This is a genomic window from Solwaraspora sp. WMMA2056, from assembly GCF_030345095.1.
Lineage (GTDB): Bacteria > Actinomycetota > Actinomycetes > Mycobacteriales > Micromonosporaceae > Micromonospora_E.
The window spans coordinates 1,725,207-1,838,621 of record NZ_CP128360.1 but is presented as its reverse complement, the minus strand read 5'-3'; the positions used below and the strand labels follow the sequence as shown (position 1 = coordinate 1,838,621).

Sequence of the window (113,415 nt, the reverse complement as noted above, 5' to 3'; positions counted from 1 at the left end):
GAGGGCGTGGAGCAGGTGTTCTGCTTCGAGAACCGGGGGGTGGAGATCGGGGTGACCCTGCACCACCCGCACGGGCAGATCTACGCGTACCCGTTCGTGACGCCGCGGACCCGGGCGCTGCTGGCCGCCGCCCGCCGGCACGCCGACGCCACCGGCGGGCGGAACCTGTACGCCGACGTGCTGGCCGCCGAGCGGGCCAGCGGCGAGCGGGTGGTGGCGACGAACGAGCTGTGGACCGCGTACGTGCCGGCGGCGGCCCGCTGGCCGTACGAGGTGCACCTGGCGCCGCACCGGCAGGTGCCGGACCTCGCCGCGCTGAGCGACGCCGAGCGGGACGCCTTCGGCCCGCTCTACCTGGACGTGCTGAGCCGGTTCGACCGCCTCTTCGACACCCCGCAGGGCACCGGGTACATCGCCGCCTGGCACCAGGCGCCGGTACGGGTGGAGCGGGAACTGGGCTACCTGCATCTGCAGGTGTTCACGGTGCGGCGGGCGGCGGACAAGTTGAAGTACCTGGCCGGGTCCGAGTCGGCGATGGGGGTGTTCATCAACGACATCCGCCCCGAGCAGGCCGCCGCCCGACTGCGCGAGGTCGCCGACTGACCGCCCCACCCCACCCACCCCACTACCTCGACGATCTTGGACTTATCGCGAGCTTTTGTCTTATTTGTCCGTCGATAAGTGCAAGATCGTCGGGATCATGGGTGGTGCAGGAGGGTGGTGCACGTGGTTGCGGGGGGCCCGGGACAGGGCCCCCCGCAGGGAAGGGACGGCAGGCTGCTGGTTCACAGCCGAGGACCGACCGCTGACGTCATGATGCTCAGGGCGACCGCCAGCGCCCGACCCCCTTTGGACGCGACTGGCACCACGTCCATCCTGCTCAACGATTCGCTGTCGGCACCGGTGACGGTGCCGACGGCGCTCAGGCGCTCAGGCGCTTTGCCAGGTTGCTGTCGAGAGCCGCCATGAACTCGTCGGTGGTCAGCCACGGGGCGTTGCGGTCGATCAGCAGCGCCAGGTCCTTGGTCATCTGGCCGCCCTCGACGGTGTCGATGCAGACCTGCTCCAGGGTGTTGGCGAACTCGGTCACCGCCGGAGTGCCGTCCAGCTTGCCCCGGTGCGCCAGGCCCCGGGTCCAGGCGAAGATCGACGCGATCGGGTTGGTCGAGGTCTTCTCGCCCTTCTGCCACTGCCGGTAGTGCCGGGTGACAGTGCCGTGCGCCGCCTCGGCCTCGACCGTACGGCCGTCCGGGGTCATCAGCACCGAGGTCATCAGACCGAGCGAGCCGAAGCCCTGAGCGACGGTGTCCGACTGCACGTCACCGTCGTAGTTCTTACAGGCCCAGACGAAGCCGCCCTCCCACTTGAGCGCGGCGGCCACCATGTCGTCGATCAGCCGGTGCTCGTAGGTGATGCCGGCGGTGGCGAACTCGGCGGCGAACTCGGCCTCGTACACCTCGGCGAAGATGTCCTTGAACCGGCCGTCGTAGGCCTTGAGGATGGTGTTCTTCGTCGACAGGTAGACCGGGTAGCCGCGGTCCAGGCCGTAACGCAGCGAGGCGCGGGCGAAGTCGCGGATCGACTCGTCGAAGTTGTACATGCCCATCGCGACGCCGCCGCCGGGGAAGTTGGCGACCTCCATCTCGACCGGGGCGCTACCGTCGGCCGGGGTGTAGGTGATGGTCACCGTGCCCGGGCCGGGCACCACGAAGTCGGAGGCCTTGTACTGGTCGCCGTGGGCGTGCCGACCGATGATGATCGGCTTGGTCCAGCCCGGCACCAGCCGGGGCACGTTCGACATGATGATCGGCTCACGGAACACGACACCGCCGAGGATGTTCCGGATCGTGCCGTTCGGCGACCGCCACATCTTCTTCAGGCCGAACTCCTCGACCCGGGCCTCGTCCGGGGTGATGGTGGCGCACTTCACGCCGACGCCGTGCTGCTTGATGGCGTTCGCGGCGTCGACCGTCACCTGGTCGTCGGTCTCGTCGCGGTACTGGATCGACAGGTCGTAGTAGTGCAGGTCGACGTCGAGGTAGGGCAGGATCAGCTGCTCCCGGATCTGCTTCCAGATGATCCGGGTCATCTCGTCGCCGTCGAGCTCGACGACCGGGTTCGTTACCTTGATCTTCGCCATCGACCGGCGCTCCTCTCGGAAACTCGTGTTAGCAGTACGAGCGTACTGGATTGCCGGTCGGCGCGTGCAGCCGGTGACCGAAGCAGTGACGGACGACGACGGGGCGGGTACGGCGCACGACGCCGTACCCGCCCCGGTCTTCGCTGGCGATCTGCCCGCCGCCTACAGGTTCGCGACGTCCGCCTGCTTGGCGCGGACCGCCTCGGCGGCCTCGGCCAACGCGGCCAGCTCGGTCTCGGTCAGGTCGGTGGTGACCACCCGGCGCACGCCCTCGGCACCCAGCTCGGCCTCGACGCCCAGATAGACGCCGTCGATGCCGTACTCGCCGGTGACCCAGGCACAGACCGGCATCACCGCGCCGGAGTCCTCCGCCACGGCCTTGGCCATGCGGGCCGCCGCCGCCGACGGCGCGTAGTACGCCGAACCGGTCTTGAGCAGGGCCACCACCTCGGCGCCACCGTTGCGGGTCCGGACCACCAGCTCCTCGATCTTCTCCGCCGGCAGCAGCTCGGTCAGCGGCTTGCCGTTGACCGTGCACCGCGACGGCACCGGCACCATCGTGTCGCCGTGCGAGCCGAGAGTCAGCGTACGCACGGTCGCCACCGGTACGGCGAGCGTCTCCGCGACGAAGTGCGAGAAGCGGGCGGTGTCCAGCATGCCGGCCTGCCCGAGCACCCGGTTGCGTGGAAAGCCGGTGGCGATCTGCGCCAGGGCGGTCATCTCGTCCAGCGGGTTGGACACCACGATGACCACCGCGTCCGGGGCGTACCGGGCGACGTTCTCCGCCACCCCACGGACGATCTTCGCGTTGACCTCGAGCAGGTCCATCCGGCTCATCCCCGGCTTGCGGGGCAGCCCGGCGGTGATGATGACGACGTCGGAGCCGGCGATCGCCTCGTAGCCGGACCCGTCGACCCCGGTGGTCGCACCGACGACCTTGGTCTCGAAGCCCTCGATCGGCCGCGACTGGTTGATGTCGAGGGCCAGGCCCTCGGGCTTGCCCTCGATGATGTCGGTCAGCACGACGGTGTCGAAGACGTCGTACTCGGCCAGGCGCTGCGCGGTCGTCGAGCCGTAGAAGCCGGCCCCGACGACGGTGACCTTCTTGCCCATTGTCGTCTCACTCCCTGCTACCGGGCGAATTTGTCGGGACCGTATCAGCCAGGTAACGGCTCGGCGGCCCAGGGGCGCGCCCGGAGACCCACCTCACGCGCCAAGCACGGTCCCGCCCTCACGCGTCACCCGTCACGCGGCGGCCAGGCCCCGCTCGGCGAGCTCGACGACGTTGGTCAGCAGCATCGCCCGGGTCATCGGGCCGATCCCGCCGGGCACCGGCGCGAGAGCCCCGGCGACCTCGGCGACGTCCGGTGCCACGTCACCGGTGTACTGGCCCTTGCCGTTCTCCCCGATCACCCGGGTGATGCCCACGTCGACCACGGTCGCCCCGGGGCTGATCATCTCGGCGGTGACCAGGCCGGGCACCCCGGCCGCAGCGATCACGATGTCGGCCCGGCGGGTGTGGTCGCCCAGGTCCAGGGTGCCGGTGTGGCACAGCGTCACCGTGGCGTTCTCGCTGCGCCGGGTCAGCAGCAGGCCCAGCGGTCGGCCGACCGTCGTACCGCGCCCGATCACCACGACCTCGGCGCCCCGGATCCGGATCCCGTGGCGACGCAGCAGCTCGACGATGCCGCGCGGCGTACAGGCCAGCGGCGCGTCGAAGCCGAGCACCAGCCGGCCCAGGTTGACCGGGTGCAGTCCGTCGGCGTCCTTGTCCGGGTCGACCCGTTCCAGCACCCGCTGGGTGTCGATCTGCGCCGGCATCGGCAACTGGACGATGTAACCGTGGCAGGTCGGGTCGGCGTTCAACTCGGCGACGACCGCCTCGACCTGCTCCTGGCTGGCGTCGGCGGGCAGGTCGCGGCGCAACGAGGCGATGCCCACCTCGGCGCAGTCGCGGTGCTTGCCGTTGACGTACGCGTGGGAGCCGGGGTCGTCACCGACCAGCACCGTACCGAGCCCGGGCACCACGCCCTGCTCGGCCAGGGCCTTGACCCGGGCGCGCAGATTGTCCTTGATCGCGGCGGCAGCCGCCTTACCGTCCAGAATTGTCGCCGTCACGTCACCGATCGTCTCACGGGCGTACGTCGGCACCGTAGGCCGCCGCCACCTGCACCGCCTGGCCCAGGTCGATCCGGGCATCGGTGAGATCGAGACCGCGCAGCTCGACCCCGGCCAGGTCCGCGCCGCGCAGGTCGGCACCGCGCAACGTCGCGGTGGCCAACCGGGCGTAGCCGAGGTCCGCCCCGGTCAGGTCCACCCGGCTCAGGTTCGCCCCGGTCAGATCGGCCTCCCGCAGCCGCAGGCCGGACAGCTTCGTCCCGGTCAGATCCGCCCCGCGCAGCAGCACGAAGCCCCAGTCGCCGCCGTCGACGTGCAGCGGTCGCAGCGTGCAGTCCAGGAACTGGGTCCCGGTCAGCTTGCAGTCGGTGAAGGTCGCGTCGAAAAACGACGACCGCCGTACGACGCAGTGCAGCAACGCGCAGTGGGTGAACGTGGCCGCGTTCGCCCGTACGTTGGCCAGCACACAGTTGGTGAAGACGCAGCCGGCCAACGTCGCCTCGGTCAGGTCGACGTCGAGAAACTCGCAGCGGTCGAAGTGGACGCGGTCGAACTCGTCGAGCGCCCAGTCGGCGCCGACGATCCGTTGCTCGACCCGCTGCTGCGTCGACACGACGGCGACCGGCGGCTCAGTGGAAGAAGTGCCGGGTACCGGTGAGGTACATGGTGACCCCGGCGGCGGCCGCCGCGGCGATCACCTCCTCGTCGCGCATCGATCCGCCGGGCTGCACGACCGCCCGTACCCCGGCGTCGAGCAGCACCTGCAGGCCGTCGGCGAACGGGAAGAACGCGTCGGAGGCGGCCACCGACCCGGCGGCCCGCTGCGCACCGGCCCGGCGGACCGCCAACTGGGCGGAGTCGACCCGGTTGACCTGGCCCATCCCGACCCCGACGGTGGCCCCGTCGGCGGCCAGCAGGATCGCGTTGCTCTTCACCGCCCGTACCGCCCGCCAGGCGAAGACGAGGTCGGCCAGTACGGCGTCGTCGGCCGGCGTACCGGTGGCCAGCCGCCACTGCGTCGGGTCGTCACCGGCGGCGTCGATCCGGTCGGCGGTCTGGGCCAACGTACCGCCGGTGACCTGCCGCCACTCGACGGCGGCCGGCTGCCACGGCGGCGCGACCAGCAGCCGCAGGTTCTTTTTCCTCGCCAGCACCTCGACGGCCCCGGGCTCGAACCCGGGCGCCACCACGACCTCGGTGAAGATCTCCGCGATCTGGCCGGCCAATTCGACGGTGACCGGCCGGTTGACCGCGATCACCCCGCCGTACGCCGACACCGGGTCGCAGGCGTGCGCCTTGCGGTGCGCCTGCGCGACGTCGTCGCCGACCGCGATGCCGCACGGGTTGGCGTGCTTGATGATCGCCACCGCCGGGGCGGTGAAGTCGTTCGCCGCCCGCCAGGCCGCGTCGGCGTCGACGTAGTTGTTGTACGACATCTCCTTGCCGTGCAGCTGCTCGGCCTGGGCCAGCCCGGCCGGGGCCGCCGGGTCCAGGTAGAGCGCGGCCCGCTGGTGCGGGTTCTCGCCGTAGCGCAGCACGGCGGAGCGGCGCAGCGCCGTACCGGCGAACTCGGGCCAGTCCACCGACTGGTCGGCGTCCGCGTCGACCAGGACGCGGGCACACCAGTCGGCGACCGCCACGTCGTACTCGGCGATGTCGGCGAAGGCCCGCGCCGCGAGGGCGCGGCGCTGCCGCAGGGTGAAGCCGCCGTCGGCGAGGGCCTGTTCGATCAACGGGTACGCCGACACCGAGGTGACCACCGCGACGCTGGCGTGGTTCTTCGCCGCCGCCCGGACCATCGCCGGGCCACCGATGTCGATCTGCTCGACGCAGCCGTCCAGGTCGGCACCGGAGGCGACGGTCTGCGTGAACGGGTAGAGGTTCGACACCAGCAGGTCGAACGGCGCGACGCCGAGATCGGCCAGCTGCCGGGTGTGGTCGGCCGAGCGCAGGTCGGCCAGGAGTCCGGCGTGGACGTGCGGGTGCAGCGTCTTGACCCGACCGTCGAGGCACTCGGGAAAGCCGGTGACGTCCTCGACCCGGACCACCGGCACGCCGGCGGCGGCGATCGTCGACGCCGTGGAACCGGTGGAGACGATCTCCACCCCGGCGGCGTGCAGCAGGCCGGCCAGTTCGGTCAGGCCGGTCTTGTCGTAGACGCTGATCAGCGCACGGCGGACCGGGCGACGGCCGTCGGTGGTGGTCGGGTTCATCCGATGGTGACCTTTCGGTGCGAGATGCTCCAGCCGTGCCGGACCAGCCGGCCGACGTACTCGACGAGTTGGGCGCGTTCGGCCTGCTTGATCCGCTCGGTCAGGCTGGCCTCGTCGTCGTCGGGTTCGACCGGGACGGCGACCTGGGCGACGATCGGGCCGGTGTCGACGCCCGCGTCCACGAAGAACAGGGTGGCCCCGGCCAGCTTCACCCCGTAGGCCAGGGCGTCCCGGGGGCCGTTCATGCCGGGGAAGGCCGGCAGCAGCGAGTTGTGGGTGTTGACGTACCGGTCGCCGAAGGCGTCCAGGAACCGCGCGCCGACCAGCTTGAGGAAGCCGGCGGAGACGACCAGGTCGGGCCGGTACGCCGCGACCTGGTCGGTCAGCGCCGCGTCCCAGTCGGCGCGGGTCGGGTGGTCGCCGACGCGGGTCACGAAGGTCGGCACTCCGGCGGCGGCCGCCCGGTCCAGGCCGGCGATGCCGTCGCGGTCCGCGCCGACCGCGACCACCTCGGCGCCGTACGCCGGATCGGCGGTGGCGTCGAGCAACGCCTGCAGGTTGCTACCGGAGCCGGAGACGAGCACCACGAGTCGGGCGGCGGACGAGGTCACGCCAGCACCCTACCCGGCGGTGCGCCGGTGCGTCGCAGGCCATCGGGCGACGGGATTTGCGCTGACCAGATACGCTGCCGGTCGCTCGGGCAGTTTCCATCTCCGGCCCGGCCTGAGCGTCGTCGTCGTGAAGGAGTGCCCTGTGCAGCCCGGCTATCCAGGCCAGGATCCGTACGGCCAGCAGCCCCAGCAGCCCCAGCAGCCCCAGGATCCGACCTCGTCTCCACCGTCCGACCCGTACGGCCAGCCCGGCTACGGCCAGCCCGGCTACGGTCAGCCCACGTCGGGGCAGCCGGCCTACGGCATGCCGCCCACTTCCGGCCAGCCGTACGGCCAGCAGCCGCCCCCGGGCCAGCCCTACTCCGACCCGTACGCGCAGCAGCCGGTGCCGGGTCAGCCGTACCCGGCGCCGGGTTACGGCGCGCCGGGTCCGCAGAAGAACAACACCCTCGGCCTGGTCGGCATGATCGTCGGTATCACCTCGATCGTGCTCGCGCTGTGCTGCCCGCTGCTGGGCATCCTGGTGGCGATCGCCGGCATCGTGCTCGGCTTCCTCGGCCGTAACAAGGCAGATCAGGGTCTGGCGGACAACCGGGGTCAGGCGATGGCCGGTCTGATCTGTGGCGCGGTCGGGGTCGTGCTCGGTATCGCCAACGCGATCCTCGGTGTGGTGTTGCAGACCGGCGGTGGCTTCAGCTTCTGAGCTGGCCGGCCTCCTGAGCGTGCAGGGCGTCCCGGGTCAACCGGGGCGCCCTGCGGCGCGTCTGCGGCTGATCCGGGGCGCCCCACGGCGCTGCCGGGGTGGCTGCCGCCGGGGGCCACCGGCCGCCACCGGGTCGGCCGGGGGCGCCGCCACGGCGCGGGCCGCACCGGCACCGATCGCCGCGCCGACGCCGACCACCGCACCCGCGACCGCCGCCACCTGCCAGGCGACCGGCCCGACCTCGGCGAGCCGGCCGGCGCCGAGCGGACCACCGGAGGCGGCGGCACCGGCTCCGAGGATCACCCCGGCGACCGGGCCGCTGAGCAGGGCCGTACCGAGCAACGTGAACCACCCCACCGGCTCGCCGGGCCCGGCGGTGTCGTCGACGCCGACGGCGGGCCAGCGCCGGGTCAGTACCCAGCCGGCGGTCATCCCGGCCAGCACCGGCAGGGCCAGCAGCGCGGCGCTGAGCCCGCCGGACGGACCGCCCGGCAGGCCGGCGAACAGCGGTACGGCCGGCAGACTGCCGAGGGTGACCTCACTGGTGCGTACCGCCGTGCCGGTGCCCAACGCGAACCCGGGGCCGAGCAGATAGGACGTCGCCCACATGGCGGCGTTCGGCGCGTACGCGAGGCTGAGCAGGGTGATGCCGGCCTGGCCGGCGACGCCGGCCCGGTAGACGCCGATGGTGTCGGCGGCGTCCCCACCACTGACCGCCACCGACAGCCCGACGGCACCGGCACCGGCCGCGAGCACCAGCAGCGCCGCGACCAGCCCGGTCCGGCCGGCGTGGCGCAGCGGCACCGGGACGCGGGCCCGTAGCCGGGCGTCGACGCCGGTGGTCCGGGCCGCGCCGAGCAGCGCACCGACCGCGCCGAACACCGCCAACCCGATCCCGGCCCGGGTCGGGTCGGCCGCTGCCGCCGTGGTCCCGGCGACCAGCCCGGCGGCGGCACCGGCGGCGCCGTACACGAGGCCGACAGCGAGCGCGACGGCGGCGGTGTGCCCCGGCGAACCGCTGCGGCGGGCACCGATGGCCCGGGTGGTGTGCACCCCGGCGCGGTAGATCCGCCAGGCGGCGAGGACGCTGAGCAGCAGCGGGGCCAGCCCGAGCGGGCCGGTCGAGGTCCCCAGCGGTACGCCGTGGCCGAGCAGCCAGGCGGCGAGGCCGACGCGGGCCGCGTCGGGCACCGACGACGCCCCTTCGGCCGACCGCAGCAGCCACAGCACCGCCGCGACCGGCAGGTAGGACACGACCGCCGCCCAGAGCGTGGTGACGGTGGCCGCGACCAGTAGCGGGGCCCGGCGGCGTCGGGCCGCACCAGGTGTCGACGGCCGGCCGGCACCGGGCGGCCGGGCGGCACCGGGCGGCCGGGCCACGTCGACAGGTACGGCGTGGTCCGGCGGCGGTTCCGGGGGGTGGGCTGCCATCGTGCCTACTTTGGCACGTCAGTGCACCGATGCTGCGGCATTACCGCCGTGGTCGGGCCGGTGACCTGCCGAACCACCCACCAATTCGGGCAAAAGACCGTACGCTCGGTGGCGTACCGCACCGCCCACGGCGGCGGTCGTCGACTCGACGGGGGTGTACGTGACCGCGCAGTATCCACCGCCTGCGGCAGCGGCCGGCAGCGACCGGAGCACCCTGTGGGGTGTGCTCGGCATCGTGGTCGGCCTGCTCTGCTGCGGCATCCTCGGGATCCTCTTCGGCGCGCTGTCGATCCGCGACGCCAACCGCTTCGGCAAGTCCACCGTGCTGGGTTGGGTGGCGATCGTGCTCAGCGTGCTGAACATCATCGGTGGGGCCAGTCTCTGGGCCACCGGGAACTACCCGATCGGCTGACCGGCAGCACGCAGGGGGCCATCGACCGGTCGCCCGGTAGCTGGCCCCCTGCGGTGCACGGCGCGGTACGGCGGCTCAGCCGCCGGTGATGACCTGCCGCATCAGGCGGGCGGTCTCACTCGGCGTACGGCCGACCTTGACGCCGGCTGCCTCCAGGGCGGCCTGCTTGGCGTCGGCGGTGCCGGCGGACCCGGAGATGATCGCGCCCGCGTGGCCCATGGTCTTGCCGGGCGGGGCGGTGAACCCGGCGATGTAGCCGACCACCGGCTTGGTCACGTTGGCCTTGATGAACTCGGCGGCCCGCTCCTCGGCGTCGCCGCCGATCTCGCCGATCATCACGACGGCGTCGGTCTCCGGGTCGTCCTGGAAGGCTGCCAGGGCGTCGATGTGGGTGGTGCCGATGACCGGGTCACCGCCGATGCCGACGCAGGTGGAGAAGCCGATGTCGCGCAGCTCGTACATCAGCTGGTAGGTCAGCGTGCCGCTCTTGCTGACCAGGCCGATGCGCCCGGCCGGGGTGATGTCGGCCGGGATGATGCCGGCGTTGGACGCGCCCGGCGAGGCGATCCCCGGGCAGTTCGGGCCGATGATCCGGGTCTTGCCGCCGGAGGCGACGTTGTAGGCCCAGAACGCCGTCGAGTCGTGCACCGGGATGCCCTCGGTGATCACCACGGCGAGCGGGATCTGCGCGTCGATGGCCTCCATCACCGCGGCCTTGCAGAACGCCGGCGGGACGAAGATGACCGTGACGTCGGCGCCGGTGCTGCTCATCGCCTCGGTGACGCTGGCGAAGACCGGCAACCGCACGTCGCCGAACTCGACCTGCTGGCCCGCCTTGCGGGGGTTGACCCCGCCGACGACGTTGGTGCCGGCGGCGAGCATCCGCCGGGTGTGCTTGGAGCCTTCGGAGCCGGTCATCCCCTGCACGATGACCCGGGAGTCCTTGGTCAGCCAGATCGCCATTTCGATCACTGTCCTTCCGGGCGGCCGGACGCCGCTGCGGCGAGCTGCGCGGCCCGCTCGGCCGCTCCGTCCATGGTGTCGACCCGCTCGACGAGCGGGTTGGCGGCCGAGTCGAGGATGGCCCGGCCGGCCTCGGCGTTGTTGCCGTCGAGGCGGACCACGAGCGGCTTGGTGACCGTCTCGCCGCGCTGCTCCAGCAGCGCCAGGGCCTGCACGATGCCGTTGGCGACCTCGTCGCAGGCGGTGATCCCACCGAAGACGTTGACGAAGACGGTCCGTACGGCCGGGTCGGAGAGCACGATCTCCAGCCCGTTGGCCATCACCGCCGCGCTGGCCCCGCCGCCGATGTCGAGGAAGTTGGCCGGCTTGACGCCGCCGTGCGCCTCACCGGCGTACGCCACCACGTCGAGGGTGGACATGACGAGCCCGGCACCGTTGCCGATGATGCCGACCGAGCCGTCGAGCTTGACGTAGTTGAGGTCCTTCTCCTTGGCCCGCTGCTCCAGCGGGTCGACGGCGGACTGGTCGACCATCGCCTCGTGGTCGGGGTGCCGGAAGCCGGCGTTCTCGTCGAGGGTGACCTTGGCGTCCAGGCAGAGCACCCGGCCCTCGGTGGTGCGGGCCAACGGGTTGACCTCGACGAGGGTGGCGTCCTCGGCGATGAACGCCTGCCAGAGGCGTACCGCGATCTCGGTGATCTGGTCGGCGAGCTCCGCCGGGAAGCCGGCTGCGGTCACGATCTCGGCGGCCTTGGCCTCGTCCACCCCGACGGTGGCGTCGATGGCGATCTTGGCGACCCGCTCCGGGGTCTCGGCGGCGACCTGTTCGATGTCCATGCCGCCAGCGACGCTGGCGATGCAGAGGAAGGTACGGTTCGCCCGGTCCAGCAGGTACGACAGGTAGTACTCGTCGGCGATGTCGGCGGTCACCGTCAGCATCACCTTGCCGACGGTGTGCCCCTTGATGTCCATCCCGAGGATGTTGGTGGCGTGGGTGGTCGCCTCGTCGGCGTCCTCGGCCAGCTTGACGCCGCCGGCCTTGCCCCGACCACCGACCTTGACCTGGGCCTTGACCACGACACGGCCGCCGAGGCGCTCGGCGATCGCGCGGGCCTCTTCCGGGGTGGTGGCGACGCCGCCGGCGAGCACGGGCAACCCGTGTCGCTCGAACAGCTCGCGCCCCTGGTACTCGTACAGGTCCACGTTTGCGCGTCCCGTTCCGTCTCCGCGGCGCGCCGTCGCGCCGCCGCCAGCGTGCATTGCAGATGACTTGTCCGGTCACGAGCCGTGACCGGCCATTGGCGCAGCCTAACCACCCGTACCGGTGGGGCCAGCAGCCGGGCGGACGGTGTGCGCAACCGCACACACCTCGCCCGGCCGGGAAAAAGGCCGGCCGGCCACGTAACCACCGGTGACGGGCGTCGTTGACTGTGATGTCGGTGCACGCACAGCGGCGCCGACGCGAAAGCGGCCGATGCCCTGTCGGTCGAGGGGTGGCGGCGGGGCATCGTGCATGGAGAGGCCGGACGTGTGAGGGGTGCGTCCGGCCTCTCACCTATTGGCGGACGTGCGTCGCCTGATCGCCGCGCGTCATCTGTAACGCCGCGCGTCGCCGGGCTGTCCGGACACGTTGCCGCGTACCCAGTCGACGATCTCACCGGTGCTCGCTCCGGGGGTGAAGATCCGGGCGACGCCGAGCGCGGCGAGTGCGGCGATGTCGTCGTCGGGGATGATGCCGCCGCCGAAGACCACGATGTCCTCGGCGTCGCGCTCGCGCAGCAGGTCGAGGACCCGGCGGAAGAGCGTGAGGTGCGCGCCGGAGAGCACCGAGAGCCCGACGGCGTGGGCGTCCTCCTGGATCGCGGTCTCGACGATCTGCTCCGGGGTCTGGTGCAGGCCGGTGTAGATGACCTCGATACCGGCGTCGCGCAGCGCGCGGGCCACCACTTTGACTCCCCGGTCGTGGCCGTCGAGCCCCGGCTTGGCCACCACCACCCGGATCCGCGTCTGCATCGCTGCGCCTCCCGCCCGTCGGCCCGCCGCATGCGGCCCTTAACGAAGGTTAACCAACGTCGGCAGGCTGGCGGGAGCCTGTCCGTCGCCCGACACGGGACAGCGGACCGACACACTGAACGCACGATAAGTATTGCTCAATGTAACCGGGAGTTACCAACGAGTGGGCTAATAAAAGGTTACGAATTCGGACAATACACAACGGACGATCGCAGATCGTCAACGGTTTTTTGCGAGTCGGGTTGTGGCCAGGCTGGGGGTTGGCTACCGTGTCCACGGTTGTCATCTGGTTCCGGCCAGAACCAACCCGGCCAACGAGCGTTAACTACACGGTCCTACGACGCTTGCACCACCGGCCGAACTACCCGCCAACGGAGGGTGTGCGTGCGCCAACGCCTGTCGTCAGAGCCCGACAGATATCGGGGTCGCCGCCGCGTACCCACCCCCCCTCGCAACCGGTACGCCGCGGTGATGACCACCGCCGTGGTCGGCGCGGGTGTCGTCGCCCTCGGGGCCAGCGCGATGCCGGACGCCAAGACACTGAGCCCTGCGGCCCTGGCCGACCTGGAGACCACGGCCGCCCTGAGTGACCAGGCCCTCGAGCGCGCCAGCGACGCCGAGCGGGCGTCGCGGGACACCGACCGCGCGCCGGCCACCTCGATGACCCAGGCAGCGCCGGACGTGTGGATGCTGCCGCTGCACGGCTACACCTTCACCTCCCCGTACGGGATGCGGTGGGGCAAGCTGCACGCCGGTGTCGACCTGGCCGCCCCGGAGGGCACCCCGTTCCAGTCGATCCACTCGGGCACAGTCACCCTGGCCGGCTGGAACGGCGGCTACGGCTACTGCGTCATCGTCAAGCACGACGACGGCACCGAGGCGGTCTACGGGCACGCTTCCCGGCTGCGGGTCACCGCCGGCGACCGGGTCGAGGCAGGCGACCTGCTCGGGGACGTCGGGAACACGGGCCACTCCTACGGCGCCCACCTGCACCTGGAGGTGCACGTCGAGGGCGAAGCGAAGGACCCGATCCCGTGGTTGCGGGACAAGGGAGTGGACATCCAGCTACAAGTGGAGTCAATTTACGGTGGAGTAGTCGACTCCTGACTGAGCGTATCAGTAGTTGACCGCCCAGACCAGCCGGTCTGGGCGGTTTCTTGTGTCCTCGATCGCCCAGAAGTGACCTGCACCACTCGACGCATTGTGATCGGCGTCACGTTCAACCGCCAGCAAAAACTACGCAGAGCTACCGCCCGCGCCGCAGAACTCCCCATCCGTGAGCACCCTGAGTCACTTCTCCTGGTACCCCGTACCCACCCTCCGTGGTTGGCACACCACCATTTTCGGGTCCGTGCTCTCCCTACCACGGAGGTCCCCCCGTGTCGCACACCGAGCCTTCCCGGCCCGCCGCACCGGCCCGACACCGCGCCACCGGCGCGCACCGGCTCCCGCCCGGTGCCCGCGCCCGGATCCGTCACATCGGGCGGCGCAGCCGCACCGTGGCGCTCACCGGGCTGGCCATCGCCGCCCTCGGCATCGGCGGTGCCGCCACCGCCCTGACCTACCCCGACGAGCCTGGGCAGAACGACCCCACCACCGTCACCACCGCCGGCGAACGGACCACCGACGAGCAGGCGGCCATCGACGAACGGGCCGACACGGCACAGCGGGCCGACCGCAGCGAACGCCGCGCCACCGCCGAGCCCGGCGGGCAGGCCGGCTTCGGCCCGGCCGACGCCACCCCGACACCGAGCGGTACGACATCTGCCGCCGCACCCACCGACGCGGCGACCCCGACCGAAGCCGGGACCGACGCGGGCGCCGACGCCCCGGCCGACAGCGGAGCGGCCACCGCTGCCGCCGCCACCGCGCCCGACCCGACACCGAGCGCCAGCCCCGACTGGGTCACCCCGATGCCCGGCGCGCAGATCACCTCCTGCTACGGCCAGCGCTGGGGCGTCCTGCACGCCGGAATGGACCTCGCCATGCCTGCCGGTACGCCGGTCCTGGCCGCCGGAGCGGGCACCGTCACCGTCGCCGGCTGGGCCTACACCGGGTACGGCATCTCCGTGGTGATCGACCACGGCAACGGTCTGCTCACCCACTACGCCCATCTCTCCGCCACCAGCGTCGCCGTCGGCGACAAGGTGGCCCCGGGCGACCAGATCGGCCAGGAGGGCTCCACCGGTGACTCCACCGGCCCGCACCTGCACTTCGAGGTGCACGTCGGTGGGCTGTGGAGCCAGGTCGACCCGGCGCCGTGGCTGCGCGAACGCGGCGTCGACCTGGGCTGCTGACCGCTGCGGTACGGGCCGGGTCAGACCTTCTCGATCGGGGCGTGCCGCAGCACCAGCCACATCGTCTGATCACCGAAGTCGATCTGCGCCCTGGCCGCCGGGCCGTGCCCCTCCACCGCCAGCACCCGACCCAGCCCGTACCGCTGGTGGTTGACCCGCTCACCGACCGCCACCTTCGGCGCGGTGGGCAGCTCGCTGGCGGTGCTCAGCCGGCTCGGGTCCACCCCGAGCCGCGCAGCGAGGCGGGCGGCTTTCGGCGTACCGCCGGCGAAGCCGCCACCGCGCGCCACCAGCGACCGGTCCGCGGCCCCCGACCGGCCACCGACGCCGCCGCCCGTGCCGGACCAGGACGTGTACGCGCCCTCGGTGCGTTCCCAGCGGACCAGCTCGGCCGGCAGCTCGGCGAGGAACCGCGACGCCGGGTTGTACGCCGGCTGCCCCCACGCCGCCCGGGTGACCGCGCGGGACAGCAGCAGCCGCTGCCGGGCCCGGGTGATCCCGACGTACGCCAGCCGCCGCTCCTCCTCCAGCTCCCGGGTGTCGCCCAACGCCCGCAGGTGCGGGAAGACACCGTCCTCCAGGCCGGTCAGGAAGACCACCGGGAACTCCAGGCCCTTCGCGGTGTGCAGCGTCATCAGCGTGACCACGCCCTGGTGGTCCGGATCGTCGTCGGGCACCTGGTCGGCGTCGGCGACCAGCGCCACCTGCTCCAGGAAGCCGGCCAGGGTGGCCGGCTCGTCGGACGCCTCGACCCGCTCGGTGTACTCCCGGGCGACGCTGACCAGCTCCTGCAGGTTCTCCACCCGACCGGCGTCCTGCGGGTCCAGGCTCTCCTCCAGCTCGGTGAGGTATCCCGAACGCAGCAGCACCGCCTCCAGGACCTCCTCCGGCGTGCCGGTGGCCGCCTGCTCGCGGACCCCGTCGAGCAGCGCCACGAAGTCGCCGATCGCGTTCACCGCCCGGGTGGAGATCCCCGGGGCCTCGGCGGCCCGACCCAGCGCGGCACCGAACGAGATCCGCTCCCGGGCGGCCAACGCCTCGACGCACGCCTCGGCCCGGTCACCGATCCCCCGCCGGGGCGTGTTGAGCACCCGCCGGATGCTCACCGTATCGTCGGCGTTGACCACCGCCCGCAGGTACGCCAGCGCGTCGCGGACCTCCTTGCGTTCGTAGAAGCGCACCCCGCCGACCACCTTGTACGGCAGCCCGACCCGGATGAACACCTCCTCGAAGACCCGTGACTGGGCGTTGGTGCGGTAGAAGACCGCGACGTCGCCAGGGCGGGCCGACCCGTCGTCGCAGAGCTGGTCGATCCGCCGGGCCACCCAGTCCGCCTCGGCGTGCTCGGTGTCGGCGACGTAGCCGACGATCGGCTCGCCGTCGCCCTGGTCGCTCCAGAGCCGTTTCGGCTTGCGGCCGGCGTTGTTGGTGATCACCGCGTTCGCGGCGGACAGGATGGTCTGGGTGGAGCGGTAGTTCTGCTCCAGCAGGATCGTGCGGGCCTGGGCGAAGTCGCGCTCGAACTCCAGGATGTTGCGGATGGTCGCGCCCCGGAAGGCGTAGATCGACTGGTCGGCGTCGCCGACCACGCAGAGCTCCCCCGGCGGTACGCCGTCGCTGCCGTCCCCGACCAGCTCCTTGACCAACTGGTACTGCGCGTGGTTGGTGTCCTGGTACTCGTCGACCAGCACGTGCCGGAACCGTCGACGGTAGTTCTCCGCGACGTGCGGGTGGGACTGCAACAGGTGCACCGTCGTCATGATCAGATCGTCGAAGTCGAGCGCGTGCGCCTCCCGCAGCCGGCGCTGGTAGAGCGCGTACGCCTCGGCGAGCGCCCGCTCGTTGGGGCCGGCCGCCCGGTCGGCGAACGTCTCCGGGTCGACCAGCTCGTTCTTCAGGTTCGACACTCCGGTGGCCAGCCCACGGGCCGGGTAGCGCTTCGGATCCAGGTCCAGCTCGCGGGCGACGAGCTGCATCAGTCGCCGGGAATCGTCGGCGTCGTAGATCGAGAAGGTGGACTTCAGACCGGCGTGCTCGTGCTCGGAGCGCAGGATCCGCACACAGGCGGAGTGGAACGTGGAGACCCACATCATCCTGGCCCGGGGGCCGACCAGGTTGCCGACCCGCTCCTTCAGCTCCCCGGCGGCCTTGTTGGTGAAGGTGATCGCCAGGATCTGGCCGGGGTGGGTGCCCCGGGCGGCGAGCAGGTACGCGATCCGGTGGGTCAGCACCTTGGTCTTGCCCGACCCGGCACCGGCGACGATCAGCAGCGGACCACCGGCGTGGGCGACCGCGTCCCGCTGCGGACCGTTGAGACCGGTCAGCAGGGCCGCGCCGGCAAGGGAACCGTCGTCGCCGGTCCGGGCGCGGTCAGCGGTACGAGGGCTGTCGTCGGGTACGCCACTACCGCCACGGCTGGCAGCAGGGACGGGTGTGGCCGCTGGGGTTTCGAAGAGAGGATGCATCGCAGCAGGAGTCTATGCCGACCGACTGACAGCGGTGAGCAGGCTCTCGGCGGGCAGTTGGCGGGAATCCTTGCGCTGGCGTACCGGGCATGGGCATACTCACAGACGTGATCGGCCGAGCGCGGTTTTACTTTACCTACGGTTCCGGGAGTCCGGCTGCCGCAGGTCGCGCCTGATCATCAGACCTACGAATGCCCCGGCTCTCGCGAGAGTCCGGGGCATTTCGCGTGCCGGGCATCGCGGGGCGTCCGCCGGGGGCCCGACCAGTCCAGGAGGCAGGACATGGGGACCAACGCCGTGGCGCCGCAGAGCGCCGAGGACAGCGCCACCGGGGCAGGCGCGGCCGGCACACCGCCGGCTGGCCGGCAGCAGACCGGCACCGACGCGCCAGAGGCGTCCGACCGGATCCTGGCGATCCGCGACCGGATCAACGAGATCGACGAGGCGCTGATTTCGTTGTGGCAGGAGCGCGCCGAGCTGTCGCGCCAGGTCGGCGCGGTCCGGATCGCCTCCGGCGGCACCCGGCTGGTGCTGTCACGTGAACGCGAGATCATGGAGCGGTACCGCACCGCGCTGGGCGCGGACGGCACCCAACTGGCCCTGCTGGTGCTGCGCGCCGGCCGCGGGCCGCTGTGAACCACCCGTGAACCACCGCTGAAACCGCCCTCGGGCCACCGCTGACGCAACGGTGGCCGGCGCCGGTCCCCGCCCCAAGGGGTGACGACCAGCGCCGGCCACCGTGGGCGACAGCGCGTTCTGTGAGCCTGTTCCTTGACGCCTATTCCTTGACGCCCACCACGTTGCGTACCTCGGCGAAGTGGCAGGCGCTCGGGTGCGCCGACGCGTCCCGTACGGTCAACGCCGGCTCATCGGTCGCGCAGATGTCCTGCGCCTTCCAGCAGCGGGTGCGGAACCGGCAGCCCGACGGCGGGTCGGCCGGCGACGGCACGTCACCCTCCAGGACGATCTGGTCGCGCAGGCCGCGTACCGTCGGGTCCGGCAGCGGCACCGCGGAGAGCAACGCCTGGGTGTACGGGTGGGTCGGCCGCTCGTAGATCTCGTCCTCGTTGCCGATCTCCACGACCTTGCCGAGGTACATCACCGCGACCCGGTCGGCGATGTGCCGCACCACCGACAGGTCGTGCGCGATGAAGATGTACGACAGCCCCAGCTCCTGCTGCAGCTTCTCCAGCAGGTTGATCACCTGGGCCTGGATCGACACGTCGAGCGCGGAGACCGGCTCGTCGCAGAGGATGATCTCGGGACGCAGGGCGAGCGCCCGGGCGATCCCGATCCGCTGCCGCTGCCCGCCGGAGAACTGGTGCGGGTACCGGTTGATGTGGTCGGGGTTGAGGCCGACCAGGTCCAGCAGCTCCTGGACCCGCCGCCGCCGGTCGCCGCGCGGTGCGACGTCCGGGTGGATCTCGAACGGCTCACCGATCAGGTCGCCGACCGTCATCCGCGGGTTCAGCGACGTGTACGGGTCCTGCATCACCAGCTGGATGTTGCGCCGGGCCCGACGCAGCTCGGCACGGCTGCGACCGGCCACGTCGGTGCCGTGCACCAGGATCGAACCCGACGACGGCTTCTCCAGCCCGACCAGCAGTTTGGCCAGGGTGGACTTGCCGCAGCCGGACTCGCCGACGATGCCGAGGGTCTCTGCCCGGCCCAACTGCAGGTTGATGCCGTCGACCGCGCGGACCGCACCGATCTGCTTCTTGAACAGGATGCCCTGGGTCAGCGGGAAGTGCTTGACCAGGTCCCGGGTCTCCAGAACGACGTCACTCATCGCCCTTGACCTCCTTCCAGAAGTGGCAGGCGGAGGTACGGGTGGGGGCCACCGGGAACCGCGCTGGTGGCGGATCGGCCCGGCAGATGTCCTGCGCGTACCGGCACCGGGGGTTGAACGAGCAGCCCGGTGGGATGTTCGTCAACGCCGGCGGCAGACCCTTGATCACGTTGAGCTGCTGGCCCTTGAGGTCGATCCGGGGGATCGACTCCAGCAGCGCCTTGGTGTACGGGTGCGCCGGTGAGGCGTAGATGTCCCGGACCGGCGCCTCCTCGACGACCCGACCCGCGTACATGACGGAGATCCGGTCGGCGACGTCGGCGACCACGCCCATGTCGTGGGTGATCAGTACCAGGCCCATGTTGCGTTCCCGCTGCAGCTCCGCGAGCAGGCTCATCACCTGGGCCTGGACGGTCACGTCGAGGGCGGTGGTCGGCTCGTCGGCGATCAGCACCTCGGGGTCGAGCGCCAACGCCATCGCGATCATGACCCGCTGGCGCATACCGCCGGAGAACTGGTGCGGGAAGTCGTTCACCCGCTGCCGGGCGGCCGGGATCTTCACCAGGTCGAGCAGCTCGACCGCGCGGGCCTTGCTGTCGGCCCGGGACATCCCCCGGTGCTTGCGGAACAGCTCGGACAGCTGGAACCCGACGGTGAAGACCGGGTTCAGCGCCGACAGCGCGTCCTGGAAGATCATCGCGATCCGGTTCGCCCGGATCTTGCGACGCTGCGACTCCGGCAGCTTCAGCAGGTCGACGCCGCGGTAGCGGATCTCGCCACCGGTGACGAATCCGGGGGGCGAGTCGATGATGCCCATGATCGCCTGGGCGGTGACGCTCTTGCCGCAGCCGGACTCGCCGAGGATCGCCAGGGTCTCTCCGGGCTGCAACGAGAAGCTGACCCCGTTGACCGCGTGCGCGATGCCGTTACGGGTACGGAACTCGACCTGCAGGTCCTTGACCTGCAGCGGCGGGGCGCTGGAGTCGAGGCCGGGCAGCGCGTCGATGGTGGCGGTGATGTCTCTGTCCGTCGTCATGGCTCACCTCACCGCAGTTTCGGGTCGAGGGCGTCACGCAGCGCGTCGCCCATGAGGATGAAGGAGAGCACCGTGCCGACCAGCAGGCCACACGGGAACAGCAGCAGCCAGGGGTCCTCCAGGAAGTAGACCTGGTGGGCGTTGATCATGATGCCCCAGGACTGCGTCGGCGCCCGCAGGCCGACACCGAGGTAGGTCAACGTCGCCTCGGCCGCCACGAACGCACCCAGCGCGATGGTCGCGTAGACGACCATCGGCGCGATCGCGTTCGGCAGGATGTGCCGCAGCATCATCCGGCCGTTGGTCGCGCCCATCGCCCGCGCCGCCTGGACGTAGTCCAGCCCCTTGGAGGAGATCACGCTGCCCCGGATGATCCGGGCGATCGTGGTCCAGCCCAACAGGATCAGCACCGCGCCGATCGTCCAGACGTTCTGGATCCGGATCACCGTCAGGAAGACGATCGCGCCGAGCAGGAACGGCAGCGAGAAGAAGATGTCGGTGATCCGGGAGAGGATCGCGTCGACCCAGCCGCCGAAGTAGCCGGCCAGCAGGCCGATGGCGCCGCCGATGAGCACGATGCCCGAGGTCGCGAAGATCGCAATCGACAGCGACGGCCGGGCACCGTAGATGGCGTGCGAGTAGTAGTCGCAGCCCAACTGGTCGAAGCCGAACGGGTGGTCCCAGCTCGGTGGCGTCCGGGTCCGGGAGACGTTGCAGTCGGCCGGGTTCTGGCTGGTCCACAGCCCGGGGAAGGCCGCCATCGAGCCGACGATCAGCAGGTAGATCGACGCGATCACGAAGACCGGGTCGCGGACCAGCTGCCGGCCCGCGTCGGCCCAGAGGCTGGCGTTGCGCTCCGTACCGGTCGTCGCGGTGCCGTTGGACGCGGTGCCGTTGGACGCGGTGCCGTTGGACGCGGCGTCGCCCGGGGTCGGGGTCCCGGCGGTGGGCGGCTCACCGTCGTCGACGGTCTTGGCCGCGTTGGTCGGGTCACTCATGGTGCCACCTCACTACGCTCGGTCCGCCGTGGGTCCGCACGGCGCCGGGCAGGCCGATGTGTCGGTTGTGCTCACTCATAGCGGATCCGTGGGTCGAGGACCGCGTAGAGCAGGTCGACCAGCAGGTTCACCACGAGGAAGACCAGGACCAGCATGGTGACCACGCCGATCGCCACGGACGCCTCACCGCCGGTCGCCGACCGGGCGACCAGCAGGCCGATACCGGGGACGTTGAAGATCCGTTCGGTGACGACCGCGCCGCCCATCAGGACGCCGACGTCGACGCCCAGGTAGGTGATCACGGGGATCAGCGAGTTGCGCAGGGTGTGCACGCCGACGACCCGCTTGCGGGCCAGGCCCTTGGCCTTGGCGGTACGCACGTAGTCGGACCGGATGTTCTCCATGATGCTGGTCCGGGTGAGCCGTGCGGTGGTGGCCAGCGACACGGCGCCGAGCACCAGACCGGGGATGACCAGGCTGGCGAACGGATACTCCACCTTGAACCCGGCGCTGAAGACCCCGCGGGATATCAGGTCGGGTATCCAGTCGATGTCCCGCAGCACGTTGCCGAACTTGACCCCGACGTACTCGCGCACCACGATGCCGAGCACGAAGATCGGCACCGAGATCACGAACACCGTCGAGATCTTCACCAGGTAGTCGGCGAAGCTACCGCTGCGCAGCCCGGCGAGCACGCCGGCGGCGATGCCCACGATGGACTGGAAGAGCATCGCGATCAGGACGATCTTCAGGGTGAACGGCACCGCGTCGGCCACCATCTCGACGACCGGCCGGCCGCGCAGGTTCACCCCGAAATCGAAGTGCAAGAATATGCCTTGCAGACGGTCACCGAACAGCCCGAAGCAGGGGTTGAATTTCTGTTCCAGGCACGGGTCGTCGAGCCCCAGCTTGGCGCTGAGGGCGTCCATCTGCGCCTGGCTGGGGGTCCGGTCGCCGAACAGTGCCCGGACCGGGTTGCCGCTCAGTTGGATACCCACCGAGGTGATGTAGTGCAGCAGGAACATCGTCCCGAGCACGGTGGGGATGAACTGGAGCAACCGTCGGATGACGTAGCGCCCCATGACGGGGGTCTCCTCTCGGCGCTAAACGTGGCGGCAACAGGCTCCTCGTGGGAGTCCCGTTGCCGCCACGTCGCGTTACGACTTGATCAGTCAGACCCGGAGGTCAGGAGTTGCTCTTCAGCGTGATCTTGCCGTACTCGGCGTCCGAGATCTTGTTCCAGACGAACTGGTCGACGTTCTCGCCGTACAGCGCCGCGACCTTGCTGAACCACATCGGGATGACCGGCAGGTCCTCCACGACGAGGTCCTCGGCCTGGTTGTAGAACGGGATGGCCGCTTCGAGGTTCTCGGCGGCGTCACCCTGGGCGATCAGGGCGTCGAACTCCTGGTTCGAGTACGTGGAGTTGTTGCTACCCGAACCGGTGCCGTACAGCGGCTGCAGGTAGGTCTCGATGACCGGGTAGTCCGGGCCCCAGCCGAGCCGGAACGGGCCGGTGAAGGCCTTCTGGTCGGCGGTGGAGAGGTACTCGGGGAACTGCAGGTTGACCTTCAGCTCGTATTCGATGCCGAGGGCGGCCTTGATCTGGTCACCGACGGCCTGCAGCCAGGCCTCGTGGCCGGCACCGGCGTTGGCCCACAGCTCCAGCGGCCCGCCCTGCCAGCCGCCGGCTTCCGCCAGCAGCTGCTTGGCCCGCTCGATGTCCTGGGTGCAGTACTCGCAGACGCCCGGACGGTAGCCGTCGAAGGTCGGCGCCACGACACCCTCGGCCGGGGTGAACCGGCCGTTGAAGACGGCGTCGATGATGCCCTGCCGGTCGATGGCCAGCGAGAACGCCTGGCGGACCCGCTTGTCCTGGAAGTTCTCGTTGTACAGCGGCATTCCGACGTAGGTGAAGCTGTCGCCCGGCGCCTCGTACATCTGCTCGCCGTACTGCTGCTTCGCCTCGGCGTAGCGGGCCGGCGGGATGGTGTACATCACGTCCAGCTCGCCGGCCTGGAAGGCGGCGTAGCCGGCGTCGACGTTCTGGTAGATCTTGTACGCCAGGGTGTCGGCCTTGCCCTTGTCCTCACCCGCCCACGAGTCGCTGCGCACCAGGGTGATGCCGACGTCGTGCTGCCAGCTGCCCTCGATCTTGTAGGGGCCGTTGCCGATCGGGGTCTCGTTGCAGGCCTCGCTGTCGGCGATGCAGGCCTCGGCCATCGGGAAGAAGCCGGAGTAGCCGACGATCGCCGGGAAGCCGGAGAACGGCGCCTTCAGCTCGACGGTGAAGGTCATGTCGTCGACCTTCTGCAGACCGGACAGCTCCTGCGCGACCGGCTCCGGGGCCTCCTGCGGCCCGTCGCCGTCCGGGTCCTCACCGGCGGTGACCTCGTCGATGCCGGCGATGCGCTTCATGAAGTACGAGTTGTTCTGGGCGTTCGGCCCGTACGCCGTGAAGTTCCACGCGCGGATGAAGGCGTCGGCGTTGACTGGCTCGCCGTTGTCGAAGGTGTAGCCGTCCTTGACCTTGATGGTCCAGGTCTGGTTGTCCTCGGACTCGATGGACTCGGCAAGGTCGTTCTCCGGCTCACCGGTCTCGGCGTTGTACTTGACCAGACCACGGTAGAGCTGGCGGATCACCAGGATGGACGGCTCGTCGTCACCAGCGGACGGCAGCAGGAAGGCCGGCTCCGAGGCATAGATGCGAAGTTCACCGCCGGAGTCGTTCTCCGTGGTCTCTCCGCTGTCGCTACTGCAAGCGGTGGCGAACAGAGCGATGGCGGTCGTTGCGACCGCCACCTTTAGGGATTTCCCACGCATGGGAGAGCCTCCTCAGGGCGCTCACGGGGGGGTTGTGAGGTGACTGACACTGTGACACCAGGTAGCCCGTTGCGTGAAGGTGCCGTTATCAAGCCGATACGCGGCCGGGACGGCTCCGATACGCCGATCGAGATCTCTCGACCTCGCCCGGAACCCGTGCTGACCTGGGCATCCGACCACTGTACAACCCCAATTACCGGAGAGTAGGGACGCCCTGCTGTGACCTTCCCCGCCACCCTCCGTGACTCTCGGATGTCAAGTTAATACTTTCCGTCACCGCTCGCCCGGGGTGTCCGAATGCCGGATTGGCGACAATTGCGAGATTGTAACCCCGGCGTTAACGCGAGTCCGCAGTAGCGCCGCCCGACGGGTTGGACCAGCCGGAGTAGACCGCCACCCCACATCCGTGGCGCCATCAGGTTCCCATCATCCGGGAGATAGAGCAAGTCCACTGGCGGTCAGATCAACCGCCGGTCTGCTGCCCATCTGGACAGTTCGTACCGGTTTGACATCTGCAGCTTCCGCAGCACGTTCGACACGTGGGTCTCGACCGTCTTGATCGAGATGAAGAGCTCCTTGGCGATCTCCTTGTACGCGTACCCCCGGGCCAGCAGCCGCAACACCTCGCGCTCCCGGTTGGTCAGCTGGTCCAGCTCCGGGTCCACCACCGGGGCGTCCGGCCGGGCCGCGAAGGCGTCCAGCACGAACCCGGCCAGTCGAGGGCTGAACACCGCGTCGCCGTCGGCGACCCGGTGGATCGCCGCCGCCAGGTCCTCCGGGGAGATCGTCTTGGTGACGTAGCCGCGGGCTCCGGCCCGGATCAGCCCGATCACGTCCTCGGCCGCGTCGGACACACTCAACGCCAGGAACCGCACCGACGAGCGGCCGGCTCCCGGACCCCGCAGGACGGCGTCCAGCACCGCCCGTCCGCCACCGTCCGGCATGTGTACGTCGAGCAGTACCACGTCCGGTTGCGTCGCGGCGATCCGGCTGACCGCCTCGGCGACCGTGGCGGCCTCGCCGATCACCGCCACGTGCGCCCCCAGCTCGGCCCGCACCCCGGCCCGGAACATCGCGTGGTCGTCCACCAGGAAGACCCGCAGTCGCCGCCCGTCGGAGGTGTCCGGCTCACCACCCGTCGTCGGTCGACCGGTCGCCTCGTCCATCACTGTTGGTCCTCTCCTGTCGGGGTCTCCGGGCCGACCGGAAGGGTCAACCGGACCTCGGTGCCCTCGCCCGGCGTGCTGATGATCTCCGCCCGGCCGCCGTGTCGACGCATCCGCCCGACGATCGAGCCACGCACCCCGTGCCGATGATCCTCGACCTGCGCCGGGTCGAAGCCGGCGCCCCGGTCCCGGACGAAGACGCTGAGCTGCTCGGGTTCGGCCTCGGCGTACAGCGAGACGGTCTGCACCCCGGCGTGCCGGGCCGCGTTGACCAGCGCCTCCCTCGTCGCCGCGACCAGGGCGCCGACCCGCTCGTCAGTGCCCCGGTCACCCACCACCACCGCCTCGACGCTGAGCCCGTAGGTGTCCTCGACCTCGGCCGCTGCCTGCTCCAACGCGGCCGCGAACCGTTCCGTCGGCGACGCCGTCGGCTTGTACAGCCAGTTGCGCAGCGACCGTTCCTGGCCACGGGCCAGCCGCTGCACGGCCTTCGGGTCGGCGGCGTTGCGCTGGATCAACGCCAGGGTGTGCAGCACCTGGTCGTGGATCATCGCGGCCAGCTCGGCCCGCTCCTGCTCGCGGACCCGGCCCTCGCGTTCGGCGCGCAGCTGGTTGAAGGTCCGCCACAGCACCGGCGCGGTCACCACCCCGACCCCGGCCAGCCCCACCAGGGCGAAGATCACCCCGTTGAGTACGGCGGCGGAGTTGCCCTGCGGCGTGTACACCGCCACCACGCCGATCACGCCGACCGCGACGAGCAGCCCACCGCCGATGAACCGCAGCAGGAAGGCCCGCCGGTCGCTCTCCTCGACGACCGCCCCGAGCCAGGGCACCTGCGGCAACGTCTCGCTCCACGCCCGGCGCCGTTCCGGAGCGGCGTCGTGCCAGATCACGCCGGCCCCGACCGCGACGATCGCGACCAGCCAGCCGGCGGTGGTGCCGATCCCGCTGGAGGCGAAGACCAACGCCTGGATCAGGATGACGCCGAGGCCGATCGCGACGAACGGCAGCAGCTCGACCAGGTCCCGCCGGCGGGGCTGGCCGTTGCTGGCCGGCGGGACGACGGCCCAGAACGCCGCGTAGAGCAGCACCCCGAGCCCGCTGAAGCCGATCAGTACGACGAACGCCGCCCGGACGCCGACCAGCGGCAGGCGCAGATGCTGTGCGATCCCGGCAGCCACACCGGCCACCACCCGCTGCTCACGGGAGCGGTACAGCCGTGGTGGCTCGATCGCGGTGGTGATCTGGGCCTCCCGGGACGGCACGGACGCCGACGCGGCCGCGGCGGCGCTTCGATCGTCACACGTCGGACACCGCCCGGACCACGGGGACGACCCGGAGACCCGGTGGCATCGGATCTCAGGGTGCGCTCAGGGTCGAATCCCGAGGCATGCCGGGCGGCCGGACGCGCAGGATCACCCTATGACCGACGACCCGACCACGCCGCACGGTCCGGTGCCGCCACCGGGCCCGCCGCCCGGTCCGCCACCCGCCGGTGACCCGTCACGGGGCGAGCCCTCGGCGGCCGGACCGCCACCGGCCGGTGACCCGCCGCCGACCGCCGAACCGCCACCGGCCGGTGACCCGCCGCCGACCGCCGGACCGCCACGGGGCGAGCCGTCGGCCGCCGAACCGCCACGGGGCGAGCCGTCGGCCGCCGAACCGCCCGGTGGCGGGTCGGCCTGGGGTCCGCCGCCCGGGGCCTTCACCCAGCGGTACGGGCTCGTCCGGCCGCGGCAGGGCCGCTACCTGGCCGGAGTCTGCGGGGCGATCGGGCGGGCCACCAACACCGACCCCGTCCTGTGGCGGGTGCTGCTGGCCGTCCTCGGCTTCTTCGGCGGCATCGGCATCCTGGTCTACCTGGTGGTCTGGCTGGGCACGCCGAGTGAGGGGGACGACACCTCCCCGGTGGAGGGGCTGCTGGGCCGGGGTCGGTCGAGCATGTCGCCGGTGACCGTACTGATTCTCGGCATCCTGGCCGCAGTGATGTTCGCCTTCATCGTCACCGACGGGTTCCGCGCCGTGCTGCTCGGCTCGGCGGTGCTGATCGGTGGGGTGCTGCTGCTCAACCGCAACGCCCACCAGGGCGGCCCGGCACCGGCCCCGTACCCCGGTGGGGCCCCCGAACCGGCCCAGTCGGCACCGATGGCCGCAGCCGCCACCCCGTACCCCCCGTCGGGTTTCCCGGCCCCGGCGCCCTACCCGACGTCCTACCCGGTGCCGGCGGCCCCGGTGCCGGCGTATCCGTCGGCGCCCGGCGGGGCCGGCGCCGCGCCCGCCGCCGGCTACCGGGCACCGTTCGCCCCTTACGGGCCGTACGCGACCCGCCCGTCGCCGTACGGCCCGGTGCCGCCACCGCCACCGCAGCCACCGGCGCCAGTGCCGCCACCACCGCCGAAGGTGCGGTCCCGACTCGGCACCGTCACCTTCTCGATGATCTTCGTGGTGCTGGGTGTGGTCGCCGTGATCGACCTCACCGACGTGGCCGCGACCCCCCCGTCGGCCTACTTCGCGGCGGTCCTCGCCACGATCGCGGTCGGTCTGCTGGTCGGCGCCTGGTTCGGCCGGGCCCGGTGGCTGATCGCGCTGGGGCTGGTGGCCAGTGCGGCGGTCGGCATCTCCAGCCTGGCCGAGTCGGTCACCGCGACCGACACCCAGGCGGTGTACTGGCAGCCGGCCGACTACGACCAGCTGGCCTACCGGTACGAGACGACGTTCGGCGACGCCGTTCTCGACCTGCGCGACGTCGACTTCACCGACCGGCAGACGGAGGTGACGGTGACGCTCGGGCTCGGCACGCTGCTGGTGCAGCTGCCGCCGGAGGTGGACGTGCGGGCCGAGGCCGATGTGAAGGCCGGTGAGGCCGTGGTGCTCGGCCAACGGTGGAGCGGGTTCGACCAGTCCCCCCGGGTGATCTCCGATCTCGGCGACGACGGCGCCGGCGGCGGCGAACTCACCCTGCGTGTCAAGGTAGCGGCCGGCGACCTGGAGGTGGTCCGATGAAACGGCACCGTACCGACGCAGTGTCCCTCACCTTCGGGTTGATCTTCAGCCTGGTCGCCGGCTGGTGGCTGGTCTCCCGCCTGGTCGACGTCCCGCTCCCGCAGGTCGGCTGGGTGGTCGCCGGTGGTCTGATCCTGATCGGCGTCCTCGGCCTGGTCGGCGCGCTGCGCTCGGGCCGGGGCGACCGCGCCGACGCACGGCAGACCGACGAACCGACCGGCACACCGCAGAACGGGGACGACAGCGACGCGCCGACCCTCACCGAGCTGAGCGACCTGCCCGGTCCGCCACGCGGTTGACGGCCGCTGCGGGGTGTCGGGCCGGCACCTATGCTGGGCTTCGCGCCCCGCCATCACCGCCGCAAGGAGCCCGCCCGACATGTCTGACGCCCCTGTCCCGTCCGCAGCCGCCACCGTGGGCATCGGTGACCGTGCCGCCCGGGCACTCACCGCCGAACTCGCCCGGGACAACGCGGAGAAGCACGCACTGCTGGTGGACGCGACAGCCGGATCCGCCGTCCTCGGTGCCGCGATCGACGCGCTGCTGCCCGGCGACACCCTCACCGTGGTGCCGGCCGACGCCGGACAGGCCGCCAGACTGCGTACGGAGATCGCCGCGCACGGCCGCTGGGTGGCCGACCGGGTCCGGGTGGTGGACTCGCTGTCCACCGCCGACCCGGCCGAGCTCCTGATCGTCGGGTCGGTCCTGACCGGCACCGGCGAAGAGGCCCGGGCGGCCGTCGACGGGTACACCAAGTACCTGGCCGACGGCGGCGTACTGACGGTGGCGGCACCCGCGCTGCCCGGCGGCTCCGCCGGTGCCGCCGCCGAGCTGGACCGGCAGGCCGCGTTGTTCGGCAGCGGCAGTGACCTGGTGCTGCGCAACGCCCCGCCGCTGCGGGTCCACCGGCTGCGCTTCGCGAGCGCCCAGGTCGCGCGGGCCGACCGGCTCGGGCCGCTGTACCGGACCAGCAGCGTGCCGCTGACCCGGGACATGCACATCGATTCCAACGGTGTCGCGGCCGCCGCGATCGCCCTCGGACTGGCCGCCGCGACCCGGCTGGCCAGGCCGAAGAGCCGGCTGTGGCTGCTGCCGGCCCTGGCGGCGGCCCCGGTCGCCGCGTTCTTCCGCGACCCGCAACGCGACGTGCCGCAGGACCCGGCGGCGGTGGTGGCGGCCAGCGACGGCCGGGTGTTGTCGGTCGAACGGGTCCGGGACGAGCGGCTGGGCGCGACCGAGTTCCTCCGGATCGCGGTCTTCCTGTCGGTGCTGGACGTGCACGTCAACCGGTCCCCGGTGGCCGGGCGGGTGGTCGACCACTTCGTCGTCGACGGCGGGTTCGCCGCCGCGATGAAGCCGGCGGCCGAGCACAACGTGGCGGCGTACACCGTGCTGGAGACCTCGCACGGCCGGGTGGTCGTCGCGCAGCGAACCGGGATGGTGGCGCGGCGGATCGTGCACCGGGCCCCGGTCGGCGCGCTGCTGGCCAAGGGCGAGCGGTTCGGGCTCATCCGGTTCGGCTCGCGCACCGACGTCTACCTGCCGGCCGAGTCCGTCGACGCCCTGGTCGGCCCGGGTGACCGGGTCGCCGGTGGCGCCTCGGTCATCGCCCGCTGGCGCTGACCGGGGCACACGCGGCTCCTGTTGGCGCTGACCGGGGCACACGCCGGTCAGCTGCGCTCAGATCGCCCGGCGGCGGTGCAGCCAGAGCAGCGGCCCGCTGCCGAGGTACGCGAGCACGATCAGCCCGAAGGTCAACCGTACGTCGATCAGCGCACCGACCACCGGCACCGCCCACACCCACGGCGGCAGCTTCAACAGCCGGGCGAGTTTCACGTACGGGAAGCTGGAGACCATCGCGAAGGCCAGCAGCGCGACGACGGCGAGCTGGGCGCCGCCGGGCATCGGCACCTCGATCAGTACGCCGATGCCGAGCACGGCGGCGGCCAGGGTGGTCGGGATGCCGGTGAAGAATCCGCCGTCCTTGGCACAGACGTTGAACCGGGCGAGGCGGATCGCGGCGCAGGAGGCGACGAGCGCGCAGGCGACAGCGGCCGCCGGGGTGGCGACCGTGCCGGCCAGCGAGGCGTAGACGACGACCGGGGCGGCCAGGCCGAACGAGCACATGTCGGCCAGCGAGTCCATCTGCGCACCGAACGGGCTGGCGACGCCGAGGCGGCGGGCCAGCGCCCCGTCGAGGCCGTCGAAGACGACACATGCGACGAGGCAGAAGGCGGCCAGCCGGATGTCGCCCTCCATCGCCAGGAAGATCGCGGCGAGGCCGAGCGTCAGGCTGGTCAGGGTGGTCGCGTTGACCAGCACGAAGCTGGCCCGGCGGGCCAGGGTCGGGTCCCCGGGCAACAGCGGTACGGAGACCGTCGTGTCGTCGACCCCGTCGACGGACCCGGTCGCGGGACGCAGCGACGCGTCCGGTGACCGCACCGGGCCGACGGCCGGGCTCACCGGGGCGATCGCGGCGATCTCCGCCGCCGTCAACGGGTCGACGTCGAGCCAGCCGCCCGACTCCACCACCGGTCTGGTCGACCGGTGGTCCCGGCCGCGCCGGCCGACCCGGACCAGGAGCACCTGTCGGGCGAAGGTGCCGCTGCGACGCAGCGGTCCGGCCCATCGACGTCCTGCCGGTCGAGGACTGTCGGTCGTACGCCGCCGCCGCCACGGGGCTCTCGCCACGGATCCCTCCATCATCGGTCGGTCGTGCGTCGCGGTCGCGACGGACGCCCGATTATGCGGCCTACACCATTGCACAGCCGACGCGGGTTGGCGAGAGATCAGTCTGGATCATACCGATTCGCCCCGGGTAAACCGGACACCTGTTCGCGTTTTCGCTAGCTGGCGCAAGCACCCTCGGCCCCGCCGGGGATCACCGTCCGTCGTCGGCCGCCAGACCCCGCACCGCCTCGCCGGCGAGCACGGTCAGCGGCAGGGTCGTCGCCTCGACCGGGGTGAACCAGCCGGCCGCGCCGGTCGAACCGCCGGCGGCCTCGGTGACCCGCGCGGCGCTCGGCCGGTCCACCCGTACCCGGTAGAGCACCTGCACCACGTGCCAGTCCACCGGATGGCCCTCCGGCCCGAGCGCGGCCGGATCATGATGGTGCCGGACGGCGAGCAACGCGCCGACCCGCCCGTCCTGCCCGGTCTCCTCGACGATCTCCCGGACCAGCCCGTCGGCCGGCTGCTCGCCGAAGTCGGTGCCGCCGCCGGGCAGGTGCCACCGGCCGGCACCGGGGTAGCCGGGGGCGGTCCGGGTCAGCAGGAGTCGGCCGGCCGGGTCGGTCACCACGCCGTACGCACCGAACCGCTGATGCCTACGGCGCCGGACGTCCGGGTCACCGGCTGCCGGCCGCATGGCCGCCGCCAGCGCCGGCAGGTCCCGCTGCGGCAGGTCGAGCAGCCGGGCGCACCAGGGCAGCACCGGGACCTTCCGGAGCTGCTCGTCGGGCAGGCAGGCGACCTGGTCGGTGCCACCGGCCGACTCCGCCCGCAGCGGCGCGTCGTCGACCGCGATCCGGTAGACGATCCGGTCGGTGTGCCGCAGCCGGCCGGAGCCCGGGTCCGGCCCGACGTCCGCGCTGACGGCGACCAGGTCGACGATCCGGGCGGTCAGCCCGGTCTCCTCGGCGAACTCGCGGACGACGGCGGCGGCCGGGTCCTCACCCTGCCGTACGCCGCCGCCGGGGATCTGCCACCAGCCGGGCACTGCGGTCCGCGCAGAGGCGCGGACCATCAGCAGCCGCCCGGCGGCGTCGTGGCACACGCCGTACGCCCCGATCCGCCGCTCCCGACCGGTCGTCCCGTCAGACAAGTCGGGCCGCGCCGACCGCCTCGGCGGTCACCTCGGTGAGCTCCGCCGACGGCATGGCGGCCAGGTCGGTGGGGGTGAACCAGCGGGCCTCCGACGTCGACCCGCCGATGTCGGTGACGATCGGCAGGGTCGGCCGGTCGACCGCGACCTCGTAGAAGGCCCGTACGCCGTGCCAGTCGATCGGGTAGCCCTCCGGGCCGAGCGAGGCCGCGTCGCGGTGACTGGCCACGCCGAGCAACCGGATCAGCCGGCCCCGTTGGCCGGTCTCCTCGACGAGCTCCCGGATCAGCGCGGTGCCGGGCTGCTCGCCGTAGTCGGTGCCGCCGCCGGGCAGGTGCCAGCGACCGGCACCGGGGTAGCCGGGGGCGATCCGGGTCAGCAGGACCCGCCGGGCCGGGTCGGTGGCGACCGCGTACGCGGCGAACCGTTGCGCCCGGTGCAGCCCGTCCGGGCCCGGTACGGCGTAGAACGACGGGAAGTCCGGTGCGGTGTCCGGCCGCAGGTCGATGCTCTCCGGCGGCAGGCCGAGGGCGCTGGCGGTGAACGGCCGCAGCGGCAGCTGCTTGGCGTCGTCCAGGCTGCACCAGCGGGCCAGGTCGGTGGGTTGGTTGATCCGGTGACAGAGCTGTCCACCCCGTACGGCGGCCTCGTAGATCAGCCGGTCGGTGTGCAGCGTGATGCCGCGCCGGGGCAGCGAGCGCATGTCGGCGAGCACGTCACGCAGTCCGGTGACCGCGACCGAAATGCCGGTTTCGGCGGCGGTTTCCCGAACGACGGTGTTGTAGGGGTCCTCCCCGTGGTCCACGGCCCCACCGGGCAGCGACCACACCCCGGGGGTACCGGAGCGCGGAGAGGCTCGGACCAGCAGAAACCGGTCCTCCGAGTCGACACAGACAGCGTATGCCGCGATCCGGCGCAGCGGCTCCAGGGCGGGGGTCACGAGTCCGAATTCTGCCCGTCGGTGGACGCTCGCCGGGAAAAACTGTCAGATTGGCGACAGTATTCTAGGTAACTACTTGACTACCTAGAGCCGCAATCCGGGGCAGATCAGGGTAATGATCCGGGCGGTCACCGAGGTCGCCAGGGGCCGGCGCGCGGACCGTGGAAGCATGACGACACACGACACCGGCGCAGCTCAGGCCCCGTACAAGCAGCTTCGGCGACCTACCACGGACCGCATGATCGCCGGGGTGGCCAGCGGCCTCGGCCGCTACTTCGGCACCGACCCGACCCTGGTCCGGGTGATCTTCGCGGTGGCCACCGTGCTGACCGGCGGCCTGGCCGCGCTCACCTACCCGGTGATCTGGTTCCTGATGCCGCAGGAGCCGCCGAACGCACCCGCCTGGCCCGACAGCACCGCGACCCGGCCCGGCCCCACGCCGGCCCAACCGCACCCGGCCGCTCCCACCAACTGACCGGTCAGCTCACTCCCACTCGATGGTGCCCGGCGGCTTGCTGGTCACGTCCAGCACCACCCGGTTCACCTCGGCCACCTCGTTGGTGATCCGGGTGGAGATCCGGCCGATCACCTCGTACGGCAGCCGGGACCAGTCAGCGGTCATCGCGTCCTCGCTGGACACCGGACGCAGCACCACCGGGTGGCCGTAGGTACGCCCGTCGCCCTGCACCCCGACGCTGCGGACGTCGGCGAGCAGCACCACCGGGAACTGCCAGACGTCGCGGTCCAGCCCGGCGGCGGTCAGCTCCTCGCGGGCAATCAGATCGGCGGCGCGCAGCAGGTCCAGGCGCTGCCGGTCGACCGCCCCGATGATCCGGATCGCCAGACCCGGGCCGGGGAACGGGTGCCGCCAGACCATCGCCTCCGGCAGCCCGAGCTGCAGGCCGAGCGCCCGTACCTCGTCCTTGAACAGCGTGCGCAGCGGCTCGACCAGGGCGAACTGCAGGTCGTCCGGGAGGCCGCCGACGTTGTGGTGCGACTTGATGTTGGCGGTGCCGGTGCCGCCACCGGACTCCACCACGTCCGGGTAGAGGGTGCCCTGCACCAGGAACTCCACGTCCCCGGCGGCGGCCACCTCACGGGCCGCCGCCTCGAAGACCCGGATGAACTCCCGGCCGATGATCTTGCGCTTCTGCTCCGGGTCGGTCACCCCGGCCAACGCGCCAAGGAACCGGTCGGCGGCGTCGACCACCTTCAGCTTGATCCCGGTCGCCGCGACGTAGTCCGACTCGACCTGCTCGGCCTCACCGGCCCGCAGCAGCCCGTGATCGACGAAGACGCAGGTCAGCTGGTCACCGACGGCCCGGTGCACCAGGGCGGCGGCGACCGCCGAGTCGACCCCGCCGGAGAGCCCGCAGATGACCTCCTTGTCGCCGACCTGCTCGCGGATCCGGGCCACCTGCTCGTCGATGATGTTCTGCGGCGTCCAGGTCGGCTCGATACCGGCGATGTCGTACAGGAACCGGGTCAGCATCAACTGGCCGTGCGCGGTGTGCGCCACCTCCGGGTGGAACTGCACCCCGGCCCGCCGACCGGCGAGATCCTCGAACGCGGCGACCGGCGCGCCGGCCGACCCGGCCGTCACCACGAAACCCTCCGGCGCGGCGGTCACGCAGTCACCGTGACTCATCCACACCGGGATCTCGGTCGGCAACTCCCGCAGCAGCACCCCGGCGTCGGGGCGGGCGGCCAGCGGGGTGCCGCCGTACTCGCGGTTGCCGGTGTGCGCGACCGTGCCACCGAGCGCCAGCGCCATCGCCTGGAAGCCGTAGCAGATGCCGAAGACCGGCACCCCGCCGTCGAACAGCTTCGGATCGACCTGCGGGGCACCGTCGGCGTAGACGCTGGCCGGACCGCCGGACAGGATGATCGCGGCCGGCTCCTTGGCCAGCATCTCGGCCACCGGCATGTCGTGCGGGACGATCTCCGAGTAGACCTTGGCCTCCCGCACCCGGCGGGCGATCAGCTGGGCGTACTGGGCTCCGAAGTCGACCACCAGGACCGGGCGCGGCGTGCTCATGCCCCGGAGCCTACCGACCGCCGCCGGGCCGTCCCGACGATGGTTCAGGTCAGGATGTCAACTGGCCGGCGGGCGGTGGTCCGGCTCACCCTTGACCGGCCAGTGGGCCATCGCCCGCTCGGCGAGCGCGACGATGGTCAGCGACGGATTCACCCCCAGGTTCGCCGGGACCGCCGCGCCGTCGACCACGTGCAGGCCCGGACAACCAAAGACCCGGTGGTACGGGTCGACGACGCCGTCCGCGCTGGTGGCCCCGATCGCCGCCCCGCCCAGGATGTGCGCGGTCATCGGCACGTCGAACGGCTCGGTCACCGCCCCGCCCGGGATGCCGACGATCTCGTCGGCGAGCAGCCGGACCGCCCGGTGACCGGCCGGGATCCAGCTCGGGTTCGGCACACCGTGCCCGTGCCCGGCGACCAGCCGCCCACGCCGGTGGTACGTGGTCAGCGAGTTGTCGACCGACTGCATCACCAGCGCCACGATGGTGCGCCGTGACCAGTCCCGTACCGACAGCAGCCGCACCGTGTCGCCGGGCCGGCCGGCCAGCGCGGCCAGCCAACGGCGGACCCGGTGCGACCCGCCGGCCACCAGCGCCGACTGCAGCAGACCCATCAGATTGGATCCGTGGCCGTAGCGCACCGGCTCGACGTGGGTGCCCGGCTCAGGGTGGAACGAGCTGGTGATCGCCGCCCCGTCGGTGAAGTCGAGGTTGCGGCGGCGGGCCGCCCGGCGGGGCACCGACGCGCCGAGGATCGCCTCCGAGTTGGTCCGGGTCAGCGCCCCGATCCGGGCGGAGATCGCCGGTAGCGCGCCGGTGGCGCGGGCGGCGTGCAGCAGCCGTTGGGTGCCGAGCGCCCCGGCGGCCAGCACCACCTGGTCGGCGGTGATCGTCTCCCGGCCGCCGACCCAGGCGCCCGTACGCCGTACGTCGACCAGGTAGCCGGCACCGCCCGGACCCGGCCGCAGCCCGACGACCGTGGTCAGCGGCCGGATCCGCGCTCCGGCCCGTTCGGCGAACCACAGGTAGTTCTTCGGCAGCGAGTTCTTCGCACCGACCCGGCAGCCGGTCATGCAGGACCCGCAGTGCGTACAGCCGGTCCGCTCCGGCCCGGCCCCGCCGAAGTACGGGTCGGCGACCTTCTCACCGGGGCGGCCCAGGTAGACGGCCACGGGGGTGGACCGGAACGTGTCGCCGACGCCCATCCGGTCGGCGACCGCCCGCATCGCCTCGTCGGCGGCGGTGGTCCGCGGGTAGTCGACGACGCCGAGCATCTGTCTGGCGCGGGCGTAGTGCGGGGCGAGTTCGGCCCGCCAGTCGGTGATGCCGGACCACTGCGGGTCGGCGTAGAAGTCGGCCGGCGGCTCGTACAGCGTGTTGGCGTAGACCAGCGACCCGCCGCCGACGCCGGCCCCGGACAGCACCAGTACGCCGGCCCGTCCGCCGTTCTCCCCCGTGCGTGCGCGGCCTGCGCGCTGTCGGCCCGCCGAGCGCAGCAGGGTGATCCGCTGGATGCCGTAGCAGCCGAACGCCGGTGCCCACAGGAACCGGCGGACCCGCCAGGAGGTACGCGGCAACTCGTGGTCGGCGAAGCGACGGCCGGCTTCCAGCACCAGGACCGAGTAGCCCTTCTCGGCGAGCCGCAGCGCGGCGACGCTGCCGCCGAACCCAGACCCGATCACAACGACGTCGTACCGCACCTCGCCATCATTACCGGTGGGTAACCAACATGTCACCAGCCGGGCGCACCGGATAGCCTGCCGCCATGGGCAGCGCGGAGCTGGAGGAGTTGATCGTCGCGGACGCCGAGGCGTTGCGCGCCTGGTTGTCGGTCAACCACGCCACGTCGCCCGGGGTCTGGCTCGCTCTGACCCGCAAGGGCGGCACCGTCACCACGTTGACCTGGCAGCAGGCGGTCGACGAGGCGCTGTGCTTCGGCTGGATCGACGGGCAGGCCCGCAAGCGCGACGAGCAGACCTCCTGGATCCGGTACACCCCGCGACGCGCACGCAGTTCCTGGTCACAGCGCAACGTGGCCCACGTGGCCCGGCTGGAGGCGCAGGGGCTGATGATGCCGTCCGGCCGCGCCGCCGTGGAGGCGGCGAAGGCAGACGGACGGTGGGCCGCTGCCTACGCGCCGCCCTCGGAAGCCCAGGCGCCGGCCGATCTGCTCGCCGCGATCGCCGCCGAGCCCGACGCCCAAGCCATGTTCGACGTCCTCACCAGCACCAATCGCTTCGCCCTCATCCACCGGCTGAACAGCGTCAAGCGGGCGGAAACCCGGGTCCGGAAAATCGGCGAGTTCGTCGCCATGCTGGCCCGACACGAGACGATCTACCCGCAGAAAGCGAAACCGCCCACGCCGTAGGGCGCTGTCACCACCGCTCGACAAGGTGTTCGCGGCCCTGCGGCGGATCGTACGGCTCGGGCCAGTAGTCGACGATCTTGGTGATCAGTCCGTGCTCGGACGTCTCCAGCCAGACGCACGCGTCCTGCTGGTCAGAGCCGACCCGTACGTCGAGCCACAGCGCGGCGAACCGACCCTCGGCGATCACTCGTCGTGCCCGCAGATGCCAGTCACCGGGATACTCGACGTTGAACCGCAAGAATGCATCCTTGCCGCGAATCCGTTCCCGGGTCTGTGGCATTTCATAGACCACGTCGTCGGCGAACAGGGCCGCGAACCCCGGCCAGTCACGGCGCTCCAGGAGATCCACGTAGGCGTTGGCGGCATGTCGCGCTGCCACATTGTCGTCCATGGCGCAGACCGTAACGCGGACCAGCGACATCGACGGCGCGGTGTCAGCGAGCGGGCTGTCCGAAGCGGTCAGCCAGCTTGGTCAGCTTGGCGACGTACGCCGGCCAGTCGTAGTCGTCGGGGACGTTGGTGTTGTCCCGGCGCAGGCCGATCGCCCGGTCGTGCTGCTCACGCAGGATGTCCGCGTGACCGGCGTGCCGGGCCAGGTCGCAGGTCACGTGGATGATGATCCGTTGCAGCGTCACGGTCTGGGCGGCTGGCCGCCACCACGCCACCCGGCCCGGCGCATCGAGCGGCAGCTGCTCGATAGTCTGATCCGCGAACGCCCCGACCCGATGATAGAGGTCGATCAGCCCGGCCTTCGTCTCGTCCTCCCGCGCGTACCAGTCGGCCTGCGGGTCCTCGTCGAACGCCGCCAGGGGGACCAACTCGTCGGGCGTCGGAAACTCGCGCCCGAAGGTCGACCCGAAGTAGCCGGCTTCGACATTGAGACAGTGCTTGAGGATGCCCAACAAGTTGGCGCCGGTCGCAGTGCGGGGCAGCCTGACTTCGCGTTCACTCAGCCCGTCGAGCTTCCAGATCAGAGCTTCGCGAATGCCCCGGAGATAGAGGTGCAGCGCAGCTTTTGCATCGTCCAGGTCAGCCATGCCCGCCAGTCTTCCCCATCCGGCGCATCCGCTAACGGCCGTCCAGCGCCCGGGCGACCGCCGACACGATCTGATCATCGTCCGCGCCGAGCAGACGTGCCTCACGGACGTACGTGGCGGCGCGATCGTGCAACGCCTCGGTCGGGTCGGACCCGGCGGGCGGTGCGGCCGCGACGCGGGTGCCGCCGCCCCGCCGGGAGACGACCACCCCGGCCGATTCGAGCTCCCGGTAGGTCCGGGCGACCGTGCCGGCGGCCAGCCCCAGGTCGGCGGCGAGCTGCCGGACGGGCGGAAGGCGATCACCGGGGGCGAGTACGCCGTACCGGATCAGCTCGACGAGTTGGCGACGCAGCTGTTCGTAGGGCGGAGTGGGGTCGTCGGTGACCACCGTCAACGCCGGACGGTCGGTCATCGCGTCCGCACCAACGGTTCGGCTCGGTCCGTCGGAAGGAAGATCGCGGCGGCGGACCAACCCACCATGGCGAGCGCCGTAGAAGCCAGAGCAAGCAGGAACCAGCCGGTGATCGTCCACCACATTGGTGCACAGGATATGCCGAGCAGGCCGTTGGCCGCCGTCAGGCTGACGCCGGCGAGCGGGATGGCGACGAGGACGCCGACCGCCCCGGTGACGACGTAGGCCGCGCGCCTGCGTTGCGCGTCGTCGACCGCCACCTCGTCGGCGCCGCCGTATCGCGGTCGTCGGACGATGGTACGTACGGCGAGGTACGCCATCAGCAGGCCGATCAGCACGACGAGCATCAGCCCGCCGGTGTAGTACGAGCCCGGCCACGGGCCACGGCTTTCGCTCATCTCGAGGGTGCACTGCCGGGTCAGCCAGCGTCCGGAACGTCCCATGTCGTCGGGGCCGCCGGCCGCCGTCGTGCCGGCGACCAGGATCAGGAGCACACTGCCGGCCACGGCGACCACTCGGCTGAGATGGCGTGGCAGGTAGTCACGGATGCGGCGGACTTCGAGGGCGGCGGTCCGCGTCGGGCCGTGCGGTGGTCGGACCGTCAGCTCCCCGGCGAGTACGCCGATGAGCGCGCACAGCCCGAACAGCGGTGCCGCCAGTAGCAGCCCGACGCCGAGGTCACCCGATCCGGCGGCGATGATGCCGACGAGCACGCCGATGGTCACGCCGATCCAGCGCAGCATGGCGGTACGTCGGGCGACCGCCCTCGGGATCTCGGCGACCGCTTCAGCCGGCCGGCGAGCCCGCCCCATCACGAGGGCCGCCGCGACTACCGCCAAAGCGCACGCCACCAGGCCGAACAACAGCACCAGGCCGGTCACTGCGCCCATGAGCACTCCCTCGATTGTACCAAGCGTACGGTACAAGAATGGTGGGCTACGCCGGGAACTTGTGTCAACCGCTTGATACATCCGACCAGTGCCACGGCCGGTGTCGCCGCCACCGCCACCGCCCACAAACGTCCTGGACCCGGTGGCAGATCGGCGTCGGCGGCAGCCGACGCCGGCCCCGGTGGGCACCATGAACCGCGACATCGTTGGCCCGTTCGCTCTGGTTGCCGTGACCGGCACCTTCGCCAGGATCGGGTTCGGGGTGCTGTGGGATCTGCTCCCGTAGGGGCTAGCCGCAGGCGGTCAGCGGCGGCGGCCGGCGGCCAGGGCGATGAGGTACTGTCCACCGCCCGCGTCGACGCTCGCGGTCACCGGCAGTCCGGGCACCAGCCGGGAGAACCGGTCGACCAGCCAGTCCGCCGCCTCCTGGGCGTCCTTCCTGCTCGGGCAGCGGGCGACCAGCTCCCGGCCACCTTTGCGTTCGAGCCGCTCGGCGACGGCGATCAGGGGTGCGGGCTCCACCACGCGCAGCCGGTCCGGCCAGGCGATGACCACCTTGACCGCGCCTTTGCGGGTGTTGCAGGCCCGGTGCGCGAGTCGCTCGACGACCTTGGCCTTCTTGTCGGCGGTACGGCTGTCGACGCTGGGACCACGCGGGTCGTTCACCGACTTGTCGGCGTCGACCGGCTCATCACACACCCAGCATCGCCAACCGTCCCGGACCGCGACCTCATCGAGGAGACTCATCCCAGCAAACTAGCCTGTCCGCTCTCGGATCACCGACAGCCCGGACCGACCGGGGCCGACGTAGCGATGGTGGTCCGGGGCCGCCTGGCGCCGCGCGGGTGAGCGCGATGGTCACCCGACGCACGGAATCGGATGGACGCCCTGGACGCTGGTGTCGAGAATGCCTCGGCTCACCGATCAGCCCACGCATCGGTGACGGCGTCGTCGAGGAGATCTCGATCGTCTGCCCATCCGGGGTCGGTGGGTTGGTCGAACAGACCGGCGAGGTCGTCCCACTCGCGCCAGGTTCGAGGAGTGACCGGGCCGAGTACGGCCGCCGGTCGGCCCGCCACGGTAATCGTCACGCGTTCGCCCCCCCCCGCGCCCGGCGTACCAGGTCGCTGGCGTTCTGCCGCATCTCCCGCAGCCCCACCTCACGCATGTTCCCACCGTCGCACATGTGCTACCCGGCGCGAAGGTCACTCTCGGCGGCGTCGTACGACGAACGGGCCGACTGCGCCGAGCGGTACGCCCGTGCAGCCGTCGACGACGTCGCGGCCAGCTGCGGACGGGACGGCAACCAGACGGTCTGCACGCCGAGGCGCTCGTTCATCGAAGCGAGCTGGTACTCGTAGCCGAGGTCGGCCACCGTACGCAGGCCGCGAACGATGACCGTGGCACCGCGGCGCAGGCAATAGTCAGTGGTCAGGCCGGTCCAGGTGTCCACCTCGACGTTGCCCCAGGCTGCCGGCAGAGCGTCGCGCGCCCGGACGGCCCTGGCGGTGGCCTCAGAGGTCGGGTGCTTGCCGGCGTTCACCGCCAGCAGCACGACGATCCGGTCGAACATCACCCGGGCACGGGCCACCAGGTCACGGTGCCCCGAGGTGAACGGATCGAACGTACCGGGATAGACCGCCAGCGAACCGCGTACCGGGTCCGCCGCGCGATCCGACGCGGCCGTCACCGCGACCCCCAGCACATGGCACGATCATTCCAGCCGCACGTGCCCTGACAAGCCGGCGCCCGCCCCGATCGCGGCGGGCGCCGGGTACGGCCGCTCGGCGGGCAGCAGGCCGGGTGGGCCGCTCCGGTCATCGGCGGCGAGCCGATCCCGGATCGCGTGCGCATGGTCGGTCACGTCGCTGATGCCGACGATCCACTGCGGAGGATCCTGACCGCCAGCACCCGCTCCTGACCGAGCTTGGACGCAGCCACCGCCGGGGCGGCGATCTCCGGCGCGTACGCCTGGTAGACCGTCACGGTCTGCTCGTCGAAGGCGGCCCGGATCCGACGGTACGGAACACGCACACACCGATCGTGCCGGACGTGCCGGGCCGACCTCCACCGCCTCACGCTGCCGGATCAGGTCAGACCGTCGACCCGATCATTCGATCGCGCTACACCACCAGCATGAGTACGCTCAGTAACGAGATTCGGCAGCCTCACGACGAGGAGGCAGCATGTCCATGTCCCGCGAACAGTGGCTGGCGAGCCAGGCTGCCAGCCGACAGACCCGGTCACGACCGGCAGTTCACCGCTGCGGGCTGGTGGCCCGGCCGGACGGGCAGTTCGACGTACGGATCGAAGGGACCGACCTGCGCACCGGCGCCGTCCCGCCGCTGATCCACATCGGTGGCCGACCGGCGCGGCGGATCGAGAGCCACGGTGGCACCGTCCTGCGTGCCGTGGTCGATCGCGGCGAACCCGGCGACGAGGTGACCATCGACCTCGGGCCGGCGGGCACGGTGCGAGCGACGGTCGGGCGGGTGTCATGAGTGTCCACCCACCACGCGTCCTCGCTCCGGTCGCTACCGGCGACGGCGTCGTCTGGGTCAGCGGGACCACTCCCGGCGCGACCGTCGCGATCCGGCAGGGCAGTGTCGAACGGGGACGCCGACAGGCCACCGGCCCGGTGACCCCGGTCGGTGTCACCGCAATCACCGGCGACCCGGTCCAGGCAGTCGCGCGCCTCGACGCGCAGAGCGCCACCAGCACCGCCGTCACCCCGGTGCGGGATCCCGGGGAGGCCGGCGAGTTCGCGGGTGCGGCGGTCCGCGACGTCGACTACGGCAGCTTCACGGTACCGACGCACGACACTCCGCAGGGCGCCGACGGCGGGTTCGCGGCACCGCTGCGCGGCCGGGTGTGGCTGCCTGCCGACAGTGCCGGTCAGGTGCCGGGCGGGCTGGGCCGCCGGCCCCTGGTGGTCGTCGCGCACGGCTACTGGGCAGATCCGTTGGAGGACGCCGAAAGCCTCAAGGGGTACGCCTGGCTGGCCGGGCACCTGGCCCGTTGGGGCATGGTGGTCTGCTCGATCGACCTGTCCACGGTCAACCGCGAGACGGCGATGGCGACCCAGCAGTGGTCCCGCGGCGAAGTGATCATGGCGATGCTCGACCGGCTGACCACCGACGACGACCTGGCCGGGTACGTCGACCGGGGCCGGGTCGGGCTGGTCGGCCACTCCATGGGCGGCGAGGGTGTCGTGCTCGCCCAGGCGATCAACCGCACCCGCCAGCCCCGGTACGGCGTCCTCGGACTGGTCAGCATCGCCCCGACCAACTACCGGCCGGACGTCGCCGCCACCCACACCGCGTACCTGCAACTGCACGGCAGCCTGGACTACCTCCTGCAGGATCCGAGGTACGTCACCGGACCGGCGCCCCGCTTCGGCGGGTTCCGGCTCCACGACCGGGCCTGGCGGCCCCGCAGCCTCGCCTTCATCGACGGTGCCCGGCACGAGGGCTGGAACCCGATCTGGCTGGCCAGCCCGAACAGCCTGGAGCCGGAGCCGGATCCGGCGCTGCCGGCGCTGCCCGCCGACCGGCAGCGACGCATCGGGCAGGCGCTGGTCACGGCGTTCCTGCTCGACTTGCTGACCGGGCGGGAGGACTACCGCGGCTACCTCGCCGGCCCGGTGCTGCCCCGGGTGGTCGGTGCCACGGTGGTGCGCCGCCAGCACCAGTCGCCGTCGGTGACCGTGATCGACGACTTCGGCGACGCCGACGTCCAGCTCGAACTGCCGCCCGAGGAACCGGCCGACAAGACCGTCAACCGACGTGGTCTGGCTGCCCGCACCACCGGCGAGGGCATCGACCGGTGGGTCGACGTCGACCACCGCACGGACCTGCCGCTGAGTGTGCACGGCACGCGCGGGCTGGACGTCGCCTGGCGCAGCGACACCACCAGCTACGAGACCAACCTGGACGCGGTGAGCGTCGCGCCGTCGGACACGCTGTCGATGCGGCTGGCCCTGCACTACGCCGAAACCGGCAGCGGCCTGCCCGACGAGACACACAACCCGGTCGGTGCGGACCTCGACGTCGTCGTGGAACTCGACGACGGGACCGAGCGGGCAGCGGTCCCGCTGTCCGTGGTCGACCAGGTCGTCCGCTACCCGCTGGCCGGCCCACAGACCTACAGCGTGTTCCAGACGGTACGGCTGCCGGTCGACGCCTTCACCGCGACCAATCCGGGCCTGGACGTCACCGCGCTGAAAAGGATCCGGCTGGTCCTCTCCGATCGGCCCACCGGCCGTCTGCTGGTCGACGACATCGAGTTCGAGACCGCCGCGCTCACCGCTCCATCGGCGATCAGCATGCTGCGGGTGCACGACCTGGGCGGCGGGTACGGCCCACCCGACGACCGCATCGACACCGAGGTGATCGTGCAGCTGGCCGGCCGACCGGGTGAGTCGTTCGGTCTGCCGCTGCGCGCCGACGCGACCCTGCCGGCCAACTGGGGAATGTTCACCGGGCTGCGCGTCGCGCTGGTGACCGGCGGTCAGATCCAGCTCGCCTACCGGCGGGTCGGACCCACCGTACGGGAGATCGTCGCCGTCGTTCCCAGCTGAGCCGCGCGACGCGCGGCGACCGACCGGAGCCACCGGATGAGAGGAGAATAGCCATGGCGATACTGCGAGCCAGCGGGAAGGTCACCTTCCTGCGGGTGCACGACGTGGGCGGCGGGTACGGCCCACCGGACGACCGCATCGACGGCGAGTTGGTCGCGACGGTCAGCGGTAAACCGCAACACGCCGCCGGAACCACGTTGCGCGCCGACAGCAGCCTGCCCTCGCACGAGGGGATGCTGGCGCTGCTGCGTGACGGGCTGGTGCACCACTCGACGCTGGAGACCAGCATCGACTACGACCTCGACACGGCGGCCGGCCGACGCAACGGCCGGCTGTTGCGGGTGGAGCTGCGCCCGGCCTGAGACGGGCCGCCTCGCCGTCGGTTGCTGTGGAGCAACGGTGGAGGCGACCGGGCTGCGCTGACAGCCATCAAGGAATCACAATGCGCACATGTCCTTCGACGCTAACCAGGTTCCCCCGCATCTGTTGATCAAGGTCGAGCAACCGGACCACCCGGTGTCGCTGGTCGCCGAGGACGACGCCCGGCAACGGTCGGCCGCCTATCCGACCATCATGTGGGGCGCCCCGGTGTTCGGCTGCGCCCAGGAGGTCGACGGTCGATGGCGAATCGTCCGGCTCAACGGCGACAGTCCGCAGGATGCCCGTGACAGCCTGGCCTCGCACCTGCGGTGGCTGCACAGCGAGACGCCGCCGACCGCCGGGAACGCCGCCCGCCGCGCGGAGTACGAAGCGATGTACGAGCTGCTCGACTGGGAGGCCGTCGACGAGTCCACCGTCGACGGCCACCGCTACCGGATCATCCGGGCCCAGCCGTTCATCCGGATGGGGGCGGACGGGCCGGAACCGCCCCGCCCCACCGACCTCGACCCGCTGGGCCAGGCCAAGCGGGACACCTCCCACATGGAGGGCTTCGTGATCGACCCGGCGGCCGGCACCGGGCTCACCGCCGGGCTGGTCCGGATGGAGCTGATCTCGTCGTCGTACGATCCGACGACCGTCGCCGCCGACGTGTTCGCCGACTCCCGCCGGGCGCTGACCACCCACCCGAACGTGGTGCTGCTGCCCGTGGGCTTCACCGTCGGGGCGTACGTCGACGGCAGTTGGCGTCCCCGGTCGGCCAGCACGTACGCGACTCCGCAGGCCGCCCGCGACGCCGGGTCGTTCGTGATGCCCGACATCCGCCCGGGCGGCGACACCTCGGTGGAGGAGTTCCGGGCCGCGTTCGACCGGGCCCGCGCGCAGCACCGGCCACCCCGTACCGACGATTTCGAGGTCGAGGGGGTCCGCTGCCGGGTGACGCGGGTCGAGACCTTCGTCCGGGTCGGACCCGACGGCCCGGAAGGCCCGCGCCCGTCGGACCCGGAGTCGCACCTGCCGCCGGCCCGGCTCATGCAGGACCACCACGCCGAGGAGCAGGAAGACCTGACCTCGGGCCCGGACTGACCCGGTCGCTGGATGTCGTGGTCGGGCTCGGCCGCACAGCCGAGCCCGGCCACGTCAGTCGAAGGGGATCACCGGAAGATCCTTGTAATCGCCGTACGCGTCCGGCTCGCCGGTCAGCACGTAAGCGGTGTGGGTGATCGCGTCGAACAGCGCCGAGGCGACGTCGACCCGGCCGAGAATGCGACTCCACTCGGTCAGCGCGCGCCAGTCAGCCGCCGGGGTCGACGTCACTACCGCGTACGGGTGCTCGGCGAGCAACGACACACCGGATGCCTGGTGCTCGGGCACGCGCCTGGACGCCTCAGCGAGGCACACCACCGGCAGCGCGAAGCTGCCGCCCTCGTCGACGACCTCGGCGATGGTCTCACCGACGTCTGTCGAGACGGCGGCGTAGGCGAGGATCGCCGAGGTGTCGAGGACCAGCCGAACCGAGCCGCTCATGCGGCGGAAGAACGGCCGACGCCGCGCAACTCGCTCCAGCGGTCGGCGGTCATCCGCTCGCGCGCCAGATTACATCTTCATACCGGGTCAGGGCCTGGTGGGCGCGGTGTCGCCGTACAGCCAGGCGTCGAAGAACTCCCGCAGCGGCTGTCCGGTGACCCGCTCGGCGACCGTGACGAACTGCTCGGTGGTGGCGTTGCCGCCCCGGTACTCGCCGGCCCAGGTACGCAGCAGCCGGAAGAACGCGTCGTCGCCGACCGTGCGCCGCAGCGCGTGCACCGTCATCCCGCCCCGCTTGTAGACCGCCTGACCGAAGATCCCCGCCGGGCCGGGATCACCGGCCGGCTTCGTCCAGTCGATCCGGTCGTACTCCCGGTCGAACATCTCGTCGGCGGTGGCGGCACCGTCGTGTTCGGACCACAACCATTCGGCGTACGTCGCGAAGCCCTCGTTGAGCCACATGTCCCGCCACTGCCGCAGCGACACGCTGTTGCCGAACCACTGGTGGCCGAGCTCGTGCGCGACCACCCAGGTCTCCGGGCCACGGTCGAAGAACACGTCGCCGTACACCGGCCGGGACTGGGTCTCCAGGGCGTAGCGGATCCGGTCGTCGCTGACCACGATCCCGCCGTACGCGTCCACCGGGTAGGGGCCGAACACCGTCTCCAGGTAGTCGGCGATCTCCCCGGTGCGGGCCATCGCCTGCTCGGCCGGACCACCGGCGGGCAGGTCGGCGGAGACGGCGGTCACCATCGGCCGGCCGGCGTGGGTGCCGGTCTGCACGCGGTAGTCGCCGATCACCAGCGTGGTCAGGTAGCTGGCCAGCGGGGTCGACTCCGACCAGCGCCAGGTGGTCCAACCGTCCGCGCTGGTCGTCTCCCCCGGTACGCCGACGCTCAGCGCCGCCAACCCGTCCGGCACGGTGATCTCGAGGTCGAACGTCGCCTTGTCCGACGGGTGGTCGTTGACCGGGAACCAGGTGCTGGCCGACTCGGGCTGGCCGAGCGCGATCGCCCCGTCGTCGGTGATCTGGAAGCCGCCCTCGCCGAAGTCGCGGCTGACCAGCGGCTCCGGCTCGCCGCCGTAGTCGACGACGACGGTGAACGCCGACCCGTCGGGCAACCCGGCGGCCGGCGTGACGACCAGTTCGTCGTCGTCGCGAGTGTGCTGCGCGGGCCGGCCGTCGACGTCGACCGACGCGACGTCCAGGCCGGCCAGGTCCAGGTTGAACCGGGACAGGTCCATCGTCGCGGTCGCGGTGATCGTGGCGGTGCCGTCGAGCTGACGGGCCGCCGGGTCGTAGCGCAACGCCAGCTGGTAGCCGGCGACGTCGTAGCCACCGTTGCCGTACGCCGGGAAGTAGGGGTCGCCGATCCCGGCCGCACCGGGCTGGAAGTCGGCCTGCGGGGACCGGTCGACCAGCTCCGGCAGGACCCCGCAGCCGCTGGCGGCGAGGACGGCCGCCAGCGTCGCGGTGACGACCGACGTACGGCGCGCGGTCACCGGTCCAGGACCAGCCCGACCCGCTGGAACTCCTTCAGGTCGCGGTAGCCGCACTTGGCCATCGCCCGGCGCAGCCCGCCGAAGAGGTTCTGCTGGCCGTCCGGGGAGTCGGCCGGGCCGAACAGCAGCTGCTCCATGTCGCCCAGCGGCTCACCGGCGACCCCGTACGCGCCGCGCGGCAGCTTCGGGTGGCTGGCCACCGAATGCCACCAGGCACCGGACGCCGGGGCCTCGGCGCACAGCGACAGCGGCTCGCCGAGCATCACCGCGTCGGCGCCGCAGCCGAGGGCCTTGGCGATGTCACCGGAGGTCTGCAGGTCACCGTCGGCGATCAGGTGCACGTATCGGCCGCCGGTCTCGTCGAGGTAGTCGCGGCGGGCGGCGGCCGCGTCGGCGATCGCCGTCGCCATCGGCACCCGGATGCCGAGCACCGAGTCGGTCGTCGCCCACTCGTCGGCACCGATGCCGACGATCACGCCGGCCGCGCCGGTACGCATCAGGTGCAGCGCCGTCTTGTAGTCGGTGCAGCCGCCGACCACGACCGGCAGGTCCAGGTCGGCGATGAACTCCTTGAGATTCAGCGGCTCGTCGGTGGTGGAGACGTGCTCGGCCGAGACCAGGGTGCCCTGGATCACCAGGATGTCGACGCCGGCGTCGAGGATCACCGGGGCCAGCGCCAGGGTGTGCTGCGGGGACACCCGGACCGCGACGGTGCCGCCACCGGCGCGCATCTGCCGGACCCGTTCGGCGATCAGTTCGGGGCGGATCGGTTCGGCGTACGCCTCCTGCAGCCGCTTGGTGGCCGGGTCGTCGTCGTCCATCCCGGCCAGCTCGGCGAGGACCTTGGCCGGATCCTCGTAGCGGGTCCACAGCCCTTCGACGTTGAGCACGCCGAGCCCGCCCAGCTCGCTGAGCTTCGCGGCGGTGGCCGGGCTCATCGTCGCGTCCGACGGGTGCGCCACACACGGGATCTTGAACTGGTACGCGTCGAGCTGCCAGGCGGTGGAGACGTCGTCGACGTCCCGGGTGCGCCGGCTCGGCACGATGGCGATGTCGTCCAGGTGGTAGCCGCGCTGCGCGGTCTTGCCCAGCCCGATCTCGACCACGTCACGCATGGGTGTCTCCGTTATGGACAGGTCGACGCGCGGCCGCCGCACGTTCGGCGACGGCAGGTCGACGGGGAACGTCAGCGGGTGTGGTAGTTGGGTGCTTCGACGGTCATCTGGATGTCGTGCGGGTGGCTCTCCTTCAGACCGGCCGCGGTGATCCGGATCAGCTGGCCGCGCTGGTGCAGGTCGTCGATGCCTTCGGCACCGACGTACCCCATCGCCAGCCGGACCCCGCCGATCAGCTGGTGCACGACGGTGCTCAGCGGCCCACGGTACGGCACCTGGCCCTCGACGCCTTCAGGTACCAGCTTCTCGTCGCTGAGGACGTCCTGCTGGAAGTAGCGGTCCTTGGAGTAGGAGCGGGCCTGGCCGCGTGACTGCATCGCCCCCAGCGAACCCATCCCCCGGTACGACTTGAACTGTTTGCCGTTGATGAACATCAGCTCGCCGGGGCTCTCCTCACAGCCGGCGAGCAGGCTGCCGAGCATCACCGTGTGCGCCCCGGCGACGAGCGCCTTGGCGATGTCACCGGAGTACTGGATGCCGCCGTCGGCGATCACCGGCACCCCGGCCGGCTGGCAGGCGCGGACCGCCTCCATGATCGCGGTGATCTGCGGTACGCCGACCCCGGCGACCACCCGGGTGGTACAGATCGCGCCGGGGCCGACCCCGACCTTGACCGCGTCGGCACCCGCCTCGACCAGCGCCCGCGCACCGGTGTAGGTGGCCACGTTGCCGCCGACGACGTCGACGGCCGTGTCCGCCTTGAGGGCCCGGACCATGTCCAGCACGGCCCGCTGGTGGCCGTGCGCGGTGTCGACGATCAGCACGTCGACACCGGCGTCGACCAGGGCGCGGGCCCGCTTGTACGCGTCGTCGCCGACCCCGATCGCGGCGGCCACCCGCAGCCGGCCGGCGTCGTCCTTGGTCGCGTCGGGGTACTGCTCGCTCTTGGTGAAGTCCTTGACGGTGATCAGCCCGCGCAGCCGGCCGGCGTCGTCGATCAGGGGCAGCTTCTCGACCTTGTGCTGACGCAGCAGCGCCAGGGCGTCCGCCTTGGCCACCCCGACCGGGGCGGTGACCAGCGGCATCCGGGTCATGATCTCGCGTACCGGCCGGTTGGAGTCGGTTTCGAAGCGCATGTCCCGGTTGGTGACGATGCCGACCAGTGCCCCGTCGGCGTCGACGACCGGTACACCGGAGATGCGGTACCGGCCGCAGAGCGTGTCGACGTGCTGCAGGGTGTCGTCCGGGCCGCAGGTCACCGGGTTGGTGATCATGCCGGCCTCGGAGCGCTTCACCAGGTCGACCTGGAGTGCCTGGTCGTCGGCGGAGAGGTTGCGGTGCAGGACGCCGATGCCGCCCTGGCGGGCCATGGCGATCGCCATCCGGGCCTCGGTCACCGTGTCCATGGCGCTGGACAGCAGCGGAATCGACAGCTGCACGTTGCGGGTCATCGACGTCACGGTGTTGACCCGGCTCGGGATCACGTCCGACTCGGCGGGCTGCAGCAGCACGTCGTCGAAGGTCAGACCGAGCGGTACCGCCCGGGCCGACCCGGTGGGCATCTCCGGTACGTGACCACCGAACGCCGGGGGGACGGACACGCGCCCGCCGTTGGCGGTACGGTCGACGACGGTCTGCTCGGCTGGCGAGTTCTCCACGACTTGATCCCCTGAGCTGGTCGGACGGGTGCGCCTGGTGGCAGATGCGGGTGGGGACACGCGGCCTTGCGCGGAGGCGGCCCGGTGCCCGACTGCGGTTGACCGGCTCGCGCCGTCGCGACGGCGCGATGGTTCATCGTACCCACCGGTCCTGGTGCCGGCCGCGCCGCGCCCACCTGGGCCGGCCGGGCGGTACGGATGGGACTACGGTGGAGGGGTGCACGAGGAGCCGATCGATCCGTTCAGTGGCGACCCCGCCGATCCGGCGGCCGGGCTGGAGGATCCCACCGAGGACGGGGAGTCCGACTCGTTGACCGCCGCCGAGCGGCAGGACGTGTTGGAGGACCTGGCGGACCTGGAGGTCTACCAGGCCCTGCTCGGCGCGGTCGGGATCCGTGGTCTGGTGATCGAGTGCGAGGACTGCCGGGAGCCGCACTACTTCGACTGGGACCTGCTGCGCGGCAACCTGCGGCATCTGCTCAACTCGGGCCGGCCACGGGTGCACGAGCCGGCCTTCAACCCGGACCCGGACCACTACGTCACCTGGGAGTACGCCCGGGGCTACGCCGACGGCGTACACGACACCCTGCACGACGAGTCCGACGACGACGAGATGCCGGAGCAGTCGTCCTGATCCGGTAGGCGCGGCGACGGCACCGCGCCGGCTGTCCCGGCTGCCAGGTCGGCTCAGGCGACCAGGCCGGTACGGAATCCGGTCGCCACGGCGTGGGCCCGGTCGCGGGCACCGAGTTTGCGGAACAGCCGTCGGGCGTGGGTCTTGACGGTGTCCTCCGAGACGAACAGTTCCCGGCCGATCTCGCCGTTGCTCTTGCCTTCGGACATGCCGCGCAGCACCTGGAGCTCCCGTTCGGTCAGCCCGGTACGCCGCAGCGGCGAGCCGGACGGGCCGATGGTCGGTGCAGTGCCGGCCGAGCCGGTGGTCGGCGTACCGCCGGGGGGTGTCGTCGCGGTGCTCGGGCCGCCGGTCACCGCCGGACCACCGGCGGTCGGGCTGCCGGTGGTGGGGCTGGCCGGCGCCGTCGCGTCGTCGCGCTGGTTCGGCACCACGGTCGCGGCGGCGTCGGTCGGTGCGGATGCCGCCGGGCCGGTGTCGGCACCGGGGGTGGTGCCGGTGGCCCGGTTGGCCGCCGAAGCTGCGGCGACGGCACTGACGGAGGCGGTCTCGGCCGGCGCGGGCGCGACGGTGGCGGTGAGCGTCGCCGACTGTTCGGCCAGCAGCGCCGGCGTCTGCCGACCGGGGGCGGCCAGCAGCAGCAGGGTCTTGGCGACGACGCTGACCAGGTCGTCGGCGTCGCGGATCAGGCCGCGGGCGCCGGCCGCGATCGCGGCGGACGCCACCTGCGGCTCCTCGCCGCCGAAGAGCACGATCACGCTGTTCGGCGAGCGGGCCAGCACCCGGCGGGTGAAACTGGCACTGTCCGGCCGGGCCAGCGCCGTGTCGGCGAGCACGATCTCCGCCGGCCGTTCGGACAGTCGCAGCATCACCTCGGGTTCGGAGACGGCGGTCCGGACGACAGCGGAGAGGCCGAGCCGGGCCGCCGCCCCGGTGATGTTCTGAGCTGCGGCAACCGACCGTACACAAACGAGCACCTTACGCACTGTGTCTCCCCTCTCCCGTGAGCAGGAGATCACGCGACGCCGGTTCGCTCACACGCTTTGCCACGAAAAAAGATGAAAGTTCAGGACGGCTGGCCCCGTCGGCGACCGGCCGTCGCCGGCCAGGTTCCCCACAGGTTGCGCGGGTAGTGATTGAGCGGTGGGGCTGGCGGGTACCGCAGTGACTGTCGAGGACCGATGCGCTTGCGCGGCCGGCCGCCCGGTCCGACCATGAGCTGTCCGCGGTGCCGCGCGGAAGGAGGGGTGCAGATGTCGGACGTACGTCGACTGCCCGGACCTATCGTCGACCTCTGGGAGTGGCAGATCCTCGGTGCCTGTCGCGGTCGCGACAGCGCGCAGTTCTTCCACCCGGACGGTGAACGCGGTTCGTCACGCACCCGGCGGGAGGCCGGCGCGAAGGCGGTCTGCCGGACCTGCCCGGTCCGCGCGGAGTGCGCGGCCCACGCCCTGTCGGTACGCGAACCGTACGGTGTGTGGGGCGGGTTCAGCGAGGCCGAGCGGCTGCGGCTGCTCGCCGTCGGCTGGGAGGACCTGGCCGACCGGCACCGGCACCGGGTGGACGTGGCCCGGTTGGAGGCCCGGCTCGGCCGCCCGCACAAGTCGACCGTACCGACGCAGCGCCAGACCGCATCGGCAGCCTGAACCTGCTATGCCACGGTGACCCGGATCGTGTGCCAGCCGGTCGCCCCGTCCGGGGCGACCGGCTGGCGGCCCTCCGGCTGGGTCTCGCCGGTGGTGTCGGTCGCCCGCACCTGCAGCACGTGCTCGCCGGGGGTGGCCGGCCACTGCCAGACCCACTGCACCCAGGTGTCGGCGGAGACGGCCGGGGCCAACGTCGCCGACTGCCAGGGGCCGTCGTCGACCCGTACCTCGACGGCACGGATGCCCCGGTGCTGGGCCCAGGCCACCCCGGCCACCGGCACCGTGCCGGCGGTCAACTCGCCCCGCTGACGCGGCGTGTCGATCCGGGACTGGGTCTTGATCGGCCCCTGCGCCGACCAGCCCCGGGGCACCCAGTACGCGTCGAAGTCGGCGAAGCTGGTCACCTCCAACTCGGTGATCCACTTGCAGGCGGAGACGTAGCCGTACAGGCCGGGCACCACCATCCGGACCGGGAAGCCGTGCTCCACCGGCAGCGGTTCGCCGTTCATCCCGACCGCGAGCAGCGCGTCCCGCCCGTCGAGCAGCGCCTCGGTCGGCGTACCGCAGGTCCAGCCGTCGACCGACCGGCCGACGACCTGGTCGGCGCCGGGCAGCGGGCCGGCGGCGGCCAGCAGTTCCCGCACCGGTACGCCGAGCCAGCGGGCGTTGCCGATCAGGTCGCCGCCGACCTCGTTCGACACGCAGGCCAGGGTGACGTACCGCTCGACCAGGTCCATCGCGAGCAGGTCGGGGTAGCTGACGGTGATCTCGGTGGCGACCCGGCCGTGGATCCGCAGCCGCCACTGCTGCGGGTCGACCCGGGGCACCACCAACGCGGTGTCGATCCGGTAGAAGTCGGTGTTGGGGGTGACGTACCGGGTCAGGCCCGACACCTGTGGGTCCACACCGGACGGCACGGGCGCGGCGACGTCGGCGGCGGCCGGCAGGGTGATGGATGCCCGGACACTGGTCACGCTGCGCCGCTGCGCCAGCCACCGGCCGCCGGCCCCGGCCAGTGCGGCGGCCCCGACGCTGACGCCGACGGCGGACAGGAACCGCCGCCGGTCGCCCACCCCGGCCCCGGGCAGCACCGGCGCGGTCGGGGTGGCTGGAGCGGCTGGCCCGGCCGGCGGGGCCGGCGGATCGACGGCGGGGCGCAGCGGGCCGACGCCGGGCTGCGGCGGGGCGACGGCGGGGCGCAGCGGGCCGGTCAGCAGCGCCCGCAGCAGGATCGCCGCAGCCAGGGCACCGAGCAGCGACGGCAGCGCGGCCGCCGGACCGGCGTCCGGCCGGCTCACCGCCGCCGCGACACCGACCAGGCCGAACGCGGCGATACCGAGATCCCCGGCGATCGGCGCGCGGGCCGCCAGGACGCCGATCCCGGCGGCGAACCCGGCCAGCAGGACGGCGGTGCCGACCAGCAGCGCAGTCTTGTCGTGTACGCCGAACACGTCGATGGCGAACCGGGTCAGCGACTCCGGCGCGGAGTCGACCACGACCCCGCCGACCGCGACCAGCGGTGCCGAGCGGGCACCGGCGACGACCGCGACCACCTCGGCGAGCCCGAGGGCGACGGCGGCGACGGCCACCCCGGCGAGAGCGGCCAGGCGGGCCGGCGTACGGCCGGCGGCGGCCCGCGCCACCGGCGGTGCTGCCTGTTGCGTCATCGTCCGACGATACGTCGCGACCAGAACGGTTGGCGAAAGCGGAATCCGCGCGACCAGGGCCGGGCGGCGTACCGCCGGAGTGCCCTGATCGCGCGGATTCAGGTGAAGCAGGTGGAACAGGTACGGGTCAGAACCCGGGGCCGTGCTGGTGACCGTGCCCGTGGTCGTGCCCGTGGCCGCCGGCGGCCGGTTGCGGCTTCTCCGGCTTCTCCACCACGAGGGTCTCCGTGGTGAGCAGCAGCCCGGCGATCGACGCGGCGTTGGTGACCGCGTTGCGGGTCACCTTGACCGGGTCGACGATGCCGGCTGCGGCCAGGTCGACGTACGAGTCGGTCGCCGCGTTGAGGCCGTGGCCCCAGTCGGCGTCACGCACCTTGCCGACGACGACGTACCCGTCGTGACCGGCGTTCTGGGCGATCCACCGCAGCGGCTCGTGCAGCGCCTTGCGGACGATCGACACACCGACCTTCTCCTCGCCGGTGAAGCCGAGGTCGTCGTCGAGCACGCTGGCGATCTGGCTGAGCGCGGCGCCGCCACCGGGGACGATGCCTTCCTCGACCGCGGCCTTGGTCGCGGCGATCGCGTCCTCGATGCGGTGCTTGCGCTCCTTCATCTCGACCTCGGTCGCGGCACCGGCCTTGATCACAGCGATGCCGCCGGAGAGCTTGGCCAGCCGCTCGGACAGCTTCTCGCGGTCCCAGTCGGAGTCCGACGCCTCGATCTCCTTGCGGATCTGGGCGACCCGGTCGGCGACCTCGGAGTCGCGGCCACCGCCGTCGACGACCGTGGTGGTGTCCTTGTCGACCACGATCCGCCGGGCGCTGCCCAGCTGCTCCAGCCCGACGGCGTCGAGCTTGTAGCCCAGCTCCGGAGCGACCAGCTCGGCGCCGGTGAGGACCGCCATGTCCTGCAGCATCGCCTTGCGGCGGTCGCCGAAGCCGGGGGCCTTGACCGCGCAGATCTTGACGGTCTTGCGGATGGCGTTGACCACCAGGGTGGACAGCGCCTGGCCCTCGACGTCCTCGGCGACGATCAGCAGCGGCTTGCTGGCCTGGACGACCTTCTCCAGCAGCGGCAGCAGCTCCTCGATCGAGGAGATCTTCTGGGTGGTGATCAGGATGTAGGCGTCCTCGAGGACCGCTTCCTGCGCTTCGGCGTCGGTGACGAAGTGCGGGGAGACGAAGCCCTTGTCGAACTGCAGGCCCTCGGTGACGTCCAGCTCGGTGGCGAGGGTGGAGCCTTCCTCGACGGTGATCACACCGTCGCGGCCGACCCGCTCCATCGCCTCGGCGATCAGGTCGCCGATGGTGGCGTCCTGCGCCGAGATCGTCGCGACCTGGGCGATCGAGTCCTTGCTGGCCACCTCGACGGCCTTGGCCAGCAGTTCGTCGGAGACCTTCTGGACGGCCGCGTCGATGCCGCGCTTGAGGCCGGCCGGGTTGGCTCCGGCGGCCACGTTGCGCAGCCCTTCACGGACCATCGCCTGGGCGAGCACGGTGGCGGTGGTGGTCCCGTCGCCGGCGACGTCGTTGGTCTTCGTCGCCACCTCCTTGACCAGCTGCGCACCGAGATTTTCGTACGGGTTGGTGAGCTCGATCTCCTTGGCGATGGTCACGCCATCGTTGGTGATCGTCGGGGCGCCGAACTTCTTGTCCAGCACGACGTTGCGCCCGCGCGGGCCGAGGGTGACCTTGACCGTGTCCGCGAGGGTGTTGACGCCGTGCTCCAAGAGGTGTCGGGCGTCGTCCGAGAAACTCAGGATCTTCGCCATGACATTCCCTTCACAGGCACTAGCCGTCGGCCGGGCGGCGCAGGGCGCCGGGCACCGGCCAACGGGCGACGCCCCGGAGACCCGCGTGGGGCTCCGGGGCGTTCAGCACTGGCAGTAGGTCACTTCTCGATGACGGCGAGGACGTCGCGGGCGGAGAGCACCAGGTACTCCTCGCCGGCGTACTTGACCTCGGTGCCGCCGTACTTCGAGTAGATGACCGTGTCGCCGACGTTGACGTCAACCGGGATCCGGTTGCCCTTGTCGTCGACGCGGCCCGGGCCGACAGCGAGGACGGTGCCCTCCTGCGGCTTCTCCTTGGCGGTGTCGGGGATCACGATGCCCGACGCCGTGGTGGTCTCAGCCTCGTTCGCCTGGACCAGGATCCGGTCCTCGAGCGGCTTGATCGCAACCTTGGTCGCGGTAGTCACGGGCATACCCTCCTGGGGTATCAGGTGTTGGTGCCGGTCGCGTGGGCGGCCAGCGTCAATCTGCCTCATGTCCACCGGGCGGGTCCGTCGTCGCGGGTGCCGGTCCGCCTGGCGTTTCGCCCTCCGGCCGGAGCCGGCGGGCTGGCACCCTCAGCATGAGAGTGCTAACCGCAGATTAGCAGTCGCCTGTGCGGAGTGCTAGCCCGATGGCCGACCATGGACAATGTCGCGGTGCACCCGGACGAGTTGGCCGCGCTGCGCTCCCCGGCCGGGGCGGCGGCCCTGACCGCCGCCGCGCAGGTGCTGGCCGCGCCGGGCGGCGACGACCCGCTGGCCGCGGCGACCGCGCTGCGTACCGCCGGGGTGCCGGCCCCGCTGGCCACCGCCGCGCTCACCCAGGCCGCGCTGCGCGCCCGCGCGGCCGGCAAGTTCGGCCCGGCCGCCGCCCGGATGTTCTTCACCCGCGCCGGCCTGGAACAGGCCACCCGGGCCGTGGTCGCCGACCGCCGCGCGGCCCGGTTGCGCGCCGCCGGGGTACGCCACCTCGCCGACCTGGGCTGCGGGGTCGGCGCGGACACCCTCGCCGCCGCCCGGGCCGGAATCCGGGTGTACGCCGTGGAGGCCGATCCGGCCACCGCCGCGATCGCGGCCGCCAACGCCGAGGCCACCGGGCTGGCCGACCTCGTCACGGTGGTCTGCGCCGACGCCACCGACGTCGACCTCACCGGCGTCGACGCGGTCTTCTGCGACCCGGCCCGCCGCTCGGGCACCGGCCGACGCACCTTCGACCCGGACAGCTACTCCCCGTCCTGGGACTTCGTCCGCGACCTGGTCGCCCGGGTGCCCCGGACCGTGCTCAAGGTCGCACCGGGCATCGACCACGCGCTGATCCCGCCCGGGGCCGAGGCCGAGTGGGTCAGCGTCGACCGGGACGTGGTCGAGGCGGCGTTCTGGTGCGGCCCGCTGGCCGGCCCGTCCCGGCGGGCCACCCTGCTGCGTACCGGGCGGCCGGCGGCGGGCCTGGTCGGCGACGGCGGGGAGGCGGTGGCGGTCGGCCCGGTGCGGCGCTACCTGTACGACCCGGACGGCGCGGTGGTCCGCGCGCACCTGGTGGCCGCGTTCGCCGCCACCGTGGCCGGCACCCTGGCCGACGAGTCGATCGCCTACGTCTACGCCGACACGCCGACCGACACGCCGTACGGCCGGTGTCTGGAGATCACCGACGTGCTGCCGTTCTCGCTGAAACGGCTGCGGGCAGTGCTGCGCGAACGCGGTGTGACGCGGCTGGAGATCCTCAAACGCGGTTCCCCGCTCGACCCGGCCCAGTTGCGGCGCGACCTGCGGCTGCGTACCGCTGCCGGAGCCGGCGTGGCGGCGAGCCTGGTGCTGACCCGGGTGGCCGGCGCCCCCACGGCCCTGCTCGGCCACCCACTGGGCGCGCCGGGACGGTAACGTCGCCGGACATGGCAGGTACGGCGACCCCGGCGACGACGCTGCTGACCAAGCGGCGCGTTGCGTTCCAGGTGCATCCGTACCAGGTGCCGCCGGAAACGCCCGACTACGGCGCGGCGGTCGCGGCCGCCCTGGGCGTGGCACCCGCGCAGGTGTTCAAGACGCTGGTGGCGCAGGTCGACGGCGCGCTCGCGGTCGGCGTCGTGCCGGTCACCGGGGAGTTGGACCTCAAGGCGTTCGCGGTGGCGCTGGGCGGCAAGCGGGCGGTGCTCGCCGACCGGGTGCTGGCGGAGCGGACCACCGGGTACGTCCGGGGCGGGATCAGCCCGCTCGGGCAGCGCCGGCGGCTGCCGACGGTGCTGGACGCCTCGGCCGGCCGGTACGCCGAGGTCTACGTCTCGGCGGGCCGGCGCGGGTTGCAGTTGAGTATCGCTCCGGGTGACCTGGCCGCCGTCGCCGATGCCCGGTTCGCCCCGATCGCTGCCCACTGATCCGGCAGACGACGGGCAGATGTCCGTCACGTTGCTGAATTGTTATCGCTGGCAACAAAACTCGTGACGGCAGCGGTCTTGTGCTCGCCGCCACACTCCTAATACGTTGCCGGACACAACAAAACGACGACGGCCCTCCGCCCCAGCTGTGGCCGTCGCCCTCGCCGGCCGGGTTCCGGAGCCCACAGCGCCGCGCGAGCCACACCTCACGCACGGACAGCACCACCTCAGCACGCACGAGCAGCACCACCTCCTTGTACGCGACACATCACCCTCCGAAAGGACCCGAGCGATGCGCAAAGGGATCCTCAGCACCGCCGCCGCCGGCATTCTGCTCGCCGGCGGCCTGACCGCCTGCGGCAACGACAGCGGCACCGGCACCGGCACCGGCACCGGCGACACCCCGACCCCGAAGATCGGCGTGATCCTGCCGGACAGCGCCTCCTCCGACCGCTGGGAGACCGCCGACCGGCGCTTCCTGGAAGAGGCCTTCAAGGCCGCCGGCGTCGACTCGACCATCCAGAACGCGCAGGGCGACAAGGCCCAGTTCCAGACCCTCGCCGACCAGATGATCACCGACGGCGTCACCGTCCTGATGATCGTCAACCTGGACTCCGGCACCGGCAAGGCCGTGCTCGACAAGGCCAAGCAGCAGGGCGTCGCCACGATCGACTACGACCGGCTGACCCTCGGCGGCTCCGCCGAGTACTACGTCAGCTTCGACAACGAGGCCGTCGGCAAGCTGCAGGGCGAGGGCCTGGTCAAGTGCCTGACCGACGCCGGGGTGCAGAACCCGACGATCGCCACCCTCAACGGCTCGCAGACCGACAACAACGCCACCCTGTTCAAGGCCGGCTACGACGGGGTCCTCGACCCCAAGTACAGCTCCGGCGAGTACACCAAGGGCCCGGACCAGTGGGTGCCGGACTGGGACAACACCCAGGCCGCGACGATCTTCGAGCAGATGCTGACCCAGACCGGCGGCAAGATCGACGGTGTGCTGGCCGCCAACGACGGCCTCGGCAACGCCGCCATCTCGGTCCTCAAGCGCAACCAGCTCAACGGCAAGGTCCCGGTCACCGGCCAGGACGCCACCCCGCAGGGCCTGCAGAACATCCTCGCCGGCGACCAGTGCATGACCGTCTACAAGGCGATCAAGGCTGAGGCGCAGGCCGCCGCGGAGCTGGCCATCGGGCTGGCCAAGGGCGAGCGCAAGGAGGTCGCGCAGACCGTCACCGACACGGAGACCAACCGCGAGGTGCCGGCGGTCCTGCTCACCCCGCAGGCCATCTACAAGGACAACGTCGTCGACGTGGTCAACGACGGCTACGTCACCGCCGAGGAACTCTGCACCGGTGAGTTCGCCGCGCTCTGCACCGAGGCCGGCATCAGCTGACCCGGCGTCGCCGGCCCGGCCCGGCAGCCCCGCCGCGGGTGTCACCCGGCAGCACCATCGCCGGGTGACACCCGCGGCGGACGCGCCGACGCCGCTGGACGGACACCCTCACGAAGGAGACCATCCGTGTCCGCGACCCCCCTGCTGCAACTGCGTGGGATCGACAAGAACTTCGGCCCCGTCCAGGTGCTGCGCAACGTCGACTTCGACGTCCACGCCGGTGAGGTGACCGCGCTCGTCGGTGACAACGGCGCCGGCAAGTCCACCCTGGTCAAGTGCATCAGCGGCATCCACCCGATCGACCGCGGCGACGTCCTGGTCGACGGCCGACCGGTGCACATCCACAGCCCGCGCGACGCCGCCTCGCACGGCATCGAGGTCGTCTACCAGGACCTCGCGCTCTGCGACAACCTCGACATCGTGCAGAACATGTTCCTCGGGCGGGAGAAGCGCTCCGGGCTCGTGCTGGACGAGACCACCATGGAACAGATGGCCGCCGACACGCTGGCCGGGCTCTCCGTACGGACCGTCAAGTCGCTGCGCCAACTCGTCGCCAGCCTCTCCGGCGGCCAACGCCAGACCGTCGCCATCGCCAAGGCGGTGCTCTGGAACAGCAAGGTCGTGATCCTCGACGAGCCCACCGCCGCGCTCGGCGTCGCCCAGACCGCCCAGGTGCTGGAGCTGGTCCGCCGACTCGCCGACAACGGCCTCGCCGTCGTGCTGATCTCACACAACATGAACGACGTCTTCGCCGTCTCCGACCGGATCGCCGCGCTGTACCTCGGCCAGATGGTCGCCCAGGTACGCAGCACCGAGATCACCCACGCGCAGATCGTGGAGCTGATCACCGCCGGCCGCAGCGGTCAGCTCGGCCTGCCCGCCGACAACGGCGCCGAGTACACCACCAGCGGACCGGGAGCCGACCGATGAGCACCGCCACCTCGACAGCCCAGCGGCCGGCGACCCCGGTCGCCTCGCCAGGTGTCGGCGAACACCTGCGCAACTACTTCTCCCGGGTCCGCGGCGGCGACCTCGGCGCGTTGCCGGCCATCCTCGGCCTCGTCGTACTCTGCACCGTCTTCTCGATCGTGCGGCCCAACTTCCTCACCGCCGGCAACTTCGCCAACCTGTTCATCCAGGGCGGTGCGGTCGCCCTGATCGCGATGGGGCTGATCTTCGTCCTGCTGCTCGGGGAGATCGACCTCTCCGCCGGCTTCGCCAGCGGGGTCTGCGCCGCGATCCTGGCGGTCGTCTCCACCGAGATGGGCCTGCCCTGGTACGTGGCGGTCCTCGCGGCGGTCGCCACCGGCACCCTGATCGGCACCGTCCTCGGCGTCCTCGTCGCGAAAGTCGGCATCCCGTCGTTCGTGGTCACCCTCGCCGCGTTCCTCGCCTTCCAGGGCACCGTGCTGCTGCTGATCGACGGCGGCCGCAACGTGTCGATCCGCGACAACGTGCTGATCGCGATCGTCAACCGCAACGTCCCGCCGGTCATCGGCTGGGCGATCTTCGGCGTCGGGGTGGCCGGTTTCGCCGCGATCCAACTGCTGCGCTACCGCAGCCGCTCCGCCAAGGGCCTGGTCACCGACCCGATGGTGGTGGTCCTGGCCCGCATCGGCGTGCTGGTCGCGGTCGCCGGATCGGCCGTCTACATCCTCAACCAGGAGCGCGCGGTCAACCCGCTGTTCGCCTCGCTGCGCGGGGTGCCGATCGTGGTCCCGATCATCGTCGTACTGCTGATCTTCTGGACCTTCGTCCTCAAGCGCACCGCGTACGGTCGGCACATCTACGCCGTCGGCGGCAACCGCGAGGCCGCCCGCCGGGCCGGCATCAACGTCGACCGGATCCGGATCTCCGCGTTCATGATCTGCTCCTCGATGGCCGCCGTCGGCGGCATCGTCGCCGCCAGCCGGGCCAACTCGGTGGACGCCAACACCGGCGGCAGCAACGTGCTGCTGTTCGCCGTCGGCGCCGCGGTGATCGGCGGCACCAGCCTCTTCGGCGGCAAGGGCCGGGTCCTCGACGCCGTCCTCGGCGGTGCCGTGGTCGCGGTGATCGAGAACGGCATGGGACTGCTCAACGTCGAATCCGGCGTGAAGTTCGTCTTCACCGGCCTGGTGCTGCTGCTGGCCGCCAGCGTCGACGCACTGTCGCGCCGCCGGGCCGCCGCCGCCGGATCCCGATGACCGCGGAGACGACGGCGCGATGCGGGCAGGGCCCAGCCAGGAGGAGATCCGCCGGCAGAACCTGGGGGCGCTGCTGCGCCACGTCCACCTGCACGGGGCGACCACCCGCGCCGAGCTGACCACCACCCTCGGGCTCAACCGCAGCACCATCGGCGCGCTCACCGCTGACCTGGCCGGCGCCGGCCTGGTCAGCGAGGGCGGATCCCGGGAAACGGGCCGGGCCGGACGACCGTCACTGGTCGTCCGGCCCGAGTCCCAACGGGTGTATGCGTACGCGCTGAGCATCGAGGTCGACCGGTTGCGGGCCGCCCGGGTCGGACTCGGGGGCCGGATCCTCGACGTCCGCACCGCCGACCGGCCCCGGGGCACCCTCGCCGCCGAGGCGGTCGGCCCGCTCGCCGGCTTCGTCAAGGAACTGCACCAGTCGGTGCCGGCCGGGTCGGTCTTCGTCGGCAGCGGCGTCGCGGTCAGCGGCATGGTCCGCCGCGACGACGGCATGGTCCGGCTCGGGCCCACCATGGGCTGGGTCGACGAACCGCTCGGCGCGGCCCTGGCCGAGGCGCTCGGCGACGACCGGGGCGTCCTGGTCGGCAACGTCTCCGACCTCTGCGCGCTGGCCGAACACGCCCGAGGGGCCGCCGTCGGCTGCGACCATGTCATCTACCTGTACGGCGACGTCGGCGTCGGCGCCGGGATCATCGCCGGTGGCCGCCGGGTCACCGGCCACGGCGGGTACGGCGGCGAGGTCGGCCACATGGTGGTGCACCCCGGCGGCCGGCCCTGCCTGTGCGGCTCCCGGGGCTGCTGGGAGACCGAGATCGGCGAACACGCCCTGATCCAGGCCGCCGGCCGCACCGGGGCGATCGGCCGCGAGGCGGTGCTCGCCGTCGTCGACGCCGCCGACCGGGGCGACGGGCTGGCCCAGGCCGCGATCCGCCAGGTCGGCGACTGGCTCGGTTTCGGCGTCGCCAACCTGGTCAACATCTTCAACCCGGAGACCGTGGTCTTCGGCGGTACGCTGCGCGACGTCTACCTGGCGGCGGCGGCCCACGTCCGCAGCCGGCTCAACTCGATCGCGTTGCCGGCCTGCCGGGAACACGTCCGGCTGCGCACTCCGAAACTCGGCGACGACGCCCCGCTGATCGGGGCCGCCGAACTCGCCTTCGAGCAGCTGCTCGCCGACCCCCTCGACGCCACCACCGGTTAGCCCGCGCGCCGGTCAGCCGCGCGCGTCGGTAGCGGTGTCCGCACCGGTGGCGGTGTCCGCGCCGTGCCAGGACCGCCACAGTGCGGCGTACGAGCCACCGGCGGCGACCAGCTCGTCGTGCGAACCCAGCTCGCTGATCTGGCCGTCCTCCACCACTGCGATCCGGTCGGCGTCGTGGGCGGAGAACAGCCGGTGCGCGATCGCGATCACCGTCCGCCCGTGCAGCACCGCGGCCAGCGAGCGTTCCAGCTGCCGGGCGGTACGCGGATCGATCAGCGAGGTCGCCTCGTCCAGCACCAACGTCTGCGGATCGGCCAACACCAGCCGGGCCAGCGCCAACTGCTGTGCCTGAGCCGCCGACAGCGGATGCCCGCCGGCACCGACCACAGTGGCCAGTCCCGCCGGCAGCTCGGTCGCCCAGTCGAGCGCGTCGACCGCCGCCAGGGCGGCCCGCACCTGGTCGTCGGTGGCGTCCGGCCGGACCATCGCCACGTTGTCCCGGACCGTGCCGATGAAGACATGATGCTCCTGGGTGACCAGGGCGACCTGGGAGCGCAGCCGGTCGGGGTCGAGGTCGGCCAGCGGCACCCCGCCGACGGTGACCGCCCCGGCGGTGGGCCGCAGCACACCGGCGAGCAGCCGGCCGAGGGTGGACTTGCCTGCGCCGGACGGTCCGACGATGGCAATCCGCTCCCCCGGCTGCGGCACCAGGGTCACCCCGCGCAGCACCTCGTACCCGTCGACGTAGCTGAACCGGACGTCCCGGGCGGCGACCGGCTCCGCCGAACCGGCCACCGGATCCGTCGAACCGGCCGCCGGCTCGGGCGACGGGCCGTCGTCCTGCGCGACGCCGAGCAGTCGGGCCAGCGACGCGCCGCCGACCTGCAGCTCGTCGAGCCAGTTGAGCAGCCGGTCCAGCGGTCCGCTGAGCATCTGCACATAGATGACGGCGGCGGTGACCTGGCCGAGGCTGACCCAGCCCCGCAGATGGAACCACCCACCGATCACCAGGGTGGCAACGACCGGCACCACGTACCCGATCTCGATGATCGGGAACCAGACGGTCCGCAACCACAAGGTGTAGCGCTCGGCGGCGTACTGGCGGCGGATGTCGGTGTCGGTGCGCAGCCGGCGGCGGTCCTGCTGCCGCAGCGCCTCCACGGTCCGCGCCCCCTCGACGGTCTCACTCAACCCGTCGGTGATGTCCGCGTAGGCGGCGCTCTCCCGCAGATAGCCCTCCGGGGCCCGACGCAGGTACCAGCGGGTGCCGGCCCACAGCAGCGGGACCACGATCAGGCAGGGCACCGCGATCAGCGGGCCGAGCAGGACCAGGGCACCGACGATGAAGATCGCCGTGCTGAGCGCGATCAGCGTCTCCGGGACCGCGAAACGCACCGTACGCGACAGCGCCGACACATCACGCGAGGTACGAGTCAGCAGGTCACCGGTGCCGGCCCGCTCCACCGTGACCAGCGGGATGGCCAGCACCCGCTCGACGAACTCCTCCCGCAGCGTGGCGAGCACCCGCTCACCGAGTCGCGACGAGGCGACGTGAGCGTAGCGGGCCAACACCGACTGCAGGATCAGGAACCCCGCGATGGCCGACGCGGTACGGTCCACCGTCGCGGCGACGGTACCGGCGGACAACGCCTCGACCAGGCCGCCCAGCAGCCTCGGCGCGGCGAGCCCGGCGACCGCCGCCGCCGCGTGCAGGGCGATCGCGGTGGCGAGCATCCGGGGGTGCCGGCTGATCACCGTACGGGTGTATCGACGGACCTGCGCCGGCCCGGCCACCGCAAGCGTGGTCACGGCTGGTCACCACCCCGAGTGACCAGGGCCGCGTACCGTGGCTCACGCTCCAGCAACGCCCGGTGAGTGCCTTCGGCGACCACCTTGCCGTCGTGCAGGAACGCCACCTGATCCGCCTGGTCCAGCAGCAGCGGGCTGGTGCTGCACACGACGGTGGTACGACCGGACCGGGCGGCACGTAGCCGCCCGGCGATCCGGGCCTCGGTGTGGGCGTCCACCGCGCTGGTCGGCTCGACCAGGACAAGAATCGGCGGGTCGGTCAGCAACGCCCGGACCAGCCGGAGCCGCTGCTGTTGACCGCCGGAGAACTCCCGGCCCCGCTCGGCGACGCGGGCGTCGAGCCCGTCGGGCAGCGCCGCGACGATGTCGGTGGCGCTCGCCGCGACCAGGGCCGACGTCAGTTCGTCGTCGGCCGCGCCGCCGACGATGTCCAGCTCGTCGCGGAGCCGGCCGGTGAACAACCGGGCGTCGTTGTCGGCCACCAGAATCCGCTCCCGGACCGCGCCGAGCGCCAGCTCCCGCAGCGGTACGCCGGCCAGGGTGACCTCGGCGTCGACGTAGCGCCCGAGCCGGTCTGCCAGCGCGGTCGCCGCCGCCGGGTCAGTGGCCGCGACAGTGGTGAGCCGGCCCGGGGCCACCCGCAACCCGGTGACCGCGTCGAAGAGCACGCCGGGCAGCCGGGGCACCGACTTTGGCTCGGGCGGGTCGGTCAGCTCGGGTGCCAACGCGAGCAGGCCGACGACCCGGCGGGCCGCGACGTACCCGGTGGTCTCGGTGGTGATGAACTCGCTGAGCGTCCGGATCGGGCCGACCAGGAAGGCGGTGTATCCGTAGAACGCCACCAGCTGGCCGACGGTGATCTCACCGGACAGCGTGAACCGGGCTCCCAGCCAGGTCACCAGGACCAGGAACATGCCGGGCAGCAGCAGCTGGGTGGCTTCGAGCAGGGACTCGACCCCGGCGACCCGGACGCCGCGTCGGCGCAGCTCCTGCGATTCGGTCCGGTAGCGGGACGTGAGGACCCGCTCGCCACCCACCCCACGCACGATCCGCAACCCGGTGACGATGTCGTTCGCGAGCGTCGCCAGGGTGGCCTGCTGATCGCGGTACACCTGCTGGTGGCGGTGCAACGGCCGGACCAGGCCGCCCACCACGGCCATCAGCAGCGGTACGCCGACCAGCACCACGAGCCCGAGCGGCACCGAGGTGGCCAGCAGGATCGCGGTGATCACCACGATCGCGACGAGCGCCCCACTGGCCCGGCTGACGATCTCGATGGCGCTGCCGAGGTTGCTGATGTCGGCGGTACCGATGCTCACCACCTCGCCGGTGGCCAGCCGTTTCGGCAGGGCGGCACCGAGTCGGTTGGCCTGCCGTACGGTGATCTGGGTGGTCCGGTAGGCCGTGGACAGCCAGACGAACACCGCGAACCGGTGCAGGACGACTCCGGCGGTGGCCTGGAGCAGCCCCAGACCGAGCAGGACCAGTCCCCAGTTACGCAGGGCGGCGGCGTCCCGGTCAGTGAGTCCACTGTCGATTGCCACCCCGACCACCGCCGGCATCAACGCCTGACTCACCGTCCACACCACCGACAGCAGCGCGGCTGCCGTCAGGGCCGGACCCACCCTGCCGACCAGCCACAGCAGGTACCGCCCGGGCGACCGTGCGTCGGGCACTCCGGGATCGGGTTCGGGTAACGGGCGCATGACTCAGCGAGACTAGGCCGCCGCCCGATCGGCAAGCCACCGAATTTCGCCGACCAGGCCCGGACCGCAGGACCGGCGGCTCCGCATCCCCTCAGGCAGGACTCGGCTCAGCGGTCGACCTGGGTGAAGTCCCAGCTGTGCGGCGGCCGGGTGACCAGCCGCAGCGGCGGATCCGGCAGGGAGACCGGGCCGCTGCGCCACTTCGAGACGACCACCACCCGGTCGTCGGTGGACGAGAAGACCTCGCTGGTCAGGTGCAGCGGGCTGTGCTCGATCTCCGCCAGCGCGGTGTCGCAGACCCAGGTGAGCAACTCCGGCAGGCGGGACGGCTCGGCCTTGGCCTCCCACATCCGCACGATCACGTCGCCGGACATTACACGCTCACCGTGGTCAACGGCAGCGCGGAGTCGGCCGGTAGGTCCAGCCGGCTGGCCGGCACCCCGGCGGCCACCAGGTGCGAGCCGAGTGCGGCGACCATCGCCCCGTTGTCGGTGCACAGCTTGGGCCGGGGCACCCGGACCCGGATCCCGTACCGCGCGCAGCGCTGCTCGGCCATCGCCCGCAGCCGCGAGTTGGCCGCCACCCCGCCGCCGATGACCAGGGTTTCGACGCCCTGCTTCCGGCAGGCGTCGATCGCCTTGGTGGTCAGTACGTCGCAGACCGCCTCCTGGAACGAGGCGGCCACGTCGGCGACCGGCACCGGCTCGCCGGCCCGTTCGCGGGCCTCCACCCAGCGGGCCACCGCCGTCTTGAGCCCGGAGAAGGAGAAGTCGAACCGGTGCGTGGCGAGGTCTTTCGGCGCGGTCAGGCCACGCGGGAAGGCGATGGCGGCCGGGTCGCCGTCGCGGGCCGACCGGTCGATGGGCGGCCCACCGGGGAACGGCAGCCCGAGCAGCCGGGCCACCTTGTCGAACGCCTCACCGGCGGCGTCGTCGATGGTGGCACCGAGCGGGGTGACCCCGGCGGTCAGGTCGTCGACCAGCAGCAGCGACGAATGTCCACCCGAGACCAGCAGGGCGATCGCCGGCTCCGGCAGCGGACCGTGTTCGAGGGTGTCGACGGCGACGTGTGCGGCGAGGTGGTTGACGCCGTACACCGGTTTGTCGGCGGCGATCGCGTAGCCCTTGGCCGCCGCGACGCCGACCAGCAGCGCGCCGGCCAGGCCCGGACCGGCGGTGACGGCGATCGCGTCGATGTCGGCGAGGGTCACCCCGGCGTCGTCGAGCGCCCGCCGCATGGTCGGCACGATCGCCTCCAGGTGGGCCCGGCTGGCCACCTCCGGCACCACGCCACCGAACCGGGCGTGTTCGGCCACGCTGGAGGCGAGCGCGTCGGCGAGCAGGGTGTGCCCGCGGACGACGCCGACTCCGGTCTCGTCGCAGGAGGTCTCGATCCCGAGGACCAGAGGTTCGTCAGCCATCTCGCATCATCACCAGGGCGTCGGTGTTGCTGGGTTGGTAGTAGCCGCGACGTACGCCGACCGGTTCGAAACCGTACGCCGCGTAGAGCCGCTGTGCGGGCGCGTTGTCCACCGCGACCTCGAGGAAGGTCCGGCCGGCACCGCGCCGGCCGGCTTCGTCGAGCAGTGCGGTCAACAGGGTACGGCCGAGGCCGCGCCGCTGGGCGTCGCGGCGAACCGCGATGTTCTGCACCCACGCCTCGTCGGGTGCCCCGGGGTCACCGGCCCACGCCAGTCCGGCGTACCCGGCGACCTCGTCGGCGTCGTCGACGGCGGCCAGGTAGTGGTGGTCGTTGGCCAGCTCGTTCCAGAACATCTCGGCCGACCATTGTTCCGCGCCGAACAGGTCCGCTTCGATCGGCAGCACCTGCTCGATGTGCCACCAGCGGAACTGGACGATCCGTGGCCGCGTGCCGGCCCGGGTCTGCGTGCCGGCCCGGGTCACCGTAGCACCGGTTTCCGGCCGGTCGCCGCGACCGCGTCGGGTCGGCGCAGGTAGCACGGGGTCAGCGGCTCGCCGTCGGCACCGGCCCGGACCCGGTCGGCGGCGAGTTCGGCCAGCGCCAGAGCGCTCGGGTAGCGCGGCTCGGGCCGCACCGGCAGGCCGAGGACGTCGGCGTAGCGCAGCGCCCCGTCGCCGACCGCCGCGACGACGCCCGACGGGGCGGCACCCGGCAGGGCCTCGGCCACGGCGGCCGGGGTCGCCACCGCCGGGTCGGTCAGCCGCCGCCCGTCGCCGGCGTACACCGCCCAGTAGATCTCGCGCCGACGCGCGTCGGTCGCGACCAGCACGGGGCCGGCGGCGGGGTCGGCGGCGGGCGCCCGGCCGAGCGCGTCGAGGGAGACGACGCCGTACGCCGGGATGTCGAGTGCGTGCGCCATGCTGACGGCGGTCACCAGGCCGACCCGCAGCCCGGTGAACGGCCCGGGGCCGAGCCCGGCGACGACCGCCGTGAGGTCGGTCGCCGTCGCGCCGGCCTCGACCAGGCAGGCGGCAATCTGCGGGCCGAGCAGTTCGCCGTGCGCGCGCCCATCGATCGCGCAGCGGCTGGCCAGCAGGCGTACACCGTCGGTGACCTCGGCCAGCGCGGCGGTCACCGCGGGCGTCGACGAATCCAGCACGAGTACCAGCACGGTAAGCACACTAACCGGACAGCCCCGCCGACCATCGCACCGGCCGGCAGATCGCCCCGGCGCGCCAGTTGGCGCGCCGGGGCGTGCGCGACGGGCGGGGAAGTCACGGAACGTCAGCACTTGAGGGACAACTACGCGGCTGAACGGTATTCCCCTGAGGAATAATTATTCCTCAGAGGAATATCATTGTGGCGCAATATACGTACGTCCAGTCGCGATGGACAGCCGCTCGGCGGCGGACAAGGATCGACATCGATGGCAGAGCACCCTCCGAACGACCAGCACACCGCAGCTGCGGCCCCCGCAGGCTCGCTGGCGGCCTTGATCGGCACGACGCTGCGCGAGGAGCGGCAGGCACGGCTGCTGACCCAGCAGGCGTTGGCCGACCGGGCCGGCGTCGCACAGGCCACCATCGCCCGGATCGAGCAGGGGGCGCGGACACCGAGCCTGGCGACGGTCGAACGCCTCTTCGCGGCGATGGGGCGCCAACTGACCGTCGGTGTCGAGGACCTCGACTCCGACATCGACCGGCGGATCGCCGAGATCGCCGACCGCCCGTTCGCCGACCGGCTCGCGCAGACCAGCGTCGAACAGTTCCACCGCCAGGCCGCCGGGTTCAGCTTCGTCCTCGACGGTCCGACCGCGGCGCTGCTGCAGGGCGCGCCGGTGCCGGCGCCCGGAGTGCACGTGGCATTGCTCTGGTCAGAAGCAGACGCCGTCACCGACTGGCTCACCCGCAAGTACGCCACCCGGTGGATGGACCGCTGGCAGGAGTACCGCCACATACCTGTCGACCCTCGGGAGCCGTACCCGCACCGCTGGCAGACGATGGCCGGCGAGATCCACGCCCGGATGTACGACGAACTCCCGCCGGCGATCGAGGTACGCCACGACGGGCAGCACTATCCGGTCGTACCGCTGGCCGAGCTCGACATCGTCGATCCGGACACGGCCGACCTGCTGCGCCGGTTCCGTGAGGTCCGCCGCACGGCCGCAGCCGACTGAGGCTCAGCCGGCGCCGGTGCGGCTCCAGTCGATGCCGGGCAGACCGGCGTCGGCGAGTGCCTTGTCGGTGGCGCTGAACGGACGGCTGCCGAGGAACCCGCGCGGATTCATCGGGCTGGGGTGACCCGCCTCCAGCACCACGTGCGCCGGGTTGGTGATCAACGCCCGCTTCCTGCGGGCGTACCCGCCCCAGAGCAGGAAGACGACCCGCTGCCCGCTGGCGTCGAGCGCCCGGATCGTGGCGTCGGTGAACTCCTCCCAGCCCTTGCCCGCGTGTGAGCCGGGCGTGCCCTCGCGGACCGTCAGCACCGCGTTGAGCAGCAGCACCCCCTGCGCCGCCCAGCCGGTCAGATCGCCGCTGCGGGGCATCGGCACCCCGATGTCGGTGCCCAGCTCCTTGAAGACGTTGCGCAGCGACGGCGGGACCGCCACACCGTCGCGGACGCTGAAGCTCAACCCGTGGGCCTGGCCGGCCCGGTGGTACGGATCCTGGCCGAGAATCAGCACCCGGCACTGCTGCGGCGGGCAGAGCCGGTACGCGGCGAACAGGTCCTCCTGCGGCGGGAAGACGGTCCGGGTCGCGTACTCGTCGGCGACGAAGGCACCGAGCCGGGCGGTGCCAGCCGGATCCAGGTGCGGGGTGAGGGCCGCCGTCCAGGCCGTAGGGAGCATGGCCAACAGGTCGAGCATCGCAGAACGCCTTTCGTGGATCCGTCGGATCGGCGGGGTGCCGCAGACGAGGCGCACTCTAGCGCCCGGCTACGACATCACCGTCCAGCGTGGCGAGACGCTCGGCCCAGTCGGCGCCGACGCCGGTCAGCTCCGCCGACCGGCTGTCGTCGTCGTGCCGGTGCATCCGGACCAGCAGGTGCGCGTCGGCGAGCTGCTCGACCATCCCCTCGCCCCATTCGACGACGGTGACCGCCCGGTCGACGTCGGCGTCCAGGTCGAGGTCGTCGATCTCGGCGCGCGGGTCGGGTGCGTCGCCGAGCCGGTACGCGTCGGCGTGCACCAGGGTCGACGTACCGCCGAGGGCGGCGTCCGGCGGATGCACCCGGGCGATCACGAACGTCGGTGAGGTGATGTCGCCGCGTACTCCGAGGCCGGTGCCGATCCCCTGGACCAGGGCGGTCTTGCCGGCGCCCAGCGGGCCGGCCAGCACCACCAGGTCGCCGGGGCGCAGCAGGCGCCCCAGTTGTCGGCCGAACGCGTGGGTGTCGGCAAGTGCGGTCAGACGTACCCGGACTGTCATTCCTGGATTTTCGCAAGGAACGCGAACAGCGCGGCGTTGACCTGGTCGGCGTGTTCCAGCATCACCACGTGACCGCCGTCGGCGATCTGGACGTAGTCGGCGTCCGGCAGTCGCCGGACGATCTCCTCGGAGTGCGCCACCGGGGTGATCATGTCCTTGTCACCGACGATGACCAGCGTCGGGTTGGGGGCGAGCACCGCCAGCGCCGGGTACCGGGAATGGGTGAGCAGGGTCCGCACGTACCGGGTGACCGTCTCGGCGGAGGTCCGCGAGTTCATCCGTTCCACGTAGCTGACCAGTGCCGGGCTGGGCCGGTCGGTGCCGAAGCCGTAGCGGCGGGTCAGCAGCCAGCTCAGGTCGGAGGCGGCCAGCCGGGTCCGGTCGATCACCCCGCCGGTCAGCCGGGTCGCGTTGTTGACCAGCATCAGCAGCGGGGAGCCGGCCCGGCTGAGAATCGCCGGTACGCCGAGTCTGGCCTCGTCGAGCAGGCCGCCGGAGGTCGCCATCAGTACGGCGCCGGCGACCCGCTCGTCGAACAGCTCCGGGTAGCGCTCGGCGAGCGCCATGATGGTCATCCCGCCCATCGAATGTCCGACCAGGACGATCGGCCCGTCCGGGACCGCCTGTTCCAGCACCGCCCGCAGCGTGTCGCCGAGGGCCGCGATCTCGTAGTCACCCGACTCCAGCCGCCCGGACCGGCCGTGCCCGGGCTGGTCGTAGCTGACGATCCGGTGTTCGCCCCGGCGGGTCAGCTCCCGGCGTTGGAAGTGGAACGTCCCCATGTCCAGGCAGTAGCCGTGCACGAAGACGACGGTGGGCCGGGGCGGGGCGTCCTCGTCCGGCTCGACGATCTCCACGTACACGTCGGTGCCGTCGCTGGCGGTGACCACCCGGGTCTCGTCGTAGGGCAACTCGCCGAAGGGTTCGTCGGCGTACGGGTCGGTGGTGTCGCGTTTGAGCCGACGGACCAGGGCGCGTTCGGCGGCGACGGTCGCGGTCACCCCGGCGGCGGCGAGGCCGAGGGCCGCGCCGACGATCCCGGCGGTCCGGGCCACCTTCTGTACGCCGGCCCGCGGCCCCGCCGCTCGTTGGGCCACCCGTTGCCGGCTCATGCCCGGGAGTCCTGGTAGCTGCGCGGCACTCGGGGGCTGCCGAACCGGGTGACGATCTCGTAGTTGATGGTGCCGACGGCGGCGGCCCAGTCGTCGGCCGTGGGCTCGCCGTGGCGGCCGTCGCCGAACAGGGTGGCCACGTCGCCGGCCCGGACCTCGTCGTCGCCGCAGTCGAGGACGATCTGGTCCATGCAGACCCGGCCGGCGATGGTCCGGTTGCGGCCGGCCACCTGGACCGGGCCGCAGTTGGAGGCGTGCCGGGGCACCCCGTCGGCGTAGCCGAGCGGCACCACGGCGAGGGTGCTCTCCCGCCCGGTGTGGTAGGTGTGCCCGTACGACACGCCCTGGCCGGCCGGGACCCGTTTGGCGAGCATCACCCGGGCCCGGACGCTCATCGCCGGGCGCAGCCCGTGGTCCGCGCCGGGCACCGGGGACAGCCCGTAGCAGGCGATCCCGGGTCGGACCAGGTCGAAGTGGGTGTCCGGGCGGGTCAGGGTGGCCGCCGAGTTCGCCAGGTGCCGGTAGCGGGGGCGGACGCCGTACCGGTGGGCGACCGCCAGGCCGTCGTGGAAGGCGGCCAGCTGCCCGTCGATGGTGGGGTGCCCCGGCGCGTCGGCGAAGACGAAGTGACTCCAGACGCCCACCACCTCGACGGTGCCGTCGGACTGCGCCTTGGCGGCGGCCTCGACCAGGTCGGGCCAGTCGTCCCCGGTGGCGCCGCCCCGGGACAACCCGGTGTCGATCTTGAGATGGAGGCGCGCGGGCCGGCCGGCCAGCCGGGCGGCGGCGACCGCCTCGGCGACCAGGCCGCGGCTGCCCACGCCGAGGTCGACGTCGGCGGCGACCGCCTCGTGCAGCGCCAGCCCGGGGGCGAGCAGCCAGGCCAGCACCGGCCCGGTCTGGCCGGCGGCGCGCAGCTGCAGCGCCTCGCCCAGGGTGCAGACCCCGAGCCAGTCGGCGCCGGCCTCGCGGGCGGCCCGGGCGGCGGCGACCATCCCGTGGCCGTACCCGTCGGCCTTGACCACCGCCATCAGCTCGGCGCTGGTCCCGGCCCGCAACCGGGCGACGTTCTCCCGGATCGCGTCCAGGTCGACCCGCACCTCTGCCTGCCACATGGGTCCAGACTACTGATCAGTCACCTGATCGGGCAGCTTCCGCGCTGGTCAGTTCGCCGACCACCGGCCGCAGCGCGGCGACGACCTCGGCCGCCGTCACCGGGCCGGCGGCGGCCGCGCGGCGGCCGGCCAACCCGTGGGCGTACGCGGCGGCCAGGGCGGCGTGCTCCGGTGCCAGACCGGCGGCGAGCAGTGACCCGAGCAGACCCGCCAGGACGTCCCCGGTGCCGCCGGTGGCCAGCGCCGGGGTGCCGGTGGGGTTGACGTAGGCGCGGCCGTCGGGGGTGGCGACCACCGTACGGTCGCCTTTGAGTAGAACGGTGGCCCGCATCCACGCGGCCAGTCGCAGCGCGGCGGCGACCCGGTCGTCGCCCGGGTGACCACCGGCCAGTCGGGCGAACTCCCGGTCGTGCGGGGTGACGACGGTCGGTGCCGGCCGGGCCCGCAGCTGTTCCGACCAGGTGCCGTCGACCAGCATGGTCAGCGCGTCGGCGTCGAGCACCACCGGCACCGGTGCGGCCAGCACGGCCCGCAGTTCGGCGGCGGCGTGGTCACCGCCACCGAGGCCGGAGCCGCACACCCAGGCCTGCACCCGGCCGGCGTCGGCGACCCGACCGGTGGCGATCACCGACGGGTACCGGGCCAGCACCTGCTCACCGGCGCTGCCGGCGTACCGGATCAGCCCGGTCGGGCCGGCGACGGCCCCGCCGACGGAGAGCACCGCCGCCCCCGGGTAGGTGGCCGAACCGGTGGCGACCCCCACGACGCCCCGGGTGTACTTCTCGGCGGCCGGTACCAGCGCCGGCCACCAGCGGGCCACGTCGGCGTGGCCGGGCACCTCGAACGCCGGGGTGCCGCGCAGCCACGGCGTGAGCCCGATGTCGACGAGCTCGACCTGCCCGGCGTCGGCGGCGGCCGGCCCGACCGCCAGCGCCGGTTTGAGGCAGCCGAAGGTCACGGTCACGTCGGCGCGGACGGCCGGCGCCGCGGCGCCGCCGGAGTCCACCGCGACGCCGCCGGTGTCGACCGCGACGCCGCTGGGCACGTCGACGGCGACCACTGCCGGCCGCCCACCAGGGGCCGAGGCCGCCGTGGTGGCGCGGGTCACCGCCTCGGCCGCCGGTGCACGCAGGCCGCCACTGCCGCCGATGCCGACGATGCCGTCGACCACCAGGTCGACGCAGCGGCCAGGGCCGTCGGTGACCCGACCGCCGGCGGCGCGCAGCGCCGCGAGCCCACCGGCGTGTGCCCGCTGCGGGTGCAGCAGCCAGGCGGCGACCCGGGCCCCGCGCCGGGCCAGTCGGGCCCCGGCGTAGAGCGCGTCGCCGCCGTTGTCGCCGGAGCCGACCAGCAGCAGCACCTCGGCGCCGTACACGCCGCCGGTCCCGGCGAGCAGCAGCGCGCAGCGCCGGGCCAGCCCGGCGGCGGCCCGCTGCATCAGGGTGCCCGGCGGCAGCGTCGCCAGCAGTGCCTGCTCGGCACGGCGCACGTCGGACACCCGCCAGACTCCGATCACGACCACCACTCCCTGCTCATCGTTCGGCGACGACCATCGCCGAGGCCATGCCGCCGTCGTGCGACAGCGACAGGTGCCACCGGCGCACCCCACGCGCGGCCGCGGCGGCGGCGACCGTGCCGGAGACGGTCAGCCAGGGCCGCCCGTCCGGGTCGGCGACCACCTCGCAGTCGTGCCAGCGCAGCCCGGCCGGTGCGCCGAGCGCCTTGGCCACCGCCTCCTTGGCGGCGAAGCGGGCGGCGAGCGACGCCGGTGTCCGGCGGTTGCCCGCCGGGGTCAGCAGCTCGGCCTCGGTGAACAGCCGGTCGGCGAGCGACGGCGTGCGGGCCACCGCGCGGGCGAACCGCTCGACGGCGACGACGTCCAGCCCGACTGACACGATCACATCAGCCACCATACCGGCGCTGCGGCACCGCCGGCCGCCGGTTGTCCACAGGGTGCAGCGGGACCGTCGGGATCGTCGCTAGCGTGTCGGCACCGCCGCCGGCCGCCCGGTCGGCGCCCGGATCGGGAGGTGGCATGCAGGGGTTCTCCGGTGGACCGGGGCCGCTGACGGTGCGTCCGGCCACGTTGTACGAGGTCGCCGACCGACTCGCTGTGTCGGGTCAGCGGCTGGGGCACGGGCTCGGTGGCGGGCCGGAGCTGACCGTCGAGGCACCCGGCTGGGCGGCGGCCGACCTGCTGGCCGAGGTGGCCGAGGTGGTGCACCGGCAGCTCTGCCAGGCCGGGGCCGACGCCGTGTCGGCCGGGCGGGCCCTGGCGGCGGCCGCCGACGGCTACGCCGAGGCCGACGCCCGGTCGGCCCGTCGGCTGGGCCGGTGACCGCGTACCAGCGGTTGTGGCGCGCCGACCCGGCCGCCTGGCAGGCGGCGGCGGTGGCCTGGCGACGGACGCAGCCGGTCGTCGACCGGCGTACCGCCGAGGTCGTCGGGGCGGCCGACCGGCTGCGCCAGGGGTGGACCGGGCCGGCGGCGTCCGCCGCCGACGGGCGGCTGGCCGTCCTGCGTGACCGGTTGGCCGCCGCCGGCCCGGAGCTGTGCGTGGTCGACCAGGTCCTCAGCGGGTACGCGGAGCGGCTGAGCCGGGCCAAGGCGGTGCTCGCCGACTGGGTCGGTACGGCGGGCCGGCTCGGTGTCTCCGTCGACCGCACCGGTCGGGTCACTGTGGACCCCTTGGTGACCCGGCCGGACGGTCCGACCCTGGCCGGTGCCGCCCGGGTGGCCGACGGGATCGCGGGGGCGCTCGCCCTGGCCGAGGCGGCGGACGCCGACGCGGCCGGTCGGCTCGACGCGCTCGCCACCGCCGCCGCGCAGGGCTGGCCGGCCCGGCCGCCACCGGGTCGGCCACCGGCGAACGCTTCGCCGGCGCGGGTGCGGGCCTGGTGGGACGGGCTGACGTCGGCGCAGCGGCGGTGGCTGATCCGGCACGAGCCGGCCTGGACCGGCCGGCTCGACGGGCTGCCGGCGGCAGTACGCGACCAGGCGAACCGGTTGCTGCTGGACCGCCGCCGGGCGGCGTTGGTGCGCCAGCGGGCGGCGCTGCCCGATGGCGGTGCGGGTTCGGCGACGGTGGTCGGGCAGGCCCGCCGGCTGGACCGGTTGATCGCCGGTCTGGACGTGGTCGCCGGCCGGCTGGCCGCACCGGCCGGGCCCCGGGCGTATCTGTTGGCGTTGGACGAGGGCCCGGGATCGGGCGGCCCGGGATCGGGCGGCCCCGCACCGACCGGTCGGGTGATCGTGGCGCTGGGCGACCCGGACGCGGCGACGCGGGTGCTGACCCATGTGCCGGGGATGGGCAGCGGGCTGGCCCGGGCCGGCGGCGAGTTGGCCCGCACCGAGCAGGTGGTGCTGCGCTGTCACGAGTTGGCGCCGCAGCAGGCGACCGCCGGGGTGCTGTGGCTGGACTACGCCGCGCCGGCGTTCGTCGACGAGGCGGCCAGCCCGCTGCCGGCGCAGCTCGGTGCGGTGGACCTGCAGCGGTTCCAGGCCGGGTTGGCCGCCGGCCGCGACGGCGGTGACCCGGCGGGGTTGACCGTGCTCGGGCACAGCTACGGCTCGCTGGTGGTGGGTACGGCGGCGCGGGATCCGCAGTTGGCGGCCGAGAGTCTGATCTTCGTCGGCTCACCCGGGGTCGGCGTGGACCAGGTCGACGAGTTGGCGGTGCCGGCCGACCAGGTGTGGGCCAGCACCGCCGACGACGACGTCATCCGGCACGCGACCTGGCCGCAGCTGTGGCCGGGTGACCGGCTGTGGCACGGGCAGGACCCGAGCGCCGACGGGTTCGGCGCCCGGGTCTTCACCGGTGACTCGGCCGGTCACCTGGGCTACTGGGCGCAGGACAATCCGGCGTTGGACGCGATGGCCCGGATCGTGCTCGGCGGTGAGCACCAGCGGGAGGTGGTCACTCGACGGTGACCGACTTCGCCAGGTTGCGGGGCTGGTCGACGTCGTGGCCCCGGGCGGCGGCGATCTCGCAGGCGAGCACCTGCAGCGGCACCGTGGTCAGCAGCGGCGCGAGCAGGGTCGGGGTGCGCGGTACGTAGATCAGTTCGTCGGCGTACGGCACGACGGCGGTGTCGCCCTCCTCGGCGATCACCACGGTACGGGCGCCCCGGGCCCGTACCTCCTGGATGTTGGAGACGATCTTGTCGTGCAGCATGCCCCGGCCGGCCGGGGACGGAACCACGCAGACCACCGGGGTGCCCTGGTCGATCAGGGCGATCGGGCCGTGCTTGAGCTCGCCGGCGGCGAACCCTTCGGCGTGCATGTAGGCGAGCTCCTTGAGCTTGAGCGCGCCTTCGAGAGCCACCGGGTAGCCGACGTGCCGGCCGATGAACAGCACCTGGTTGGCGGTGGACAGGTCCCGGGCGAGCTGGCGGACCGGCTCCATCGCGTCGAGCACCTGCCGCAACTTCGCCGGCATCTCCTGCAGCTGGCTGACGACGGCGGCCACCTCGTCGGCGTACTTGATGCCGCGCACCTGGGCCAGGTGCAGGCCGATCAGGTAGCAGGCGACCAGCTGGGTGAGGAACGCCTTGGTGGAGGCGACCGCGATCTCCGGGCCGCCGTGGGTGTAGAGCACCGCGTCGGACTCACGCGGGATGGTGGAGCCGTTGGTGTTGCAGATCGCCAGCACCCGGGCCTTCTGCTCCTTGGCGTGGCGCAGCGCCATCAGGGTGTCCATCGTCTCGCCGGACTGGGAGATCGCCACGACCAGGGTGGAGCGGTCCAGCACCGGGTCGCGGTAGCGGAACTCGCTGGCCAGCTCGACCTCGCACGGGATCCGGGTCCAGTGCTCGATGGCGTACTTGGCGACCATGCCGGAGTGGTACGCCGTACCGCAGGCCACGATGAAGACCTTGTCGACGTCGCGCAGGTCCTGGTCGGTGAGGCGGACCTCGTCGAGCATGATCTCGCCGGTCTCGGTGAGCCGGCCGAGCAGGGTGTCGGCGACCGCCTGCGGCTGCTCGGCGATCTCCTTGAGCATGAAGTAGTCGTAGCCGCCCTTCTCGGCGGCGGAGGCGTCCCAGTCGATGTGGAAGTCGCGGCCCAGCGCGGGTGCGCCGGTGAAGTCGGTGATCTCGATGCTGTCCGGGGTGATCAGGACGACCTGGTCCTGACCGAGCTCGACGGCGTCGCGGGTGTGTTCGATGAACGCGGAGACGTCGCTGGCCAGGTAGTGCTCGCCCGGGCCGCGCCCGACGACCAGTGGGGAGTTGCGGCGGGCACCGACCACCGCGTCGGGGATGGCGGCGTCGACGGCCAGCAGGGTGAAGGCGCCTTCGAGGCGCTGGCAGACCCGGCGCATCGCGGCGGCGAGCAGTTGGGGTCCGTCCGGTTCGCCGGCGGCCCGCAGGTCGGCCAGGGCGGCGGCGAGCAGGTGGGCGGCGCACTCGGTGTCGGTGTCGCTGACGAACTCGACGCCGTCGGCCTCCAACTCGGCCACGAGCTTGGCGAAGTTCTCGATGATCCCGTTGTGGATCACCGCGACCCGGCCGTCGCGGGACAGGTGCGGGTGGGCGTTGCGGTCGGTCGGGCCGCCGTGGGTGGCCCACCGGGTGTGGCCGATGCCGGCGGTGCCGTCGCCGATGCCGATGGGCGGCGGGCAGCCGGTCTCGGTGCCGGCGCCAGCGGTGGCGGAGCCGAACCGCTCGTCACCGAGGGCCTTCTCCAGGTTGCTCAGTTTGCCGGCCCGCTTCTCGGTCCGCAGTTCGTCGCCGCAGACGATGGCCACGCCGGCCGAGTCGTAGCCCCGGTACTCGAGTCGCCGCAGCCCGTCCAGCACGATTCCCAACGCCGGCCGCGCACCGACGTACCCCACGATTCCACACATGGCCCGTAGCCTAACCCACCTCCGCTCATCCCGTGTGCGCATAACCCCCTCGATCGCTCACCCCAGCTGATCAGTAAGCGGCTATAGACGTCATTCCGGATAAAACACGGCTGCCGTCATTTGCTTCGATGGACCGCATAAAGTGGCGAGGTGGTCACCTCCCCCGACGTACCCGCCGACATCGACCCGCTGGTGCACCGGATGCGCCCGTTCGGGACGACGATTTTCGCCGAGATGTCCGCACTCGCGGTGCGCACCGGGGCGGTGAACCTCGGCCAGGGTTTCCCGGACACCGACGGGCCGACAGCGATGCTCACCGCCGCCGCCGAAGCGATCCGGGCCGGGCAGAACCAGTACCCACCCGGCCCCGGCATCCCGGCGCTGCGCGAGGCGGTCGCCGGACACCAACGCCGGTTCTGGGGCCTCGACTACGACCCGGCCACCGAGGTCCTGATCACCGCCGGCGCGACCGAGGCGATCGCCGCCGCGATCCTCGCGCTCTGCGAACCCGGTGACGAGGTGGTCTGCTTCGAGCCCTACTACGACTCGTACGCGGCGACGATCGCCCTCGCCGGCGCGGTCCGCCGACCGGTCACCCTGCGCCCCGACGGCGACGGCCGGTACGCCGTCGACCCGGCCGCACTGCGCGCCGCGTTCACCCCGAAGACCCGGCTGGTGCTGCTCAACTCGCCGCACAACCCGACCGGCAAGGTCTTCACCCTGACCGAGCTGTCGGCGATCGCCGCGCTCTGCCGCGAACACGACGTCTGGGCGGTCACCGACGAGGTGTACGAGCACCTGGTCTTCACCGACGCCGACGCCCCGCACATCCCGCTGGCGACCCTGCCCGGGATGCGCGAGCGGACCCTGCGGATCTCGTCGGCCGGCAAGACCTTCTCCTGTACGGGCTGGAAGATCGGCTGGGCCAGCGGCCCTGCCCCCCTGGTCGCCGCCACCACCCGGGTCAAGCAGTTCCTCACCTACGTCAACGGCGCACCGCTGCAACCGGCGGTCGCGGTGGCACTGAACCTGCCGGACAGCTACTACACCGGGCTGCGCGAACGCATGCAGACCCAGCGCGACCAACTGGTGGCCGGACTGCACCGGGCCGGGTTCCGGGTGCTCGTTCCGGAGGGCACCTACTTCGCCACCGCCGACATCAGCGCGCTCGGCGGCACCGACGGCGTCGAGTTCTGCCGGTCGCTGCCGCAGCGCTGCGGCGTGGTCGCCGTACCGACCCAGGTCTTCTACGACGACCCCGACGCGGGCCGGCTGCTGGTCCGGTTCGCCTTCTGCAAACAGCCCGAGGTCCTGACCGAGGCCACCCGGCGGTTGGCCGCGCTGCGCCAGCGGTGAGCGCTCACGGTGGGTACGCCAGCGGCCGGCACCGCACGACGCGTGCGGATGTGCGGTGACGACCTAGACTGCGCCAGGTGCACGCAGGCAACCTGAACCGCCCTCAGCTGGGCATCGACTTCGGGACCTCGTCCACCGTCGCGGTGCTGGCGGTCGCCGGGCGGGAGCCCCGCCCGCTGCTGTTCGACGGTTCCCCGGTACTGCCGTCGGCGGTCTGCCTCGATCCCACCGGTCAGCTGCTCACCGGCCGGGACGCACTGCACACGGCGATCTCGACCCCGGCGGCCTTCGAACCGCACCCGAAACTGCGCATCGACGACGGCACGGTCCTGCTCGCCGGCACCGAGGTCGGCGTCGCCGAGCTGTACCGGGCCGTCCTCGACCGGGTGCGCACCGCCGCCCGGGCGGTCACGGCCGACGACGCCGACCCGCAACTGACCGTCACCTGCCCGGCCGGCTGGGGCCCGGTCCGACGTGCGGTGCTGGCCGACGCGGCCGGTCCGCAGACGCGGCTGCTGGACGAACCGGTCGCCGCCGCACACCACCTGGCGCACATCGCCGGCGACCGGGTGCCCGACGGCGGCCGGGTGCTGATCTACGATTTCGGCGCCGGCACCATCGACGCGGCGGTCGTACGCCGGCACGGCGTCGAATTCCGAACCGAGGCGTCGAACGGCACCCCGGACTGCGGCGGCCTCGACATCGACGCGGCGATCGTCGCGCGGCTGCGAGCCCTCGGTACGGCGGCCCTGTGGCAGCGGCTCGACCAGCCGCGATCCGTCGGCGACCGCCGCGCCCGCCACCAGTTGTGGCACAACGTCAGGGCGGCCAAGGAGATGCTGTCCCGGGCCTCGACGACGCTGATCCACCTGCCGCTGCTCGACGTCGACGTACCGCTGGGCCGCGAGGAACCCGACGAACTCGCCGCACCGGTGATCGCACGCACGGTCGGCACCGTCGAGCAGACCCTGTCCGCTGCCGGGATCTCCGCCACCGACCTGTCCGCGATATTCCTCTGTGGCGGGTCCAGCCGGATGCCGGCGGTCGCCACCGTGCTGCACCGCCGCTTCGGCATCGCACCGGTCACCGTGGAGCAGCCGGAGCTGGCCGTCGCCGAGGGCAGCGTACGGGTGCCCCGGGTCGTCGACCACCGGCCGCCGGCGACCGGCATCCTGCCGCCGGGCGTCGACCCCGGCGGGTCCACGCCCGGTCCGCCGGCCGCCGCGCCCGCCGTACCCGCGGCCGGGACCGCACCGCCCGGTACGCCGCCGGTCCAGGTCGGCCGACGCCGGCCCGGCCGGCCGGTGCTACTGGCCGCAGCGGTAGCCGGGCTGCTCGGCGTCGCCGCGGCGCTCGCCCCCTTCTGGCCCGACATCGGCTCCACCGACGACTCCGGCAGCGGCACCGGCAGCGGCTTCAGCAGCGGCTCCGACGTCGCGACGGGGCCGGTCGGGCAACCGTTGGCGTCGGCCGGTACCGGGTATCCCGCTGGCGTCGACCCCTGTCTGGTCGGCACCTGGCGAACCACCGTGGATGAGGTCGACGGCACGGTGGACGGCGACCCGGTGCGGTACCGCGGCGGCGAGGGCGCCATGACCACGTTCGCCGCCGACGGCTCGCTGTCGGTCGACTACACCCACCGCGCCCACCGCCTGGCGCAGCACGACGGGGTCTTCTGGTCGGACCATGTCCTCGGCACGGCCACCGGCAGCTACCACGCCGAGGACGCGGAGTTGATCATGCGGTACGCCGAGGTCGACGCGGTGATCCGGCTCTTCCGGGGCGACGAGTTGCAACGCGAAAGTGTCCCCGAGTTCAGCGCCGTACCGGTGCAGTACCGGTGCACCCGCGACGAGCTGTTCACCTTCAGCACCGACGGGACGTTCTCGACACAGATGGCCCGGGTCCGGCCGCTCTCGACCCCGGCCCACGGCCCCCAGGCCTGACGGCGCCGCTGGCCGGTGCCTAGGCCGGGCTGGCGGCGCGGACCGCGTCGGCGATCCGCTCGGCGACCGACCGGGCGTCGGCCACGGTGGCCGCCTCGACCATCACCCGGACCAGCGGTTCGGTACCCGACGGGCGCAGCAGCACCCGGCCGGTGCCGCCCAGCTCCGCCTCGGCCGACTGCGCCGCCGCCCGCACGGCCGGTGCCTCGGTGCCGGCGATCCGGTCGCCGACCGGCACGTTGATCAGCACCTGGGGCAGCTTGGTGACGGTGGCGGCCAGTTCGGCGAGCGACCTGCCGGTGGCCGCCATCCGGGACATCAGCTGCAGACCGGTGAGGACCCCGTCGCCGGTGGTGGCGAAACTCGGCAGGACGATGTGACCGCTCTGCTCGCCGCCGAGGGCGTACCCGCCGGAGCGCAGCTCCTCCAGGACGTACCGGTCGCCGACCTTGGTCTCGACCAGCCTGACGCCCTCCCGGGACATGGCCAGGCGCAGACCGAGGTTGCTCATCACGGTGGCGACCAGGGTGTCGGCGGTCAGCGTCCCGGCGTCGCGCATGGCCAGCGCGAGGATCGCCATGATCTCGTCGCCGTCGACCTCGTCGCCGGCGGCGGTGACCGCCAGGCAGCGGTCGGCGTCGCCGTCGTGGGCCAGCCCCAGGTCGGCGCCGTGCTCCAGCACGGCGGCCCGCACCACGTCCAGGTGGGTGGAGCCGCAGCCGTCGTTGATGTTGAGCCCGTCCGGCTCGGCGTTGATCGCGATCACCTCGGCGCCGGCCTCCCGGTACGCCACCGGCGCGACCTCGGCCGCCGCGCCGTTGGCGCAGTCGACCACCACCTTCAGCCCGTCCAGCCGGTGGCCGACCGTGCTGGTGAGGTGCCCGACGTAGTGCTCGGCGCCGTCGAGCAGGTCGTGCACCCGGCCGATGCCGGCCCCGGTCGGGCGGCGCCGGCCGACCGAGCCGTCGCCGGAGATCGCCGCGTCGATCGCGGCCTCGATCTTCATTTCGATGTCGTCGGGCAGTTTGTGCCCACCGGCGGCGAAGAGTTTGATCCCGTTGTCGGGCATCGGGTTGTGCGAGGCGGAGAGCATCACGCCGAAGTCGGCCTTGGTCTCGCCGACCAGGAACGCCACCCCGGGGGTCGGCAGCACGCCGACCCGCAGCACGTTGGCACCGGCGCTGGTCAGTCCGGCCACCACCGCCGCCTCCAGCATCTCCCCGCTGGCCCGGGGGTCGCGGCCGACGACGGCCAGCGGCTGGTGGCTCGGATCACGCTCGGCGAGGGTGTGGGCGGCGGCGACGGCGACCGCCATCGCCAGCTCCGGGGTGAGATCGGCGTTGGCCCGCCCGCGTACGCCATCGGTGCCGAACAGCCGCGTCATACCTGTCATCCTCCGATGGTCCCGCTGATGGTGCCGGTCCGCCGGCCCGTCACGGGGTGAGGGGTGGCCCACCCGAGGTGGTGCGGGTGGGGTCCGGCAACCGAAGAAGATACTGCCGGCGAACGGGAGAAAACACGCCAACTAGACAAAAAAGCACGGACGGCCAGGAAACCCTGTGGAAAGGGTGTCCCGGCCGTCCGTTCAGCCGTGCACGACGACTAGCGCTTCGAGTACTGCGGGGCCTTACGGGCCTTCTTGAGGCCGTACTTCTTGCTCTCCTTGACCCGGGCGTCCCGGGTCAGGAAGCCGGCCTTCTTCAGCGCCGGACGGTCGTCGAGGTCGTTGGCGCACAGCGCCCGCGCGATGCCGAGCCGCAGCGCACCGGCCTGGCCGGTGATGCCGCCGCCGCGCAGGTTCGCGATCACGTCGAACGCCTCGGCCTTCTCGGCGGTGACCAGCGGCTCGCGGATCAACTGCTGGTGCACCTTGCTCGGGAAGTACTCCTCGAGCTCCCGCCCGTTGCAGGTGATCTTGCCGGAGCCCGGAACGATCCGGACCCGGACGATGGCTTCCTTGCGCCGACCCACGGTCTGGATCGGGCGCTCACCGCGCGGCGTGCGCACGACGGGGGCGGGCGCCGCAGCGGGGGCCACCTCGGTGTCGGCGTCGACGACGGCGACCGGGCTGGCCTCGGTGGTGTCGGTCATGCTGTTTCCTTCGCCCGCGCTCACTGCGCGATCTGCTTGATCTCGAACGGCACCGGCTGCTGCGCGCCGTGCGGGTGCTCCGCACCGGCGTACACCTTGAGCTTGCGGATCAGCTTGTTGCCGAGCTTGTTGTGCGGGAGCATGCCCTTGACGGCCAGCTCGATCGCCCGCTCCGGACGCTTGGCCAGCAGCTCGTCGTAGCCGACCTGCTTGAGCCCACCGGGGTAACCGGAGTGCCGGTAGGCCACCTTGGTGTGCCGCTTGTTGCCGGTCAACGCCACCTTGCCGGCGTTGACGACGATGACGAAGTCACCGGTGTCGACATGCGGCGCGAACGTGGGCTTGTGCTTGCCGCGCAGCAACGTGGCGGCGTGGGTGGCCAGGCGGCCCAGCACGACATCAGAGGCGTCGATCACGTGCCACTGACGCTCGATCTCACCCGGCTTCGGGCTGTACGTACGCACAGGTCTACCTTGTCTCGTCGTCGGTCTGGGGTCGCGCGTCGGGTAACGCGCGGGCCGGCAGGACGACCCGATGACCGGGCAACCCGTAAAGGAACGCGCGCGCGAACGACAAGCATACCCCGGCTGGCCTGCCACCTTGCAGCGGGCCCACCCTACGGGCAGTGCTCCCGACGGGCGTCGCTCGCTGGCGACGGTGACTAGCCCGGCGAGGGACGCCCCTCGGCTGTCACACAACAGCAGGCAACGATACCGGGTGACGGCCGGGGCGGTCAAAACAGCGGACCGCCACCCGACCGCCGACCCGACCGCCACCCGACCGCCGGTTGTCAGACGCCCGGCAGTCGCGTCCCCGGCCGCCGGTACACCGCCCAGGTGACGACCACGCAGACCGCGTAGAAGGCGATGAACGCCAGGTACGCCGCGTCCGCCGTACCGTAGGTCAGGAACGACTGCCGGAAGGCGATGTCGACCAGCACCCCGCCGAACGCCCCGACCGCGCCGGCGATGCCGATCAGCGCCCCGGCCAGCCGGATCGACCGGCGCTCGGCGGCAGGACCGGATCGCTGGCGGCGACCTCTGCCGTCGTGGTATCCGTGGTGGCCTGGCTCACGTGTGGCTCAGCTCCTCCGCGATCAGTCGGTAGCGGTCGGTGTTGGCAGGAAGCTAGGCGCGGCCAGTTCCGATCGGGTGCAACTGGCGATTCGGGCGCGCAACGGAGAACGCACGGCCCGCCGTGACCGATAGTGAGATCGATCAGGGGTCCGATCAGCCAACCCTCTGCCCCCGGCTCGTGTGAGCCGCTCTTAGCAGGCTCGAAACAATCGAGACGTCCCGGCGAAATCGCCCAGCGGCACGCTTCGCACATGCCACGCAGCGTGCAGGTGACCATCGGGCCGGTTGGCCAGGACACCGCCCGGACCGTGGCAACGCACTGTCCGTACTGCGCGTTGCAGTGCGGCATGCACCTGCGCGCCGACCCCGACGGCACGGTCACGGTGCAACCCCGGCAGTTCCCCACCAACCAGGGTGGCCTCTGCCAGAAGGGCTGGACCGCCGCCGAGCTGCTCGACCACCCGCAGCGACTGACCACTCCGCTGGTGCGCGACCAGCGCGCCGCGCCGCTGCGCCCGGCCAGCTGGGACGAAGCGCTGGCGCGGATCGTCGACGGCGTCACCGGCATTCAGCGGGCGCACGGCCGCGACGCGGTCGCCGTCTTCGGCGGCGGCGGGCTGACCAACGAGAAGGCGTACGCACTGGGCAAGTTCGCCCGGGTCGCGCTGCGCACCCGCAACATCGACTACAACGGCCGGTTCTGCATGTCCTCGGCGGCCGCCGCCGGGATGCGGGCCTTCGGGGTCGACCGGGGGCTGCCGTTTCCGCTGGCCGACGTCGGCGCGGCCGACACGCTGCTGCTGGTCGGCGCGAACGTGGCCGAGACGATGCCACCGTTCGCCCGCTACCTGACCGAGCTCAAGCAGCGCGGCGGTACGTTGATCGTGGTCGACCCCCGGCGGACCGCCACCGCCCGGCTGGCCGACCTGCACCTGCAGCCCACCCCCGGCACCGACCTGGCGTTGGCCAACGCGCTGCTGCACGTCGTGCTCCGCGAAGGCTGGGCCGACCGGGACTACGTGGCGCAGCGGACCACCGGCTTCGACGCCGTCCGGGCCACCGTCGCCGGGTACTGGCCGGCCCGGGTGGAACGGCTGACCGGCGTACCGATCGCCGATCTGGAGGCGACGGCGCGGGCGCTGGCCGGCGGCGGCCGACCCGACGCCGACGCCGCGCCGGCAAAGGTCGTCATCCTCACCGCGCGCGGGGCCGAACAGCATGCCAAGGGCGTCGACACGGTCAGCGCGTACGTCAACCTGGCGCTCGCCCTCGGGCTGCCCGGCCGACCCGGTTCCGGCTACGGCTGTCTGACCGGGCAGGGCAACGGCCAGGGCGGGCGGGAGCACGGCCAGAAGGCCGACCAGCTGCCCGGCTACCGGCGCATCGACGATCCGGCGGCCCGCGCGCACGTCGCCGGGGTGTGGGGTGTCGACCCGGCCGACCTGCCCGGCCCGGGCGTCTCCGCCTACGAACTGCTCGACTCGCTCGGCACCCCGGCCGGGCCGAAGGCGCTGCTGGTCTTCGGCTCCAACCCGGTGGTGTCCGCGCCCCGCGCCGGCCGGGTCCAGCAGCGACTGGCCGATCTGGACCTGCTGGTGGTCGCCGACTTCGTGCTGTCGGAGACGGCGGCGATGGCCGACGTCGTGCTGCCCAGCGCCCAGTGGGCCGAAGAGGACGGCACGATGACCAACCTGGAGGGTCGGGTGCTGCGCCGGCACGCGGTCCGCCCGCCGCCGGCCGGTGCCCGCACCGACCTGGCCGTCCTCGCCGATCTGGCGCAGCGGCTGGGCTGCCCGGCCGGGCAGTTCCCGGCCGAGCCGGGCGAGGTCTTCACCGAGCTGCGCCGGGCCTCGGCCGGCGGGATCGCCGACTACGCCGGGGTCACCTGGGAGCGCATCGACGCGGCCGACGGCGTCTTCTGGCCGTGCCCCGACCCGGACCTGCCGGACACCCCACGGATGTTCACCGACCGCTTCCCCACACCCGACGGGCGGGCCCGGTTCGTGCCGGTGGAACACCGGGCCGCCGCCGAGGAGCCCTGCGCCGACTACCCGCTCTACCTGACCACCGGTCGGGTGCTGGCGCAGTACCAGTCCGGGGCACAGACCCGACGGATCGCACCGCTGCACGACGCCGCTCCGGCGGCCTTCGTCGAGCTGCACCCGGACCTGGCCGAGCAGCTCGGCGTCGCCGACGGCGAGCAGGTACGGGTGACCAGCCGACGCGGCGAGATGTGCGCCCCGGCCCGGGTGAGCACCTCGATCCGCCCGGACACCGTCTTCGCGCCGTTCCACTGGGGTGGCGCGGCCCGGATCAATTCGGTGACCAGCGACGCGCTGGACCCGACGTCCCGAATGCCCGAGTTCAAGATCTGCGCGGTCAGGGTGGAGCGAGCGTGAACCGTATCGTCATCGTCGGTCACGGCATGGCCGGCGCCCGGCTCGCCGCCGAGCTGCACGCCCGGCGCGGCGACTTCAAGATCACCGTGTTCGGGGCGGAGCGGCACCGGGCGTACAACCGGATCATGCTGTCCAACCTGCTCGCCGGCCGCGCCGACGAGCTGGACGTGACGCTGACCGAGGCCGCCGGGCACGGCGTCGACGTCCGCGCCGGGCTGCCGGTCGTCGCGATCGAGCCGACCACCCGTACGGTCCGCACGGCCGACGGCGGCGCCACCGAGTACGACCACCTGGTGCTGGCCACCGGCAGCCGGGCGGTCGTGCCCGCGCTGCCCGGCCTGACCGGCCCGGCCGACACAACGGACCCGGCCGACACAGCGAACCCGACCGCCGCGCTCGACCCGGCGGCGCTACCGGAGCGGGTCGCGGTGTTCCGGACCCTCGACGACTGCCGGCGGATCCTCACCGCCGCCGCCGGCGCCCGCACCGCGCTGGTCCTCGGCGGCGGCCTGCTCGGCCTGGAGGCCGCCCGTGGGCTCGCCGCCCGTGGGCTCGACGTCCGGGTGGTGCACAAGGTCGACCAGCTGATGGAGCGCCAACTCGACCCGACCGCCAGCGCGGTGCTCGCCCGTACCCTCGCCCGGCTCGGCGTCGGCACCGAACTTGCCGCCGCCGCCGCAGCGGTCGACGCGGGCGCCGACGGCGTCCGGCTGCGCCTGGGCGACGGCCGCGAACTCACCGCGGACCTGCTGGTGCTCGCCTGCGGGGTCCGCCCGGACACCGACCTGGCCCGCCGGGCCGGGCTGACGGTCGGCCGTGGCGTGGTGGTCGACGACCGGATGGCCACCAGCGACCCGCACATCTGGGCGATCGGCGACTGCGCCGAACACGACGGGGTGGTCACCGGCCTGGTCGCGCCGGCCTGGGAGCAGGCCCGGGTGCTCGCCCGGGTGCTGGCCGGCGACGACCCCGCCGCCCGCTACCGGCCACTGCCGACGGTGACCCGGCTCAAGGCCGCCGGCATCGACCTGGCGGCGATGGGCGACACCCGTGGCGACGCCGACGCCGGCACCGAGGAACTCAGCTTCGCCGACCCGGTCCGGGGCACGTACGCCCGACTGCTCATCCGCGACGACCGGCTCACCGGGGCGATCATGCTCGGCGACAACCCGGCCGTCGGCACCGTCATCCAGCTGTTCGACCGGGGCGGTCAGGTGCCGGCGGACCGCCGGGCCCTGCTGCTCGGCCGGGCGGTCGGCGGCACCGTGGCCGCTCCGGTGACCAGTCCGGCGCTGATGCCGGACGCGGCGACCGTCTGCCAGTGCAACACCGTCAGCAAGGGCGCGCTGGTGCGCTGCTGGCGGGCCGGTGCCCGGTCGGTCGGTGAGGTCGTCGCCGCCACCCGCGCCACCACCGGCTGCGGCAGCTGCACCGACGCCGTCACCGGCATCGTCGACTGGCTCTCTTCTGTGGATTCCGACGTGGAGGTACCGGTATGAACCGGTTGGTCGTCATCGGCAACGGCATGGTCGGGCAACGCCTGGTCGAAGCGGTCCGCTCCCGCGACACCGCCGGCGACTGGCAGGTGACGGTGCTGGCCGAGGAGTCCCGGCCGGCGTACGACCGGGTCCGGTTGTCGGCGTTCTTCGACGGGGTCGCGCCGGAGGAGCTCAGCGTGCACACCCCCGACGACGGGGTGGACCTGCGGCTGGCCGAGCCGGCCCGACGCATCGACCGCCAGCGCCGGGTGGTCGTCACCGACCACGGCGAGTACGGCTACGACGCGCTGGTGCTGGCCACCGGCTCGTACGCCTTCGTCCCGCCGATCGACGGCGCGCACCGGCCCGCCGACGCCGACGCCGACGGAGCAGCCAACGGCAGCGGCTCGGCCGGCGGCGGACTGCGCGACGGCGTGTTCGTCTACCGCACGATCGACGACCTGGAGGCGATCCGGTCCTTCGCCACCGACCCGCAGGCCACCCGTCGGGTCGGTACGGTGATCGGCGGTGGACTGCTCGGCCTGGAGGCGGCCAACGCGCTGCGGCTGCTCGGCCTGCGTACCCATGTGGTGGAGTTCGCCCCCCGGCTGATGCCGGTGCAGATCGACGAGGCCGGCGGGGCGATGCTGCGCCGCTACGTCGAGGACCTCGGCGTCGAGGTGCACCTGGGGACCGCGACGTCGGCGATCCGCACCGGACCGGACGGTACGCCGCACGGCGTGGCCCTCACCGACGGCACCGAACTGGAGTCCGACCTGGTGGTGGTCGCCGCCGGCGTCCGGCCCCGCGACGACCTGGCCCGCGCCGCCGGGCTGGTCGTCGGCGAACGCGGCGGGGTGAGCGTCGACGCCACCTGCCGGACCAGCGACCCGCGCATCTGGGCGGTCGGCGAGTGCGCCGCGATCAGCGTCGACGGCGAACCGGGCCGCTGCTACGGGCTGGTCGCACCGGGCTACGCCATGGCCGAGGTGGTCGCCGACCGGCTGCTCGGCGGCACCGCCGCCTTCCCCGGCGCGGACACCTCCACCAAGCTCAAGCTGCTCGGCGTCGACGTCGCCTCGTTCGGCGACGCGCACGGCGCCACCGCCGACTGCCTGGACGTCACCTTCACCGACCCGGCGACCCGGGTCTACGCCAAGCTGGTCCTCTCCGACGACGCGCGGACCCTGCTCGGCGGGGTGCTGGTCGGCGACGCCACCGCGTACCCGACGCTGCGGGCCAGCGTCGGCGGCCCACTGCCCGGCCCGCCGCTGGCGCTGCTCGCCCCGGCCGGTTCCGACGGGGCCGGCGGGGCCGGCATCGATGCGCTGCCCGGCAGCGCCCAGGTCTGCTCCTGCAACGCGGTCACCAAGGACCAGATCCTCGGCGCGATCGGCGAGGGCTGCACCGACGTCGCCGCGATCAAGGCGTGCACCCGGGCCGGCACCAGCTGCGGGTCCTGCGTACCGATGCTCAAGCAGCTGCTCTCCGTCGCCGGGGTGACCCAGTCGACCGCGCTGTGCGAGCACTTCGACCACAGCCGTCAGGAGCTGTTCGACATCGTCCGGGTCCGCGGTGTCCAAACCTTCTCCCAGCTGGTCGCCGAGCACGGCCGGGGCCGCGGCTGCGACATCTGCAAGCCGGTGGTCGCCTCGATCCTCGCCTCGCTGGGCAACGGCTACGTCCTCGACGGCGAGCAGGCAGCCCTGCAGGACACCAACGACCACTTCCTGGCCAACATCCAGCGCGACGGCACCTACTCGGTGGTCCCCCGGATCCCCGGCGGGGAGATCACCTCGGAGAAGCTGATCGTCATCGGCGAGGTGGCCCGGGACTTCAACCTCTACACCAAGATCACCGGCGGGCAGCGGATCGACCTGTTCGGCGCCCGGGTGGAGCAGCTGCCGAAGATCTGGCGGCGGCTGGTCGACGCCGGCTTCGAGTCCGGTCACGCGTACGGCAAGGCGCTGCGGACGGTGAAGTCCTGCGTCGGGGAGACCTGGTGCCGCTACGGCGTACAGGACTCGGTCGGCCTGGCGGTGGCGCTGGAGCTGCGCTACCGGGGGCTGCGCGCCCCGCACAAGATCAAGTCGGCGGTCTCCGGCTGCGCCCGGGAATGCGCCGAGGCCCGCAGCAAGGACTTCGGCATCATCGCCACCGACGTCGGCTGGAACCTCTACGTCGGCGGCAACGGCGGCTTCCGGCCCCGGCACGCCGACCTGTTCGCCAGCGACCTGTCCACCGAGGAGCTCGTCCGCACCATCGACCGGTTCCTGATGTTCTACATCCGCACCGCCGACCGGCTGCAACGCACCGCCGCCTGGATCGAGGCGATGGACGGCGGCCTGGACCACCTGCGGGCGGTGATCGTCGAGGACTCGCTCGGGCTGGCCGCCGAGCTGGACGCGGCGATGGCCCGCCACGTCGAGTCGTACTCCGACGAATGGCGGGACACGATCGACGACCCGGAGCGGCTGCGCCGCTTCGCCTCCTTCGTCAACGCACCCGACACCCCGGACCCGTCGATCACCTTCGAGGTCGAACGGGGCCAGCCGGTGCCGGCCCTGGGCGAGCGCCGGCCCGTGGCGCTCGGCCTCCCGACAACCCTGGAGGTACGCCGATGAGTGTGCAGACGATCAACATGACCGACCAGTGGACACCGGTCTGCCCGTACCCCCGGGTGGAGCCGGAGCGCGGCGTGGCCGCACTGGTCGACGGCGAACAGGTGGCGATCTTCCGGACCTACGACGGGACGTTGTACGCGATCGGCAACCAGGATCCGGTGGCCCGCGCCAACGTCATGTCCCGCGGCATCGTCGGCACCCGGGGCGACATCCCCACGGTGGCCTCACCGCTGCACAAGCAGGTCTACGACCTGCGTACCGGCGAATGCCTGGACCTGCCGGGCGTCGCCGTGCCGACCTACCGGGTACGTTGCCGCGACGGGCTGATCGAGGTGCTCGGTCGGCGGCAGGACCAGTGATGTCCGACGAGCTGTCCGGATTCACCATCGGGGTCACCGCCGACCGGCGACGCGACGAACTCGCCGCGCTGCTGGAGCGACGTGGTGCCCGGGTGGTGCTCGCCCCGGCGCTGCGGATCGTGCCGCTGGCCGACGACACCGAGCTGCGCGCCGCGACCCGGGCGTGTCTGGACGATCCGCCGGACGTGCTGGTCGCCAACACCGGCATCGGCATGCGCGGCTGGCTGGAGGCGGCCGAGGGCTGGGGCCTGGCCGAACCGCTGCGGGCGGTGCTCGGCGGCGCGTACATCGTCGCCCGGGGCCCGAAGGCCCGGGGCGCGATCCGCGCCGCCGGCCTGCACGACCAGTGGTCACCGGCCTCGGAGAGCTGCGAAGAGGTGATCGACCACCTGCGGGCCCGTGGCGTCGCCGGACAGCTCGTCGCGATGCAGCTGCACGGCGACCGGCAGCCGGAATGCTCCTCGGCGTTGGAGGCCGCCGGCGCCACGGTGATCGAGGTGCCGGTGTACCGCTGGGCGCCACCGACCGACCCGGCGCCGCTGCACCGGCTGGTGGACCTGGTCACCGGCCGGCTCGTCGACGCCGTCACCTTCACCTCGGCACCGGCGGTCGGGGCGCTGCTACGGGCCGCCGGCAGCAACGGGGAGGCGGTGCTGGAGGCGATGCGTACCGACGTGCTCGCCGCCTGCGTCGGGCCGGTCACCGCCGCGCCGCTGCGCCGCCACGGCGTACCGGTGATCGCCCCCGGCCGGGCCCGGCTCGGCGCCCTGGTCCGCACCATCGTCGACGAGCTGCCCCGGCGGGCGGTCAACCTGAAGGTCGGCGGCCACCTGCTGACCCTGCGCGGGCACGCGGCGGTGATCGACGGCGAACTGCGGCCGCTGGCACCCGCGCCGATGGCCGTCCTGCGGGCACTGGCGCAGACCCCGGGCCGGGTGCTGTCCCGGGCCGCGCTGCTGCGCACCCTGCCACGCGGCGCCGACGAGCACGCCGTGGAGATGGCCGTGGCCCGGCTGCGGGCCGGGCTGGGTGCCCCCGGCGTGATCCAGACGGTCGTGAAGCGGGGCTACCGACTACCCGTCGACTGAGCACCTACCAGGTGGGCGAACGTCGCGGCGGCGCCCCGAACTGAGCTACCAGCCAGCTACCGGGCGAGTGGCTGCCGGCCAGCGACCGGCGGCCTGGTCCGGCCGCCGGTCGCCGTCACCGGTCAGCCGACCGGGGTCGGGAACCCCCGGCCGTGCTCGGCCCGCAGCGTCGCCATCGCGTGCTCGACGACGTTGACCAGCACGTGCTTGGTCGAATCCCGGCTGCGCGCGTCGCACATCACCAGCGGGACGTGCGGGGCGATCGCCAGCGCCTCCCGGATCTCCTCCGGCTCGTACCGGGGCGCGCCGTCGAAACAGTTGAGCGCGACGAGGTACGGCAGTTGCCGGTTCTCGAAGTAGTCGAGCGGGGCGAACGCATCGGTGATCCGCCGGGTGTCCACCAGTACGGCGGCACCGACCGCGCCCCGGATGATCTCGTCCCACATGAACCAGAACCGGGTCTGCCCGGGGGTGCCGAACAGATAGAGAATGAGGTCGTCGGCCATCGTGATCCGGCCGAAGTCCATCGCCACCGTGGTGGTCTCCTTGCCGGGCACCTTCGACGGATCGTCGATGCCGACGCCGGCCGAGGTCATCAACGCCTCGGTGGTCAACGGTGTGATCTCGGAGACCGCGCCGACCATGGTGGTCTTTCCCACCCCGAAACCGCCCGCGATGACGATCTTCGCGGAGGTGATCTCCTTTTTCTGGCCTACGCCAGGGCGGTCATAGCCTGCGAAGTCCACTTAGCACCCTTTCCAGAAGTTCCATCCGCTCCTCGTAGGCCTCTACCGGAGCGGCGCTGTGCAACGCCAGCAGGCCGTCGGCGACCATGTCGGCGACGAGGACCCGCGCGACGCCCAGCGGGAGCCGGGTGTACGCGGCGATCTCCGCCAGTGATTGCGCACGGTTGTCGCAGATGGTGGCGATCCGATGCTTGTCGTGCCCGGCGAACCGCGACTCGGTGACCGCTGCCGCGCTGGCCACCAGGACCGCCTCCAGCGCGATGTGTTGACGCGGCTCGGTGCGGCCCCGGGTGACCGCGTAGGGCCGGACCAGCGCCCCGCGCGGGTCCTGATGTGGCTGCCCCATCCGACGGTCACCTCCTCCTGGGTCTGCTGGCACGTCACCGGTGACGGTCCCCTGTCGCTACGGAACTTCGACGGCTCAGGGCCGGCCCACGGCCTCGCGCGGCAACGGGACCAGGGCGGCACCGACGCGCTCGACGAGCAGCGCCATCTCGTAGCCGACCTGACCCACGTCGCAGCTGCGCGCGGCGAGCACCGCCATCGACGAGCCATCGCTGATGGACATCAGGAACAGGTAGCCACTGTCCATCTCGATCACAGTCTGCAGCACGCCGCCGGCGCTGAACATCCTGGAGGCTCCGTCGGTCAGACTGACCACACCGGACGTGATGGCGGCGAGCTGGTCCGCACGGTCAGCAGGCAGGTCCCGGGAGGAAGCGAGCAGCAGTCCGTCTGCCGAGACAGCCACCACGTGGGCGATGCCCGCCACGCTGTCGGCAAAGTTGCTGAGCAGCCAACCCATGTCCTGAATAGCTGCTGGCCTGTTCATTCGCTGTTCTCCTTGGTTGAAGTGGCGCGGTACTGCTCGCTGCCGGCGGTCCGACCCCGCTGCACACCGCGGTGGTAGGCCGACAGCAGGCCGCGGACCTCGTCCGGGGTACGCCGGGTCGGTCCCCGGCTCGCCGCCGGCTCCACGCCGCCCGGCACGAGCTGCGCCTGGGGTTGACGCTTGGGCAGGCCCGATCGGGTGATGCCGGCGACCGCCGGCTCGGCTGCCTGACTGGCCCGGGCCCACCCCTCGTCGGCGGCGGTCCGCCAGCTGCCGGAGTCACCGACCCGTTGCCGTGGGGTGGCACCCGTCGCCGCGCCACCGCCGGCGCCCGCAGTGGACGGTGCGTGGGTGGGTGGCGCGGTCGTTGACTGGGGTGCGGCGTTCGGCTGCACCGGAGCAGAGTACGCCGCTGGGGCCGGGGCGGACTGCCCCGGGTTGCGTGCCGGCAACGGTGGCCTGGTAGAGGTCGTCGTCGGGTACGCGGCGGTCGGCGCGGTGGCGCCTGTGGACAGCGGGGCGCCGGTCGACGACGCAGCGCCGGTGGCCGGCGTGGTGCCGGTGGACGTGGCGACGTCGGGCGCGTGGCCGGCGGTCGGCATCTGGAACACCTTGGTCTCGGCCTGGCCCTGGGCGCGGAACCAGACCGCTTCCATCTCCCGGAAGATCGGCATCTCGGTCGCGTCCTCCGGCCGCGCCGCGCCCTGCCCACCGGCGGTCGGACCCTGCGGCAGTTGGCCGGCGGTGCGGACCACCGGCGCCAACGGGTGTGCCGTGGCCGGGATCAGTGGCTGGTCGCCGGGGCCGCCGGAGCCCCGCAACCCGGAGGTACGCAGCGTCGGGTACGCCACCGTCGGCGGGCTGAGGTTGGCGGCCGGCTCGGCCGTCGTGGCGTGCCCGGCCATCGGGGCCGGCGGGTTGAACGACGGCGGGGACGGGCCGGCCGGCGGCGCGGGAGCCGGTACGGCGGTCGTCGGTGCCACGGCGGCCGGTGCGGGCACCGGTGCGGGGGGCACCGGGCCGGCAGCGGGTGCGCCACGACCGGGGGTGACCGCCGGGAAGGCTGCGGTCGGGGCACCGGCCACCGCGTTCCACTGCGACGAACGGGCGTTGTGCCACTGGTCGGTCAGCGTCGCCGTACGGGCCGGGGCGGCGGACACCGGTGGCCCGGAGATCGGCGGTCCGGAGATCGGCGGTCCGGAGACGGGCGCCCAGGTGCCGCCCGAGGTGGGTGCGGCGGAGATCGGCTCGGCCGCCAGGCCCGGCCGGCCCCGGCCGCCCACCGGTTCGCGGGTGCGCTGCGGCAGCACCAGGATGCTGCTGGGCAGGGTCACCTGCGCCAGGGTGCCGCCGTCGACGTTGGGACGCAGCTCGACGCGGATGCCGTACCGGCCGGCGAGCCGGCTGACCACGGCCAGACCCATCAGCCGGAACGCGGAGACGTCCATCGTCGACGGCTCGGCGAGCCGGCGGTTGAGGTTGTCCAGCTGTTCCTCGGACAGCCCCAGGCCCCGGTCCTCCACCTGGATCAGCACGTAGTCGCGCAACCGGCGGGCGTCAGCGACGACGGTCGTGGTCGGCGGGGAGAACCGGGTCGCGTTGTCGAGCAGCTCGGCGACCAGTCGGACGACGTCGTTGACGGCGGACGCGGAGATCAGGATGTCGGTGTCGATCGTGCCGAACTCGATGCGGTTGTAGGCCTCGACCTCGGACTGTGCGGCCCGCATCGCGTCGACCAGCAGCGCGTCCTCACGGCGCGGCGCGGTCGAGTCGGCGCCGGCCAGCACCAGCAGGTTCTCGTCGTTGCGGCGCATCCGGGTGGCCAGGTGGTCCAGCTGGAACAGCTGGGCCAGCCGCTTCGGGTCCTCCTCGTTGCGCTCGATGGTGTCGAGCTCGCCGATCATCCGGTCGACCAGGGTCTGACTGCGTCGGGCCAGGGAGAGGAACATCGCCGAGACGCTGGCCCGCAGCGCCGCCTGCTCGGCGGCGATCCGGACCGCTTCGCGGTGGACCACGTTGAACGCCCGGCCGACCTCGCCGACCTCGTCGCGGTTGGGCAGCCGGATCGGGTCCCGCAGGCTGCGGACGATCTCCTCCGGCCCCCGGTCGTTCAGGTCGTTGACGTCCCGCAGCTTGGCGACCGCCTCCGGCAGGTCCCGGTCGGCCACCGACAGGGCCCCGTCGCGCAGCCGGCGCAGCGAGTCGTTCAGCGACCGGGCGAGCACCACGGCCAGGGCGATCGCCAGCACCAGGGCGATCAGCACCAGGATCGACTCGATGACGGCCTGGCGGGTGACGTTCGTGCTGACCTCGGTGGCCCGTTGCAGCAGCCGGGCCTCGAGCTGGATCTCGGCCCACCGCATCAGGTCGTTGACCGCGCCGACGGTCCGGGCCGCCTGGGTCGCGCCGATGCGGGACTGCTGGCCCACCGAGCGGGTGATCTCGGTGGACACCCGGTCGGCCAGGAACACGGCGTCACCGGTGACGCTGTTGTCGACCAGGGCCTGCTCCCACGGTGACGCGGCCAGCGAGAAGGACAGCAGCGCCTCCTGCTGACCGGTCAGGGTGGCCAGGTAGGACGAGAACTGCTCCTCCTCCAGCCGGCCGCCGGAGAGCGCGGCGAAGACGATCGCCTCCTCCTCGGCGGTCGCCGCCTTGGCGCGGGCGAAGGCGGAAACCGCGCGCAGGCTGTCCGGCACCTCGCCGTCACCGGAGACCTGGCCCAGCACCTCACCGTAGGAGATCAGGTCGGACAGGATGACGCCGTAGCGCAGCACCGCCTCCTGGACCGGCATCTCGCCCCGGCTGAGCACCTCCTGGCGGGTGGCGTTCAGGGTGTCGAGGTGGTCGTCGATCGCGACCAGCTGCCGGTCGACGGCGTCCGGGACGTCGCCGGCCCGGTCGCGTTCGGCGGTGTACGCGACGACCCGCTCGTCGGTGCGTCGCACCTGGACGTTGTACGCCTCGGGGTCGGCGCCGTCACCGGCGAGGAAGGACAGCGCGGCCATCCGCTCTTTGTGGACCTCCTGAGCGAGTGCCGACACGTCCACTGAGATCTCGGCCATCGAGCGCACCATCCGGGCGTCGAGCGCGCCCTGACCGACGTCGACCAGCCGTACGGTGGCCAGAGCGGCGACCGCGGCCAGCGGCACCACCAGGATGACGGCCAGTTTGGACCTGATCCGGGCGTCTCGCAGCCGCGGCACCCATCGCAACGGCGCACGCCGCTTCCGCGGGCCGTTGTCGGGCAGGGTCGTCGGTCCAGTCCTCACGACATCGCCTCCGTCGCTATCTCCACACGCGGACTGCCGACCGGTGCCTGATGCAGCGGTGAGCGCCGCATGCGGCACGGCCGCGATTTCACCAGAAGTGGACCCTGTTGGGAAGCCTCAGCTAGGCAGGAATCGGTCGCACGGCACGGATTCATCCCTGAGTTACCGGACAGTATGAGCACCACACCGCTCTGATCAGGGCGGATGGAACTTCCACCGACAGTTGCATCGGCAGTGTCACTGTTCGCGACCACTTCTCGCCGCCAACATGTGAGACACACTTCCCGGAACCGGATGACCGGCGCGCTTGACCAGAACGCCGCCCATTGGCAAGGTTTCCACGTTTGCAGGCTCCGCGCACACCGTACGGCATGCCGTCGGCGCGACTTCTATTGAGGACGCGACAACACGTACCGCCGCCGGCCGGACCGGTTGCGCATCCGCCGCGTACCTGGAGGACTGACTTGAGGCCCATCCGTTCCGCCGTCGCGACGGCGCTCGCATCCACATTGCTGGCCTCTTCACTCACGGGATGCCAGTTCGGTAGTGATTCGACGGCCGGGGGCGAGATCGTCATCGCCGCCGATCTCGAGCTGTCCGGAGCCGCTGCGGCGGTCGGCAAGGGCTACCAGCGCGCTCTCGAACTCAGTGTCGAACAGATCAACGAGTCAGGGCTGCTGGGCGGTCGCACGATCCGGCTCGACGTGCGCGACAATCGTTCCGATCCCAGTGAATCGTTGCGCAACATCGGTGATTTCACCAGCAACTCCCAGGTCACCGCAATCATCATGGGCAGCTGCAGCGACTGCGCCGTCGGCGCGGCCCGGACGCTCAACGACAAGCGGGTGCCGACGATCTCGCTGGCGCCGGCGACCGCCGTGGCCACCCCGGTCGCCGAGCGGCGGTACGTGTTCAAGCTGGGGCCCAACGCGGCAGACAGCGCCGCCACCATCGCCAACGAACTCCGCCGTCGCGGCATCCGGCAGGCCAGCCTGCTGCACACCGACGACGAGTACGGCAAGGACGGCCTGCGGGTGATGTCCGCCGAGCTGGACAAGCTCGACATCGACCTGGTCGCCAGCAAGCAGGTCCGGACCACCGACACCGACGTCAGCCAGGCGGTGTCGGCGTTGGCCGAGCCGGAGGACGACGACGAGGACCCAGGCGCGCTGCTGGTCTGGACGTCGGCCGAGCAGGCCGTCCTGGCCGCTGACAGCGCCGCACAGGTCGACTACCCGGGGCCGGTCTTCTTCGACGCCGCCGCCGCCGGTGACCTGTTCCTGACCGGTGGCTCCGCCAACGGCGCCGAGGGGGTCAACCTGGTCTTCACCCAGACCATGGTGATCGACGACGTGATCGCCAACACCCCGGCGAAGGCCGCCCGCAAACAGTGGTTCCGCGACTACACCGCCCGGTTCGGCAGCTACTACGGATTCTCGTCGTTCGCCGCCGACGCCGTACAGCTGATCGCCGAGGCGGTGGCCCTGTCCGGTGGCGAGACGGTCGACCGCGAGGCCATCCGGGAGGTGCTGGAGACCACCCAGCTCGACGGGCTCTCCGGCCCGATCCGGATGACGCCGGACAACCACTCGGGGCTGATGCCGCAGGCGCTGACGATGCTGGTGTTCCGGGGTGGCCGCTGGCGGCTGGCCAGCTGACCTGTCGCTCGACGGGTCGGTCCCACCGTTGCCGGTGGGACCGACCCGTCGGTCGTCGGTACGGTGCCGGTCAGCGGGCCGAGGTGGTCTCCCGGACCCAGGGCAGCAGCCGCTGTTCGACCAGCACGACGCTGAAGTAGAGCCCGATGCTCATCAACGCGACCAGGATGATCGCGGCCCAGGCGGCGGCGGTGTCGCCCATCCCGCCGGTCTGCAGGATGAAGTAGCCCAGGCCCTCCTCACCGGCGTAGAACTCACCGATGATCGCGCCGATCGCGGCCAGCGGCATCGCGACTTTCAAACCGACGAGGATCTGCGGCAGCGCGGCCGGCAGCCGTACCTTGCGGAACGTCTGCCAGCGGGAGGCGTCCAGCGACCGGGCCAGCTCGGCGAGGTCGGCGGGGGTGGAGGTCAGCCCGGTCGCGGTGCCCAGCACGATCGGGAAGAAGCAGAGCAGGAAGACCATCGTCAGAATCGGCTGCTGACCCCACCCGAGGGTGGCGACGAGCAGCGGCGCAAGCGCGATCTTCGGTACGGCGTTGAGCGCCACCAGCAGCGGGGTGAACATCCGCTCCACCGTCTGGGAGATGGCCAGCGCCAGTCCGATCAGCACCCCGGCGACGGTGGACAGGGCGAAGCCGGCGACGGTCTCGAGGGTGGTCGTCAGGGTGTGCTCCAGCAGTCGCTGGGCACGGGGGGCGAACGCGCCCCACACGTCCTGCGGGGGTGGCAGCACCGCCGGGTGGACCAGCTGGAGCACGCTGGTGGCCAGCCACCAGGCGAGCCCGGTCACCAGCAGGCCGGCGAGTGGCAGCAGTACGGCGGCGGCCCGGCCACCGGCGCGCCCCGCCGGTGGCGCGACCACGGGCACGGCCCGTACCGGTCGGGCCGCAGGTTTGAGTACGGTCATCGACACTCCTCGGGCTCGGACTCGGGCCGGCCGCGAGCGGGTCCGGGTGGGTCGCCGTCGCGGCGACGGCCCACCCGGACCCGCCGTCGGTCAGGACTCGGCGTTCGGTGCCAGGTCGAAGTTGACGACCTGCTCCGGCTCCAGACCCGCCGGGATCGCACCGGCACCCTGCAGGATCGCGATGCTGCGGGCGATCCGCTGGCTGTCCAGCGCCCCGACCGGCACGCCGGAGCTGGTGGACTTGACGAACGCGGCCATCAGCTCGAGCTCGGCGGCGGCGGCGGCCGGGTTGGCCTCCTCCACGTTCGCGGCGAGGATTTCGCCGGCCTCCTGCGGGTTGGCGATGCTGTACTCCAGGCCCTTGAGCAGCGCGGCACTGAACCGCTTGACCATCTCCGGGTCCTCCTCGGCGATCTTCGTCGAGGTGATCAGCACGTTGCCGTACAGGTCGGTCATGATGTCGCTGTACGGCAGCACGACGGCGGCCTTGCCCTGGGCGACGGTCTCCACGGTGGGCTTACCGACGACGAACTGGCCGATGCCGTCGACCTGCCCGGAGGCGAGGGTGCCCATCAGGGTCTGCGGGGTGCCGTTGACCCACTCCACCTTGGTCTCGTCGATGCCGGCCAGTGACGCGTACGTCGGGAAGAGGTTGCGCACCACCGAGCCGGGGGTGTCGGCGAGCTTCTTGCCTTCCAGGTCCTTCGGGGTGGTGATGCCGTTGCCGTCCAGGGCGATGATCGCCGCCATGGTGCGCTGCTGGATGCCGGCGACGACGACGAAGTCCTTGGCCTGTCCGTTGCCGAACTGCAACAGGCCACCGGTCAGGTCGATCGGGGTGAAGTGGGCCTGTCCGGCGACGACGGTCTTGATGTTGTCGCCGGTGCCGGCACCGGGCTTGATCTCCACGTCGAATCCGGCCTCGGTGAAGAAGCCCTTGTCCTTGGCGACCCAGGCGTACGAATCACGACCGAAGTTCCCGAAGGAAGTGAGGTACGTCACTTTCTTCAGTTCCTCGGTGCCGCCGCCTGAGGCCTCGTCACCGTCGTCCGCACTGCAGGCGCCGGTGACCGCAAGGGCCGCGGCCATGGCGGTTGCGGCGATCGTGCGGGTGAGCCTTGTCATGAGGGTGTGTCCTTTCCAACCCGGACGGTTGGTCGACGACCCGCAGGTCGCAGCGCCAACCAGAGGGGGTAGTTGGTCCGGCGCGGCGTCTCACCGGTGGGGGCCGGAAGGGGCGCCGCGGTCGCGTCGGGAATCTTCGCGGGCAACAGAGTACGAGGGAATGCTGACCAATGCGACAGGCGGTCAGTGTGGATGCCCGACCGGCAGCAAAAGTGTTTACCGTACGGGTAGTGCGTCGTCGGCACGATCCGGATACTCTGTCCCGGCTGTTGATCGACTCTGGACGAGGGAGCAGCCGGCCGCATGATCGAGCTCAGTGGCGTCGGGCGAACGTTCACCGGCCGGTCCGGCACAGTGGAAGCACTGCAGGGCATCGACCTGTCGGTCGCCGCCGGTGAGTTCGTCGCGGTCGTCGGCCGCTCCGGCTGCGGCAAGTCCACCCTGCTACGGCTGGTCGCCGGGCTGCTGCCGACGACCGCCGGCACCGTCACGGTCGGCGGGCAGCGGGTGGTCAAGGCCCGCCGCGACATCGCGATGCTGTTCCAACGCCCGGCGCTGCTGCCCTGGCGGTCCGTGCTGGACAACGTCCTGCTGCCGGTCGAGATCTTCGGCCTGCGCCGTGCCCAGCACCGGGCCAGGGCGCTGGAGCTGCTCGACCTGGTCGGCCTGACCGGGTTCGAGAAGCGACTGCCGCACGAGCTCTCCGGCGGCATGCAGCAGCGGGTGTCGTTGTGCCGCTCGCTGATCACCGAGCCCCAGGTCATGCTGATGGACGAGCCGTTCTCCGCCCTGGACGCCCTCACCCGGGAGGAGTTGTCGGTCGAGCTGCAGCGCATCCATATGGAACGCGCGGCCACCATCGTCTTCGTCACCCATTCGATCGACGAGGCGGTCCTGCTCGCCGACCGGGTCGTCGTGCTCAGCCCCCGGCCGGGGCGGATCCGCAAGATCCTGCCTATCGACATCCCGCGCCCGCGCAGCCTGGGGCGCAACGCGCACACCGAGGACGTCGCGCGGTGCAGCGCCGACCTGCACGAGGTCCTGATGGAACGGGAAACCCCGGCGTCGGCCGGGATCGGAGGAGAGTGACCATGCGGGTCAGCGTGTTCACCGAACCGCACCGTGGTGCCAGCTACGACGACCAGCTGCGGCTGGCCCGGCTCGCCGAGGAGTCCGGCTTCGAGGGCTACCTGCGGGCCGACCACTACCAGTCGATGGGTGAGCAGCTCGCCCTGCCCGGCCCGACCGATGCCTGGCTGACGCTGGCCGCGCTGGCCCGGGAGACGACCCGGATCCGGCTCGGTACCCTGGTCACCTCGGCCACCTTCCGGCTGCCGGGCCCGCTGGCGGTGATGGTCGCCCAGGTCGACCAGATGAGCGGCGGCCGGGTCGACCTCGGCATCGGTGCCGGCTGGTACGCCCGCGAGCACACCTCGTACGGGCTGCCGTTCCCGCCGGTCGGCGAACGGTTCGACCGGCTCGCCGAGCAGCTCGAGGTGATCACCGGGTTGTGGCGGACCCCGGTCGGCGACACGTACAGCTACTACGGCGACCACTACCAGCTGGTCGACGCGCCGGCGCTGCCGAAGCCGGTGCAGGTGCCCGGCCCACCGATCATCGTCGGCGGGCGCGGCCCGAAACGCACCCCGGAGCTGGCCGCCCGGTTCGCCGACGAGTTCAACATGCCGTTCAAGTCGGTTCCCGAGACGGCGGCGGCATACGAACGGGTGATCGAAGCCTGTCACCGGACCGGCCGTACCGAGCAGGACCGGCCGCCGTTGACGCTGTCGGCCGGCATCGTCATCGCGATCGGCCGCACCGACGCCGAAGCTGCCCGCCGGGCCGCGCCGCTGCACGAGAAGAGCGCGCTGCCGCCGGAGGATCCGGTGGTCGGCTCCCCGGCACAACTGGTGGACCGGATCGGCGAGCTCGCCGCGATCGGCACCAGCCGGGTGCACCTGCGCTTCATCGACCTGGCCGACCTGGACCACCTGGAACTCGTCGCCGCCGAGGTGCTGCCGCAGCTGAGCTGAGGTGGAGCCCACCGGGTGCACCGGACGGCGCTGCGGTCGACAGTAGGGGCCGCCCGCCGTAACCTCCCGGCATGGCGTTGCGGACCTGGCTCAAGGCGCTCGGCGCGGCGTTCGCCGGTGCGGCCGTCGTCGGCGCGGTCCAACTCGGTGCCGGCTACGGCCTCGATCTGGTACGGCTGCCGCGCGACTTCACCGGCCCGGCCGTCGATTACTGGCCGGCGCAGCTGACCTGGCTGGCCTGGTTCGCCGTGGTCGCCACCACCGCCGGCGCGTACGCCGGGCAGCGGATCGCCGCCGGTCGCCCGGCCCGGCACCGCGCCGGGTCCGGTCGGACGACCGGGTACGGCCTTGCCCGCTCGGTGGTCTTCGCACTGGTCGCCGCCGGCGGCGCGGCGGTCGCGGTCGTCGGGTTGTCGGCCCTGCCGGCGCAGTCGGCCGTCGGCCCGGAGCAGCCGGTGCTGGCCGTCGCGCTGACCGGTGGGATCGGTGCGGCGGTGGGCGTCCTGGCCGCCGTCGCCGCGTCGGCCCATCCGGCGCTGCGGTGGAATCTGCTGCTCGTCACCGGGGCGCTGTGGCTGCTGGCGATCGGGTCAGTGGCACCGGTGCTGCGGGCCGGCGATCCGGTCGCCGAGGTCCGACTCGGGGTGTTCGACCCGGCCGGGCTGGACCCGGCCGGTGCCGGCACCCGGACGCTGGTGCTGCTGCCGGCGGTGGCGCTGGTGGTCGCGGTCGCGGTCAGTGGCTGGTTCCGCTGGCGGCGCCAGCCGGTGTTCGCCGGTGCGGTGGCCGGGATGCTCGGGCCGGCGGTGGTCGACGCCGCCTATCTGATCGCCGGCGCCGGGCAGGGTGGGCGTTACCAGGACGACCCGTACTGGGCGGCGCTGCTGGCGGTCGCCGCCGGGGCGCTCGGGTCGATCGTCACCACGGGGGTACGCCGGCCCCGGCCGGCGGCCCGCACCGCACCTGCGCTGGCGTCATCACCCGCACCCGAGTCAGCAACACCGGTGCCGGAGTCAGCAACACCGGTGCCGGTACCGGGACCTGGCCCGTCACCAGCCGTACCGACGAAGGCCGTGGCACCGCCGACGCCCGCGCCGACGCCCGCGCCGGTGGTCGCGGCCGGGCCGGAGCCGGTGGTCGCGGCCGGGCCGGAGCCGGTGGTCGCGGCCGGGCCGGAGCCGGTGGTCGCGGCCGGGCCGGAGCCGGTGGTCGCCCCGGGACACGCCCGGCCGCATCCTGGCAGCCGGCCGGCGCCGGCGCCAGTGGCGGTGACGCCCCGTGCCACCCCGTCCCCGGTCGCCGGCGGCGGGCCGGCACCGGCTCCGGTGCCGGCGACGACCGCCCGGCCCGTGCCGCGACCGGTCGCCCCGCCGCCGGTGGCCACCGCTCCGGTCGCCCCGCCGCCGGTGGCCCCTGCTCCGGTCACTCCGGCTCCGGTGACCCCGGCACCAGCCGCCGACCCCGGCTCGGGCGCGGACCCGACGCGGACCAGCCGGATCCCCCGACCCCGGTTCGGCCGGGCGCGCCGGACACCGACACCGCCACCGGCACTGACCGACGAGGAGGCCCAGCACGTCGACTGGGTCAGTGAGCTGCGCCGGCCGAGCTACCGCCCGGATGGACAGTCCCGCAACGGCAGCGCGGTTCGCCGCACCGGCACCGGCACCGGCTCGGACGATCAGGCCAGCGGCAGGTAGACCCGCCCGCCAGCCGCAACGAATTCGTCCGACTTGTCCTTCATGCCCTGCTGGGCGTACTCCTTCAGATCCTGCGTAATCTTCATCGAGCAGAACTTCGGACCGCACATCGAGCAGAAGTGCGCCGACTTCGCCGGCTCGGCGGGCAGCGTGGCGTCGTGGTACGACCGGGCCGTCTCCGGGTCCAGCGACAGGTTGAACTGGTCCTCCCAGCGGAACTCGAACCGGGCCTTGGACAGCGCGTCGTCCCAGGCCTGCGCCCCCGGATGCCCCTTGGCCAGGTCGGCGGCGTGCGCCGCGATCTTGTACGCGATCACCCCCGCCTTCACGTCGTCGCGGTCCGGCAGCCCCAGGTGCTCCTTCGGCGTGACGTAGCAGAGCATCGCGGTGCCGAACATGCCGATCATCGCCGCTCCGATCGCCGAGGTGATGTGGTCGTACGCCGGCGCGATGTCGGTGGTCAGCGGGCCGAGCGTGTAGAACGGCGCCTGGTGGCACAGCTCCTGCTGCAGATCCACGTTCTCCTTGATCTTGTGCATCGGCACGTGGCCAGGGCCTTCGATCATCACCTGCACGTCGTGCTCCCAGGCGACGCTGGTCAGCTCGCCCAACGTCCGCAGCTCGGCGAACTGGGCGGCGTCGTTGGCGTCGGCGATCGACCCCGGCCGCAGACCGTCACCGAGGGAGAAGGTCACGTCGTAGCGGGCCAGGATCTCGCACAGCTCCGCGAAGTGCGTGTAGAGGAAGTTCTCCTCGTGGTGCGCCAGGCACCAGGCGGCCATGATCGACCCGCCCCGGGAGACGATCCCGGTGACCCGGTCCACCGCCAACGGCACGTACGGCAGCAGCACGCCGGCGTGCACCGTCATGTAGTCGACGCCCTGCTCGGCCTGCTCGATCACGGTGTCCCGGAACACGTCCCAGCTCAGCTTGACCGGATCCCCGCCGACCTTCTCCAACGCCTGGTAGATCGGCACCGTACCGATCGGCACCGCCGAGTTGCGCACGATCGCCTCGCGGGTCTCGTGGATCCGCTTGCCGGTGGACAGGTCCATCACGGTGTCGGCACCCCACCGGGTGGCCCAGGTCAGCTTCTCCACCTCCTCGGCCACCGACGACGAGACGGCCGAGGTGCCGATGTTGGCGTTCACCTTCACCAGGAACCGGCTACCGATGATCATCGGCTCGGACTCCGGGTGGTTGACGTTGGCCGGCAGCACCGCCCGGCCGGCGGCGATCTCCTCCCGTACCACCTCGGCCGGCAGGTTCTCGCGCACCGCGACGAACTCCATCTCCGGGGTGACCGTCCCGGCCCGGGCGTACGCCAGCTGGGTCGGCCGACGCCCGTCCGCGCCCGCCAGCGGGGTGCCGGCCCCACGTGCCGGAGCGACGTCACCACGCTGCGCGATCCACGGTCCGCGCAGCGGCGGCAGCCCTGCCTGCGGGTCCGATCCCGGGCCGGACGTGTCGTAGAGCCGCACCGGCGGGTTGTCGCCGGCCAGGGTCACCTCGGCGAACGGCACCTGGATGTCCGGTCGCGGTCCTTGCACGTACACCTTGCGACGAGCCTGCATCGGCGGGCCTCCTTCAGATATGTGCCGACTTCGGACAGTTGCCGACTTCAGATGGGTGCGGCTTCAGATGGGGTGCGGCTTCAGGTGGACAGCGGCTGGCGGGACCAGCCGAAGTGGTCGACCGGGCCGTGCCCGGCACCCAGCCGCCAGTGCGCGGCCCCGGCCAACGCGCCCGCCACGTACCCCTTGGCGAAGATCAGGGCGGCCGGTACGTCGTCACCGAGGGCCAGCCGGGCGGCGACCGCCGCCGCGAAGCTGCACCCGGTGCCGTGGGTGTTGCGGGTGGCCAGCCGCTCACCGGTCAGCTGCCAACTGCTGTCGGCCGTCGCGACCACGTCGACCGCCGCCGGGTCGGTCGACGTACCGTCCGGGTCGCCGCCGGTGACCACCACGAACCTCGGCCCGCCGGCGACCAGCTCGGCCGCCGCCCGTGCCATCTCCTCGCGGGTCCGCACCGGCCAGCCGACCAGCGCCGACGCCTCCGCCCGGTTCGGCGTCGCCACCAGGGCGTACGGCAGCAGCCGCTCCACCGCGCCGACCACCCCGAGCCGGTGCCCGCTGGTGGAGACCAGCACCGGATCGACGACCAGGTTCGGCAGCTCCCCCGCGCGGGCCAGCGCGGCGACCACCCCGGCGACCCGCGCCGTACCGAGCATGCCGGTCTTGACCGCAGCCACCGGCAGGTCGACGCGGACCGCCTCGATCTGGGCACGCACCTGACCGGCGGGCAGCTGGTGCACCGCCGTCACACCCCGGGTGTTCTGTGCCGTCACCGCCGTGATCGCGCTGGTGCCGTGGACGCCGAGCGCGGCGAAGACCTTCAGGTCGGCCTGGATGCCGGCGCCGCCGCCGGAGTCGGATCCGGCGATCGTCATCGCCACCACCGGGGTGGTCCGGTCGCCGGTCATCAGCAGCCCACCTCGGCCGGCAGCAACCCGGCGGCCAGCTCGCGGACCACGGCCGCCGGGTCGGCGGCCCGCATCACCGCGCCCATCACCGCCACCCCGGCGGCACCGGCCGCCCGACAGGTGGCGACCTGCTCCGCCGTGGTCACCCCGGCGAGCGCGACCACCGGCCGGCCGGCGGCCCGTGCCAGGCGGGCCAGCCCGGCCGGACCGAGTGGCGGCCCGTAGCCGGGTTTGGACGCGGTCGTGAACACCGGTGACACCGTCACGTAGTCCTCCGTGGTCAGTCGGCCGAGTTCGGCCTCGTCGTGGCAGGAGCGCCCGACCAGCCCGAAGCTCGGCGGCGGGTACGGCCCAGCGGCGCTCAGGTGCACGGCGTCACCGCCGAGCGGGTCCGGACCAGCGACGATCAGGGTGCCGCCGGCCGGAGCGAGAACGCCGCGCAACTGGTCGGCCAGCGCGACGCGCTGCGCCCGGGGCAGGTCGCGTTCCCGCAGCACCACCTGCCGGACGCCGCCGGCCACCGCCGCCGCCACCACCTGCGGCAGCGGCCGGGTCGCCTGTCGACGGTCGGTGAGCAGCACGATCCCGTTCACAGCTCGGGCCGCCCCTCGTCCGGAGTGGACGCCAGCGCGTGGAACCGCTTCGGGATCCGACCGGCGCGGGCCGCCAGCCGGCCGGCGTCGATGGCGTACCGCATGGCGGTGGCCATCGCCACCGGGTCGGCGGCCCGGGTCACCGCGCTGGCCAGCAGCACCGCGTCGCAGCCCAGCTCCATGGCGAGCGCGGCGTCGGAGGCGGTGCCGACCCCGGCGTCCAGGATCACCGGGATGTCGACCGACTGACGGATCAGCCGGAGGTGGTGCGGGTTGAGGATGCCCAGGCCGGAGCCGATCGGCGCGCCGGCCGGCATCACCGCCGCGCAACCGACGTCGGCCAGCCGCCGCGCCAGCACCGGATCGTCGGTGGTGTACGGCAGCACGGTGAAACCCTCGTCGACCAACTGCTCGGCGGCGCGCAGCAGCTCGGCACCGTCCGGCAGCAGGGTCCGCTCGTCGCCGATGACCTCCAGCTTGACCCAGTCGGTGTCGAACGCCTCGCGGGCCAGGTGGGCCACCTTCACCGCCTCGGTGGCGGTGTAGCAGCCGGCGGTGTTCGGCAGCAGCCGTACGCCGCAGCGTTCCAGCAGGTCGAGCAGTCCGCCGTGCATGGTGGCGGCGCTGTCCACCCGGCGCAGTGCGACCGTCACCAGCCCGGTGCCGCTGGCGGCGATCGCCTGCTCCAGGATGTGCAGGTTGGCGGCGCCGCCGGTGCCGAGGATCAGCCGGGAGTCGAAACTGTGCCCGGCGACGGTGAACGGCATCCGGTTCACCCGCCCTGCGCGGCGATCAGGACCTCGACCCGGTCGCCGTCGCACAGCTGCTCGGCCGGCCAGCCGCTGCGCGGCACCACCGCACCGTTGACGGCGACGGCGACACCCCGGTCGGCGTCGGTGACCGTACGGACGACGTCGGCGAGCGTGACACCGGTCGGCGTGGTGACCGGCGCGCCGTTCACGATCAGCTCCATGGCTCCTTCTCCCTCGCGTTCTCCCTGTTCGCAGCCGTGAACCGGCCCGGTTGGAACGGTGCCAGCACCGGATCCGGGTCGGCGCCGGCGGCCAGGTCGGCGATCAGGTCGGCGGTCACCGGGGTCAGCACGATGCCGTGCCGGTGATGTCCGGTCGCCACCAGCACCCGCCCGTCGGCCGTGGGAAGCCAGCCGAGCAGCGGCGCGTTGTCGGGCGTACCGGGCCGGGCCGCTGCCCGCGCCTCGACCAGCTCGTACTCGGCGATCTCCGGCAGCAGGTCGGCGGCGGCGCGCAGCAGCTCCAGCACCGCACCGGCGGTCACCGTGGTGTCGCCGCGTTCCTCGACGGTGGCGCCGACGACCACCTCCCCGTCGGCGCGCGGCACCAGGTAGACCTGTCGGCCGTCGGCGTACCCCCGGATCACGTGCCGGAACCCGACGGCGCCGGCGGGTGCCCGCAGCCGCAGGATCTGGCCTTTGACCGGCCGTACCGGCAGCCCGGTCAGCGTCGCCGAGCCGCAGCCGGCGGCCACCACGACCACTTGCGCGTCCAGTGTGGAGACGTCGGTGACCGGTTGCGGGACCACGGTGACCCCGGTCCGGTCCAGCGCGGTGTCCAGTGCCGCGACCAGCCGACGCGGGTCGACCTGGTGGTCGTCGGGCATCAGCGCCCCGCCGCGTGCCCTCGGGGCCAGCGCCGGTTCGCGATCCCGCAGCGCCGTGGCGCGCAGCAGCGTGATCGGCAGGTCCAGGCTCTGCTGGTACGCCCAGAGCCGCTGCGCCTCCTGCCGGTCGTCGCCGGTGAGGGTGACGACCAGGGTGCCGTCGGTGCGGTAGCCGATGTCCTGGCCGGTGACGGCGGTCAGTTCGGCGGCGAACGCCGGCCAGCGGGCCGCCGAGTCGACCAGCAGCCGGGTCAGCTCCGCCTCGCCGAAGTGCGACTCGGCGACCGGGGCGAGCATCCCGGCGGCCACCGACGACGCCCCGGATCCGGGTGCCGGGTCGTGCAGCACGGTACGCAGTCCACGCTGCGCGCACCGCCAGGCGATCCCCATCCCGATCGGCCCGCCGCCGACCACCGCCACGTCGGCCCGACCGTTGGCGGGCCCGCTGCTTGTCGCCGTCATGCCGGCGCTCCGTCGGCGGCGGCGGTCGGCCGACGACGTACCGCTGTCAGCAGTTCGGCGGTGGCCCGGCCCGGGTCGGCGGCGGCCGCGATCGCGCCGACCACCGCGACCCCGTACGCCCCGGCGGCCAGCAGGTGTGCAACCCGGTCCACGGTGACCCCGGCGATCGCGACCACCGGTACGTCGACCGCGGCGGCGACGGCGGCCAGCCCGGCCGGCCCGATCGGGTCGGGCAGCCCGGTCTTGGTGCCGGTGGCGTAGCACGGCCCGACCCCCAGGTACGTCGCCCCGGCGGCGACCGCCGCCCGCCCGGTGGCCGGGTCGCGCGCGGTGGCACCGAGGATCGCGGCCGGCCCGAGCACCCGACGGGCGGCGTCGACCGGCAGGTCCGCCGCGCCGACGTGCGCGCCGGCCGCGCCGGTGGCGAGTGCGATGTGCAACCGGTCGTTGACCAGGCAGGTCACCCGGTACGCGGTGCATTCGGCGACCGCACGGACGGTCAACTCGTAGGCGTCCCGGTCGGACATGTCGTCCTCGACGCGCACCTGCACGACGAGGTCGGCGACGGCGTCGGCAGCGCGGGCGGCGGCCAACGCGGCCCGCAGTACGCCGAGCGGGTCGCACCCGGGTCGGGTGTCGGTGATCAGATGCAGTCGCCCAAGGGACGGCACGGCAACGCTCCTCCCTGCGCCGGCATTACCCGGATCAGGTTCGACGGTCGGAGGCCGCGTCAGCCTCCCTCTCAGCCCGGTGCACCGGGCTCCCGTGGGTTACTTGCCTGTTACCGTACGACGGTCTCGTCGATCCGCCAAGGGCCAATCCGAGGCAACCTTCGGTCTGCCGCCCTCGCCCCGCTGTCGGCCGTGACCAGGCTCACCGCGCGGTCGAGGTCGCGCACCGCGGTCGAGGTCGTGGCTGACCGGCGGGAGCCAACCTGTCCTCGTCCAGCGCAGGTATGGTTTCAGCAATATTCCTGTGAGGAATAATTATTCCACACAGGAATACCGTCACGACGCAATAGGTGTCCCGGGACCAGTCGACGACGCCGACGCGGGGCCGAGACAGCGGCGCTCAGTTCTGCTCAGCTCAGCGAGTCGGTGAGGGTGCCCGCCTTCGCGGCGGCGACGAAGGCCGACCAGCTCCCCGGCGCGATCACCAGCACCGGACCGCCCGGATCCTTCGAGTCCCGCACCCCGACGACCACACCCAGCCCGTCAGCCACCTCGACACACTCACCCTGATTGTTCGATCGGCTGCTCTTGCGCCAGCTAGCGCCGGAAAGATCGATCACGACTCGTACTCCTTCGCGGTCTGCCAGAAGAGGTCACGACTGGCCTGCTCATCCTTGGTCTTCGGGGCCAGCGCGGCCAACGCCTCGATGGTCGGCAGGTCCGCGCCGTACAGCTCACATAGCAGCACCACGTCCTCGGTGCGGCATGTCTCTACCACGACACCACGACAGCGTTTTCGACTACTAATTGATCATCGATGTAAGTCCAGCCGAGGAGACAAGATCATGTGAGGCTCAGCTCAGCGAGCCGCCGGGGCCGGCCGGATCCGGCAGGATCGCGCGCAACTCGGCGAGGTCGTCGGCGTCCGGCTGCCACGACCCGGCGGCGGCGTTCGCCCGTACCTGCTCGGCGGTGGTCGCCCCGGCGATCACCGACGCCACCGCCGGCTGCGCGGCCAGGCCGCCGATCGCGACGGTGAGCAGCGACAGGTCCCGCTTCGCGGCGTACGCGTCGAGGGCCTCGATGACGTCCCACGGTGCCCCGGCCAGCCGGGC

General features: G+C 72.4%; 107 protein-coding genes, 1 pseudogene and 1 riboswitch (2 of these 109 running past the window's edge). Of the genes and pseudogenes, 37 read left to right on the top strand and 71 right to left on the bottom strand.

Annotation, left to right across the window (positions count from 1 at the left end; all coding sequences use genetic code 11):
- Positions 1-603, top strand: the 3' portion of a protein-coding gene (gene galT / locus O7608_RS08510; protein WP_289209421.1) for a galactose-1-phosphate uridylyltransferase. It extends 522 nt beyond the left edge of the window; the window shows 603 of its 1,125 coding nt (coding positions 523-1,125); its start codon lies off the left edge, out of view; its stop codon occupies positions 601-603.
- Positions 604-922: 319 nt separating this feature from the next.
- Here the strand turns inward: galT and O7608_RS08505 are convergent, their stop codons facing one another.
- The 6 genes from O7608_RS08505 to purN all read right to left on the bottom strand — a co-directional run bounded on the left by O7608_RS08505 (position 923) and on the right by purN (position 7,082).
- Positions 923-2,140, bottom strand: coding sequence for an NADP-dependent isocitrate dehydrogenase (locus O7608_RS08505; RefSeq protein WP_289209420.1), 1,218 nt, complete (start codon positions 2,138-2,140; stop codon positions 923-925).
- A 162-nt stretch (positions 2,141-2,302) separates the two neighbouring features.
- A complete protein-coding gene (gene mdh / locus O7608_RS08500; protein ID WP_289209419.1) occupies positions 2,303-3,253 on the bottom strand; it encodes a malate dehydrogenase in 951 nt (316 codons plus the stop codon).
- A gap of 132 nt (positions 3,254-3,385) precedes the next feature.
- Complete coding sequence (locus O7608_RS08495; RefSeq protein WP_289209418.1) at positions 3,386-4,258, bottom strand: bifunctional methylenetetrahydrofolate dehydrogenase/methenyltetrahydrofolate cyclohydrolase; 873 nt, start codon at positions 4,256-4,258, stop codon at positions 3,386-3,388.
- A 13-nt stretch (positions 4,259-4,271) separates the two neighbouring features.
- Positions 4,272-4,871: a pentapeptide repeat-containing protein gene (locus tag O7608_RS08490; protein WP_289209417.1), complete on the bottom strand. Its 600-nt coding sequence runs from the start codon at positions 4,869-4,871 to the stop codon at positions 4,272-4,274.
- A gap of 16 nt (positions 4,872-4,887) precedes the next feature.
- Positions 4,888-6,471, bottom strand: a complete 1,584-nt coding sequence (gene purH / locus O7608_RS08485; RefSeq protein WP_289209416.1) for a bifunctional phosphoribosylaminoimidazolecarboxamide formyltransferase/IMP cyclohydrolase — start codon at positions 6,469-6,471, stop codon at positions 4,888-4,890.
- Positions 6,468-7,082, bottom strand: a complete 615-nt coding sequence (purN, locus tag O7608_RS08480; protein WP_289209415.1) for a phosphoribosylglycinamide formyltransferase — start codon at positions 7,080-7,082, stop codon at positions 6,468-6,470. Before purN ends, purH begins: the two co-directional genes overlap by 4 nt.
- 142 nt (positions 7,083-7,224) lie before the next feature.
- Here purN and O7608_RS08475 point away from each other — a divergent pair, with 142 nt between their 5' ends.
- On the top strand, positions 7,225-7,785 hold the full coding sequence (locus O7608_RS08475; protein ID WP_289209414.1) for a DUF4190 domain-containing protein: 561 nt from the start codon (positions 7,225-7,227) through the stop codon (positions 7,783-7,785).
- A gap of 36 nt (positions 7,786-7,821) precedes the next feature.
- Here the strand turns inward: O7608_RS08475 and O7608_RS08470 are convergent, their stop codons facing one another.
- The gene (locus O7608_RS08470; protein WP_289209413.1) at positions 7,822-9,216 is read right to left on the bottom strand and encodes a cell division protein PerM; all 1,395 of its coding nucleotides are present in this window, start codon (positions 9,214-9,216) and stop codon (positions 7,822-7,824) included.
- Positions 9,217-9,376: 160 nt separating this feature from the next.
- Between O7608_RS08470 and O7608_RS08465 the strand changes: the two genes are divergently transcribed.
- Positions 9,377-9,628 carry a hypothetical protein gene (locus O7608_RS08465; protein ID WP_282223937.1) on the top strand — a complete coding sequence of 84 codons (252 nt, stop codon included), beginning with the start codon at positions 9,377-9,379 and terminating at the stop codon, positions 9,626-9,628.
- 75 nt (positions 9,629-9,703) lie between these two features.
- On the opposite strand, the gene sucD is transcribed toward O7608_RS08465, so the two are convergent.
- From sucD to O7608_RS08450, 3 genes are all read right to left on the bottom strand, one after another.
- Positions 9,704-10,591, bottom strand: a complete 888-nt coding sequence (sucD, locus tag O7608_RS08460; RefSeq protein ID WP_289209412.1) for a succinate--CoA ligase subunit alpha — start codon at positions 10,589-10,591, stop codon at positions 9,704-9,706.
- Between the two features lie 5 nt (positions 10,592-10,596).
- Positions 10,597-11,793 (bottom strand): ADP-forming succinate--CoA ligase subunit beta, encoded by a 1,197-nt coding sequence (gene sucC, locus O7608_RS08455; protein ID WP_289209411.1) that lies wholly within the window; start codon positions 11,791-11,793, stop codon positions 10,597-10,599.
- Between the two features lie 387 nt (positions 11,794-12,180).
- The gene (locus tag O7608_RS08450; protein WP_289209410.1) at positions 12,181-12,603 is read right to left on the bottom strand and encodes a cobalamin B12-binding domain-containing protein; all 423 of its coding nucleotides are present in this window, start codon (positions 12,601-12,603) and stop codon (positions 12,181-12,183) included.
- Between the two features lie 384 nt (positions 12,604-12,987).
- On the opposite strand from O7608_RS08450, the gene O7608_RS08445 reads away from it, so the two are divergent.
- On the top strand, positions 12,988-13,710 hold the full coding sequence (locus tag O7608_RS08445; RefSeq protein ID WP_289209409.1) for a M23 family metallopeptidase: 723 nt from the start codon (positions 12,988-12,990) through the stop codon (positions 13,708-13,710).
- A 272-nt stretch (positions 13,711-13,982) separates the two neighbouring features.
- Positions 13,983-14,900 carry a M23 family metallopeptidase gene (locus O7608_RS08440; RefSeq protein ID WP_289209408.1) on the top strand — a complete coding sequence of 306 codons (918 nt, stop codon included), beginning with the start codon at positions 13,983-13,985 and terminating at the stop codon, positions 14,898-14,900.
- A gap of 20 nt (positions 14,901-14,920) precedes the next feature.
- Here the strand turns inward: O7608_RS08440 and pcrA are convergent, their stop codons facing one another.
- Entirely contained in the window at positions 14,921-17,365 is a 2,445-nt protein-coding gene (gene pcrA, locus O7608_RS08435) for a DNA helicase PcrA (RefSeq protein ID WP_289209407.1), read from the bottom strand.
- A 282-nt stretch (positions 17,366-17,647) separates the two neighbouring features.
- On the opposite strand from pcrA, the gene O7608_RS08430 reads away from it, so the two are divergent.
- A complete protein-coding gene (locus O7608_RS08430; RefSeq protein WP_289209406.1) occupies positions 17,648-18,001 on the top strand; it encodes a chorismate mutase in 354 nt (117 codons plus the stop codon).
- A 142-nt stretch (positions 18,002-18,143) separates the two neighbouring features.
- On the opposite strand, the gene O7608_RS08425 is transcribed toward O7608_RS08430, so the two are convergent.
- The 7 genes from O7608_RS08425 to O7608_RS08395 all read right to left on the bottom strand — a co-directional run bounded on the left by O7608_RS08425 (position 18,144) and on the right by O7608_RS08395 (position 26,442).
- Positions 18,144-19,154, bottom strand: a complete 1,011-nt coding sequence (locus tag O7608_RS08425) for an ABC transporter ATP-binding protein (RefSeq protein WP_289209405.1) — start codon at positions 19,152-19,154, stop codon at positions 18,144-18,146.
- A complete protein-coding gene (locus O7608_RS08420; RefSeq protein ID WP_289209404.1) occupies positions 19,147-20,190 on the bottom strand; it encodes an ABC transporter ATP-binding protein in 1,044 nt (347 codons plus the stop codon). Before O7608_RS08420 ends, O7608_RS08425 begins: the two co-directional genes overlap by 8 nt.
- 8 nt (positions 20,191-20,198) lie before the next feature.
- Positions 20,199-21,188, bottom strand: coding sequence for an ABC transporter permease (locus O7608_RS08415; RefSeq protein ID WP_289209403.1), 990 nt, complete (start codon positions 21,186-21,188; stop codon positions 20,199-20,201).
- A gap of 71 nt (positions 21,189-21,259) precedes the next feature.
- Positions 21,260-22,270 carry an ABC transporter permease gene (locus O7608_RS08410; protein ID WP_289209402.1) on the bottom strand — a complete coding sequence of 337 codons (1,011 nt, stop codon included), beginning with the start codon at positions 22,268-22,270 and terminating at the stop codon, positions 21,260-21,262.
- 103 nt (positions 22,271-22,373) lie between these two features.
- Complete coding sequence (locus O7608_RS08405; RefSeq protein ID WP_289209401.1) at positions 22,374-24,011, bottom strand: peptide ABC transporter substrate-binding protein; 1,638 nt, start codon at positions 24,009-24,011, stop codon at positions 22,374-22,376.
- A 458-nt stretch (positions 24,012-24,469) separates the two neighbouring features.
- A complete protein-coding gene (locus tag O7608_RS08400) occupies positions 24,470-25,177 on the bottom strand; it encodes a LuxR C-terminal-related transcriptional regulator (protein WP_289209400.1) in 708 nt (235 codons plus the stop codon).
- Entirely contained in the window at positions 25,177-26,442 is a 1,266-nt protein-coding gene (locus O7608_RS08395) for an ATP-binding protein (protein WP_502959188.1), read from the bottom strand. The genes O7608_RS08400 and O7608_RS08395 overlap by 1 nt, the downstream gene beginning before the upstream one ends.
- A 157-nt stretch (positions 26,443-26,599) precedes the next feature.
- Between O7608_RS08395 and O7608_RS08390 the strand changes: the two genes are divergently transcribed.
- From O7608_RS08390 to O7608_RS08380, 3 genes are all read left to right on the top strand, one after another.
- On the top strand, positions 26,600-28,180 hold the full coding sequence (locus tag O7608_RS08390) for a PspC domain-containing protein (RefSeq protein ID WP_289209399.1): 1,581 nt from the start codon (positions 26,600-26,602) through the stop codon (positions 28,178-28,180).
- Positions 28,177-28,479: a hypothetical protein gene (locus O7608_RS08385; protein ID WP_289209398.1), complete on the top strand. Its 303-nt coding sequence runs from the start codon at positions 28,177-28,179 to the stop codon at positions 28,477-28,479. The genes O7608_RS08390 and O7608_RS08385 overlap by 4 nt, the downstream gene beginning before the upstream one ends.
- A gap of 79 nt (positions 28,480-28,558) precedes the next feature.
- Complete coding sequence (locus O7608_RS08380) at positions 28,559-29,803, top strand: phosphatidylserine decarboxylase (RefSeq protein WP_289209397.1); 1,245 nt, start codon at positions 28,559-28,561, stop codon at positions 29,801-29,803.
- 57 nt (positions 29,804-29,860) lie between these two features.
- Here the strand turns inward: O7608_RS08380 and O7608_RS08375 are convergent, their stop codons facing one another.
- The 3 genes from O7608_RS08375 to O7608_RS08365 form a co-directional block, all read right to left on the bottom strand.
- Positions 29,861-30,871: a CDP-alcohol phosphatidyltransferase family protein gene (locus O7608_RS08375; protein ID WP_421359124.1), complete on the bottom strand. Its 1,011-nt coding sequence runs from the start codon at positions 30,869-30,871 to the stop codon at positions 29,861-29,863.
- Positions 30,872-31,061: 190 nt separating this feature from the next.
- Positions 31,062-32,003 carry an NUDIX hydrolase gene (locus O7608_RS08370; RefSeq protein WP_289209396.1) on the bottom strand — a complete coding sequence of 314 codons (942 nt, stop codon included), beginning with the start codon at positions 32,001-32,003 and terminating at the stop codon, positions 31,062-31,064.
- Positions 31,996-32,943, bottom strand: a complete 948-nt coding sequence (locus O7608_RS08365) for an NUDIX hydrolase (protein ID WP_289209395.1) — start codon at positions 32,941-32,943, stop codon at positions 31,996-31,998. The genes O7608_RS08370 and O7608_RS08365 overlap by 8 nt, the downstream gene beginning before the upstream one ends.
- 169 nt (positions 32,944-33,112) lie before the next feature.
- On the opposite strand from O7608_RS08365, the gene O7608_RS08360 reads away from it, so the two are divergent.
- Positions 33,113-33,418 carry a PspC domain-containing protein gene (locus O7608_RS08360; RefSeq protein ID WP_289209394.1) on the top strand — a complete coding sequence of 102 codons (306 nt, stop codon included), beginning with the start codon at positions 33,113-33,115 and terminating at the stop codon, positions 33,416-33,418.
- Between the two features lie 9 nt (positions 33,419-33,427).
- Here O7608_RS08360 and guaA read toward each other — a convergent pair whose 3' ends face one another.
- Both guaA and O7608_RS08350 read right to left on the bottom strand, forming a co-directional pair.
- Positions 33,428-34,981 carry a glutamine-hydrolyzing GMP synthase gene (gene guaA / locus O7608_RS08355; RefSeq protein ID WP_289209393.1) on the bottom strand — a complete coding sequence of 518 codons (1,554 nt, stop codon included), beginning with the start codon at positions 34,979-34,981 and terminating at the stop codon, positions 33,428-33,430.
- 57 nt (positions 34,982-35,038) lie between these two features.
- Positions 35,039-36,679, bottom strand: a complete 1,641-nt coding sequence (locus tag O7608_RS08350; RefSeq protein ID WP_353850512.1) for an FAD-dependent oxidoreductase — start codon at positions 36,677-36,679, stop codon at positions 35,039-35,041.
- A gap of 65 nt (positions 36,680-36,744) precedes the next feature.
- Between O7608_RS08350 and O7608_RS08345 the strand changes: the two genes are divergently transcribed.
- A complete protein-coding gene (locus O7608_RS08345; protein ID WP_289209392.1) occupies positions 36,745-37,347 on the top strand; it encodes a YdeI/OmpD-associated family protein in 603 nt (200 codons plus the stop codon).
- Positions 37,348-37,354: 7 nt separating this feature from the next.
- Here O7608_RS08345 and O7608_RS08340 read toward each other — a convergent pair whose 3' ends face one another.
- The 7 genes from O7608_RS08340 to O7608_RS08310 form a co-directional block, all read right to left on the bottom strand.
- Complete coding sequence (locus O7608_RS08340; RefSeq protein WP_353850511.1) at positions 37,355-37,768, bottom strand: nuclear transport factor 2 family protein; 414 nt, start codon at positions 37,766-37,768, stop codon at positions 37,355-37,357.
- Positions 37,769-37,781: 13 nt separating this feature from the next.
- A complete protein-coding gene (locus O7608_RS08335; protein ID WP_289209390.1) occupies positions 37,782-38,384 on the bottom strand; it encodes a DinB family protein in 603 nt (200 codons plus the stop codon).
- Between the two features lie 31 nt (positions 38,385-38,415).
- On the bottom strand, positions 38,416-38,796 hold the full coding sequence (locus O7608_RS08330; RefSeq protein WP_289209389.1) for a GntR family transcriptional regulator: 381 nt from the start codon (positions 38,794-38,796) through the stop codon (positions 38,416-38,418).
- Complete coding sequence (locus O7608_RS08325; protein ID WP_289209388.1) at positions 38,793-39,686, bottom strand: hypothetical protein; 894 nt, start codon at positions 39,684-39,686, stop codon at positions 38,793-38,795. The genes O7608_RS08330 and O7608_RS08325 overlap by 4 nt, the downstream gene beginning before the upstream one ends.
- A 303-nt stretch (positions 39,687-39,989) precedes the next feature.
- Positions 39,990-40,433 carry a hypothetical protein gene (locus O7608_RS08320; RefSeq protein ID WP_289209387.1) on the bottom strand — a complete coding sequence of 148 codons (444 nt, stop codon included), beginning with the start codon at positions 40,431-40,433 and terminating at the stop codon, positions 39,990-39,992.
- Between the two features lie 442 nt (positions 40,434-40,875).
- On the bottom strand, positions 40,876-41,376 hold the full coding sequence (gene coaD / locus O7608_RS08315; RefSeq protein WP_289209386.1) for a pantetheine-phosphate adenylyltransferase: 501 nt from the start codon (positions 41,374-41,376) through the stop codon (positions 40,876-40,878).
- A 170-nt stretch (positions 41,377-41,546) separates the two neighbouring features.
- Positions 41,547-41,720, bottom strand: coding sequence for a DUF4291 family protein (locus O7608_RS08310; protein WP_289209385.1), 174 nt, complete (start codon positions 41,718-41,720; stop codon positions 41,547-41,549).
- 152 nt (positions 41,721-41,872) lie between these two features.
- On the opposite strand from O7608_RS08310, the gene O7608_RS08305 reads away from it, so the two are divergent.
- The 4 genes from O7608_RS08305 to O7608_RS08290 all read left to right on the top strand — a co-directional run bounded on the left by O7608_RS08305 (position 41,873) and on the right by O7608_RS08290 (position 45,729).
- Positions 41,873-42,187 carry a hypothetical protein gene (locus O7608_RS08305; protein ID WP_289209384.1) on the top strand — a complete coding sequence of 105 codons (315 nt, stop codon included), beginning with the start codon at positions 41,873-41,875 and terminating at the stop codon, positions 42,185-42,187.
- Positions 42,184-44,265, top strand: a complete 2,082-nt coding sequence (locus O7608_RS08300) for a poly(ethylene terephthalate) hydrolase family protein (RefSeq protein ID WP_289209383.1) — start codon at positions 42,184-42,186, stop codon at positions 44,263-44,265. The genes O7608_RS08305 and O7608_RS08300 overlap by 4 nt, the downstream gene beginning before the upstream one ends.
- Positions 44,266-44,318: 53 nt before the next feature.
- A complete protein-coding gene (locus tag O7608_RS08295) occupies positions 44,319-44,627 on the top strand; it encodes a hypothetical protein (protein WP_289209382.1) in 309 nt (102 codons plus the stop codon).
- Between the two features lie 88 nt (positions 44,628-44,715).
- Positions 44,716-45,729 (top strand): DUF5954 family protein, encoded by a 1,014-nt coding sequence (locus O7608_RS08290; RefSeq protein WP_289209381.1) that lies wholly within the window; start codon positions 44,716-44,718, stop codon positions 45,727-45,729.
- A 54-nt stretch (positions 45,730-45,783) separates the two neighbouring features.
- Here O7608_RS08290 and O7608_RS08285 read toward each other — a convergent pair whose 3' ends face one another.
- From O7608_RS08285 to guaB, 4 genes are all read right to left on the bottom strand, one after another.
- Entirely contained in the window at positions 45,784-46,170 is a 387-nt protein-coding gene (locus O7608_RS08285) for a hypothetical protein (RefSeq protein WP_289209380.1), read from the bottom strand.
- A gap of 87 nt (positions 46,171-46,257) precedes the next feature.
- Positions 46,258-47,673, bottom strand: coding sequence for a M1 family metallopeptidase (locus O7608_RS08280; RefSeq protein ID WP_502959187.1), 1,416 nt, complete (start codon positions 47,671-47,673; stop codon positions 46,258-46,260).
- Complete coding sequence (locus O7608_RS08275) at positions 47,670-48,788, bottom strand: GuaB3 family IMP dehydrogenase-related protein (protein ID WP_289209379.1); 1,119 nt, start codon at positions 48,786-48,788, stop codon at positions 47,670-47,672. Before O7608_RS08275 ends, O7608_RS08280 begins: the two co-directional genes overlap by 4 nt.
- 71 nt (positions 48,789-48,859) lie before the next feature.
- Positions 48,860-50,446: an IMP dehydrogenase gene (guaB, locus tag O7608_RS08270; RefSeq protein WP_502959186.1), complete on the bottom strand. Its 1,587-nt coding sequence runs from the start codon at positions 50,444-50,446 to the stop codon at positions 48,860-48,862.
- Between the two features lie 217 nt (positions 50,447-50,663).
- Between guaB and O7608_RS08265 the strand changes: the two genes are divergently transcribed.
- Positions 50,664-51,080, top strand: coding sequence for a DUF5319 domain-containing protein (locus O7608_RS08265; RefSeq protein ID WP_289209378.1), 417 nt, complete (start codon positions 50,664-50,666; stop codon positions 51,078-51,080).
- Positions 51,081-51,133: 53 nt separating this feature from the next.
- Here the strand turns inward: O7608_RS08265 and O7608_RS08260 are convergent, their stop codons facing one another.
- Complete coding sequence (locus O7608_RS08260) at positions 51,134-52,066, bottom strand: response regulator transcription factor (RefSeq protein ID WP_289209377.1); 933 nt, start codon at positions 52,064-52,066, stop codon at positions 51,134-51,136.
- A 267-nt stretch (positions 52,067-52,333) separates the two neighbouring features.
- On the opposite strand from O7608_RS08260, the gene O7608_RS08255 reads away from it, so the two are divergent.
- Entirely contained in the window at positions 52,334-52,726 is a 393-nt protein-coding gene (locus tag O7608_RS08255; protein ID WP_289209376.1) for a WhiB family transcriptional regulator, read from the top strand.
- A 5-nt stretch (positions 52,727-52,731) separates the two neighbouring features.
- Here the strand turns inward: O7608_RS08255 and O7608_RS08250 are convergent, their stop codons facing one another.
- The 3 genes from O7608_RS08250 to groES all read right to left on the bottom strand — a co-directional run bounded on the left by O7608_RS08250 (position 52,732) and on the right by groES (position 56,592).
- Positions 52,732-54,393: a molybdopterin-dependent oxidoreductase gene (locus O7608_RS08250; protein WP_289209375.1), complete on the bottom strand. Its 1,662-nt coding sequence runs from the start codon at positions 54,391-54,393 to the stop codon at positions 52,732-52,734.
- A 127-nt stretch (positions 54,394-54,520) separates the two neighbouring features.
- Complete coding sequence (gene groL, locus O7608_RS08245; RefSeq protein ID WP_289209374.1) at positions 54,521-56,164, bottom strand: chaperonin GroEL; 1,644 nt, start codon at positions 56,162-56,164, stop codon at positions 54,521-54,523.
- A gap of 119 nt (positions 56,165-56,283) precedes the next feature.
- Positions 56,284-56,592: a co-chaperone GroES gene (gene groES / locus O7608_RS08240; RefSeq protein WP_502959034.1), complete on the bottom strand. Its 309-nt coding sequence runs from the start codon at positions 56,590-56,592 to the stop codon at positions 56,284-56,286.
- A 216-nt stretch (positions 56,593-56,808) separates the two neighbouring features.
- Between groES and O7608_RS08235 the strand changes: the two genes are divergently transcribed.
- The 6 genes from O7608_RS08235 to O7608_RS08210 all read left to right on the top strand — a co-directional run bounded on the left by O7608_RS08235 (position 56,809) and on the right by O7608_RS08210 (position 63,324).
- Positions 56,809-58,044, top strand: coding sequence for a class I SAM-dependent methyltransferase (locus O7608_RS08235; protein WP_502959185.1), 1,236 nt, complete (start codon positions 56,809-56,811; stop codon positions 58,042-58,044).
- An 11-nt stretch (positions 58,045-58,055) separates the two neighbouring features.
- Complete coding sequence (gene ybaK, locus O7608_RS08230) at positions 58,056-58,535, top strand: Cys-tRNA(Pro) deacylase (protein WP_289209373.1); 480 nt, start codon at positions 58,056-58,058, stop codon at positions 58,533-58,535.
- 292 nt (positions 58,536-58,827) lie between these two features.
- Complete coding sequence (locus O7608_RS08225; RefSeq protein ID WP_289209372.1) at positions 58,828-59,931, top strand: sugar ABC transporter substrate-binding protein; 1,104 nt, start codon at positions 58,828-58,830, stop codon at positions 59,929-59,931.
- Between the two features lie 126 nt (positions 59,932-60,057).
- Positions 60,058-60,861: an ATP-binding cassette domain-containing protein gene (locus O7608_RS08220; RefSeq protein ID WP_289209371.1), complete on the top strand. Its 804-nt coding sequence runs from the start codon at positions 60,058-60,060 to the stop codon at positions 60,859-60,861.
- Complete coding sequence (locus O7608_RS08215) at positions 60,858-62,117, top strand: sugar ABC transporter permease (protein WP_289209370.1); 1,260 nt, start codon at positions 60,858-60,860, stop codon at positions 62,115-62,117. The genes O7608_RS08220 and O7608_RS08215 overlap by 4 nt, the downstream gene beginning before the upstream one ends.
- 19 nt (positions 62,118-62,136) lie before the next feature.
- Complete coding sequence (locus O7608_RS08210) at positions 62,137-63,324, top strand: ROK family transcriptional regulator (RefSeq protein WP_289209369.1); 1,188 nt, start codon at positions 62,137-62,139, stop codon at positions 63,322-63,324.
- A 12-nt stretch (positions 63,325-63,336) separates the two neighbouring features.
- Here O7608_RS08210 and O7608_RS08205 read toward each other — a convergent pair whose 3' ends face one another.
- From O7608_RS08205 to tsaB, 6 genes are all read right to left on the bottom strand, one after another.
- The gene (locus tag O7608_RS08205) at positions 63,337-65,133 is read right to left on the bottom strand and encodes an ABC transporter ATP-binding protein (RefSeq protein ID WP_289209368.1); all 1,797 of its coding nucleotides are present in this window, start codon (positions 65,131-65,133) and stop codon (positions 63,337-63,339) included.
- Positions 65,130-66,809 carry an ABC transporter ATP-binding protein gene (locus O7608_RS08200; protein WP_353850510.1) on the bottom strand — a complete coding sequence of 560 codons (1,680 nt, stop codon included), beginning with the start codon at positions 66,807-66,809 and terminating at the stop codon, positions 65,130-65,132. The genes O7608_RS08205 and O7608_RS08200 overlap by 4 nt, the downstream gene beginning before the upstream one ends.
- A gap of 137 nt (positions 66,810-66,946) precedes the next feature.
- A complete protein-coding gene (locus tag O7608_RS08195; protein ID WP_289210824.1) occupies positions 66,947-67,201 on the bottom strand; it encodes a hypothetical protein in 255 nt (84 codons plus the stop codon).
- Positions 67,202-67,212: 11 nt separating this feature from the next.
- Positions 67,213-68,259 carry a tRNA (adenosine(37)-N6)-threonylcarbamoyltransferase complex transferase subunit TsaD gene (gene tsaD / locus O7608_RS08190; protein ID WP_289209366.1) on the bottom strand — a complete coding sequence of 349 codons (1,047 nt, stop codon included), beginning with the start codon at positions 68,257-68,259 and terminating at the stop codon, positions 67,213-67,215.
- Entirely contained in the window at positions 68,252-68,743 is a 492-nt protein-coding gene (rimI, locus tag O7608_RS08185) for a ribosomal protein S18-alanine N-acetyltransferase (RefSeq protein ID WP_289209365.1), read from the bottom strand. The genes tsaD and rimI overlap by 8 nt, the downstream gene beginning before the upstream one ends.
- Positions 68,740-69,432, bottom strand: coding sequence for a tRNA (adenosine(37)-N6)-threonylcarbamoyltransferase complex dimerization subunit type 1 TsaB (tsaB, locus tag O7608_RS08180; protein WP_289209364.1), 693 nt, complete (start codon positions 69,430-69,432; stop codon positions 68,740-68,742). Before tsaB ends, rimI begins: the two co-directional genes overlap by 4 nt.
- A 255-nt stretch (positions 69,433-69,687) precedes the next feature.
- Here tsaB and O7608_RS08175 point away from each other — a divergent pair, with 255 nt between their 5' ends.
- A complete protein-coding gene (locus O7608_RS08175) occupies positions 69,688-70,437 on the top strand; it encodes a helix-turn-helix domain-containing protein (protein WP_289209363.1) in 750 nt (249 codons plus the stop codon).
- A gap of 3 nt (positions 70,438-70,440) precedes the next feature.
- Here O7608_RS08175 and ung read toward each other — a convergent pair whose 3' ends face one another.
- The 6 genes from ung to O7608_RS08145 are packed head-to-tail and all read right to left on the bottom strand — an operon-like array spanning position 70,441 to position 75,817.
- The gene (gene ung / locus O7608_RS08170; protein ID WP_289209362.1) at positions 70,441-71,127 is read right to left on the bottom strand and encodes a uracil-DNA glycosylase; all 687 of its coding nucleotides are present in this window, start codon (positions 71,125-71,127) and stop codon (positions 70,441-70,443) included.
- A 58-nt stretch (positions 71,128-71,185) separates the two neighbouring features.
- Complete coding sequence (tsaE, locus tag O7608_RS08165; protein WP_289209361.1) at positions 71,186-71,689, bottom strand: tRNA (adenosine(37)-N6)-threonylcarbamoyltransferase complex ATPase subunit type 1 TsaE; 504 nt, start codon at positions 71,687-71,689, stop codon at positions 71,186-71,188.
- Positions 71,686-72,801 (bottom strand): alpha/beta fold hydrolase, encoded by a 1,116-nt coding sequence (locus O7608_RS08160; protein WP_289209360.1) that lies wholly within the window; start codon positions 72,799-72,801, stop codon positions 71,686-71,688. Before O7608_RS08160 ends, tsaE begins: the two co-directional genes overlap by 4 nt.
- Entirely contained in the window at positions 72,798-73,916 is a 1,119-nt protein-coding gene (gene alr, locus O7608_RS08155) for an alanine racemase (protein ID WP_289209359.1), read from the bottom strand. Before alr ends, O7608_RS08160 begins: the two co-directional genes overlap by 4 nt.
- A gap of 16 nt (positions 73,917-73,932) precedes the next feature.
- On the bottom strand, positions 73,933-75,432 hold the full coding sequence (locus tag O7608_RS08150; RefSeq protein ID WP_289209358.1) for an NAD(P)H-hydrate dehydratase: 1,500 nt from the start codon (positions 75,430-75,432) through the stop codon (positions 73,933-73,935).
- Positions 75,433-75,448: 16 nt separating this feature from the next.
- Complete coding sequence (locus O7608_RS08145) at positions 75,449-75,817, bottom strand: holo-ACP synthase (protein ID WP_289209357.1); 369 nt, start codon at positions 75,815-75,817, stop codon at positions 75,449-75,451.
- A 134-nt stretch (positions 75,818-75,951) separates the two neighbouring features.
- Here O7608_RS08145 and O7608_RS08140 point away from each other — a divergent pair, with 134 nt between their 5' ends.
- On the top strand, positions 75,952-76,254 hold the full coding sequence (locus tag O7608_RS08140; protein WP_289209356.1) for a hypothetical protein: 303 nt from the start codon (positions 75,952-75,954) through the stop codon (positions 76,252-76,254).
- Positions 76,251-77,846 carry an alpha/beta hydrolase gene (locus O7608_RS08135; RefSeq protein ID WP_289209355.1) on the top strand — a complete coding sequence of 532 codons (1,596 nt, stop codon included), beginning with the start codon at positions 76,251-76,253 and terminating at the stop codon, positions 77,844-77,846. Before O7608_RS08140 ends, O7608_RS08135 begins: the two co-directional genes overlap by 4 nt.
- Here O7608_RS08135 and glmS read toward each other — a convergent pair.
- On the bottom strand, positions 77,833-79,764 hold the full coding sequence (gene glmS / locus O7608_RS08130; RefSeq protein WP_289209354.1) for a glutamine--fructose-6-phosphate transaminase (isomerizing): 1,932 nt from the start codon (positions 79,762-79,764) through the stop codon (positions 77,833-77,835). The two genes, O7608_RS08135 and glmS, sit on opposite strands and share 14 nt — an antisense overlap.
- A 150-nt stretch (positions 79,765-79,914) precedes the next feature.
- Here glmS and O7608_RS08125 point away from each other — a divergent pair, with 150 nt between their 5' ends.
- Positions 79,915-81,120, top strand: a complete 1,206-nt coding sequence (locus tag O7608_RS08125; protein ID WP_289209353.1) for a pyridoxal phosphate-dependent aminotransferase — start codon at positions 79,915-79,917, stop codon at positions 81,118-81,120.
- Positions 81,121-81,197: 77 nt separating this feature from the next.
- Positions 81,198-83,066, top strand: coding sequence for an Hsp70 family protein (locus O7608_RS08120; protein WP_289209352.1), 1,869 nt, complete (start codon positions 81,198-81,200; stop codon positions 83,064-83,066).
- A gap of 19 nt (positions 83,067-83,085) precedes the next feature.
- Here the strand turns inward: O7608_RS08120 and glmM are convergent, their stop codons facing one another.
- The 4 genes and pseudogenes from glmM to O7608_RS08100 all read right to left on the bottom strand — a co-directional run.
- On the bottom strand, positions 83,086-84,450 hold the full coding sequence (glmM, locus tag O7608_RS08115) for a phosphoglucosamine mutase (RefSeq protein WP_282229442.1): 1,365 nt from the start codon (positions 84,448-84,450) through the stop codon (positions 83,086-83,088).
- Positions 84,451-84,668: 218 nt separating this feature from the next.
- A complete protein-coding gene (rpsI, locus tag O7608_RS08110) occupies positions 84,669-85,157 on the bottom strand; it encodes a 30S ribosomal protein S9 (protein WP_282223990.1) in 489 nt (162 codons plus the stop codon).
- Between the two features lie 20 nt (positions 85,158-85,177).
- Positions 85,178-85,621 (bottom strand): 50S ribosomal protein L13, encoded by a 444-nt coding sequence (rplM, locus tag O7608_RS08105; RefSeq protein WP_282223991.1) that lies wholly within the window; start codon positions 85,619-85,621, stop codon positions 85,178-85,180.
- Between the two features lie 326 nt (positions 85,622-85,947).
- Positions 85,948-86,160, bottom strand: a pseudogene (locus O7608_RS08100) (MFS transporter); the annotation flags it as partial.
- A 324-nt stretch (positions 86,161-86,484) separates the two neighbouring features.
- Between O7608_RS08100 and O7608_RS08095 the strand changes: the two are divergent.
- From O7608_RS08095 to O7608_RS08075, 5 genes are read left to right on the top strand one after another with little or no spacing between them, the layout of a single operon-like run.
- Complete coding sequence (locus O7608_RS08095) at positions 86,485-88,632, top strand: molybdopterin oxidoreductase family protein (RefSeq protein ID WP_289209351.1); 2,148 nt, start codon at positions 86,485-86,487, stop codon at positions 88,630-88,632.
- The gene (locus tag O7608_RS08090) at positions 88,629-90,131 is read left to right on the top strand and encodes an FAD-dependent oxidoreductase (RefSeq protein ID WP_289209350.1); all 1,503 of its coding nucleotides are present in this window, start codon (positions 88,629-88,631) and stop codon (positions 90,129-90,131) included. The genes O7608_RS08095 and O7608_RS08090 overlap by 4 nt, the downstream gene beginning before the upstream one ends.
- Positions 90,128-92,734 carry a nitrite reductase large subunit NirB gene (nirB, locus tag O7608_RS08085; protein WP_289209349.1) on the top strand — a complete coding sequence of 869 codons (2,607 nt, stop codon included), beginning with the start codon at positions 90,128-90,130 and terminating at the stop codon, positions 92,732-92,734. The genes O7608_RS08090 and nirB overlap by 4 nt, the downstream gene beginning before the upstream one ends.
- A complete protein-coding gene (nirD, locus tag O7608_RS08080) occupies positions 92,731-93,093 on the top strand; it encodes a nitrite reductase small subunit NirD (RefSeq protein ID WP_421359082.1) in 363 nt (120 codons plus the stop codon). The genes nirB and nirD overlap by 4 nt, the downstream gene beginning before the upstream one ends.
- Entirely contained in the window at positions 93,093-94,181 is a 1,089-nt protein-coding gene (locus O7608_RS08075) for a uroporphyrinogen-III synthase (RefSeq protein ID WP_289209348.1), read from the top strand. The genes nirD and O7608_RS08075 overlap by 1 nt, the downstream gene beginning before the upstream one ends.
- Before the next feature lie 122 nt (positions 94,182-94,303).
- Here O7608_RS08075 and O7608_RS08070 read toward each other — a convergent pair whose 3' ends face one another.
- From O7608_RS08070 to O7608_RS08055, 4 genes are all read right to left on the bottom strand, one after another.
- Complete coding sequence (locus tag O7608_RS08070; protein WP_282223997.1) at positions 94,304-94,927, bottom strand: GTP-binding protein; 624 nt, start codon at positions 94,925-94,927, stop codon at positions 94,304-94,306.
- Positions 94,908-95,273 carry a DUF742 domain-containing protein gene (locus O7608_RS08065; RefSeq protein WP_282223998.1) on the bottom strand — a complete coding sequence of 122 codons (366 nt, stop codon included), beginning with the start codon at positions 95,271-95,273 and terminating at the stop codon, positions 94,908-94,910. The genes O7608_RS08070 and O7608_RS08065 overlap by 20 nt, the downstream gene beginning before the upstream one ends.
- A gap of 75 nt (positions 95,274-95,348) precedes the next feature.
- Positions 95,349-95,759 (bottom strand): roadblock/LC7 domain-containing protein, encoded by a 411-nt coding sequence (locus O7608_RS08060; protein WP_282223999.1) that lies wholly within the window; start codon positions 95,757-95,759, stop codon positions 95,349-95,351.
- The gene (locus O7608_RS08055; RefSeq protein ID WP_289209347.1) at positions 95,756-99,031 is read right to left on the bottom strand and encodes a sensor histidine kinase; all 3,276 of its coding nucleotides are present in this window, start codon (positions 99,029-99,031) and stop codon (positions 95,756-95,758) included. Before O7608_RS08055 ends, O7608_RS08060 begins: the two co-directional genes overlap by 4 nt.
- A gap of 464 nt (positions 99,032-99,495) precedes the next feature.
- Here O7608_RS08055 and O7608_RS08050 point away from each other — a divergent pair, with 464 nt between their 5' ends.
- Entirely contained in the window at positions 99,496-100,689 is a 1,194-nt protein-coding gene (locus tag O7608_RS08050; RefSeq protein WP_289209346.1) for an ABC transporter substrate-binding protein, read from the top strand.
- Positions 100,690-100,759: 70 nt separating this feature from the next.
- On the opposite strand, the gene O7608_RS08045 is transcribed toward O7608_RS08050, so the two are convergent.
- Together O7608_RS08045 and O7608_RS08040 are read right to left on the bottom strand one after the other, a co-directional pair.
- Positions 100,760-101,599 (bottom strand): ABC transporter permease, encoded by an 840-nt coding sequence (locus O7608_RS08045; protein ID WP_289209345.1) that lies wholly within the window; start codon positions 101,597-101,599, stop codon positions 100,760-100,762.
- A 90-nt stretch (positions 101,600-101,689) separates the two neighbouring features.
- Complete coding sequence (locus O7608_RS08040; RefSeq protein WP_289209344.1) at positions 101,690-102,724, bottom strand: ABC transporter substrate-binding protein; 1,035 nt, start codon at positions 102,722-102,724, stop codon at positions 101,690-101,692.
- A gap of 303 nt (positions 102,725-103,027) precedes the next feature.
- Between O7608_RS08040 and O7608_RS08035 the strand changes: the two genes are divergently transcribed.
- The 3 genes from O7608_RS08035 to O7608_RS08025 all read left to right on the top strand — a co-directional run bounded on the left by O7608_RS08035 (position 103,028) and on the right by O7608_RS08025 (position 106,454).
- Complete coding sequence (locus tag O7608_RS08035) at positions 103,028-103,813, top strand: ABC transporter ATP-binding protein (protein WP_289209343.1); 786 nt, start codon at positions 103,028-103,030, stop codon at positions 103,811-103,813.
- 2 nt (positions 103,814-103,815) lie between these two features.
- Positions 103,816-104,757: an LLM class F420-dependent oxidoreductase gene (locus tag O7608_RS08030; protein WP_289209342.1), complete on the top strand. Its 942-nt coding sequence runs from the start codon at positions 103,816-103,818 to the stop codon at positions 104,755-104,757.
- 71 nt (positions 104,758-104,828) lie between these two features.
- Positions 104,829-106,454 (top strand): hypothetical protein, encoded by a 1,626-nt coding sequence (locus tag O7608_RS08025; protein WP_289209341.1) that lies wholly within the window; start codon positions 104,829-104,831, stop codon positions 106,452-106,454.
- On the opposite strand, the gene thiC is transcribed toward O7608_RS08025, so the two are convergent.
- The 10 genes from thiC to O7608_RS07975 all read right to left on the bottom strand — a co-directional run.
- On the bottom strand, positions 106,436-108,028 hold the full coding sequence (thiC, locus tag O7608_RS08020; RefSeq protein ID WP_289209340.1) for a phosphomethylpyrimidine synthase ThiC: 1,593 nt from the start codon (positions 108,026-108,028) through the stop codon (positions 106,436-106,438). The genes O7608_RS08025 and thiC overlap by 19 nt on opposite strands.
- Before the next feature lie 80 nt (positions 108,029-108,108).
- Positions 108,109-108,936, bottom strand: a complete 828-nt coding sequence (thiD, locus tag O7608_RS08015) for a bifunctional hydroxymethylpyrimidine kinase/phosphomethylpyrimidine kinase (RefSeq protein WP_289209339.1) — start codon at positions 108,934-108,936, stop codon at positions 108,109-108,111.
- Positions 108,936-109,529: a thiamine phosphate synthase gene (locus O7608_RS08010; RefSeq protein WP_289209338.1), complete on the bottom strand. Its 594-nt coding sequence runs from the start codon at positions 109,527-109,529 to the stop codon at positions 108,936-108,938. Before O7608_RS08010 ends, thiD begins: the two co-directional genes overlap by 1 nt.
- A complete protein-coding gene (locus tag O7608_RS08005; RefSeq protein WP_289209337.1) occupies positions 109,526-110,296 on the bottom strand; it encodes a thiazole synthase in 771 nt (256 codons plus the stop codon). The genes O7608_RS08010 and O7608_RS08005 overlap by 4 nt, the downstream gene beginning before the upstream one ends.
- 5 nt (positions 110,297-110,301) lie before the next feature.
- The gene (gene thiS, locus O7608_RS08000; protein ID WP_289209336.1) at positions 110,302-110,502 is read right to left on the bottom strand and encodes a sulfur carrier protein ThiS; all 201 of its coding nucleotides are present in this window, start codon (positions 110,500-110,502) and stop codon (positions 110,302-110,304) included.
- Positions 110,493-111,629, bottom strand: a complete 1,137-nt coding sequence (gene thiO, locus O7608_RS07995) for a glycine oxidase ThiO (protein WP_289209335.1) — start codon at positions 111,627-111,629, stop codon at positions 110,493-110,495. Before thiO ends, thiS begins: the two co-directional genes overlap by 10 nt.
- Positions 111,626-112,300 carry a thiamine phosphate synthase gene (locus O7608_RS07990; RefSeq protein ID WP_289209334.1) on the bottom strand — a complete coding sequence of 225 codons (675 nt, stop codon included), beginning with the start codon at positions 112,298-112,300 and terminating at the stop codon, positions 111,626-111,628. Before O7608_RS07990 ends, thiO begins: the two co-directional genes overlap by 4 nt.
- A riboswitch (TPP riboswitch) is annotated at positions 112,295-112,406 on the bottom strand. It overlaps the preceding gene by 6 nt.
- Positions 112,407-112,710: 304 nt before the next feature.
- A complete protein-coding gene (locus O7608_RS07985; RefSeq protein WP_289209333.1) occupies positions 112,711-112,920 on the bottom strand; it encodes a DUF397 domain-containing protein in 210 nt (69 codons plus the stop codon).
- Complete coding sequence (locus tag O7608_RS07980) at positions 112,917-113,051, bottom strand: hypothetical protein (RefSeq protein ID WP_289209332.1); 135 nt, start codon at positions 113,049-113,051, stop codon at positions 112,917-112,919. Before O7608_RS07980 ends, O7608_RS07985 begins: the two co-directional genes overlap by 4 nt.
- Positions 113,052-113,154: 103 nt before the next feature.
- Positions 113,155-113,415, bottom strand: partial view of an aldo/keto reductase gene (locus tag O7608_RS07975; RefSeq protein ID WP_289210822.1) — the 3' end only. 720 nt of this gene lie beyond the right edge of the window; the window shows 261 of its 981 coding nt (coding positions 721-981); its start codon lies off the right edge, out of view; it ends in the stop codon at positions 113,155-113,157.

What these genes read in the sequence shown, in the direction of transcription:
- tsaD (WP_289209366.1), bottom strand. Translation starts at nt 68,259, where the DNA reads ATGGCTGACGAACCTCTGGTCCTCGGGATCGAGACCTCCTGCGACGAG.
- mdh (WP_289209419.1), bottom strand. Translation starts at nt 3,253, where the DNA reads ATGGGCAAGAAGGTCACCGTCGTCGGGGCCGGCTTCTACGGCTCGACG.
- O7608_RS08285 (WP_289209380.1), bottom strand. Translation starts at nt 46,170, where the DNA reads ATGAGCGGCTCGGTTCGGCTGGTCCTCGACACCTCGGCGATCCTCGCC.
- thiO (WP_289209335.1), bottom strand. Translation starts at nt 111,629, where the DNA reads ATGACGGCGACAAGCAGCGGGCCCGCCAACGGTCGGGCCGACGTGGCG.
- O7608_RS08295 (WP_289209382.1), top strand. Translation starts at nt 44,319, where the DNA reads ATGGCGATACTGCGAGCCAGCGGGAAGGTCACCTTCCTGCGGGTGCAC.
- O7608_RS08175 (WP_289209363.1), top strand. Translation starts at nt 69,688, where the DNA reads ATGGCAGAGCACCCTCCGAACGACCAGCACACCGCAGCTGCGGCCCCC.
- O7608_RS08210 (WP_289209369.1), top strand. Translation starts at nt 62,137, where the DNA reads ATGCGGGCAGGGCCCAGCCAGGAGGAGATCCGCCGGCAGAACCTGGGG.
- O7608_RS08360 (WP_289209394.1), top strand. Translation starts at nt 33,113, where the DNA reads ATGACGACACACGACACCGGCGCAGCTCAGGCCCCGTACAAGCAGCTT.
- O7608_RS08300 (WP_289209383.1), top strand. Translation starts at nt 42,184, where the DNA reads ATGAGTGTCCACCCACCACGCGTCCTCGCTCCGGTCGCTACCGGCGAC.
- O7608_RS08095 (WP_289209351.1), top strand. Translation starts at nt 86,485, where the DNA reads ATGCCACGCAGCGTGCAGGTGACCATCGGGCCGGTTGGCCAGGACACC.
- sucD (WP_289209412.1), bottom strand. Translation starts at nt 10,591, where the DNA reads ATGGCGATCTGGCTGACCAAGGACTCCCGGGTCATCGTGCAGGGGATG.
- O7608_RS08340 (WP_353850511.1), bottom strand. Translation starts at nt 37,768, where the DNA reads ATGTCGCTGGTCCGCGTTACGGTCTGCGCCATGGACGACAATGTGGCA.
- O7608_RS08225 (WP_289209372.1), top strand. Translation starts at nt 58,828, where the DNA reads ATGCGCAAAGGGATCCTCAGCACCGCCGCCGCCGGCATTCTGCTCGCC.
- nirB (WP_289209349.1), top strand. Translation starts at nt 90,128, where the DNA reads ATGAACCGGTTGGTCGTCATCGGCAACGGCATGGTCGGGCAACGCCTG.
- alr (WP_289209359.1), bottom strand. Translation starts at nt 73,916, where the DNA reads ATGTGGCAGGCAGAGGTGCGGGTCGACCTGGACGCGATCCGGGAGAAC.
- O7608_RS08325 (WP_289209388.1), bottom strand. Translation starts at nt 39,686, where the DNA reads ATGGGCGCAGTGACCGGCCTGGTGCTGTTGTTCGGCCTGGTGGCGTGC.
- O7608_RS08405 (WP_289209401.1), bottom strand. Translation starts at nt 24,011, where the DNA reads ATGCGTGGGAAATCCCTAAAGGTGGCGGTCGCAACGACCGCCATCGCT.
- thiS (WP_289209336.1), bottom strand. Translation starts at nt 110,502, where the DNA reads ATGGAGCTGATCGTGAACGGCGCGCCGGTCACCACGCCGACCGGTGTC.
- O7608_RS08505 (WP_289209420.1), bottom strand. Translation starts at nt 2,140, where the DNA reads ATGGCGAAGATCAAGGTAACGAACCCGGTCGTCGAGCTCGACGGCGAC.
- O7608_RS08005 (WP_289209337.1), bottom strand. Translation starts at nt 110,296, where the DNA reads ATGCCGTTCACCGTCGCCGGGCACAGTTTCGACTCCCGGCTGATCCTC.
- O7608_RS08415 (WP_289209403.1), bottom strand. Translation starts at nt 21,188, where the DNA reads ATGAGTGACCCGACCAACGCGGCCAAGACCGTCGACGACGGTGAGCCG.
- O7608_RS08390 (WP_289209399.1), top strand. Translation starts at nt 26,600, where the DNA reads ATGACCGACGACCCGACCACGCCGCACGGTCCGGTGCCGCCACCGGGC.
- O7608_RS08275 (WP_289209379.1), bottom strand. Translation starts at nt 48,788, where the DNA reads ATGCGTGACGTGGTCGAGATCGGGCTGGGCAAGACCGCGCAGCGCGGC.
- O7608_RS08430 (WP_289209406.1), top strand. Translation starts at nt 17,648, where the DNA reads ATGGGGACCAACGCCGTGGCGCCGCAGAGCGCCGAGGACAGCGCCACC.
- O7608_RS08320 (WP_289209387.1), bottom strand. Translation starts at nt 40,433, where the DNA reads ATGAGTCTCCTCGATGAGGTCGCGGTCCGGGACGGTTGGCGATGCTGG.
- rpsI (WP_282223990.1), bottom strand. Translation starts at nt 85,157, where the DNA reads ATGACCGACACCACCGAGGCCAGCCCGGTCGCCGTCGTCGACGCCGAC.
- guaA (WP_289209393.1), bottom strand. Translation starts at nt 34,981, where the DNA reads ATGAGCACGCCGCGCCCGGTCCTGGTGGTCGACTTCGGAGCCCAGTAC.
- O7608_RS08040 (WP_289209344.1), bottom strand. Translation starts at nt 102,724, where the DNA reads ATGACAAGGCTCACCCGCACGATCGCCGCAACCGCCATGGCCGCGGCC.
- purH (WP_289209416.1), bottom strand. Translation starts at nt 6,471, where the DNA reads ATGAACCCGACCACCACCGACGGCCGTCGCCCGGTCCGCCGTGCGCTG.
- O7608_RS08235 (WP_502959185.1), top strand. Translation starts at nt 56,809, where the DNA reads ATGGACAATGTCGCGGTGCACCCGGACGAGTTGGCCGCGCTGCGCTCC.
- glmS (WP_289209354.1), bottom strand. Translation starts at nt 79,764, where the DNA reads ATGTGTGGAATCGTGGGGTACGTCGGTGCGCGGCCGGCGTTGGGAATC.
- O7608_RS08250 (WP_289209375.1), bottom strand. Translation starts at nt 54,393, where the DNA reads ATGACGCAACAGGCAGCACCGCCGGTGGCGCGGGCCGCCGCCGGCCGT.
- O7608_RS08420 (WP_289209404.1), bottom strand. Translation starts at nt 20,190, where the DNA reads ATGACGACGGACAGAGACATCACCGCCACCATCGACGCGCTGCCCGGC.
- ybaK (WP_289209373.1), top strand. Translation starts at nt 58,056, where the DNA reads ATGGCAGGTACGGCGACCCCGGCGACGACGCTGCTGACCAAGCGGCGC.
- O7608_RS08030 (WP_289209342.1), top strand. Translation starts at nt 103,816, where the DNA reads ATGCGGGTCAGCGTGTTCACCGAACCGCACCGTGGTGCCAGCTACGAC.
- O7608_RS08290 (WP_289209381.1), top strand. Translation starts at nt 44,716, where the DNA reads ATGTCCTTCGACGCTAACCAGGTTCCCCCGCATCTGTTGATCAAGGTC.
- thiD (WP_289209339.1), bottom strand. Translation starts at nt 108,936, where the DNA reads ATGACCGGCGACCGGACCACCCCGGTGGTGGCGATGACGATCGCCGGA.
- O7608_RS08470 (WP_289209413.1), bottom strand. Translation starts at nt 9,216, where the DNA reads ATGGCAGCCCACCCCCCGGAACCGCCGCCGGACCACGCCGTACCTGTC.
- tsaE (WP_289209361.1), bottom strand. Translation starts at nt 71,689, where the DNA reads ATGACAGTCCGGGTACGTCTGACCGCACTTGCCGACACCCACGCGTTC.
- O7608_RS08385 (WP_289209398.1), top strand. Translation starts at nt 28,177, where the DNA reads ATGAAACGGCACCGTACCGACGCAGTGTCCCTCACCTTCGGGTTGATC.
- O7608_RS08345 (WP_289209392.1), top strand. Translation starts at nt 36,745, where the DNA reads ATGGGCAGCGCGGAGCTGGAGGAGTTGATCGTCGCGGACGCCGAGGCG.
- O7608_RS08305 (WP_289209384.1), top strand. Translation starts at nt 41,873, where the DNA reads ATGTCCATGTCCCGCGAACAGTGGCTGGCGAGCCAGGCTGCCAGCCGA.
- O7608_RS08335 (WP_289209390.1), bottom strand. Translation starts at nt 38,384, where the DNA reads ATGGCTGACCTGGACGATGCAAAAGCTGCGCTGCACCTCTATCTCCGG.
- O7608_RS08380 (WP_289209397.1), top strand. Translation starts at nt 28,559, where the DNA reads ATGTCTGACGCCCCTGTCCCGTCCGCAGCCGCCACCGTGGGCATCGGT.
- O7608_RS08045 (WP_289209345.1), bottom strand. Translation starts at nt 101,599, where the DNA reads ATGACCGTACTCAAACCTGCGGCCCGACCGGTACGGGCCGTGCCCGTG.
- O7608_RS08065 (WP_282223998.1), bottom strand. Translation starts at nt 95,273, where the DNA reads ATGGGGCAGCCACATCAGGACCCGCGCGGGGCGCTGGTCCGGCCCTAC.
- O7608_RS08425 (WP_289209405.1), bottom strand. Translation starts at nt 19,154, where the DNA reads ATGAGTGACGTCGTTCTGGAGACCCGGGACCTGGTCAAGCACTTCCCG.
- O7608_RS08035 (WP_289209343.1), top strand. Translation starts at nt 103,028, where the DNA reads ATGATCGAGCTCAGTGGCGTCGGGCGAACGTTCACCGGCCGGTCCGGC.
- pcrA (WP_289209407.1), bottom strand. Translation starts at nt 17,365, where the DNA reads ATGCATCCTCTCTTCGAAACCCCAGCGGCCACACCCGTCCCTGCTGCC.
- glmM (WP_282229442.1), bottom strand. Translation starts at nt 84,450, where the DNA reads ATGACGCGGCTGTTCGGCACCGATGGCGTACGCGGGCGGGCCAACGCC.
- O7608_RS08160 (WP_289209360.1), bottom strand. Translation starts at nt 72,801, where the DNA reads ATGAGCCGGCAACGGGTGGCCCAACGAGCGGCGGGGCCGCGGGCCGGC.
- O7608_RS08400 (WP_289209400.1), bottom strand. Translation starts at nt 25,177, where the DNA reads ATGGACGAGGCGACCGGTCGACCGACGACGGGTGGTGAGCCGGACACC.
- thiC (WP_289209340.1), bottom strand. Translation starts at nt 108,028, where the DNA reads ATGCAGGCTCGTCGCAAGGTGTACGTGCAAGGACCGCGACCGGACATC.
- O7608_RS08140 (WP_289209356.1), top strand. Translation starts at nt 75,952, where the DNA reads ATGCAGGGGTTCTCCGGTGGACCGGGGCCGCTGACGGTGCGTCCGGCC.
- O7608_RS08060 (WP_282223999.1), bottom strand. Translation starts at nt 95,759, where the DNA reads ATGAACAGGCCAGCAGCTATTCAGGACATGGGTTGGCTGCTCAGCAAC.
- groL (WP_289209374.1), bottom strand. Translation starts at nt 56,164, where the DNA reads ATGGCGAAGATCCTGAGTTTCTCGGACGACGCCCGACACCTCTTGGAG.
- O7608_RS08215 (WP_289209370.1), top strand. Translation starts at nt 60,858, where the DNA reads ATGAGCACCGCCACCTCGACAGCCCAGCGGCCGGCGACCCCGGTCGCC.
- O7608_RS08255 (WP_289209376.1), top strand. Translation starts at nt 52,334, where the DNA reads ATGTCGGACGTACGTCGACTGCCCGGACCTATCGTCGACCTCTGGGAG.
- O7608_RS08330 (WP_289209389.1), bottom strand. Translation starts at nt 38,796, where the DNA reads ATGACCGACCGTCCGGCGTTGACGGTGGTCACCGACGACCCCACTCCG.
- ung (WP_289209362.1), bottom strand. Translation starts at nt 71,127, where the DNA reads ATGCTCGACCTGTTGGCCATGCTCCCTACGGCCTGGACGGCGGCCCTC.
- O7608_RS08025 (WP_289209341.1), top strand. Translation starts at nt 104,829, where the DNA reads ATGGCGTTGCGGACCTGGCTCAAGGCGCTCGGCGCGGCGTTCGCCGGT.
- O7608_RS08410 (WP_289209402.1), bottom strand. Translation starts at nt 22,270, where the DNA reads ATGGGGCGCTACGTCATCCGACGGTTGCTCCAGTTCATCCCCACCGTG.
- O7608_RS08075 (WP_289209348.1), top strand. Translation starts at nt 93,093, where the DNA reads ATGTCCGACGAGCTGTCCGGATTCACCATCGGGGTCACCGCCGACCGG.
- nirD (WP_421359082.1), top strand. Translation starts at nt 92,731, where the DNA reads ATGAGTGTGCAGACGATCAACATGACCGACCAGTGGACACCGGTCTGC.
- O7608_RS08450 (WP_289209410.1), bottom strand. Translation starts at nt 12,603, where the DNA reads ATGCAGACGCGGATCCGGGTGGTGGTGGCCAAGCCGGGGCTCGACGGC.